The following is a 113,584-nucleotide window of genomic DNA, read 5'->3' on the forward strand; positions in this document are numbered from 1 at the left end:
GCTTGATCGCCTTCATGCCCTTGTTGATCGCGTCCTGATGCGAGCCGGAGAAGGCCGTATAGACCAATTCGCCCACATAGGGGTGCCGTTCCGGAATCACCAGCTGGTTGGAATATTCGTAGACTTCCTTCATCCGGTTGATATCGGAGCAGTCGATTTCCGGATCGACGCCCTGCGTGAACATGTTCAGCGCCAGGGTGACGATGTCGACATTGCCCGTCCGCTCGCCATTGCCGAACAGGGTGCCTTCCACGCGGTCGGCACCGGCCATCAGGCCGAGTTCCGTCGTGGCGATGCCCGTTCCGCGATCATTGTGCGGATGCAATGAAATAATCAGGTTTTCACGGTTGTCGAGCTGGCGGCACATCCACTCGATGCGGTCCGCATAGACATTCGGCGTCGACATCTCGACCGTCGACGGCAGATTGATGATCAGCTTGTTGTCAGGGGTCGGCTTGACGATTTCCGTGACCGCATTGCAGATCTCCAGCGCCACGTCGAGCTCCGTTCCGGTAAAGCTTTCCGGCGAATATTCGAAGCGGAAACCGCCGCCGGCCTTTGCCGCCATGTCGGTGATCATCTTGGCCGCATCGGTGGCAATGGTTTTGATGCCGCCGACATCCTTGTTGAAAACAACCCGGCGCTGCAATTCACTGGTCGAGTTGTAGAAATGGATGATCGGCTTGGTCGCGCCCTGCAGCGATTCAAAGGTACGGGTGATCAATTCGGGACGGCACTGCACCAGGACCTGCAAGGATACATCGTCGGAAATATTGCCTTCCTCGACACACCAGCGGGCAAAGTCGAAATCCGTCTGCGATGCCGAGGGAAAGCCGATCTCGATTTCCTTGAAACCCATGTCGAGCAACAGGGCGAACATCCGCACCTTGCGGTCGTGGCCCATCGGGTCGATCAGTGCCTGGTTGCCATCGCGCAAATCGACGGAACACCAGATCGGTGCCTTTTCGATGCGCTTGGACGGCCATTGCCGGTCCTTCAGATCAACCGTGGGATAGGGCTCGTATTTCTTGCGGGCATCGGGCATGCCCATGGTGCGGGGAGCGGTCATATCGGTCATTTGCTTCTCGTTTCCGGCCGTCTGCGCATCTCTGGCGCTGGTGCGGCACTTTTTCAAGCGTTGGAATGGTCTTGTAAAGGGGTAAGGAGCAAAAAGCCTGGCGGCACTTTCGACCGCCGGACGCTCCTCTCAACGAGCCCGGCGATCGCCGATAAGGTCGAGAAGAAGCGGAAGGAGATAGGCGCGGCTGGTCAAACCCGCAAAAGCGGATTTGGCAAAAGACGACAAATGTGTCTGGCGCGTTTCCATGGGCCAGACAATTAAACGACTGTCCGGCCGGATGCAAGAGGTGTTCGCAGGGAACTCAGTTCTTCTTCAACTCGGCGCTCGTTCCCGAAAGCCACTCGCTGACAACCCGCACGTCGTCATTGCCGAGGCCATGATCGGATTTGATCGACTTCGCCTCGACCGTTGCCCCGTGCGAACGCAGCAGGGTCGCAAGCGCCGGCGCGAACGGCGCATAGGTCTGGTCGGCAACGCCGGAAACCGTCAGGACCCGTGCACCCGCGAGATTGGCATCGGTATTTTCCGTCAGCACCGGCATGGAGCGCAGCAGCACCGCCTGCTTGACCATGTCCGGATAGAGCATCATCACCGCGCCAACCAGGTTGGCGCCGTTCGAATAGCCGAGGAATGTCGTGCGGTTGAGATCGATCTTGTACTTCTCCGTCGCCTGTTTCAGGAAACCGGCGAAGGCCTTGGCTTCGACATGAATGTCCTTCTGGTCGAAGCTGACCGCCGTCAGACGGCGGTACCACCGGCTGGTGCCATCCTGCATGACCCGGCCGCGAACGGCGAGCAGAAGCGCATGCGGCGCGATCTTGGTGGCGAGGGAAACAAGGCTGGTTTCGTCCTGGCCCGAACCGTGCAGGAGAACCATTGCATCGCCATTGGGCTCATCCGGCCGGTAGAGCCGGTATTTGAACGCAAGGTCGTCCCGCAGCGCGTTCTCGCCCTGTGGAAGAATCTCGCCCTTCACTGCCTTTTTCAACATGCCTGCACCGCCTGTTGCAACGATATTGATGGGCTGCGCCTTCTCTGGCGCGGGCACCACGGCCTGCAGCTTCTGCCCGCAGGCGGCCGTGCTAGTTTTACCGGTAACCGCAAGCGGATCAACCGGGTTCGCGGGGGCCGGTACCTTCGCTGCCGCCGGCTTCTCACAGTCAATGATGATCCGTGCGCTGGCGGGATAGGCCGCAGCGATCAATGAAAGTCCGGTGAGAAGTGCGTAGAGGGTCGGTTTACCCATAAGTTAATCCTGACAGTTGAAGGTTAACTAATTTCGTAAACAGCCGCGGTTGTCCGCCCGGCGCTGCCTGCGTTTTCGGCGCTCGATTCCCTGGAGAATGGATGCTTGCCGCCAAATCCTGTGTCCCCTGACTGACGCCCCCGGCGCTGCATCATTGATGGAGAAATTGCTTTGCTTGATGATGGTGTCATTCAGCGGCTCTGCTATGTCAATATAATTGTAACAAAATCATGACAGCTCGAAACATTGCGTGACAAATGTTGCCGCCGTGCACCGGTTTTTGTAGTTCTCCAAACCATGTCCATCAGTTCCAGAGATGCGAGACCGGCACGGCAAACATGTTGGAACCGAATGGAACGACCTTATCGCCATCATAGATGAGTATGCCCGCGATGAACCGGCCTTTGGTTACCTCTGAAAGCTTACGCATTCCACGAAAATCCTCAGATAGCACGGTAGCGGATGCTTTGACTTCAATCCCCACTATCCCGCCCCGATTGTCTTCAAGAACAAAATCAACCTCTTCCTGGGTCCTGGTTGTCGTTCTGAAATGATGAATGGATATTCCTCGCGCCTGCATCCATCCGACCTGTTTAAGAAGCTCGCCAAAAACAAAGCTTTCCAGCAAGTGGCCAAACACATTCCGGTCTGACCTGATTCCATCCATTGTGACGCCGAGTACGGACGCAAGCAGCCCGCTATCAAGAAAGTGAAGTTTTGGCGACTTGGTCAGCCGCGATATCTGATTGTTATGCCATGGTTCCACTGAGTGAGTGATGTACAAGGCCGTGAAAATATCGAGATAGCGTTGGACGGTCTTGCGATCCATCGCCAGAGCAGCACCGATTTCGCTGAAATTGATGAGTTTTGCCGAATAGTTTGCAAAGAGACGGATCAGCCGCGGCATGTCACCAATACGGGTGATATCAGCGATGTCGCGCACGTCCCGCTGAATGATAGCGTTTATATAATCGAGATACCATTTCGTGCGTCGCTCTGGCGTGGAGCGTGCAATTGCTTCGGGATAACCACCCGCCAGCACAATCTCGATTAATTCCGGGCCCGAAACAGATATTCCCTTAACCGGCGCCACCTGGCCTTGAAAAGCCAGTTCAAGGAAGGTTGACTTCTGCCCGCTAATTTCGCCCCGCGCCAACGGCATCAGTGTAATCACTTCCATCCGTCCCGCGAGGGAATCGGCGACTGTTGGCAGCGTCATGATGTTGGCCGAACCGGTCAGCAAGAAGCGTCCCGGGCGCGGATCGTCATCAACACTTTCCTTGATAGCAAGCAATAAACCAGGCGCTCGTTGAATCTCGTCAATCGTCACGCGATCCAGGCCTCTTATGAAACCTTTGGGATCAGCTTTGGCAGCATTCAATATCGTTGCATCGTCGAGCGTAAAATAGCTCCTCGACGAGTCGGACACAGACTTTGCCAAAGTCGATTTTCCCGCCTGACGCGGTCCTGCAATCAGCACCACTCGACTGTCCGTCAGAGCGGACTTGACATCTTGTGCAGAAAATCTCGGATACATTTTCTAACTGCTTGAACCACTTGCAAAATTGATCCTAAGATACAAAACGGGATTTCACAATACACAAAACGGGATTTTACCACGCACAGAATGGGAATAAAAGTGGCGCAAAAAGGGATTTAAAGCACCAAATTGCCGCCCCAACCAAGAGCCTTGCCCGCATCGCCCACAAGGTTGGATCGCTCAGGCGAAGGGAACGGCAGCCGTGCCGATCGGCAGCTTGGCCTCTTCTTCCGGTTCGACGTGAATGACGACACTCGAATCGGGAATCTGCTGCATCAGCGCATTTTCCATCCGGTCACAGATGACATGCGCGTCGCCGACGCTCATGCTGGCATGAACGACCAGATGAAACTCGATGAACGTCACCCGCCCGGCAACGCGCGTCTTCAGGTCATGCACCTCCAGCGCACCGCCGGCATTGGCCGAGATGATGTCGCGGATGCGCATGGTTTCATCGGAGGGAACACCCACATCCATCAGACCTTGTACGGACGACCCGATCACACCCCAGCCTTGCCAGAGGATGTTGAGCGCAACGATCACCGCAAGCAGCAGATCGAGGAACGTCCAGCCGGTGATCACGGCACCGACGAGACCGATGAACACACCGATGGAGGTCACCACATCGGTCATGATGTGCTTGCCGTCCGCCAGCAAAGCCGGCGATTTGTACCGGCGGGCACGGCTGATCAGCAGCGTGGCCCACAGGGCGTTCACAAGCGAGGCACCGCCATTGATCGCCAGACCCAGCCATGGTTCCTCCATGACCTTGGGCATCTCCCAGGCGGACCAGACTTCCCGCAGGATCAAGAGCGCCGCCACGACGATCAGCACGCCCTCGAGCACCGCCGAAAAATACTCGGCCTTGTGGTGCCCGAAGGGGTGATTCTGGTCGGCGGGCTTGTGGCTGACACGGATCGCCCACCAGGCGGCAAGCGCTGCCACGACATTCACGATCGATTCCAGTGCGTCGGAGTAGAGCGCAACAGAACCGGTAACGTGATAGGCGGCATATTTCAGTGCCAGCACGCCCATGCCGACGAAAATCGACCAGAATGCCAGTCGCTGGACGACGTTTTCACCTTCCATCAGGCAGCTCGCTCCTTGGCCTTGCGCGGCAGGTGCGCCACGATGTTTTCAATCATGCGCATGCCCGCATTATGCCCGAGGGTCATAATCGATTCCGGATGGAATTGCACCGCCGCAATCGGTTCGCTCTTGTGTTCGAAAGCCATGATGACCCCATCTTCGGTCTCCGCCGTCACGATGAACTCATCCGGCAGCCGCACGGGATCGGCAAAGATCGAGTGATAACGGCCAACCGTGACCTCCTTCGGCAGGCCCGAAAAAATCCTGCCCTGCTTTGTAATCCGGATACGTGACGGTTTTCCATGCATCGGAACGTGCAACTGCCGCAGCGTGCCGCCATAGGCTTCCGCCAGTGCCTGCAAGCCGAGGCAGACACCGAAGATCGGCAGGTCGCGCTTGCGTGCGTTCTTGATCGTTGCCTTGCAGTCAAAATCCTCCGGCGTGCCCGGCCCCGGCGAAAGCACCACCAGATCAGGTTTCAGCCGGTCGAAGATTTCATCGGGTACCGGCGTGCGAACGGTGGTCACGGTGGCGCCCGTCTGCCGGAAATAATTGGCGAGCGTATGGACGAACGAATCCTCATGGTCGACAAGCAGGATCGACAGCCCCTCGCCGACCCGCGCAACGGCGCGTTCTTCCACGGGGATATTGCTCTTGTGCGCCTCGCGCACCGCCGCAATCATCGCGGAAGCCTTGAGTTCGGTTTCAGCCTCTTCCTCTTCCGGAACGGAATCGAACAGCAGCGTCGCTCCCGCCCGTACCTGCGCGATGCCGTCCTTGATGCGGATGGTGCGCAGGGTCAGACCGGTGTTCATGTCGCCATTGAAATTGACCATGCCAATGGCCCCGCCGTACCAGGCGCGCGGGCTGCGCTCGTTCTCTTCGATGAAGCGCATGGCCCAGAGCTTTGGCGCTCCCGTCACCGTCACAGCCCATGCATGCGACAGGAAGCCGTCAAAGGCGTCCATATCCTCGCGCAGACGGCCCTCGATGTGGTCCACGGTGTGAATAAGCCGGGAATACATTTCGATCTGGCGGCGGCCGATGACACGCACGGAACCCGGCTCGCACACCCGGCTCTTGTCATTGCGGTCCACGTCCGAGCACATGGTGAGTTCGGACTCGTCCTTCTTGGAATTGAGCAGTTTGATGATCTGCTCGGCATCGGCAATCGCGTCCTCGCCGCGCTTGATCGTTCCCGAAATCGGGCAGGTCTCGATGCGGCGGCCAACGACGCGCACGAACATCTCCGGCGAAGCGCCAACGAGATATTCATTGTCGCCCAGATTGATGTAGAAGGAATAGGGCGACGGGTTGATGGCTTTCAGACGGCGCGAAATGACCGAAGGCTTGGTCTCGCAGCGCTCGTAGAATGTCTGGCCCGGCACCACTTCGAAGAGATCGCCGCGCTTGAAGCTTTCCTTGGCTTTCTTGACGAGTTCCGCATAGTCGCCGGGATTGTGGTCGCCGCGACCCGGAATCGTGCTCGTCGGCTTGAATGCCCTGGCTTCGGTTTCGCGCGACAGGCCTTCCGTGGAAGCGCCCTCGAACGCGTATTCATACCGGTCGAGCCATGCCTTGGCGGCGTGGTGATCGACAACCAGAATTTCGTCCGGGAGATAGAGCACGATGTCGCGCTGGTCGTCCGGCCGCTTCAGCTTGTACTGGATCGGATCGAACTGGAACGCGAGATCATAGCCGAACGCGCCATACAGGCCGAGATTGGCATCCTCCTCGCTGAAGAACAGGGCGACGATGCCGCGCAATACCGTGAAAACCGAAGGGATGCGCGAGCGTTCTTCTTCGGTGAACGGACGGCTCGGCAGGGCGATTTCAAGGTCGAGCTTCGTTGCGCCTGCGGCAGAAATCGACACTTCGGCAAGGGCCGAAACCGCTTTGTGGATCGGGCGCAACAGGATTTCACCGCGCTTGTTCAGCGCCTCGATCGTCATATGCCGGCCGTTGGAGGTGATGACAACCGGAGGATCGATAATGGCCGTATCCCACCGCGTGTAACGGCCGGGATATTCATAATTGGACGAGAAAACTGCCCCGCGCCGTTCATCCAGCCCGTCGACATAGCTGTCGATGGCGCTGGCATAGGCAGTCGCAATGCGTGACCGGGAGATGGTAACACCGCCTGCCGTGTCGAATATTTCCACGTCGCCCTCAATTCTATGCATCATCATTTCCACTCCGTTGCATTTGGCTTTGCGGGCTTCTGGCGGTCAAACAAAAAGGCCGCCCGGAAAACCCGTTGCGGCCCTGATCCCTTTACGTGCGTGCAAAAGGCTGCGTGGCCGCGATCAGCGAGCCCACCACCAGCCATTTGACATCATAACGCGCGTGTTCATGGCGGTGATTGTTAGCGTTACGCGGCGGCGCTTGCAACAGCAAAAATCACCGGCCTGAAAATCGCTCAGAACAGCCCTTCGATCAAACCTTGCCCGTTGAGATGAATGCGTTCCGCCGAAGGCGATTTGGGCAGACCCGGCATGGTCATGATCTCGCCGCAGATCGCGACGACGAAACCGGCGCCAGCCGAAAGGCGCACCTCCCGCACATGCACCACATGATTGACCGGTGCGCCGCGCAGGTGCGAATCCGTCGAGAACGAATATTGCGTCTTGGCCATGCAGACGGGAAGATGGCCGTATCCGGCGGCCTCCCACTGCCGCAACTGCTCCCGCACGCTGGCATCGGCATCCGCCTCCGCACCGCGATAGATGCGCTTGACCACCGTCTCGATCTTGTCGAACAGGGAAAGCTCATCCTCATAGAGCGGCGAGAACTGGGCTGAACCGCTCTCGGCGAGAGACACCACCTTGTGCGCCAGCTCTTCGATCCCGGCCGATCCCAGCGCCCAGTGTTTGCACAGGATGGCTTGCGCGCCATGGGCCGCGACGAAGTTCTTCACGGTTTCGATCTCGGCATCCGTATCGGCACTGAAATGATTGATCGCCACGACAACAGGCACACCGAACTGCCGCACATTTTCCATGTGGCGGCCAAGATTGGCACAGCCCGCCTTCACTGCAGCAACATTCTCAAGACCGAGATCGTCCCTGGCAACGCCGCCATGCATCTTCATGGCGCGGACCGTGGCAACGATGACGGCGGCGGCCGGTTTCAATCCCGCCTTGCGGCATTTGATGTTGAAGAATTTTTCTGCACCGAGATCGGCACCGAAACCGGCTTCCGTCACCACGTAATCCGCAAGCTTGAGCGCGGTCGTCGTGGCGACGACGGAGTTGCAGCCGTGGGCAATATTGGCGAAGGGGCCGCCATGCACAAAGGCTGGATTGTTTTCCAGCGTCTGCACCAGATTGGGCTGCATGGCATCCTTCAGGAGGACGGCCATCGCCTTGTCCGCCTTCAGATCCCGGGCGTAGACGGCGGTCTTGTCGAAACGATAGCCGATAATGATATCGCCCAGCCGCCGCTCGAGATCTTCGAGATCGGTTGCAAGGCAGAGAATGGCCATGACTTCCGAGGCCACCGTGATGTCAAAACCCGATTCACGCGGAAAGCCGTTGGCCACGCCGCCCAGGGAAGACGCGATGTCGCGCAGCGCGCGGTCGTTCATGTCCATGACCCGCCGCCAGGTCACGCGGCGCGTATCGAGATTGAGTTCATTGCCCCAATAGACGTGATTGTCGATCAGGGCTGCCAGCAGATTGTGCGCCGCAGTGATGGCGTGAAAATCGCCGGTGAAATGCAGGTTGATGTCTTCCATCGGGATGACCTGCGCATAGCCGCCGCCGGCAGCGCCGCCTTTCACGCCGAAACAGGGCCCGAGCGACGCCTCGCGGATGCAGACAATCGCGCTCTTGCCGATGCGGTTGAGACCATCGCCGAGACCGACGGTCGTCGTCGTCTTGCCTTCACCGGCCGGTGTCGGGCTGACCGCCGTCACGAGGATCAGCTTGCCATCCGGAGCACCGCGCTTCGAGCGGATGAATTCCGCCGAGAGTTTTGCCTTGTCGTGCCCGTAGGGAACGAGGTGTTCCGGCGCAATGCCAATCTTTGCACCTATCTCGAAAACCGGTTTCTTGGTTGCAGCGCGGGCGATCTCAATATCGGACTTAACGACAGCCATCGGCATGTCCTCCCCTAGTGGTCCGATTCTGACATTTGCATCCCTTTGATACAAGCCATGGAGGCAAATGTCAGAATCAAAGGACCACTAGCAAGTATATGACTCCAGTGGAACTTTGAATTTGACATTCGCATGTTCCGCGTGATGTCAAATGGGGTGCGAATGTCAAATTCGTTCCACTCGCGTAGATACGCCAAATAGCATCGCAGAAGCGAAATGGGGATAGTGAGCAGCCCACTATCCCCAGTTGCACATCTCTTTTCGGCGGTTTTCCCGCTTATTCGCCCATGGCGATCAGGCTGGCATTGCCCCCGGCCGCGGCCGTGTTGACCGACACCACCTGTTCCAGCGCGAAACGCGTCAGGTACGACGGACCGCCCGCCTTGGGACCGGTGCCGGAAAGACCCGAACCGCCGAAGGGCTGTGTCCCGACAACCGCGCCGATCGTGTTGCGGTTGACATAGACATTGCCGATGTCGAGCCGGTCGATGACTTTGGCGACCGTCGCCTCAATGCGCGTGTGCAGACCGAAGGTCAGGCCGTAACCGGTCGAGGCGATCTGGTCGAGCACCTTGTCCAGATCCTTGGCTTTCCAGCGCACCACGTGCAGAACCGGCCCGAACACCTCCTTCTCCAACGCTTCCGCATGATTGAGTTCAACGATATGCGGCGCAAAGAACAGGCCCTCGTCCGGTGCAGTACCAGCATAGCGAACCTTCTGACTCTTGCGCATCGCGGCAATGTGGGCTGCGAGCATGTCGCGCTGCGTCTGATCGATGATCGGGCCGATATCGGTGGAGGCCAGCGACGGATCGCCAAGCGTCAACTCACGTGCCGCGCCTTCGATCATCTCGAGCATGTTGTCGGCGATATCTTCCTGCAGGTAGAGGATTCGCAACGCAGAACAGCGCTGGCCAGCAGAACGGAAGGCGGACATGACAACATCGTCGGCAACCTGTTCCGACAAGGCGGTGGCATCGACGATCATCCCGTTGAGGCCGCCGGTTTCGGCGATCAGCGGAACAATCGGGCCTTTCTTCGCCGCCAGCGTGCGGTTGATGGCCCAGGCCGTATCGGTCGAGCCGGTAAAGGCAACGCCGGCAATATCCGCGTGGGATGTCAACGCCGCACCGACCGAGCCGTCACCCGGGACATAAAGCACGGCATCTTTCGGCACGCCCGCTTCGTGCAGAAGCCGGATGGCTTCATAGGCAATCAGCGGCGTCTGTTCCGCTGGCTTCGCCACCACGGTGTTCCCCGCAGCAAGGGCCGCGGTGACCTGACCCAGGAAAATCGCCAGCGGGAAATTCCACGGGCTGATGCAGACGAAGGCACCGCGACCGCGATGACGCAGCTTGTTGTCTTCGCCTGTCGGGCCGGGCATGGCCTTGTCGGTTGCAAACTGACGGCGCGCCTCGGCAGCGTAGTAGCGGCAGAAATCCACCGCCTCGCGAATTTCGGCAATGCCATCATCGAGCGTCTTGCCCGCTTCACGGGAGAGAAGGTCCATCAGCGGATCACGATTGTTCTCCAGAAGGTCACCCGCCTTTTCCAGGGCCTTGGCGCGGGTTTCCACCGGAACACGCGACCACGAGACGAAAGCCCTTTTAGCAATGCCGACCGCCTTTGCCGCTTCGTCCGCCGTCGCAAACACAACCGTTCCGACGGTCGCGCCATTGACCGGCGAAATCACATTCTGGGCCTTGCCCGCAGCTTTCACGCCGTCGATCAGCGGAACAGCGTTGACCGTGCGGGATGCCTTGGCGATGCCGCCCAAAAGGGCAGCCAGTTCCTTGCGGTCACCCAGTTCCACGCCGGCCGAATTGATGCGCTTGCCATAGATTTTGGCAGGCAGCGGGATATGCGGGTGACGATAGCCTTTGCCGTCATTGAGCTTTTCCGCCGGGCGTACCAGCAGGTCCGCTATCGGTACATTGCTGTCACCGACCACCGACACGAAAGACGAGTTGGCGCCGTTTTCGAGCAGGCGGCGAACCAGGTAGGCCAGGAGGTCGCGGTAGCCGCCAACGGGTGCATAGATGCGGCAAGCGATTTTCTCGTCCTTTTCCGTGATCTGCTTGTAGAGGCTTTCTCCCATGCCATGCAGCCGCTGGAACTCAAAACCGGTCTTGTCGCCGCCAGCCATTTCCAGGATCATGGCGACCGTCAGCGCATTGTGGGTGGCAAACTGCGGGAATATGCGTGGCCGGGCGTCAAGCATGCGCTTGGCGCAGGCCATGTAGGACGCATCGGTTGCAGGCTTGCGGGTGAACACCGGGTAATCGGGCAGACCGCGCTCCTGGGTCCGCTTCACTTCCGTATCCCAATAGGCCCCCTTGACCAGCCGCACCATCATCTTGCGGTTATGCCGTGCTGCGAGCCTGTCGATGTGGTCGATCACCTCAAGCGCACGCTTCTGATAGGCCTGAATGGCGAGGCCGAATCCATCCCATCCATCCAGCGACGGATCGGCAAAGACGCGGTCGATCACATCCAGCGACAGCTCGAGCCGGTCGGCTTCTTCGGCATCGACGGTGAAATTGAGATCGTAGGATTTGGCCTTCTGCGCCAATGCCAAGAGGTCCGGCACCAGTTCGGCCATGACCTGATCATGATGCGTGGCGAGATAACGCGGATGCAGGGCGGAGAGCTTGACGGAAATGCCCATGCGATCCGGCAGCTTCTTGTTGCCCGTGGCCCGGCCGATCGCGTCGATGGCATCGGAATAGGATTTGAAATAGCCGCGCGCGTCCTTGCGCGTGCGGGCACCCTCACCCAGCATATCGAAGGAATGGCGATAACCCTTGGCTTCATTCGAGGCAGCGCGCTTCAGCGCATCCTTGATGGTTTCGCCGAGAACGAAATGGTGGCCGAGATAACGCATGGCCTGCTTGGTGGCGGTGCGGACCGTGGGAAGGCCGATACGTTTGACGAGCGAGGAAATCACCCCTTCCGGCGTCTCGCCCGGCTTGATCACCTTGGCGGAAAGGCCGAGCGCCCAGGCCGATGCCGATACAAACCACGTATCGCCGCTCGGCTCGTGCTCCGACCACTTGCCCTGCTTCAGCTTGTCCTCGATCAGCTTGTCCTGCGTTGCCGCGTCCGGCACGCGCAGCAGGGCTTCGGCGAGAACCATCAGCGCCAGCCCTTCACGGGTGGACAAGCCGTACTCGCGCAGGAAATCCTCGACACCCCCGATGCCACTCGCTTCCTTGCGAATCGTGGCGATGTATTTGCTGGCACGTGCATCGATACGGCGGTTGACGTCTTCCGGCAGGGCGATGGTTTTCAGCAAAGATGCCACCAGTTGCTGATCATCGACAGCATATGGCGCAGTAAAATCGTTTGAAGACGGCAATGGTCTGGTCATCAGGCTTCCCCTTATTGATTTTTCCCATATAATCTATTCCACTTGGTTCTTCTCACCAATGAACGCTCACAAAGCAGCGCAAAAAACTAAAAATATGGGGTATTTTAGAGATGAAAAACCTGGACAGCCTTGACCGGCGCATCTTGCGCGAGCTGCAGAAGGACGGGCGGCTCTCCAACACCGAGTTATCCGAGCGTATCAGCCTCTCGCAAACGGCGACCACGGAACGGGTCAAGCGCCTGACAAGAGACGGCTATATCCTTGGCTACACCGCCAGACTGTCGCCGAAAAAGCTCGACCGCGCAATGCTGGTCTTCGTGGAAATCAAGCTGGACCGCACCACCCCGGATGTTTTTGCCACCTTTGCGGCTGCGACACGGCGCAACCCCGACGTGATGGAATGCCACATGGTCGCCGGCGGTTTCGACTACCTGATCAAGGCGCGTGTCGCGGACATGGAGCACTACCGCCGCTTTCTCTCCGATGCCCTGCTGTCGCTGCCGGGTGTGCGCGAGACGCATACCTATGCCGTCATGGAGGAAGTCAAGGAAACCACGCACCTGCCGGTTTGATCGACCTGCAACCTGATACCTATTGCGACACAACTCCCCGTTCGTTGCCGAACCGGTCGCATTTCATCATCAATGGATGTGTTGAGGGCAAAAGCACCGGCACCGGGCCAGCGGTGTATCGGAGGAGATGGGCTGCTCCGGCTGCGGCATCAGCCATGCTCTCAAACTTGGAGGTGATACGATGTGGCTTAAGCCCTTCAGCATCACCCTGGAAATGAAAAAAACCCGGACTGGCTGGCAAGTCACTATCCGGGTTCTTTTCAAGTAGCCAGGAAAGAGGGTGGGCGAAAGCTCGCCCTCACTCCAAGGCCAAATATAGCATTTTACCCGCCCAAGTCCACTTATTGCTGCAGCACCTGCTTGATATCGATCAGGTTGGAGCGCATGCGCAGAATATAAAAACCCATGGTTGTCAGATGGTTGGGCAACAACCATCCGCCCTCGCTGCCAAAAAATTCAAGGAAACCACATACCTGCCGGTTTGATCGACCTGCAACCGGTTACCTATCGCGACGCAACTCCCCGTTCGTTGCCGAACCGGTCGCACTTCGTCATCAATGGATTTGTTGAGGGCAAAAGCAACAGCACCGGGCCAGCGGTGTATCGGAGGAGATGGGCTACTCCGGCTGCGGCATCAGCCATGCTCTCAAACTTGGAGGTGATACGATGTGGTTTAAACCCTTCAGCATCACCCTGGAAATGAAAAGGATCCGGAATCGCTGGCAAGTGACCATCCGGATCCGTTTCATGTAACCAGGAAAGAGGGTGGGCGAAAGCTCGCCCTCACTCCAAGGCCAAATATAGCATTTTACCCGCCCAAGTCCACTTATTGCTGCAGCACCTGCTTGATATCGATCAGGTTGGAACGCACGCGCAAGATATAAAAACCCATGGTTGTCAGATGGTTGGGCAACAACCATCCGCCCTCGCTGCCATTGGCGATGATCCATGGTGTTATGTTGAGCGCCGAACGGAGCTGTCCGTCCATGCCATCCCATAGGGGGGCCAGGTTCTTCTGCTGCACGACCTGCTTGAAGTCGACCTTTGCCGCATTCATCAGGCCGTAATAGGCGTAGAGCTGGCCATAGGCGAACCAGAACCGGTCATCCGCACGGGTATCGAACCAGCCATAATTGTTCTTCTCCGAGCGATCCTTCAGGATGGCGGAGGTGGAGCCGATATCATTGGCAATACGGTCGACGAACTGCATGAGGTTGTCGGCACGTGCATCGAATACGGCATTGCAGGCTTCAAGCTTCGAATTGAAAGTCCTGAGGTCTTTGACCGCCGAACGGTAATAGCTCGGGGTCGGGGTCTTGGGGCCAAAGGGGTTCAGGCCAAAATACCATGCATCCTCGGTGAACTGCAGATTGCCGCGGGCCTTCTGCAGATCATTGTCGATCTGCGATGTGCCGCGGATACGGCCAAGCGTGTCGACAAGCTCGACGGCCGTACGGCGCACGGCGGAGTTGATGCCGCGCTGGAACGCCGCCTTGTTGTCGAGGAAAGGCGTATCGTCCCATGACATGCCGAAGAAGCCGAGCTTGAACAGCAGCATCGAGGAAATCCAGGCATTCTGGTTCACGTTGAAATCGGTGAGGTCAGCCGTGACTTCCACAATGGCCGAACGGGCGCAGCTCTTGGGCGCCGTTCCGACGGCTTGCGCAGCAACCGGTTCGCCAGCGGCAACGTCACGCTTGTCGAAATTATAGACTGCGACGTAGTCCGGATTGAAATTCGTCCAGACCTGCGTGACCCAGAAAAAATAGCCGTAAAGCCCGACCCAGAGAATGAGTATCGCACCCACGATTGTCTTCAGGATCCAGCCGCGCTGGGTGTACCAGCGCCCTGCCCACAGGAACGGCCACAGGAGGATACCGACCGCATAGCCGATGCCACGTCCGATCAGATAGAAAATCCGGCTGAAGAAGTTGATGACGGGATCGAGCATTGTGCATCCTTGCTAGGAGGTGAGACCGTAGAGCCGCCTGCGCAGCCCTTCCTTGTCCTTCAAATAGGTTGTTTTGAGTATATCGACAACGTGTTCCTGATAGGCAAGGCTTCGATCTCAAATATCCAGCACTAATTCCCTCTGCATATTGGTAGGGGATGAGGCAAGAGATCCCCTACCAAAGTAATATTGACGGCCGCATCCGGTTGACCTCTTCATGGGCATCATTTGCGAAAGATCGAATGGAGTCCGCATGTCTCGTTTCCATCTTTTTATCGCAGCCTTCGCTGCCTGCAACCTGCTGATCGCAAGCGGCGCTAAAGGGGATAGCGGCTGGACTTTTTCACTGGCGAGCGCTCGCAGCCCCAACCAGGAAAAGGGATATCCCCTCACCGTGGTTTTATGGCCGATAGCTCCCATACCGACTTGCTGGAATATGCAGCCCCAAACATTTAATCAATATGCAGTGCAGCGGGAAATCGTAAGACAAGCGGTGGCTGACACATGGGAGGCTGCCTCGTCGATCCGCTTCATCGGATGGGATCGATGCGTGGGTGAGGTCCCAAACGGTGGAATTACAATCATTGTCAACGAAGAGGGTCCGGCAACTTACGGCTTGGGGACCCGATTGAAAAACTTAAATCCCGGCATTCAACTGAATTTCGAGTTCACACAATGGAGCCCTGGTTGTCAGAGGACAAAGGCCGACTGCATCAGAAAAATCGCCGTCCATGAATTCGGACATGCCCTCGGGTTCGCCCACGAACAAAACAGACCGGATACCCCACCAGGCGCGTGCGACCACGACCAGGGAGCGCAAGGTACCAATGGAGACCTGCTGGTTGGCGCGTGGGATTTGGCTTCTGTGATGAATTACTGCAATCCGAAATGGATCGGCGATGGCAGGCTCAGCGCGACGGATATCGAAATGGCGCAACGCTTTTATGAAGAGCTGAACGCCAATACCGACATTGGGCCAAGCATATATCTATTGCTGAATTAGATCTTCTCGATTGGTTCATAATATAAAAAGGAGAATATTAATGGGGGCCCTAAGGTATATCACTATTTCAATACTATCCATACTACCCATCTCTGCGCACGCGGGATCAGGTTCAGGGCTGGTTCACAACGTTTATGCTTTTATCAACGGTATCATAATATTCACTGTAGACACCCATAACGATGCCCCTCCCTGCGGGTCTGGTGCGTTCAGCAGGGATTTTGCCTTTGATAGCACTACCCAAGAAGGAAAAAACAAATACGCCCTATTGCTTATCGCCGCTAATAGTAAGAAACGCATTACAGTTACTGGAGATTCTACTTGCAGAGTGTGGGGTGATCGAGAGACTGCCTTATGGTTCGTAATAGATTTTTAATTGTTTATTCAGATTACACTTGCAACAAGGAGTAGATTAACCGTTCACCTCAAGACCATACAACCGCCTGCGCAGCCCTTCCTTGTCTCTCCCATATTTGTTTTAAACTTAAGGCCATCATTTTTTCATTACAAGTTTTGGAGAATACCAATGAGATATTTGAGGAATATAATCGTTAATTGTGCGGTTGTTTCGACGCTTGCAGCTTCAACATTTCCGGCACCCGCTGGCACGGGAGAGGGGTTGGTTCACGGAATCGCTGTCGTAAATACTGCCGTCGTCATCACTGTCGATACGCACGTGGATAAGCCAGTTTGCGATAAATACACCAACCAATTCGAGTTCGATGTAGGTACAGATTCCGGGAAAGCTTATCTTGCAACAGTGCTTGTCGCAGCAAATGCAAAAATAAGAATAAGAGTAATTGGAGCAGGCACTTGTGCTGCGCCTGCAGGACGTAGAGAGAATGTAGGCTACATAGAGACGTACTACTGATGTTTATTGATCAAGTGACAATGCATCAACCAATTCATGACCAGTAGCGTCCTGGCGCTCCCTACCCCAACCCATACAGCCGCTTCCGCAACCCTTCCTTGTCCTTCAAATAGGTGGTTTTGAGTATATCGACAACGTGTTCCTGATAGGCGGGGCTCCAGCGGCCGTAATCGGCGTAGAAGCCCTGCTTGTTGAAGATGTACCGCGACAGGAAATCCCACGGGACAAAATCACTGATCAGCTGATTGACCAGCCACGCATCGGGATGGCTTGGGAGCGCCCGCACCACCAGAAAACGGCGCGCCGGGTCGATCTCGGAGAGGTTGATCTGCCCTGTCTGAGCAATTTCACGTTTCACGGCGTTCAGGAACGGCCATGTCCCGTCATGATTGATCAGACTGGCATTGGCGTGAATCCAGGTCTGCAGCCAGATACGATCGATACCGCTCAGATTGCGTTCCGGTTCAAGCGTCCGGATGAGATGGCGGATGATCATCTCACCGCGGTTTTCCAGATAGCCCGACTGCTCGATCCACGAGCCGCGCGGCAACTCGATGCGCCCCGTCGCGGCAAGAAACTGGAACACCTGATCGGCGTCCTTGATCGAGATGTAATTGACCTGCCAGGGGCGCGAGCGCCGGAAACCGGGAGCGGCGGGATCGCCGATGACCGTTGTCGTATTGTCATCGACAAAGATATAGATGCCGCCGAAATGGCTGGTCCAGAAGGCGCTGTGGCGGAACACCACCTTGTCGGGCACCAGTGAATTCTCGCGGATATCGCCGGTGACCTTGGCAAGTTCGACCATCCGGTTGAGGAGATCGTCGTCGCGCCAGGTGTTCGGCTCGTTCTGCAGCCGGTCCACCAGCAGACGCAGTTCCGCCGCCTGCCCCATGACGTTTTCAGCGGAAAGGACGCGGAACTCGACCTGATTGATCGACAGCAGATCCTCGATGTCGTTGACGATGGAAACACTGTCCTCGATCTCGCCGAAGATCACATCCTTGATGGTCAGCGCGTTGATCGCCCGCGCATTGCTGCTGAAGAACTCGTACATCAGCTGCGACGTATTGGAGAACTGCGTGTGAACCACCGGCAGCATCGCCTGATCCGGCGTCAGAATGATGAAACGGCGGTTGACGCCATTGGGATCGAGATAGGACGGGTCCTTCAGCTCAGCGGCGATTTCCGGCGAGAATCCCGTCCGGTCAATATTGAACCGCGCAAGTTCGGTTGCCTTGAATCCAAAAGCCGTCAGTGCCCGGTTGTAGCGTTCGATCAGATGTGGCTGGTCGATCGTCAGCAGACGCCCGTAGATCAGTTCGTTTTCGTAGAGAAGGTCCATCAGGCGTCCCACTGCCCCCTGGCTTTCAGAGATTCCACTTCCCGGATCGCCCGTTCGCGCAGGCGCGCATCGCGGACGATCTTTTCCACGGCGGCATCGTCCGACTTGTCGGCATAGCGGAATTCCGAATCCGCATACCGGTTGGTTTCCTGCAGCACCATCTCCATGGTGAAGGGCTTGCGCAGTTCCTCCACCATCGCCTTTTTCTCATCATAGGGCTTGTGCATGAAGGTCTCGGGCTTTTCGAACCATGCATCCGGCAGTTCGATGTCCATGGCGCGCATCTTGATCGCATCCGTCACATTCTTGATGGCGCGGCCGGTGAAACGCGGCTCGCGCTCCTTGATCATGTGCAGATAGGTACCGATATCGGCAAGCGTTTCCGGCTCGCCGTTCTCGGAAATGAAGCGCTCATACACCGCTTTCAGCCCGTCTTCCTGCGGCTTCGACAATTGTTCATAGGCGGCATCCACGGCGCGTTCGATCTGCTGGTCTTCGAACAGCTTGTGTTCGCCGAGCGGAATCCTGTGGTTCTTGCCGGCGAGCAGCGCAAAGATATCGATGTAATCGTTGCGGGTCTGCGGCCCATCCACCAGCCAGCGCGCTCCGGCGCGCTGGCGCAGCGCATCGTCGACGTTCTCCGGATAGTTGGAGAACATGCCGAACGCGCAGTTGCCGCGCACCACGGTGGATGCACCCGCAAACGCTTCCATCAGCACGCCGGTGATTTCCTGCTGGCCGGCAGACGCCCGGTCATCGGAACGCCGCGCGGCAACCTGATCGATATCATCGATGGTGCCGAAGCCGATCACGCGCGGATTGAGCACGTTGTTGACGAATTGCCGGCAGTTCTGTCCGGATTTTCCCTGATAGGAGGAAATCTGGTCGACGCCGAAATTCTCGTAATGGAAGGCATAGCCCGCCACCTGGCAGTAATCGTTGACGAGACCGGCAATCATCTGGATCAGCGTCGTCTTCCCCGTCCCCGGCGCGCCGTCGCCGATGAATGTGAACAGAAAGCCGCCAAGTTCAACGAACGGGTTGAGCTGCTGGTCGAAATCATAGGCCATCAGCATTTTTGACAGCTTCAGCGCCTGATATTTGGCAATGTGATTGCCGATGACTTCACCAGGCTTTTTGAAGGTCATCACCAAAGGCGTGCGTTTCTTGCCCGGCGCCACATCGAAGCCGTCAAGCGTGAAATCGTCGCTATCAAGACGCATATGCGTGTCTTCAAAGCTGCCGAGCCCGTCAAAACGGCCCTTGCGCTGCAACAGGCCTTCAATGGCCGCAGCAGCATAGGCTTTCGCCCGCGCCAGCATGGTCTGTTCACCGGCGGCACCGGCAATGGCCCGGTCCAGACCGCCGACGATCGATTTCAGTGCATCCTGCGCCGTATCGAAATTGAATTCCGGAACCGTCACGTCATTGGCGGCCTGGCTATCCGCTTCGATCAGCTGCGAGAGGTAGGCAGCAAGCGCAAAAGCCGAGACATAGGCGGCGGCGGACAAAAGCTTCTTGAAATGGCTGGCATCCTCCCCCTGCAGGGGCGCCGAGGCATTGCGCGCCAGAAGGTTCTCCAGATCGCTCTGGCGGCCAAAAACATCGGCAACGGCCAATGCGACTGCCACGCCACGGCGCACCCGGAACAACAGCGTGTGCTGCGCGATGGACAGCATCTGGTCATCGGGACGCACGGCCTGGATCGTCCTGATCAGGTCCACTTCACGCGTTGAGCGCAGACCGCCGGTCGAAACTGTCGAGACGAACCGCCGCCCGGTACCGGCAAGCTCGGTCCCGGATTTCGCATCGCCCGATTCCAGCACGACAAAACGCGTGACCATGGCCTGGGCCACCGGCAGATGCTTGGTGATGTCCTTCTCGTCGATGGTGGTCAAACCGACATCCATGATCGTGCTCCCCTAAATGTCGCTGATGACCTGGCCGTTGGACAGGATATGGGTTTTGAACCCGCTGAAAATGCGACTTGCCTCGCCCGAGGCATAGAGCGCCTGATAGGCCTCATGCGGCACCAGCGCATGCTGTTCGTAGCTGCTGACGCCTTGCCGGGCCGCCTCCAGATCATCCGTATTGATGTAGAACTCCTCGCGCGACGGCTCCGAAGACCAGAGCCCGCGCTTGCCCGGCCGTTCCGCCTTGGAGAAAACCTCCTGCATGGTCCATGTCAGAAGCCAGGCATCTTCCGGCTTGCGCACGCGTTCCAGGACATCGGCAACCTTCTGGTTATGTTCGGTAATGCCCGTCGTGTAGAACGGCCCGAGAACCACACGCCGCAACTGCTTGGGGTGGAGTTCCGGAAAATCCGTGTCGAGGCTTGTCGCAATCGTGATCGGCGACAGCGAATAGGCCGAATTCTTGGCGGCGAAATCGTCAAAGCGCCGTGCCAGCTCCGGATTGAGCAGGCCGCCGACGGGTAGCGGGATCCGCACGCCGGGATTGAGCTTGCCATCCTTGCCCACAAGGGTTTCCACGAGGCCCTGCGACGAATCCTCGATGATCGCCATATAGATCAGCGGCAAGTTGGAAGCGCCGTCAAAGGCGCCCCAGTGCACCACGTAGAGCGGACGCATGGTCTTCGGATTGACCGAAACGCGGATGGTCACCGGCAGGATGAACGGCGAGAAAACCTCTCCCTGCTCGACCGTTTCCAGATAAATCCGCTCCGCCATCGATTTTTGCAGATCGCGCGGAAATGCGCGATGCCGCAGGATGAAATCGGCCATTTCATTGCGCAGCGCTGCCGCTGGCGGAATGGCTGCCAGCCGGGCCCTGGTGTCCCGCTTGTCGTTTTCCAGTTCCAGCACGTTCTGGAAAACCGGAAAGCCGCTTTCGGCGCGCGAAATCTGGAACCGGTCGGTAAAACCGATCCGGTTGCGCCAGCATTCGAAGGAGGCTTCCAGCCGCCGCAGATATTCCGATACGGTCTGCGCAACCAGATCGTGCTTGTAGAGCGGCGACTGCTGGTTGTTGAGAAAGATATCCAGCCCGTCCAGCGCAGCACGGATCGCACCGAAATAGCGTTCGGCGGCGGTCAGATCAGCATTCCCGGCCATTAATTCTGCACGTAGTCGGCGGAATTGTGTTTCTTCAGGACTTCCGAGAAACGGCGCGAGAAAGCGTCATCCGCGAGCTTCTTGCGGCGCTGGATATCCTGGGTGCTGACCATGTTCTTCTCGTGCATCTCGAGCAGGTCGCCAATGTGTTTCTGCGCCGCGGCCCCGACACCGGCCATGGTCTCTTCCGCCGCCGTATCGACCCGGCTGCCAAGGGTGTTGATCTTGTGGGCCACGTCCTGCTGGGCCGCCGTCTTCAAGGAATCTTCCAGCGCCTTGTAGAGAACGATGCGCTGTTCCGTATCGATGGAGAGCTTGTTGATCAGCGTGCTCTGCGCGGCGATCTGGTTGTTGAGCGAATCGACGAATGTCTGGAACATCGAGGTATAGCGTTCCAGCGTCTGGCTTTCCGCCAGGAGTTCCTGCTCCTTCGCCTGGCGCTCATTGTATTCCGTCGCCAGTTTCGAGCGGTCGCCTTCCAGCGTGGCACGGGTGCCCTGATCGGTGGAGGCGGCAATCCGGTTTTCAATGTCGAGCAGCAGCGGGTTCAGCTCTTCGATGCGCTTCTGCGTGGCTTCAAGTGTCGCCACCGCCGTCTTGCGGCGCTCGATCACATTGGAAAGGCTGGCTTCCGACGTCTTGTAGCGCGCATCGAGAATGGTCTTCTGCTCTTTGAGAATGCCAACGATCCGGTCGGACTTCGACAGCAGTTCCTGCAGGTTGCCGGCCAGCGACATGTTGCGCACGCGATCCGTCCGCAGGCGCTGCATCTTGTCCTTGGAGAAAATGCCGACCAGCTTTTCCCAGCCGGAATAGCTTTTCATGCTTTCAAATTCGGAACCGAACACATTGGTCGCGTCTTCCAGACCGATGATCAGGTCGGCAATATTGCCTTCCATGACTTTCTGCTGGCGCAGGACATCGTCGATGCGGGCATTTTCAATATCGAAGTCAGGATTTCCGATCGCAGCATCCGCCTTGGCGAACTTGTCGAGAACGACGCTGGACTGGTCAATTTTCGTCCGCATCTCATTGACCATATTCCGGGTCTTTTCGATCTCGGTATCAAAGCTCTGCAAGCTCGCCATTGGTGTCTCCCCTAGATGCCCAAGATAAAATCATAAATATATCTGCCGTTCGAATATAGACACGGCATTTAACGAAAAAAAGCCTATAGAAAAATGACAGGCTGTATTAGGCCGGAACAAGCTCTATTGGTCCGAAACAATCCGCCCGGTTTCTTCTTCCCAATGCTTGCGGCAAAGCGAGACATACACGGATTTTTCGATGGATACCTGGTCTCCTTCAGTGATCGCCTTGCCCGTCGAATCGTGCCGGACCACCATGGTCGCCTTCGAGCCGCAATGACAGATGGTCCTGATCTCCCGCAGCGTATCGGCGATAGCCAGCAATTCGGCCGAACCGGGAAAGAGCTTGCCCTGAAAGTCCGTGCGAAGCCCGAAACACATCACGGGCAGATGCAGCCGGTCGGCAACGCGTGCCAGTTGCCAGACCTGGTCCCGGGTGAGGAACTGCGCCTCATCCACGAAAACACAGCTGAGTGCATTCGCGCCATGCGCCGATGCGATGCGGTCGAAAAGATTGTCCTCGTCACGGTAAAGCTCGGCGGCCGCCGTCACACCGAGGCGTGAAGATATGACGCCGACGCCGTTTTCCGCATAATGCGCAGCCGTGAACATCATCGTCCGCATGCCGCGTTCCTGATAATTGTAGGACGCCTGCAGCAGCATGGTGGACTTGCCGGCGTTCATCGTCGAGTAGCTGAAATAGAGTTTTGCCATAAGGGCGTTTAATCAGAGTTGAGGCCAGGCTTGAAGCCTCTCCCGTGCAGAGGGTGCAACTTTTGCCGGAATATCAACAACTGTCGCGAATTGACCGGATTTATGCGCGGCTATGCTTGAACCCCTGCGAAATTGGTGCTTGGTTCATGCCCTTAACAGCCGGTAGAAAACCGGAGAGGGAGAACAATCGATGAAAATGTTGACCAAACTGACCATTTCACTGGCTCTCACGCTGACCGCCGGCACCGCCTTCGCCGCGGAACCCGCGAGTTGCAAGTCCGTTCGATTCGCTGATGTCGGCTGGACCGACATTACCTCGACCACGGCAGCGGCCAGCGCCGTGCTCAAGGGACTGGGTTATTCCACCGATACGAAAGTCCTGTCGGTTCCCGTGACCTATGCGTCCCTTGGCAAGAAGGACATCGACGTATTCCTCGGCAACTGGACACCCAGCATGGCTGCCGACCTCAAGCCCTATCTCGACAACAAGACGGTTGAAGATCTCGGTGTGAACCTTACCGGCGCAAAATATACGCTGGCCGTGCCGCAGTACCTCTATGACAAGGGCCTGAAAGACTTCAAGGATATCATCACGTTCAAGGACGATCTCGGCGGCAAGATCTATGGTATCGAGCCGGGCAATGACGGCAACCGCCTAATCCTCGACATGATCGCCAAGAACGCCTTCGGCCTGAAGGGCTTCGAGGTCGCCGAATCATCCGAGCAGGGAATGCTGGCGCAGGTTGCCAAGCAGACGAAGACCAAGGGGCCCATCGTCTTCCTCGGCTGGGCGCCGCATCCGATGAACACCAACTTCAAGATTCAGTACCTTTCCGGCGGCGATGACTTCTTCGGCCCCGACTTCGGCGGTGCAACCGTTCATACCAATGTTCGCGCCGGCTACACGACCGAATGCCCGAATGTTGGCAAACTTCTGGCCAATCTCAAGTTCGACCTGAAAATGGAGAATGAGATCATGGGCAAGATTCTCGATGATGGCGAAGACGGCCCGAAGGCAGCCTCCGAATGGCTGAAGGCCAATCCTGCCATTCTCGACACCTGGCTTGCCGGCGTGACGACGGTTGACGGCAAGGACGGTCTGCCAGCCGTCAAGAAGTCGCTCGGTCTTTAAGGCCTGCCGATATTGTCGCCCGGTGCACGCACCGGGCGATTCTTTCGCCTGATACTGCAACCGACAGAGGAATTTTCGCTTGGACTGGCTGACACAAGACAAGATTCCGGTAGGCAAGACGGCAAAGGCCGTCGTCGACTGGCTCACGAACAATTTCGCCGGGTTTTTCGATGGGCTCGCCTTCGTCATGCAGTCGTTCATCGACGGCCTCATGTTCGTCCTGAAATACCCGCACCCGCTGATCATGGTCGCCATCTTTTCCGCGGTTGCCTATGCACTCCGCCGCTCGATTGCCGTGACCCTGCTCACCCTGTTCGGCTTCCTGTTCATCCTCAATCAGGGCTACTGGAAGGAAACCATGGAGACCCTGACGCTGGTGCTCTCCTCCTGCATCCTGTGCATGGGCATCGGTGTCCCCGTCGGCATCATCGCAGCCCATCGCCCCCGGTTCTACGCGGCGATCCGGCCTGTCCTCGATCTGATGCAGACATTGCCGACCTTCGTCTATCTCATCCCGGCCATCGTGTTCTTCGGTATCGGTATGGTTCCCGGCCTGATCGCAACGGCGATCTTCGTTCTCCCTGCCCCGATCCGCCTGACGCATCTCGGCGTGTCCTCCACCCCGCAGCATCTGGTCGAGGCGGGCGAAGCCTTCGGCGCGTCGTCGCGCCAGCTTCTGTGGAAAATCGAGCTGCCCTACGCCATGCCGCAGATTCTCGCGGGCCTGACCCAGACCATCATGCTGTCCCTGTCCATGGTGGTCATTGCCGCCCTGGTCGGTGCGGACGGACTCGGCGTTCCGGTTGTCCGCGCGCTCAACTCGGTCAACACGGCGCTGGGTTTCGAAGCCGGGCTTGTCATCGTGGTCGTCGCCATCGTGCTTGACCGTATCTTCCGTCCCGGCAAGGAGCCTGGTGAATGACCGCGATCACCCTCGAAAACGTCTGCATCATTTTCGGCAAGAAGACGGACGGCGCATTGGCGCTTGCCGACCAGGGCAAGAGCCGGTCGGACATCCAGGCGGAAACCGGCCATGTGCTCGGCGTCCACAATTGCTCGATCACCATTGCCGAAGGCGAAATCCTCGTGCTCATGGGCCTGTCCGGCTCGGGCAAATCCACGCTTCTGCGCGCCATCAACCGACTCAACCCGATTTCGCGCGGGTCCGTCATCGTGCATCATGGCGGCCGCTCCGTCGATGTCGGCAAGGCCGACAAGAATACGCTACGCGATCTGCGCAAGCATCTCGTCTCCATGGTTTTCCAGCAGTTCGGCCTGTTGCCCTGGCGCACGGTCGAGGAGAATGTCGGCTTCGGCCTCGAACTGTCGGGCGTATCCAAGGAAGAGCGCGCGGAAGCCGTGGAACAGCAATTGGCGCTGGTCAATCTCAAGGACTGGGCCAAGCGCAAGGTCAGCGAGCTTTCCGGCGGCATGCAGCAGCGTGTCGGTCTTGCCCGCGCCTTCGCCACCGGCGCGCCGATCCTGCTGATGGACGAGCCGTTTTCGGCGCTCGATCCGCTCATTCGCACCCGTCTGCAGGATGAACTGCTCAGCCTGCAGGAACGGCTGAAGAAGACCATCGTTTTCGTCAGCCACGATCTCGACGAAGCGATGAAGATCGGCAACCGCATCGCCATCATGGAAGGCGGCCGCATCATCCAGTGCGGCACGGCGCAGGACATCCTGCTCAACCCGGCCGATGACTATGTCGCCGACTTCGTCGCCAACATGAATCCGCTGGGTGTGCTGACCGCCGGCGACATCATGGTGCCGCTGGACCGCAGCCGGCCCGCCAACCGTCCCTTCGCCGCAACAGCACGTCTGGCCACCCCCGTGCGCCAGATCATGCAGGCGGTGTCGAAAAACGGCGGCGATGTCGGCATTGTCGAGAATGGCGCCATTCTCGGCATGATCTCCGCCGACGACATCGTGCGGGGCCTACTAAAGCATCAGAGAAATTAGACGGCTACCCCGCACGCCTTACTTGTCGTCACCGTCCTCATCGTCATCGCCGCTTTTGCCGGCCGGTTGCCATGCATGCGGCGTGACTTTCTTCTGCGTGTTTGAATCGGTGAAGATCCACCAACCCGCATCGGTTTCATCCCACTGGCCGCCGGTCGCCTTCAGGCGGTCCAGCGACCGGTACTGCGCCAGGGATTCGTTTTCCTGTCCGTCCTCGTCTTTCCAGAAGACCTGGACCTTGCTGCCGTCCTTCGGGGCAGTTGCAATCGGCTGACGTCCGCTCATAGCATTTCTCCCTGCCATTGCTGCTGTGCGTGGTTCGGCACGCACAGCACATGCGTCATTAACGGACGAACCGCGCGCTAAAATCAAGCGGCGGCTTTTTTCTTCTCCAGACGGGCGCGGATGCTGGCGACATCGGATTTCGGCGTCGCCGCAAACAGCGTCTTGGTATAGCTGTGCTGCGGGTTCGAAAACACCTCGTCGCGCGTGCCGTACTCAACCACTTCGCCGTAATACATCACCATCACCTCGTCGGCGATGTAGCGCACGACCGAGAGGTCATGGCTGATGAACACATAGGTCAGGTTGAATTCGTCCTGAAGATCAGCCAGCAGGTTGAGCACCTGCGCCTGCACCGAAAGGTCAAGCGCGGAGACCGGCTCGTCGAGGACAAGCAGGCTCGGGCTCAGCATCAATGCACGGGCAATGGCGATACGCTGACGCTGGCCGCCGGAGAACATGTGCGGATAGCGGTTGTAATGCTCCGGACCCAGGCCGACTTTCACCAGCATCTGCATGGCGAGTTCCCGCCGCTCCACCGCCGTCTTGTTGGTGTTGAGCAGTAGGGGTTCACCCAGAACTTCGCCGATCTTCTGGCGCGGGTTGAGCGAGCCATAGGGATTCTGGAAAATGATCTGCACCTTGCGGCGCATTTCCGGCGTTACCCTGTCCTTGGCAATGTTGATGGGCTTGCCATCGATCAGTAGTTCACCTTCCGACTGCGGATCAATCAGCGTCAGGATGCGGCCGAGCGTCGACTTTCCGCAGCCGCTTTCCCCGACGATGGCAAGGGTCTTGCCCTTTTCCAGCGTGAAGCTGACACCCTTGACCGCGCGCACCGTCTTCGGCTTGCCGAACAGGCCACCGCTGACGTGATAATCGCGGACAATGTTGCGCCCTTCAAGAACGATCTCGCTCATGTTGCTGCTCCTGCATTGGCGGCTTCGTTCTTCATGAAGTCTGCGACCGTGGACAGACGGTCACCCGTCGCGTTTTCCGGCAAGGCGGAAAGGAGGGCGCGCGTATAGGGGCTCTTCGGTGTTTCAAACAGAGACAGCACGTCGGCTTCCTCCATCTTGCGGCCCTTGTACTGGACGATCACCCGGTCGGCCGTTTCCGCGACAACGCCCATGTCATGGGTGATCATGATCAGCCCCATGCCATGCTTGGCCTGCAAGCTGACCAGCAGATCGAGAATCTGCTTCTGGATGGTCACGTCGAGCGCCGTCGTCGGTTCGTCGGCAATCAGCAGCTTCGGATTGCAGGCGATGGCGATGGCAATCATGACGCGCTGGCACTGACCGCCGGACATCTGGTGCGGGAACGAGTTCAGCCGTTCCTCTGGCGTCGGAATACCGACCTGCTTCAGCAATTCGATCGCCCGCGTGCGCCGGGTCCTGGCATCCATTTTCATATGGAAACGCAGAACTTCTTCCAGCTGGAAGCCAACCGTGAAGCACGGATTGAGGCTTGCCATGGGTTCCTGAAAGATCATCGCCACATCGCGGCCGACGATCTGCCGCCGCTGTTTGGTCGTCATCGTCAGCATGTCGTGGCCGTTGAAGACCATCTTGTCCGCCGTGACAGTAGCCGTGTTCGGCAGCAGCCCCATGACAGCAAGCATGGCAACCGACTTGCCGGAGCCGGACTCGCCGACAATGGCCAGCACTTCGCGGGCATCGACATGCAGGTCGATCCCCTGCACGGCCATGAACTGACCCGAGCTCGTGTCGAATCCAACCGAGAGATTCTTGATTTCAAGCAGCGCCATGATCTCAGCTCCTCTTCAGTTTGGGATCGAGGGCATCGCGCAGACCGTCACCAACGAGATTGATCGCAAGCACGGTGATCAGGATGGCAAGACCGGGGAATGTGACCACCCACCAGGCGCGCAGGATGAATTCGCGTGCCTCTGCCAGCATGGTGCCCCATTCCGGTGTGGGCGGCTGCGCACCCATGCCGAGGAAGCCCAGAGCCGCCGCCTCAAGAATGGCATTCGAGAAGGACAGCGTGCCCTGCACGATCAGCGGCGCCAGACAGTTCGGCAGGATCGTCTTGAACATCAACCGTATGTGGCCCGCACCGGCAAGCTTGGCGGCAATCACATATTCGCGGTTCTTTTCGCTCATCACCGCCGCGCGCGTCAGACGCGCAAAGTGCGGCTGCAGAACCAGCGCAATGGCGATCATTGCATTGAACAGGCCCGGTCCCAGGATGGCAACGAGCACCAGCGCCAGCAACAGTGGCGGAAAGGCAAGAATGATATCCATGATGCGCATGATCAGCGCATCGACCCAGCCGCGGAAATAGCCGGCGAGAACGCCGAGGATGACGCCGGTGACCATGGAAATGGCCACGACAATCAAACCGATGAACAGCGAGAAGCGCGCGCCATAAATCAGCCGGGACAGCAGATCGCGGCCAACAGCATCGGTTCCCAGGAGGAATGACGTATTGCCGCCCTCCTGCCACGCCGGTGGCGTCAGCAGTGCTTCGCGATATTGCTCATAGGGCGCATGCGGCGCAATGAACGGTCCGAGAATGGCAACGAGGACCAGAAAAATCAGGGTGGCAAGCCCTATGACAGCGCCTTTATTGACGCTGAAATAGAACCAGAATTCTGCAAACCTGCCCATGCGGCCCTCTTTCGGGGCGGCAGCAAGCGGTGCGGGAGGGGAAACTTCGTTAGTCACAGTTCCTCACTTTACGCGGATACGCGGGTTGACGACCGCATAGAGCAGATCGACAATCAAATTGACGGTCATGACGATCAGCGCGACCAGCATCAGGCCGCCTTGAACGACGACGTAATCGCGTTTCGCGATGGCGTCGATCATCCACTTGCCGATGCCTGGCCAGGAGAAGATCGTCTCCGTGAGGATGGCGCCGGCCATCAGCAGGCCCATCTGCAGGCCGATCGTCGTGATGACGGGGATCATGGCATTGCGCAGGGCATGGATGCCGATGACCCGCTTCGGCGCGAGACCCTTGGCCCGTGCCGTGCGCACATAATCCTCACCCAGCACTTCCAGCATGGCGGAACGTGTCTGGCGGGCGATGACCGCGAGCGGGATGGTTCCAAGCACGATGGTCGGCAGGATCAGATGCGAGAATGCGGATTTGAACGCACCCTTCGGCCCGGAAATGAGACTGTCGATCAGCATGAAGCCGGTTGTGGGCTTGAAGAAATAGATCAGATCCATGCGGCCCGACACCGGCGTCCAGTGCAGAATACCGGCGAAGAGGATGATCAGCAGGATGCCCCACCAGAAAATCGGCATGGAATAACCAACCAATGCGATTCCCATGCTCAGCTGGTCGAAGATCGAACCGCGCTTGACGGCGGCGAAAATGCCAGCGGGAATGCCAATGATGACAGCAAACAGCATGGCGCAGATGCTGAGCTCAAGTGTCGCCGGGAACAGGGTCAGGAAATCCGCAAGGACCGCGCGTTTGCTGGCGATCGACGTACCAAAATCCCCGTGAAAAATATTCCACAGGAACGAGAAGTACTGCTCCCAGATCGGCCTGTTGAAGCCAAACTGCTCAAGCAGCATCTGGTGACGCTCCGGCGTCATGCCGCGCTCGCCTGCGAGCGCAATGACAGGATCGCCAGGCAGCAGGCGGATGAACATAAAAGCCACAAAGCTGATGCCGATAAAGGTCGGAATCAGCAGCAGCACTCGTGAAGCGATGTATCGGAACATGGTAACCCAATAAAAGGCGGTACCGGCCGAAGCCGGTACCGCGAGGAGTAAATTACTCGGTGATGTCGACGTAAGCGAAGTTATGAACGCCGAACGGGCTGGCTACATAGCCGGTCACGTTCTTGGTCATGGCTGTCGTTACGAGCGAGTGAGCAAGCGTGCCCCATGGAGCTTCGCGCTTGAAGATAACCTGGGCTTCTTCATAGAGCTTGGTGCGTTCGGCCTGATCGGCAGTCACAGCAGCCTTGTCGATCAGTGCAGTGAACTCCTTGTTGCACCATGCGGTACGGTTGGCCTGACCAACGGCCTGGCACGACAGCAGCACGGCAAGGAAGTTGTCCGGATCGCCATTGTCACCGGTCCAGCCGAGAATGACCGCACCATCGTGCTTCGGATCGGAAGCGCGCTTCAGGTATTCCTGCCAGTCATAGCTGACGATCTCGACCTTCACGCCGACCTTGGCAAAATCGGACTGCAGCAGTTCAGCCGTACGGCGGCCGTTCGGCATGTAGGGACGCACAACCGGCATCGCCCAGATCTTCATGGAAAGATCCTTCACGCCAGCCTTTTCCAGGGCCTTCTTTGCCGCTTCAGGATTGTACTCGTCATCCTTGATCGACTTGTTGTAGGACCACATTGTCGGCGGGATCGGGTTGATCGCCGGCTTGGCCTGGCCGAGGTAGACGGCATCAACGATTGCCTTCTTGTCGATGGCCATGTTGAGCGCCTTGCGCACTTCCGGCTTGTCGAAAGGTGCCTGGGTGGTGTTGTAACCCAGATAGGCAACGTTCAGGCCGCTTTCCTGGATAACGGTCAGGTTCTTGTCGGCCTTCAGGCCATCAACATCGGCCGGATCCGGATAGATCGTCAGGTTGCATTCGCCGGCCTTCAGCTTCTGTACGCGAACGGCCGCGTCCGGTGTAACCGCGAAGATCAGGTTGTCGACGTTGACCTTGCCCTTCCAATAGGTCGGGTTGGCTTCGTAGCGGATCGCCGTGTTGAGCTGATAGTCAACGAACTGGAAAGGACCGGTACCGACCGGCTGTTCGTTGAATTTCTGCGGTGTGCCGTCAGCCATGAGCTTGTCGGCATATTCCTTCGAAACGATCGACGAGAAGTCCATCGCAAGGCCGGCGAGCATCGGGGCGCTTGGCTTGTTCAGCACGATCTTGACTGTCAGATCGTCCACTTTCTTGACTTCCTTGATCAGCTTGGGGAAGTCCATGCTTTCAAAATATTCGTAGGTCGCGCCTTCGACATACTTGGCCCACTTGCTGCCTTCCTTCTGACGTTCGAAGGAGAAAACCACGTCGTCGGCATTCAGCTCGCGGCTTGGTGTGAAATAGCTCGTGGTCTGGAACTTGACGCCCTTGCGGATCTTGAACGTGTATTCAAGGCCGTCATCCGAGATCTTCCAGCTTTCTGCAAGCGCCGGGCGAACCGTCGATGTGCCGGGCGTGAATTCAACCAATGGATTGAAAACAGCCTGGCCAGTCGCATCAAGCGTTTCACCGCCGGTATAAAGTGCAGGGTCGAAACCGCCGGGAGCAGCTTCAGAGCAGTACACGAGAGATTTAGCCGAGGCTCCACCTGCCATCAGCCCACCCGTCAACATTGCAAGCGCTGTCGCCGCAAGGAGTTTCTTGTAGGTCTTCATTTTTCCACCTTCAGAGGTTTTTTGTGTTGCCGGCCCCCATGCCCGCAACCGAGATTGCATGGAAGCCTTTGCAATGTCGCAATGCAAGCAGATTTATTCGCAGTCAACCTGCCATCTCATGAAGAAACGAAGATTCTGGGGAAATTTTTTAACAAAGTCACAAAAATAGCGAAATTCACTAAATGTGACGCTGGCGACTTTTGCGAAGCAGCGTTTTTATATCTGCACAATCCCGGCCAGAACATGTTTCCCCCCAGCTCCGATCATAAATAACGACTGGATCGGGACCCAAACTCGTGTCAGAACGCATGAAAATCAGTGAGGAGATGCATTGTGAACGTTCAGGGCCAAACAGCGATTGTTACGGGTGGCGGATCGGGTCTGGGTGCCGCGACAGCGCGCGCGCTGGCAGAGAAAGGTGCTAAAGTTGCCCTGTTCGACATCAATATTGATGCAGCGCAAAAAGTCGCCGATGACATTGGCGGCCTGGCCGTGGCCTGCAACGTGTCCAGTGCGGACGATGCCCAGCGTGCCGTTGCCCATGTCGCAAACAAGCTTGGCACCGCACGGATTCTGGTAAACTGCGCGGGCATTGCCAATGCCGGGCGGATTGTCGGCCGCGACGGCCCGCATGATCTGGACCTGTACCGCCGGGTCATCGAGGTCAATCTCATCGGTTCGTTCAATATGCTGCGGCTGGTCAGCGACGCGGCCGCCAAGCTCGAGCCGCTGGATACGGGTGAGCGCGGCGTGATCATTTCAACCGCCTCGGTTGCCGCCTTCGATGGCCAGATCGGCCAGGCGGCCTATGCTTCCTCGAAGGCAGGCATCGCCGGCCTGACATTGCCCGCTGCGCGCGAACTGGCGCGTTTCGGCATCAGGGTCATGGCGATTGCACCCGGCATATTCGGTACGCCCATGCTTTTGGCCATGCCGCAGGAGGTCCAGGATTCGCTGGCAGCCTCCATTCCCTTCCCTTCCCGCCTCGGCAAACCCGAGGAATATGCGGCCCTGGCCCTGCATATCATCGACAACCCCATGCTGAACGGTGAAACGATTCGCCTTGACGGCGCGATACGCATGGCCCCTAAATAACAGCGATTGGACAGGTTCAGGTTGAAGGCGAATACGCCAAAAAGCTGCCATGGTACCAACCATTGCAACTCTTTGCCTTTGACGACGTTCTGTTAACGTCGGTCATCTAAATTCCTTCTTGGCTCGATTGAGTTGAGAGCGCTGACACCGTCGCAATCGGAACCTGGAAAGGTGGCAGATGTCCGTTATCAATCGCCTGGTCGTTCTCTTGCCAGGCTTTGAACATATGCCGGTCGAGGCCCATCATCGGCGCTTCCTGCGGGAGGCAACCAAGACAGCGCCTGTTTATGACATGTCGTTGCAGGAAGATGGCGCGTTGAAGGTATCGTCCGCGGAAGGCGGCGTCAGCGTGGGAGAGTTCACGCTTGCAACCGCTGGTGCGAACTGGTCCGCCAGAACTGATTTTGTCCTCTACGGCCTCGGTGACATCAACCATTTCTACGCTGCGCGCAACCCTGCCGTTCGCGTTCTCAGCGGCATCGCCGCATTGATCGATTTCATTGTCAGCGGCACGTTCTTTCGCTTCCTGTCGACGAGCTGGCGCTATGCGCTTTTCTTCCTTTATCCGCTCGTCATCATGGGTGCCATTGCGGCGCTGTCCTACGGCACCGGTCGCATTGCCCTGGGGTTGACGCAGCAGGCGGCGGTTGCCGTTGCGGTCGGCCTGGCGACGGCCCTGGTTCTGCTGGTCGTGGCGGCACAAAAGATGCACTTCCTGCTGATCATGGACGACTGGACATTCGCGCGTGACATGGCACGCAACCGCCGCCCCGACATCACGGCAAAACTGCACCAGGTCATCAGCGATGCCGCAGCCCGGATCAGTCAGGCGGCGCCAGCGACCGAGGTTGTCGTTGCCGCCCACAGCATGGGGGCGATCTGCGCCCTGCATATTCTCGATGCCGCCCTGCAGCAGAATGATTCCCGGCGCTATGGCCTGCTTACCGTGGGTTCAAGCCTGCTCAAACTGGCATTGCATCCGGCCGCCAAAGCCCTGCGGGCAAGCGTTGAAACCGTCGCGCGCAGCCGCGCCATCTGGGTCGACGCGCAATCGCTGACGGACCCGATGAATTTCTACAAATCCAATCCCGTCCGTGATCTGAACATCGCGGACGCGGAATCGCCCGTTCTGGTCAAGGTCCGCTTCCGCAGCCAGTTATGCGATGAAACCTACAGGTCCATTCGGCGGAATTTCTTCCGCGTGCACCGGCAATTTGTCTATGGCGTCGAAAAGCGCTCGGCCTATTCCTGGCATGCGATACTCTGCGGGCCGGAAAGCTTTGCCGATGTCGCCGCACGCGGCGGGCTGCCATGTGAATGCGCCGCCCAGTCCTCCTCCCCCATGAAAATAGCCGAAACTGCCACCATATGATGTCACTTGCCGTTGCCGGAAAGGCCCTTTGGGTCGTTCTTATCGTCGCCTGGTATCTCTTGCGCCGCCCGTTCGACAGGCGCGCGCGCCGCGCGAAACTGACCGTCGACCGCCGCAAGGGCGCCGACACGCTGCGGCTCGCCATATCGCTGACCGGTCTTGGCATCATTCCGGCTGTCTATGTCGCCACCGGCCGGCCGGGATTCGCATCCTATACGCCAAGCCCCGTTCTCTTCGCCCTGGGTATTCTGACCGGCATTGCCGCGCTGCTGCTGTTCCGGCTCACGCACAAGGCCCTGGGGCAGATGTGGTCGGTCTCCCTGCAACTGAAGCAGGATCACAAACTTATTACCACGGGCATCTACAAACGCCTGCGGCATCCCATGTACACGGCCTTCTGGCTCATGGCATTGACCCAGGCCTTGCTTTTGCCCAATTATATCGCCGGTCTATCGGGTCTGGCGGGGTTCGGTTTCCTGTTCTTCTCCAGAATTGGGGCGGAGGAACAGATGATGGAAGAGGCCTTCGGGGAAGAGTATCGCCAATATCGCGCCAGAACATGGCGCGTATTGCCATTGGTCTATTGAAAGCTGTGCCGTTTTCCGCGGCAAAGCCATCACAGGATTGAAAAGAGAATTATCTTGCTGAACACCGCTTCAAACGCATCAACCTCGTTCAAGATGTTCCTCGCACCGGCCTTTGCCCTCTCCCTCTCGGCCTGCCAGTCGACCCCGCCAGCCAGCGTGTCCGTTACCCCATCGGCCTATGCGGCGGAGATGCCGGAACTGACCTGCGCCGCCCATGGCAGCGTCAGCGGATCAGCGGTGAAGCTGACCGCCAACCGGACCAGGCCCGGTGATCCGGCCTATATCGAATTCCGCCAGCGCTTGTCGCCCGGCATTCCAAGCGGCCACATGTATGTGGTTTTCGGCAGGCTCGATGCCAATGGCAATCCCGTCACGCGCCAGTATAACGGCCTCTTTCCCAAAGGCAGCCTGCTGGGTCTTTATGGCGGCGCCCTTATTCCCATGCCCGCGGAACTGAAGCCCAGTTATGCCGACTGCCATTTCGCCACGGGCGCGGCCTATCGCGTTTCACTGACGGAAGCGCAGTATCAGAGCCTTCTCGGCAAGGTACGCACCAATCTGGCCAACCCGCCGAAGTGGACGATGTTCGGTTACAACTGCAACAATTATGCCGCCTCGCTGGGCAGCGTGGCCGGTCTTGTCGAGCCGTCCAACAGCGCCCTGCCGTCATTTGCCTATATCTATGCCTATATCGAAGCCAATGGCGACAAGAAGCCCGCCGCCCGGAAGCGGACGTAGAGTCTTTCATAATTTGGTCCCAATCCGGGAGACATTAGGGTCGGAACCGGCCATGCATCCGGACACGGACCATTGTCCTTCTGCCCATTTTCGGAGAGCCCGGCATCGATGAAATCAGTTCTGGCCATGCTTTTGGCGACGGCAGCCATGATGGGCTCAGCCAGAGCCATGGATTCAACCGAGGCCGAAGAGCTGGAAGGATTGAGTCCCGAGACCCGGCTGGAACAGCGCTGCGATCTCGAAGCCATGGAGCGTATCCACCACGATCCGGTCAAGCTGGTGCCCGACGAACTCGTCGCCTATGCCTTCAAGGAACCCCTGGTGACCGGCGACAAGATCCAGTCCACCGGTGCAGCCTTCCGCAGCAAGGGTGAATGGTACCACCTCTCCTACACGTGCACGACCTCGCCCGATCACATGACCGTGCTGACGTTTCAATATGCGATTGGACAGATGGTTCCCCACAGCGAGTGGGCACAGCACTATCTCGTGCCGTAGACGAATCGTAACCGGCGCCGCCTGGGCGACGCCGGAGCCAAATTCCATGCCTGTCTAGTTTGTGAAGCCCGGACGGTCCTGCGCGAGCAGCATCTGCCCGATGGCATCGACCGACTTGCTCTTCGGCGCTTCAAAGGCAAGCACTGCCTGCTCCGCATTCTGCGGAATGGCTGCCGTCTTTGCCGGTGCCTGTGCGGGCGCCGTGAAAACCATGGCCGGTGCTGGCGGATCAACCGGCACGGCGACATTGGCAAAAGCAAGCTGCTGCGGAGCCGCCGCATGCGCCGGCTGTACCTGTGCCACGGCAAAAGGCTGGTTGGTCACACGCCCGGATGTCGCGGTTGTCATCGTCGGCTGCGCGCTGGCAACCATGATGTTGTTGACCGACGCCGGGTTGGTATTTTTCATGCTGGCGATATAGGCATTCGCAATGGCAACACTGGCAACCTTGTTGCCCAGATCCGGCGAATTGTACCTGTCGCGCTTCTCGTAAAAAGCGTTACCACCGGCAACAACCGTATAGTGCATGTTGCGATAGGGGAAACGCAGACCGGCCGTGTGGAAGAACATCGCTTCCTTGACCTTGGGATGGCGCTGGCCCTTGAGCACGGCATCCGCCGCCTGCTGTACATCCGGAAGTGCCGCCGACTGCATAGGCCGCGAAAGAACGCCGGGAGCAAACTGTCCCTTCTCGCCCACCACGCCGCAAATCGTATTGGCATATTTACCGGAATCGAGACGGTTCATCACCACGGTACCCACCGCGAGCAGGCCATCCTTGCTCGAGCGGTTGGACTCGAAGAACATTGCCCGTTCCAGGCATTCCTTGTCCTTCGGCGTATAGGCATAGGTCGACGTCTTGGAGACGGTGGTATTGCTGCTTGTCAGATTTGCCTTCACCTTACCGGCATGCTGGGCATTCTGTGTGGTACACCCACTGACGAGGCCAATGGCGGCAATGACACCCACAATCGAGGGGGTTTTCCACTTCCTTGCGCCGATCACGAAGCAATTCTCATCGCTGTTTTTCCTGCTGGTGAAGTTGCCCACAGATTGAGGTCATTTGGGGCCAAACAATGGCAGATATAGCTAATGGGTGATCACAATCTACCATCTGTTTGAAATCATGACGTTATTTTATTCACAAAAGAAGCAAAAAATTTCTAAAAATGGCAAAATTAAGAATTTGTTTACCGTATTTGAAGTAAGGTTTACGCAACTGATCCGGCTCGAAAGACAGAATCATGCCCCACTATTCCGCAAGGTATGACACGCGTGAAGCACTGATGGAAGCGCTCGTCGAGTTGATGGCGCTTGAGGTACCGGCCGAGGAGTTTGCGCCCGTGCTGTGCACGATCGGACCGGTCGATCTCGACCTGCTTGCCGATTGCATGAACGATGTGGGCCTCAACGATAACCGGTCCATCGCCGCTTAATTCCTCCCCCGTGAAAATGGCTTGCCGGGCACCCGCCAAGTCCTTATCTCTCGCCCAGCACCACGAGACCAGCAATGCGAGGGATGAGCTGTGACCCAGAAAAAAGAGGTACTGCGCGAGACCGATGCCGAAGCCGTCAGGCTCGCGCAGACATTGATTCGCAAGGCGCGCCATGCCGTCATCGCGACGCTCGATCCCGCGACAGGCGGTCCGATCGCCACCCGCGTCGGCCTCTCCACCGACCATGACGGAACGCCGGTCATTCTGGTCTCTGCCCTCTCCGCCCACACCCCCGCTTTGCTCGCCGATCCGCGCTGCTCCCTGCTTGCCGGCGAGACCGGCAAGGGCGATCCTCTTGTCCATCCGCGTGTGACGGTGTTTGCCCGGGCTAGGGAAATTGCCCGCGACGCGGCGGAACACGCCCGTATTGAATGGCGCTACCTCTCGCACCAGCCCAAGGCAAAGCTCTATGCCGGATTGGGTGATTTCCGTTTCTTCCGGCTGGAGCCCACGGGTGCCAGCCTCAATGGCGGCTTCGGCAAGGCCTATCACTTGACCGCTGAGGATTTGCTCACCAGCAATCCCGCCAATGACGAGCTGGCGGCGGCGGAAAAATCCGCGGTCGAGCACATGAACGCCGATCATGCCAACGCCATATCGCTCTACGCCCGCTTCTTTGCCAAAGCCCCGGCAGGCAACTGGCGCATGACCGGAATTGACGCCGATGGTTTCGATATCGCCGATGGCGACGATGTCCAGCGCATCTGGTTTCCGGCACCCCTGACCTCGGCCAGGGACATGCATATGAGCCTGGTGCGCATGGCCGGTGAAGCGCGGGCAGGCCTGGCCTCTGCAGGCGAAACGGTCTGACACGATGCTGCGACAGGATGAAGGCTGGCTGGAACACCGCATCACGCGCATCGATGACGCCGACGACGGGCGGCTCGGCCCTTATCGCAACGTCCGCGAGCGCGATCTGGTTGGGCGGGAAGGCCGTTTCATTGCCGAGGGCAAGGTTGTGCTCAACGTGCTGCTTGCCAATGCCGCGTTCGCGGTCGAGTCGCTTCTGGTCCTGGAAAACCGGCTTGCCGGCCTCGCGCAGCAGATAGCCCTCTGCCCGGACGACGTGCCGGTCTATTGCGTATCGCGCGCCGTCATGGATGCGATTGCCGGTTTTCCCATGCATCGCGGCATACTTGCCGTCGGCCGGCGCAGCGCCCCCCGTTCAGCCGACCAGCTGATCGATGCCCTGCCGGCAGCCTCGCTTGCCGTGGTGCTCTGCGGCATATCCAACCATGACAATATGGGATCGATCTTTCGCAATGCCGCGGCATTCGAAGCCGATTGCATCCTGATGGATGAAACCAGCTGCGATCCGCTCTACCGCAAGGCGATCCGTGTCTCGGTGGGTGCCGCGCTTAAGGTTCCATTCGCGCGGGAGGGCTCGATCGACGATCTCGTCGCCAAATTGCAGCAAGCCAGATTCGACATTTACGCGCTCAGCCCATCCGGCACGGAAAGTCTCTATGCCGCACAACCGGGATCGCGCACGGCGCTGCTGTTGGGAACCGAGGGCGAAGGCCTGCCGAAAGCCCTGATGCAGACGCTGAAGACGATCAGAATCCCGATGTCCGAAACATTCGACAGCCTGAACGTGGCCACGGCCTCAGGCATAGCGCTGTCACGGTTTAGCCGGTTCTCCGGCATTTGATTCCACCGGAGAAGCTGCCTTTTGCAGCGCGCGGATGCGATCAGCCAGGCTGATGATTGCCTCGCCGTTCTCGTCATAGGCCGCCGAGACATCACCGCCCGCGGTTGCCAGGAGCTTGTTCACCTGGGAGGACGGACCCTCGAGCCGGGCAACCATGGCGACCACCTGGGACGCCAGCGCATTCATCTCCTCGCGCAACCGTTTGCTTTCCTCCGCCTGCACAAGCGCCTGCTTGCCGCGCGGCGCATGGTCCGCAGCAACGCCCTGCTTACGGCCTTCGGCGATGATGCTGCGCAGCCGCTCGTTAAGGCGCTCGACTTCCTTTTCCCGCCTCAAAAGCTTGGCCTCGTTGTCCGATAATTTCGTCACCAGTTCGCTTGCCCGTGTTTCCGCGCTATTGCCGCGCTTTGTTTCCTGTTCGAGCGAATGCTGCAATGCCTTGAGCTCGGTTTCCAGCTTGTGTTTCTGTTCTTCGCTGTCCCGCTTGGCCCGGCGCGCGTCCTTCAGCTCGTCCGAAAGGTTCTCGATACGGGTGGTCTGTGCCGCCACATCGATCTGCAGGCTGTCGGCTTTCGTCTCCGTGCTGTTCAGACGGCGATGCAGGAGTTCAAGCTCTGCCGAACGCTGCTCGAGGGTTTGCACGGTACCGCCAAGTTCCCCGGCCGATTTTTCCAGTGCCTGGTCGCGTTGCGCAAGGGATGCCTGCAATTCAGCGATGGTTGCATCCCGTGCGGCGAGATCGGCCGAGAGCAGGCGGACCTGCCGCTCCTTCTCGCTGAACGTCAGCAGTTGCTGCGCCGATTTCTCCTTGATGCCCGCAAGGGTCATTTCCAGCTTGCGCTCACTCACGGCGTGCTCTGCCCGCAGACCGTCGCGCTGCGCCTGGATTTCGTTGAGCGTCAGCGGTGTCTCCGCTTCGACGCGCCTGCGTGTCAGCAGCATGGCGCGGCGCCAGACCGGAGGTGCGAAGATCAGCACCAGCAGGACGGCACTCAAAAATCCGAGGGCGAGATAAAGTGCGGTCTGGATCACGATAAGGGTCCTGTTGGAAGATCGCGCAGAGGATAGAGCGGAAAGTCCTCTGCTTCAAATCTGGCACAATGCCGGTCCGGCATCAAACGGCAAAGACGCGGAACGGCTTCCGCGTCTTGCCCAAACGTCAGCAAAGAAGAAAGATCAAAACGGGTTCCAGGTCGGAGACTGGGTGATCTTGAGATAACCGACATTCACGCCGAGCCGCGCGCCAACGCCGGTGCGTATCGGGACCAGCAAGACCTGATTGCGTTTGAGCACATTGAAGCCGACACCTGCGAAGAGATAGGCTGAACCTGCGACGCCGACAAAGCGGCCATAGAGATTTTGTATATCGTCGAGATTATAGACGAGCATCATGACACGGGAACCCTGGCCGCCGAAGTCCCATCCGATCGATGGACCCTGCCAGAAACTTTTGTGATCTCCGGCATTTTTTGTATAAAGCGTGCCCTCGCCATAGGTGAGGCCCCCGATGATGGCGCCCGATCCCTCTTCACCCAGGATATAGCCGTTCGGCAGACCGTAGCTCTGGAAAATCTTCTCGACCGCCGATGCCAAACCACCGGACGTCGATCCGAAGAATCTCTGCCCCGAATTGACGATCTCGTCCATGGAGAACTGGTCCTGCGCTGCATTGGCCGCATGCGGCTGTGCGACAACCAGTGACACCATCGTCAGGATCAGGAGGAAAAAACGGTTCATAGACAAGAATAGAGACGCCATCATAATTCCTTTTGGCTGTTCGCTTCTTTGTCCGACGCCAGATGCGAATCTTGTGTTCGCCTTGTAATTGAAGCACCATTTAAAGGTCTAAACCTTGTATAAAAGTTTATGAATCGATCTTGGCATTTCAATGGCTTGCCGGGGACGGGAAAAAGATAAGGAATTCAGCATCTACCGGTATCGTTGACGTCGTTCTTGCCGATCCGGACCGAGCTATGTATCCAAATGCAGCAGCCATCAGAGTGATTCGGCATGAACATCTGATTCGGCATAACCCCAATACGCAGATTCCAACCGTCAGCCAAATCCTTAGGAGTTTCTCTCATGACATTGCCCGTAATTCTCTCGGCAACGGACCTCGGAGCCCTCCTGAGCAGCCGCATCTGCCATGACATCATTTCGCCGGTGGGCGCGATCAACAACGGGCTGGAACTTCTGGAAGAAGGCGGCGCCGACGAAGATGCGATGAACCTCATCAAGTCGAGCGCGCGCAGCGCCTCGGCCCGCCTGCAGTTTGCGCGCATTGCCTTCGGCGCCGCCGGATCGGCCGGTGTCCAGATCGATACGGGCGATGCCCAGAACGTGGCCAATGAATATATGAAGGGCGAGAAAGCCGAATTCACCTGGACCGGCAACCGCGTCCTGCTGCCCAAGAACAAGGTCAAGCTGCTGCTCAATCTCGTGCTGATCGCCAATGCGGCCCTGCCGCGCGGCGGCACGCTGAATGTTGCGCTGGAGACGCCGGAAACCGAACCGCGCTTCGTCCTGACATCGCGCGGCCCGATGCTGCGGGTTCCGCCGAAATTCCTTGAACTGCACAGCGGCAAGACGCCGGAAGAGCCGATCGACGCCCATGCGGTGCAGCCTTACTACACGCTGCTGCTGGCGCAGGAGGCCGGAATGACGATCTCCATCCACGCCACACCGGAAGAGATCGTGTTCTCGGCGGTCTGAGGCGGTAAAAATTTACCATCCGCCTTGGCCATTTCTTCACAATCGGCCTGATAGTCTCCGTTGAAGCAGCTGCAATGTCGCAGTGATTCCGGGGGGAGTTGGCACGTGTTACGTTGTATGGTCGTTGATGGAGCGCCGGTGGTCAGGAAAGTTGCGACGCGTCTGCTCGCAAGCGACAGCGTTGTCGTGACCACAGCCGACACGGGCTTTCAAACGGTTTCGGCCTGCAGCGTAGAAATGCCTGACATCATCATTCTGGACTGCGCACTGCCGGATATGCCGTCCGTCGACATCATCAGCCAGATTCGCGCCCTGCCCGGCGGCAAGGAAAGCCGGATTTACCTCTGCCTTGCCGAAATCGATGTGACCAAGATCATGCGGGCCAAACGGGCCGGGGCATATGGTTATCTCCTGAAACCCTTCAACCGGGAGTCCATCTCGGAAATCCTGCCGTCGACGTCCGTCGGGTAAAATCCGGTCGTCACGGTATTCTGACCGGACACTCCCTGCCGATGATATCGGCGAGGAAGGTCATCACCGTCCGCATGACGGGCGAGCGGCCGATATCCGGATAGGCCGTCAGCCAGAGATCGCGGACTGGCGGCAGCTCCTTGACCGGCAGTTTGACCAGCATCGCATCATTGTCCCCCATGAAGCAGGGAAGGACAGCCGCCCCCAGACCGGCACGCGCCGCTTCCTGCTGGCCGAAGAGATCGCTGGCCTGAAAGATGATCGGGCGTCCGGCGAGGATCGAGCGCAGCCAGACCTGCTGGGCCACGTGATCCAGCGTTGCATCATAGGCGATGAACGCCAGCGCTTCCGGCGGCTGGGCAGCCTGCTCGCGCGTGGCATAGAGCCCGAAGCGCATGGCCCCGATCCGCCGGATGAGCAGATCCTTCTCCACAGGCCGCGCCATGCGGACGGCAAGATCGGCCTCGCTGCGATCAAGCGCGGCGTTCTGCGTCGCCCCCGCAAGCGCCAGGGTTATGTCCGGGTGTTCGCGGTGAAACTCCACCACGCGCGGTGCAATCAGCCTTGCCGCAACCGCCGGCGGTGCGCTGATGCGCACCGTTGTGACCGGCGAGAGTGACAAGCCTCGGGCACGCCGTTCAATGGATTGTGTCAGCCGCGCCATGTCTTCGACAAGTTCGGCAATCGCCTTTCCCTCCGCCGTCAAAGGCGAACGGCGCGGCAAGCGGTCGACGAGACGCAGCGCAAGCGCCTGTTCGAGCGATGCGACGCGCCGCCCGATCGTCGCATGGTCGACGCCAAGCGCGCGGGCGGCGGCGGACAGCGACCCTGTCCGGGTCAGAACGGAAAAGTAGTGCAAATCCTGCCAATCGATCATTGGTGAATTATTGCACATGTATGGAGACAAAACACAGAATTTTCTCACATTCCGTGATGTGTTCGAATGCCCTTGTTCAAAAGGAGAACATCATGGCACTGACGATCGAAATGACCGGCCCCGGCGGCCCTGAAGTATTGCGGGCAAGGGAGGTCGGTGTTGGCGATCCGGGGCCGGATGAGGTGCGCATCCGGCAAACGGTTATCGGCGTCAATTTTGTCGATATCTATTTCCGCAGCGGTCTCTATTCGCCGCCAAGCCTGCCCGCCGTGCTTGGCCTCGAGGGGGCGGGCATTGTCGACGCCATCGGGGAAAACGTCACCCATCTCCAGCCCGGAGATCGGGTTGCCTATGCCGGCATGCCGCTCGGCGGCTACGCTGAAGTGCGGCTGATTCCGCAGTCACGCCTGATCAAGCTGCCGGATGCGGTTTCGGATCGCGTCGCCGCAAGCACATTGTTGCGCGGCCTGACGGCTTACATGCTTCTGCACGAGGTTCGCTCTGTCAGGCCGGGCGAATGGGTGCTGGTTCACGCGGCGGCAGGCGGCGTGGGCCAGCTGGTCTCGCGCTGGGCGAAGCGTTTGGGAGCCAATGTCATCGGTACAGTCGGGTCGGAAGGCAAAATCGCAGCCGCAAAGGCGGCGGGCGCCGATGAGGTGCTGCTGTACAAATCAGGCGACTGGGCCAGTGACGTCCGCCGCATCTCCGACAACAAGGGTGTCCACCTCGCCGTCGACGGTATCGGCGGATCGATCTTCATGGAAACGTTGAAGACAATCCGGCCCTTCGGCATTCTAGGCTCCATCGGCCAGCCGGCAGGCCCGGTGCCGCCGGTCCGCGTCGAAGACCTGGGCAATACTGCGGTCATGCGCCCAAGCGTCATTGCTGCCGTCAACGACCCGGCGTTCTACCAGCGCGGGTCAAAAGCCCTCATCGCCGCCCTGCAGGACGGCTTGAGCAGCCCGATAGGCGCGGAATATCACCTGCGCGATGCAGCCAAGGCACAGGCGGATCTGGAAGCGGGCAAAACAACGGGCAGTGTCATTCTGACCACCTGATTTTCAGGCACATCAGTGGCGGCGGACAAGGGTCATGGCCACGATCATGTTCATGACCACGATACCCATCATCAGAAGCAGGGTCGCATCGATGCCATGCCCGCGCAGGATGCCGCCAGCGACATAGGGAAATCCGAACGCCCCAATGAAATAACTGATCGTGAATACTTGCGATGCGGCGGGCACCGACAGCCCCCGCTCATCCGCGAGATTCACGATCATCGCGTTCAACGTTGAGTAGGTCAGGCCATAACCGGTGGCAAAAAACACCGTCGCGACGATATAGAGCACCGAGCTTTTCTCGTTCACCGCAAGCAGAACCAGCCCCGCCAGCGTGAGCGCGAACAGCGTCAACACCAGCTTTCCCAACGGCAGCTTGCCGATCCGTGACGCAACCGAAAAGCGCAGGGCCACGGTCGTCACGGTGAACGCCAGGAAAAATGTCCCGGAATTCAGGCCACGCGATTCCGCATAAAGCGTCTGAAACATCGAAAGCCCGGAGAACACGCAGGCAGACAGTCCGATCATGAGCACGGGGAGAACCGTTCTTGCGCGTGCAATGCCTGCTGCCAGCGGCAGTGTCAGGGCAACGGCGGTCATCGGCAATTGCGCGATCGTCTTCAATTTCCGCTGTGCCCAGATCATCAGGCCGGCCGCGACAAGACAGAACAGCCCGTAACACACATAGACCAGCGCGGATTGACCACGATCCTGAACCAGGAAATGGCCGAGCGGCGCAGACAGGCCGATGCCCAGCATTTGCGACCCCGATAGCAGCGTCAGCGCTTCCAGCCGCGCGGCCGGCTTCAGGCAATGGATAAGCTGAATAGGCGCCAGAATGTAGAATACGGACCATCCGAGACCGAGCAGTAGACCGCCCGCATAGGCGACGCCGATCCCGAGCAATCCAAAACCCGCAAAACAGGCCATGGCGAAAGCCATCATCACCGCGGAACAGATGATCAGGGGCAGAATACCGGTGCGCTCGGCCAGCCGCCCTGCGCCTACGCAGCCTGCCAAGGTGGCGATTGTCCCGATGCTGACAATGTTTCCGGCCTCGGCAGCCTCGCGGCCAGCGGCACGCAAAACATCGGCCAGCAAAAAACTCGAGCCGTAGGCAATGGCCAGTATCACAGCCCCGATCAGGAATGGAACGAAGGCGCCAGCCGGCACCTTGTCCGCAAGGGAAGGAACGCCGGCCCGCTGGTGCACCTCTGCCTCGGGCACAAAAAGCGTTTCCGAATTTTGGCGGATATCGTTATCATATATTTTCATGAAAAGTGATAACAGCCTTCACATCGTCACTCAAGCCCTGCGCGATCTGATTGCAGCCTCGGTACCGGGCGCGCAATTGCCCTCGGTGCGCGAGCTGATAGAAAAATTCCGGGTCAGTCCTGCCACTGTGCAGAATGCTTTTGCCCGACTGGCTGGCGAGGGTCTGATCGATCCGCGCCCCGGCCAGGGGACATTCGTGCGTCAGCGGCCAATGACGGGCGCCGCGTCCGATCTTTCCTGGCAGGCCGTGGCGCTCGGTGCCGGGCGCCGCACCGGCGAAGCGATGCAGGATTTGCTGGCATTGCCGCCCCCCGGCAGCATACCCCTGAGCATGGGCTACCTGCCTCCCGACCTGCAGGCGAGGGAGCTGCTGTCCGCGGCCTTGAAACAGGCCGCCAAAAATCCGGCGCTCTGGGATCGCCTGCCCTTTGAAGGCATGGAAGTGCTGAGGGCCTGGTTCGCCCGGGAGATCGGTCACGGCGATGTATTTACCCCGCATGAAGCCATTATCTGCTCCGGCGGACAGGCGGCTATCGCCAGCACCCTGCGGGCACTGCTGGCTCCCGGCAGCACGCTGCTTGTCGAGGCGCCAACCTATATCGGCGTTATCGCGGCCGCGCGGGCAGCAGGCATCACGCTGGTGCCGGTGCCGGGGGATGCGGATGGCGTGCGGCCAGATTTGCTGGAAGCAGCATTGCGCGAAACCGGCACACGCGTGTTTTATTGCCAGCCGACATTTGCCAACCCGTCCGGGGCGCTGCTTTCGCCATTGCGCCGCAAGCAGGTGCTGCAGGTTATTGCCGGCGCCAGGGCGTTTCTGATCGAGGATGACTGGGCGCGCGACCTGTATCTTGGTGCGCCGCCGCCCCCGCCGCTGGCGGCACAGGACCCCAACGGCCATGTCATCTACATCCGCTCGCTGGCAAAATCCGCCGCACCCGGCCTGCGCATAGCGGCAGTCATGGCACGCGGCGCGGCCTTGGCCCGGTTGCGCGCCACGCGCGGCAGCGAAGATTTCTTTGTCTCCGGCCCTCTGCAGGCCGCAGCATTGAATATTGTCACATCCCCCGGCTGGAAACGCCATTTGACCGCGGCTAGGAATGCATTGATCGAAAGGCGCGACACACTTGTCGCCGCGCTTCGTGCCGAAACCGGCACCGGCATGGACATCGCGATACCCCTGGGCGGCATGCATCTCTGGGTGCAATTGCCGGATCACATATCCGATGCCGCGCTTGCTGCCGACCTTGCCCGCCGGAACGTCGCGGTCAGCCCCGGAGGGGCATGGTTTCCCGCCGATCCGCCCGGGCCCTATCTCAGGCTGACATTCGCAGCGGCGCCATCCATACTGCGCGAAGGCGCCAGGATCGTCGGATCGGCCATCAGACAAAGGATGGGGCAGACCGGATGAACAGCAGGAGGAACAAATGGCGATAACCGGAATTGAACACATCCAGCTGGCCATGCCCGCGGGCGAAGAACAGGCGGCACGCGAATTTTATGATGGCCTTCTCGGCATCCCCGAAGTGCCCAAGCCCGCGTCGCTCGCCGGGCGCGGCGGATGCTGGTTTGAAACCGGCAGCGTCCGCCTTCATCTTGGCGTCGAGCAGAATTTTTCTCCCGCGAAAAAAGCGCATCCCGCTCTGTTGACGGACAATCTTGCTGTGCTGGTCCACGCATTGGAAGCGGCGGGCTATGCCATTGCCGAAGACCAGCCGCTGGAAAAATACGACCGGCGCTTCGTCCACGATCCCTTCGGCAACCGCATCGAACTGATGCAGCCCAGATGAATTGACCCTGCCAGTCCGCGTCGTAAATATGCCGGAAAACCTCGGATAATCTTTGCCATCACCGCGGAACGCTTCCACAATGCGGTTGGCTCCACACAAGCATCAGGATTACCGATTCCCCATGAAACCTTTGTCCATCTCCACGCTGACCATCTGCGGCATTGACGAACTGCCCGCCCAGAGCGGACGCACCGTCACCCATGTCCTGTCCATTCTCGACCCGAACTGGCCGGAGCTCGAGGCATTCCAGGCCTATGGCACCCATCACCGCACGACACTGAACTTTCACGACATCATCGACGCCGATGAAGGCAAGATCCTGCCGCTGCCGCAACACGTTGCGGAAATCCTGAACTTCGGCAAGGCGCTGGCTGAATCAAAGGCGGACGGCGCCGAAGGCCACCTGCTGATCCATTGCCACATGGGCATATCCCGCTCGACGGCAGCCATGCTCTCCCTCCTCGCCCAGACCTATCCCGATGAATCCGAGGCCCGGCTGTTCGAGCGCCTGCGCCAGATACGTCCGCAGGCCTGGCCGAATTCCCTGATGATCCAGTATGCGGATGATCTCCTGGGCCGGAACGGCAAGCTGGTCGATGAACTGCGACGCCACTATGGCTGGCAGATCAAGCGCGAGCCGAATTATCTCGAATGGATGGCCCGCATTGGCCGCAGCCGCGAGCTGGACATGGCCGTTTGACCCGCATCAAACATGCAAAACGCAAAAAAGGCTCCGTCAGTGACGGAGCCTTTTGCTTGAATGACCCGAGACGAAGGCTCAGGCGATTTCGCGCATGTCCGACGCATCCGGCTCGCGCAGCACGTAGCCGCGGCCCCAGACGGTCTCGATGTAGTTGATACCGCCGGAAGCACTGTCGAGCTTCTTGCGCAGCTTGCAGATGAAAACGTCGATGATCTTCAATTCAGGCTCATCCATACCGCCATAGAGGTGGTTGAGGAACATTTCCTTGGTGAGCGTCGTCCCCTTGCGGAGCGAAAGCAGCTCCAGCATCTGGTATTCCTTGCCGGTGAGGTGAACGCGCTGGCCGGTGACTTCAACCGTCTTGGCATCGAGGTTCACGATCAGGTCGCCCGTGGTGATGACCGACTGGGCATGGCCCTTCGAGCGGCGAACGATCGCGTGGATACGGGCAACCAGTTCGTCCTTGTGGAAAGGCTTGGTCATGTAGTCGTCGGCGCCGAAACCGAGGCCGCGCACCTTGTCCTCGATGCCGGCCATGCCGGAGAGGATGAGGATGGGCGTTTTGACCTTGGACAGACGCAGGGTCCTCAGGACTTCATAACCGGACATATCCGGCAGGTTGAGGTCGAGGAGGATGATATCGTAGTCGTAGAGTTTGCCGAGATCGACACCCTCTTCGCCCAGATCCGTCGTATAAACATTGAAGCTTTCCGACTTGAGCATCAACTCGATGCTCTGGGCCGTCGCACTATCGTCTTCGATTAAAAGAACCCGCATATCATTCCCCTTTTCCCGCCGCTGAAATGGGTTGCCGTGCAATCCCGAAGTCAGGTCGCGAAACAAGCCGTTTCCATAACGTTAAGATTGCCACCGAATGGTTAACAAAATCTAATTCCGCTTTGCAAGTGTCTTTGACTCATAAGTTAAAAATCACAGGCACCGCATTGATTCATAAGGTGAGTCACCCGGCTAAAAACCATCAGCCAAAGCTTCAGGTTCTGCGCCTAAGCGATTCATTCGACTCAATAAATTTTTAGCCGGACACGGCCGACTTCGATTTACCGAGCTTTAAGTCTTAAGGCGTATGATTAATGCTGAACGTAAAGGAAAGGTTACCAGACGCGGCAACCTTTAAGTTTTTGTTTCATTTTCCCGAAGTGATTCGGGTGAAACGCCAGCCGGATGACTCCTGTTGAAGGGTCTGCGTACCGGCTTTGTGGGGGTAGTGAGTATGAAGTCGCATGAAGGTTTGGTTCGATTGAAACTGTTTCAGGTCAAGGAAAAGCGCCGCCAGCTCGGCCAGCTTGATCTCATGATGGGTGAATTCGAACGCATGGCTGCTGAGTTGGACGCGCAGATTATGTCCGAGGAAAAGAAGGCGGGCATTACCGACACGTCGCATTTTGCCTACCCGACATTCGCCAAGGCTGCGCGCCAGCGTCGCGACAATCTGTTTGATTCGATCCGTGATCTGAAGGCTCAGAAGGACGATGCCGAGGCGGCACTGGCCGAATCAGAAGCCGAACTGGCGAAAGCCGAAGCGCTGGAACAGCGCGACGGCAAGGTCCGCGATATCGACGACATGCCGGTCGCCGACAAACGCGCCATGATCGGCTGACCGGTAACGGCAGCCGCGTCTGTTTCAGCTCTGCCGCACCACATCGGCCCAATCCTTGTGCCGCAGGGATTGGGCGCGCATGAACGGGCATAGGGGAATGATCTTCCATCCCCCCGCCCTCGCATCTTCCACCGCATGCAGCGCCAGCGCCTGCCCCACGCCCTGGCCGCGCAGCGCATCCGGCACACCCGTATGATCAACGATGATCAGTTCGGGATTCACCCGGGAAAACGTCATCTCCGCCTCGTGCCCCGAGACGACGGTCACATAGCGTCCGCCCTTGGCGGTTTCTTCCTTGGTAATTTTGATATCGTCTGCCATTCAACGTCTCCTTGACGCAAGAAGTGCCTTGCCGTCATCCGTGATCAGTTAAATCAGGTTTTGTGGCTCAGCGGAACATCTTGGCAGCATCGCGTTCATGCTTCCCATGAAAAGGAAAAGGCTGGTCTCAACGACCAGCCTCAGCCAAACTCAAAGGCGACATCATCTAATGACGATATTGCTGTATCCGGGTTGTTCTTAGTCCAGCCAGGCCATGATCGGAGATCGAGGACTGCCAGGACAGGAACTCTTCCACCGTCAATGTATAGCGATGGCAAGCCTCCTCAAGACTAAGAAGACCACCGCGCACAGCGGCAACCACCTCAGCCTTGCGGCGAATAACCCAACGCCGCGTATTGGCGGGCGGAAGATCGGCGATGGTCAGCGGGCTGCCATCCGGGCCGATTACATATTTTACTCTCGGTCGAACAAGATCGGTCATTGTACTCTCTACACTAAACTTCAAGACCTATCGCAGCCGACATTACAGGCAGGGCTTTAATAATTGCCTAAACAGCGAGTCATTCTCTGGTAACTTCTGCAAATTCCAGGAGATTGTTGAAAATGACCATTTTGCCGGCTTTGACCGGTATCACCAGCCGTGGCCACGGCGACGCATCGCTCACCTTTGCGTGAGAAAAATACGCCGCCTGACACTTCCTGTTGGCAAGATCGAGTCAATTGACCTATATAGGGGCCTTGAATATCCCTGCGCCGTTATGTCGCTGCAAGAACCGGATCCGCTTATGACACTGAATAATCTCGATCTGCCGGGCAAGCCGGAAGACACACGTATCGTCGTCGCCATGTCTGGCGGCGTGGATTCTTCTGTTGTGGCGGGCATTCTCAAACGTCAGGGTTATGATGTCGTCGGCGTTACCTTGCAGCTCTATGATCACGGTGCATCGACCCACCGCGCGGGCTCCTGCTGCGCCGGCCAGGATATCGAAGATGCGCGCCGCGTCTCCGAGCGCCTTGGCATTCCGCACTATGTGCTGGACTACGAAGCGCGCTTCCGCGAGGCCGTGATCGATCCCTTTGCCAACAGCTATGTCAGCGGCGAAACGCCTATCCCCTGCGTATCCTGCAACCAGACGGTGAAGTTTGCCGATCTCCTGCAGACGGCCAGGGATCTCGGCGCCGATGCGCTCGCAACCGGACATTATATCCGCAGCCATGCCAATGGCGCGCACCGCGCGCTCTACCGCCCGGTCGATACGGACAAGGACCAGAGCTATTTCCTGTTTGCAACCACGCAGGAACAGATCGACTACCTGCGCTTCCCGCTGGGGTCACTGACCAAGCCGGAAACCCGCGCCATTGCCGAAGAGCTCGGCCTGTCCGTGGCCAACAAGCAGGACAGCCAGGACATCTGCTTTGTTCCGCAGGGCAAGTATTCCGACATTATTTCCAAGCTTAAGCCCGAGGCTGCCAATCCCGGCGACATCGTCCACATCGACGGACGCGTGCTTGGTCGCCATGAGGGCATCGTGCACTACACCATCGGCCAGCGCCGCGGCATCGGCGTGGCGACGGGCGACCCGCTCTACGTTGTCCATCTCGACGCGGCCAATGCACGTGTGGTCGTCGGTCCGCGCGAAGCGCTGGAAACCCGCAAGGTGTTCCTGCGCAACGTCAACTGGCTCGGGGATGATGCGCTCGAGAGCATTCCGGAAGGCGGCGTTGAAGTTTATGCCAAGGTCCGTTCGACCCGTCCGCCGCGCCCGGCTGTCCTGCACCACCGCGACGGCGAGACCTGGGTCGAGCTGGTCGATGGCGAAAGCGGCATCGCCCCCGGTCAGGCCTGTGTCCTCTATTCCGATGACAGCAACACCGCCCGTGTCTATGGCGGCGGCTTCATCGGCCGCTCCGAACGGGCTCCGCAGGCGGAAGCCATGCTCAAGCGCCTGGCACAACAGGGCCAGGCCGTCGCCTGATCGCACAAACCTCTGTCAGCGATGTAGCCCCAAAAGCGCTTAGGCAGCGCTTTTGGTCTTGAACTCGCGAATGGTTCCGATGATGCGGTCCTGATCAGCCTCACTCAGATAGGCATGCATCGGCAGACACAGGATGTTCTTCGGCAGCGTTTCCGACACGGCAAGGCCGCCCGGCGCGCGCATATAGTGCGCATAGGCTTCCTGCAGATGCAGCGGCTTGACATAATAGATCACCGAAGGAATGCCGTTGGCCTGCAGATGCGCCTTGAGCGCGTCGCGGTTCTCGGTCTCGATGGCATATTGCGCCCAGGCCGAGCGTGAGCCTTCCGGCATAAGGGCGACCTTGACCACGTCCTTGAGGCCGTTGGCATAGCGCTTGGCCACGATCTGCCGCGCTTCCATCTCGTCTTCGAGAATGGCGAGCTTCTCAATGAGGACCGCCGCCTGGATCGTATCGAGGCGCGAATTCATGCCGACGCGCACATTGTCATACTGCGTCTCGCCCTTGCCGTGGAACAGGATGGAGCGCAACAGATCGGCCAGCGCCGCGTCATTGGTGAACATGGCACCGCCGTCGCCATAGCAGCCCAGAGGTTTTGCCGGGTAGAAACTGGTCGCGCCGACATGGCCGAACGCACCGCACATCGCATTGTCGCGCTTGCCGCCGATCGACTGCGCCGCATCTTCGATGACGAACAGGCCGTATTTGTCGGCAATTGCCGATACCGAGGTGTAGTTGGCGGCGAGGCCGAACAGATCGACCGGGATGATGGCTTTTGGCTGCAACCGGCCTTCCGCCAGGACGGCCTTGATCGCCGCTTCCAGCTGCTCGACATTGATGTTGTAGGTATCGGCGTCGACATCGATGAAAACCGGTTCCGCTCCGACAAGCGCCACGACTTCAGCGGTGGCGGCGAAGGTAAAGCTCGGGCAGAACACCGCATCGCCCGGACCGATGCCGCGTGCCATCAGCGGGATCTGCAGGGCATCCGTGCCGTTGGCACAGGCAACCACATGCTCGACACCGAGATATGCGCCAAGACGCTTTTCGAACTCGGCAACTTCCGGTCCGAGAATATATTTGCCTTCACGCACCACTTTGGCGATTGCCGCATCAAGCTTGCTGCTAATCCGTTCACGCTGTGCGCCGAGATCGATGAACTGCATCATTGCTCCAATATCAATTGTTCCGCGAATCCGTCGCGGAAAACGGTCAAGACAACTCTTTAGAAGGGCCGTGGGAGGTCTGCCAGACGTTGTCGTTCAAAGTTTGTCCGGTCTTGTAACAACGCTTTACACCGAGCGCAATCTTGCAGCACTTTTGGGGCCGCCGAACGGATCAGCTCGCCTTGTCGTGCGCAACCGTGCCGGCGGTCAGAATCCGCAGGACACGAATCGCTTCCTCACCATCGGTGACCGGCTCGCTGCGCGTGTTGATGCTGTCGATGAAATTCTGGCATTCCCGGGTCAGCGGCATGCCCTGCGCAATCTTGACATAGGTCGGCTCTTCCGTCGTCGACGCCCACTGGCCGTTGTCCTGCCAGATCGAATGCTTGTAGACGGCAAGCTTCTTGTCCCACTGCTCCATGTCATCGAAGACGGCCATGGCCTTGGTTCCCACCACCGTAAGCCTGCGCTCACGATAGGGATTGAGCCGCGAGGCAAAAAGATGCCCGCGAATATTGTTGGGAAAGCGCATGTGCAGGTGGGCGAAATCGCTGAGGTGATCGAGCACCGCCGCGCCCTCGCCGCGCACTTCCAAAGGTTCGGTGCCGGTGATGGCCAGTATCATCGACAGGTCATGCGGTGCCAGATCCCAGAGGGCATCGTTTTCCGTGTGGAATTTTCCAAGACCGAGCCGATGGGAATGGATATAACGCACATCGCCGAGATCGCCCGCCTTGATCAGCTCCAGAAGCCGTTCGAATGCCGGATGAAAACGCAGGACGTGTCCGACCATGAAGATGCGGCCGTTGTCGCGCGCGGCCTTCACGGCGGCTTCCGCATCGGGAACGGTCAGGGCAATCGGCTTTTCGACGAGGACGTCCTTGCCATTGGTGACGGCGCGAATCGCCGCAGCCGCATGAAATTGCGGCGGCAGGGCCATGACGATGGCATCGACCTCCGGATGGGTGAAAAGATCGTCGACTTCAATGTGCAGAACATTCTGCTCCGCGGCGAAGCCGGCGGCGCGATCGGTGTTCTGGTCGGAGACTGCAAACAGCGCCCCGAGACTCTTCAATGTCCGGATATGATTGCTGCCCCAATAGCCGCAACCCAGCACTGCAATCCGTGGAGCCATCTTTTCAGCCTTTTTCATATCGGCATCCATTATCCGCAGGAAGAAACGAACACAAGTCTTCGATACGGAGAAGATTGCTTGACAGGCCGTTGCTCCCCACATATATCCGCCCCGTCCCTGTCAATTGACAGCGCGTCCCCCGGTCCTCACTTGCAGGCTAGCCGTTCACGGGTCGCATGACATATGGGGCGAAGTAGCTCAGTAGGTTAGAGCAGAGGAATCATAATCCTTGTGTCGGGGGTTCGAATCCCTCCTTCGCTACCATTGTCTTTCCAAAGAAGGCGGTTTTCAGATCGGTGCGGCGCGAATTGCGGTTTGCCGCATGTTTTCCGCTTTTTACCGGTCAATCGAGCGGCAGAGCATAGGTCTGCTTCACAATCTGGCTCGGCACATCGGTTTTGACATTCTGGATGCCGTTGATCCGCGTCAGATGAGAGGCCTGAAAGTGCCGGTAGTCGTCAAGATCAGCGACCACAACCCGCAGCAGCGCGTCACTCTCCCCCAACATGATGTAGCATTCCACCACCTGCGGCAGTCTCTTCATCGCATCCATGAAATGATCGATCGTTTCGGCATCCTGCGCCGTCAGCCACACCCGCGCGAACAGCGAAAGCGATAAATTGACCTTGGCCGGATTGAGCACGGCGACATAGCGGTCAATGACACCGGCCTCCTCCAGCAGCCGCACGCGGCGCAGGCAGGGCGACGGCGACAGGCCGGCCTCCCTGGCAAGTTCCACATTCTGCATGCGCCCGTCCTTCTGCAGCGCGCGAAGGATACGCCTGTCGATCTCATCCAGCATCATTGAAATTTCCTGCCAATATTTCCGATAGAATACAGCAATTATGCCAGTAAAACACCATATCCTGATATCTTTGCAATCCGATTGCGCGCCGTGTGCAGTACTGTTCCAATCATGGAAATACACACGCTATTGCTGTTTACGGCGACCGTACTGCCGCTGATCTGTACACCGGGACCGGACATGCTGTTCGTTGCATCGCAGGCGATTGCGGACGGACGCGCCGCGGGCCTGCGCGCGACAGCCGGCGTATGCCTTGGCTATCTCGTCCACTCCACCCTCGTCGCCCTCGGCCTCACTGCCATCGTGGCGGCGTCGCCGCTGCTGTTTGAAGCGCTGCGCTGGATCGGCATCGCCTATCTCCTGTATCTCGCCTGCAAGCTCATCGCGTCGGCATTGCAGGCCGGACGGGTGACCGTCGCCGCCAGACCGGCGAGGCGGCAGCTCCAGCGCGGTTTCCTCACCGCCTTTCTCAATCCCAAAGGCATGATGATCTATTTTGCGATCCTGCCGCAGTTCATCCGGCCGGGCAACGGCATTGCGCTGCAGGCAGCTGCCCTGTCGGCTGTCTTCGTCCTCTGGTGCGCCATCGTCTATGTGATTCTCAGCCTGGTCATCGGGCGATTGGCCGGACGCGGCGGATTCAACGACCGGCGCCGGAGAATCGTCGAAGGCGGCGCTGGCGGGCTGCTCATCGTTGCCGCCGGTCTGATGGCGGCAAAATAAACGCAGGCGTGTACGGCCTTAGCCGATCCTGACCAGTTTTGCCGCGGCCGCCTGTTCCGGCATGTCGACGACGAGCTGACCGAATTCGCGGGTGGCGGGCGTCTGCCCCTCTTCGCTCCAGATCAGGCTGAAAACCGCCGTCGGCAGCGGCGGCAAGCCGTACTGGCCGTCAAGGATCTTCATTCCCGGTTCAAGGTCATCCCGGGTCATCACGGTCATTGCCAGCCCCGACAGCACGGCCGCGCGAATGCCCTGCATGCTCGCCGACGTGAAGACGACGTGCCAATCGATCGACGTCCGGTCCAGCGCTTCGACGCCGACCTTGCGGTTGAGGCATGGAGCCGGGATGAAGGCGAAAGGCAATGACGTGCCCGGCGGCACTTTGAACGTTTCGGCCGCCACCCAGACGAACTCCGTCTGCTTGAGAATTTTGCCGTTGGCCGCCTCCGGCAATGTCAGCACGACCGCCAGATCGAGTTCGCTGGCCCTGACCATCGCATGAAGATCGAGACTCATGCTGACATTCACGTCGAGCTGAACCTCCGGATTGGTGCGGGCAAACTGGCACAACAATGTCGGCAGCCGGTCCCCGATGAAATTCTCAGGAACGCCGAAGCGGACGATGCCGGACACCGGCGATGCCTGAAAGCGGCGGGTCAAGGCATCGAGCGAATGCAAGATCTGGCAGGCATAGCGCAGGAAATCGTCGCCATCTTCCGTCAGCCTGACACTGCGCGTCGTGCGGTAGAGCAGCGACCGGCCAACCTGCTCCTCCAGCCGCCGGATCTGATGGCTGACAGCCGATTGTGTCAGGTTCAGCCGTCGGGCCGCCCGGGTAAAGCTTCCCGCCTCTTTGACAGCCACGAAGGCGCGTAACAGTGTGGGGTCGAAATCCATGCCGGCAGATTAATGACAACTTCTAATTTATTCCAGTAAATTAAATCATTTTTGTCATGATACGAACTGACCTAAGGTGATGCATGACTCGCTTCGGCGAACATCGGACCGGTCATTCCGCCGGTCCGATGCTTTTTCGTCCCGACTTGGCCCGGAACTCACCGACACCGCATGCGTGCCGGCGAAGGTGCGTTCCATTGCCAGATGCAACCTTGGAAAGAACCATCCATGTCGCTCTCCTCGTCCCGCAAGAATATGGTGGCGCTGGCTGCCATATGTTTGTCGTCCCTCATGTTCGGCCTCGAAATTTCGAGCGTGCCGGTGATTCTGCCAACCCTGGAAAAGGTTCTGCATGGCACCCTGAAGGACATGCAGTGGATCATGAACGCCTATACCATTGCCTGCACCACCGTGCTGATGGCGGTCGGCACGCTGGCTGACCGCTATGGCCGCAAGCGCATCTTCGTCATCAGCCTCGTGCTGTTTGCCATCACATCCTTCGTGTGCGGGCTGGCGCAGGATGCCGCGATTCTGATCGTCAGCCGCTTTCTCCAGGGCATTGCGGCCGGCGCGATGCTGATCTGCCAGATTGCCATTCTGTCGCATCAGTTTCAGGCAGGGCGCGAGCGCAGCAAGGCCTTCGGCATATGGGGGATTGTCTTCGGCATCGGCCTTGGTTTCGGGCCGATCATCGGCGGCATCATTGTTGCGCTGACCAGCTGGGAATGGGTGTTCCTGGTCCACGTCCCCCTCACCATCCTCACATTGATTCTCGTCTTCGGCAGCATCGAGGAATCCAGTGATCCCGAAGCGAAAAAACTGGATGTCCTCGGCATCACCACCCTGTCGCTGGCGGTTTTCGGCCTGACCTATTTCATCACGCAGGGCCCCGATCTCGGCTTTACCAGCATCACCGCTTTGGCCATCATCGGCGCATCGGCGGCGAGCTTCATCGCCTTCATCGTCGCGGAAAAACGCAGCCCCCATCCCATGTTCGACTTTTCCGTCTTCCGCATCCGCAACTTTTCCGGGGCTATCCTCGGCTCCATCGGCATGAATTTCAGCTTCTGGCCGCTGATGATCTACCTGCCGATCTATTTTCAGAGCGGCCTCGGCTACGATATTGTCGCGGCGGGACTGTCGTTGCTGGCCTATACGCTGCCTACTTTGGTCACCCCGCCATTGGCGGAGCGCCTTTCGCTGCGCTACCGGCCCGGCATCGTCATTCCGCTTGGGCTGTTCACCATCGGCCTCGGCTTCATGCTGATGCGCTTTGGCAGCAGCGTTGACCACGCAAGCTGGCTGACCATGCTGCCCGGCTGCCTGCTGGCGGGAATCGGGCTGGGTTTGACCAATACGCCCGTTACCAACACGACCACCGGTTCGGTCTCGAGCACCCGCGCCGGCATGGCCTCAGGCATCGACATGAGTGCCCGGCTGATCACGCTTGCCATCAATATCGCGCTGATGGGCTTTATCCTGCTGGAGGGCACGCTGTCTTATCTGAAAAGCGTCTTTGCCGGGTCGTTCGACCCGTCCCGGTTGCGCCTGCTGGCGGAAAAAATCGCCGCCGGAAACTTTGCGAGCCTCCCGCAGACCTTTCCGGAACTCACGGCTCTGGACCCGGCCGGAACGCTCGTCCATGATGCCCTGATCCACGGTTTTGGCCTGATCATGCTCTATGGCGGTGCCGGCGTCTGGGTTCTGGCAGTGATCAGCTTCCTGATCTTCGGGCCGAGGAAACGCCTGAGCGAAGCGACCGCCGCAAACCTTTGAAGCCAGCATCGGTACTGAAGGTCATCGACACGGCTGTTCCCGTGAGTTTCAGCGTGCGAAAAGCCTGACCACCATGTTTGCCAATCCCCTGTAGGGCGGCTTGATCCGGTCGGTCAGCGGCATCCTGGCCTGATGCAGGACCGGCATGATCTTGCTGAAGGTCAGAAAGCCTTCGCGGCCGTGATAATGGCCCATGCCGCTGGCCCCGACGCCGCCGAACGGCAGATCGTTGCAGACATTGTGGAACAGCGTTTCGTTTACGCAGACGCCGCCGGCCACGATGTTCGCCAGCATTTTTTCCGTTTCCGCCTTGTCATTGCTGAAACAGTAGAATGCCAGCGGCCGGTCATGCCCATTGATATAACCAATGGCCTCATCGGCGCTGCGATAGGTCCTGACCGGCAGGATCGGCCCGAAGATTTCCTCCTGCATGATCTTGCTGTCATCGCCCGGATCGAGCACCAGCGTCGGCGGCAGCAGGCGCTCGGTTTCCGCCCGTGCCGCATCTTTCGGCTCCACCAGCGTCATCACGTCAAGCCCGCGTGCCCGCGCATCGTCAAGCAGGCCGCGCAGGCGGCGATACTGCCCGTCATTGACGATATAGGTGTAGTCTGGATTGGCATCGAGCTGTGCATAGCGGGACTTGACCTCCGCCCGCACGGCCTCGACAAATTCATCGCGCCGCGCCAGCGGAACCAGCGCATAGTCCGGCGCGATGCAGGTCTGGCCGGCATTGTAGAGCTTGCCGGTGACAATGCGCGTCACCGCCTTGGCCAAGGGCGCGTCCTCGCCAATGAATACGGGTGATTTTCCGCCGAGTTCCAGGGTGACGGGCGTCAGGTTCGGGGCGGCCGATGCCATGACCTTGCGGCCGACGGCGGTGGAGCCGGTGAACAGCAGGTGATCGAAGGGCAGACCGGCAAACGCCCCGCCCACATCGGCGCCGCCCAGCGCCACGGCAACGCGGTCCGGCGGAAAGACATCGGCGAGCAGTTCCCGCAAGAACTCGCTGGTGCGCGGCGTGTGTTCGGACGGTTTGAGGTAAACATGGTTGCCGGCAGCGATGGCGGTGGCAAGCGGCGTCAGCGCCAGATTGACCGGATAGTTCCACGGGGCGATGACACCCACAACCCCAAGCGGCACATAACGCACTTCCGCCCTGGCCGGCCACATGTGCCAGCCGGCCGAACGGCGCTGCGGCTTCATCCAGGATTTCAGATGCGCGAGCATGTGGTCGATCTCGCCAAAGACGGTCATGCCTTCGCCCAGCATGCTTTCATGACGTGAGCGATGGCCGAAATCCGCACTGATCGCCTTGACCATCGGTTCGAGCCGGTCCTTCAGCCCCGCACGCAAGCGTTTCAGATCGTCCTGGCGCTGGGCGTAATCGGGCCGGTGCGCCAGCCATGCGGTTCGCAGACGATGGAGGGTCGGCACCAAGGCATCGGCAGATGTGGCGTTCATGTCCATGGTGTTTTCCTCCGGTCTTCTCCGCCTTGTGTTCTACCACGGATGTGAGGGTACCCGTCAGCACTTTCAATGGAACAGGCCATTTCCGATGAGGTGCGGCCATGATAGTTTTTCCCCGGTCCGTCGAAGAGCGAGAAACCCGCCTTGCCTTCCGGCGTGCTGCGCATCCCCAGCGACAGCGACCGGCAATCCGGGGCTCATCGGCCCAAGACATCCCGCAACGTGCCACGAAAGGAACTGAGATCATGAAACTGATCCCGCGCAATCCCCGGAACGGCGTTTATCCGGCAACACCGGACTATCTCCATGCACTGGAAGTACAGCAGCCGGAACGCTTCCTCTACATCAGCGGCACCATGGGCCTCGACCAGAACGGCGTAGCCGGCACGACCCTGGCCGAACAGCTCGATCTCGTCTGGAACAACATCCGGGCCATCCTTGCGAGCGCCGGGATGACGGTCGACAATATCGTCAGGACGACGAGTTACCTGCGCGATCCCGCCTTTGCCGAAGCCAACCAGAATGCGCGGGTGGCGGCGCTGGGTGGCCGCACGATCCCCACGACAACCATTGCCGCCCAGACATTGTCCGAAGCCTGGCTCGTCGAAATCGAGGTCATCGCCGCTGCCTGAACTCGGTCAAACCACTCAGATACCCGCATACCATTCATAGCCGCGATCTTCCCAGAAACCGCCCTTCCCGCCCCACAGGCCCCTGAAATTATCGACCAGTTCAATCCGCATGAGATATTTGGCATGCTTGTAACCCAGTTGCCGTTCAACCCGCAGCCGCAGGGGCGCACCGTGCGCCACCTCAAGGTCTTTGCCATTCATGCTGTACGACAGGATGGTCTGCGGATGGAAGGCATCGATGAGATCGACGCTCTCGTAATACTGGCCGCTGCCATCCAGTGATTTCTCGTACTCGTCGGCACAATAGAACACCGCATAGCGCGCGCCGGGGGCAAGGCCCGCCTTCTGCAGGACAAGGCCGAGGGGAACGCCGGTCCACTTGCCGATGGCGCTCCAGCCTTCAACGCAATCATGCCGGGTGATCTGCGTGCGTGACGGCATCGCCTTCAGATCGGCCAGCGACAGGCTGAGGGGTGTGCGCACCATGCCGTTGACCACCAGCCGCCAGTCGGCGAAATTGCCCTCCATCAGCCTCGCATAGTCTTCGCTGTCCGGCATCTGCGTGCCGTTGGCCTTGAATATGGGTGACAGGTCGGCCTCGGTGAATTCGCGCGCCAATGGTTCGTGCGCCTGCAGGAGACGCTGGGAGCCCATGGTCAAGGCTTCGGCCTTCTGCAGGATATTGTTGACGCTGGCATTTTCCACCAGAGCGTCGCACCCGGTCAAAAGCCCGGTCGCGGCAACGCTGGAGCCGATGAGAAAACGGCGGCGTGAGAGTTCGAACTTCATTTCACTGTTTCCTTGTCGGTCTCGACCGTCAGGCCGTAATAGCCGGTGATCATCGAGCGCAGATTGTTCCAGACGCCGGATACCAGCACCATCACCAGATGCACGATGACGAAGGCGACGAGCAGCGATGCGGTGATGAAGTGAATGGTGCGCGCCGACTGGCGTCCGCCGAAAACATCGAGCAGCCACGGGAAGATGGAATCGAAGCCCGGCGACATGGTGAGGCCGGTCAGCACCATCAGCGGCAGAAGGATGAAAATGACCGCCATATAGGTCAGTTTCTGCAGGCTGTTGTAACGCCGCGCCTCTTCGCCCTTGGGAAAGCGCAGGCGGGCATGTTCGCCAATCTCATGCGCCAGATGCTGCGGCGTCAACTGGTCCTTCGTCGGCACGATATCCCTGCGGAAATGTCCGGCGATCAGGCCGTACAGCAGGTAGACGAAGCCGTTGATGACAAAGAACCAGGCAAAAAAGAAATGCCAGCGCCGCCCGGATGCAAGATCCTGATAACCCGGAATGGTGATCCAGCTTGGAAAGGCACGCGGCGTCAGCTCGCCCTCGACCGTCGATGCGCCGAGAACCCCTGTCGTCGGGATGGAAATCGAACCGACGCGGGTGATGCCCTTGATCGTGTCGCCATCGCTGACGGCACCGATCGAGATGAAGGAATGATCGGCATCGGCGCCGTACTGTCCCCAATAGAGATCGGGATGGGCATTGAAGATTTGCAAACCGCTCATCAGGAGGAAGCTGAGGCACAGGACGTTGAGCCAGTGGGTCAGCCGCACGGCAATCGAATGCCGGTAGAACAGGATTTTCCTGGGCCGTGCCGTTTCATGATCAGTTACGCTCGTCATGATGCTATCCTTGGCTGTCGGGCAATGGATCCGGTGCCGTCCCGTTCCCGAGACAGCACCGGAAGGTTTTTTAGTTCTTCTTGGGCGCCATGGCGTCCGGCTTCATCGCGTCTTTCTTCATGGCATCGGGCTTCATCGCATCCTTGGCCATGGCCTGCTTGTCGCATTCCTTGGTCATGGCATCCTTCTTCATGGAGTCTTTCTCCATGCCGGCCTTTTTCATGCAGTCAGCCTTCATGCTGCTCATCTTCATAGGGTCTGCCTTCATGGCATCTTCCGCAAGGGCGCTGTTGATGCCGGCCAGTCCGGAAGCGAGAACGAAAGCCGACAGAGCGATGCGGCGTGCAAGAATGTTCATGGTGGTCTCCTCGATTTGAATAAGACACGTATCTGCGTGCCGTTGAGTTTCGGATGCCATGCGGTCATCCACACTTCCTGGGCATCGCGCTGCGTGTCTCACAGCTGTTCATGCCAGGAATTCTTCCATCCGCAGCCGCGGAACTCAGTTGGTGGCGGCGGCCAGGATCGGCCCGCCATGCGGCGCCTGGATCAGAACGGCCGTGCGCAGGCCGGGCTTGGCCGGAGAAATGCGTAGGCTCACCGCCTTGCCGTCCCAGCTTCCAAGATTGGAAAGGCTGTGGACCACGTTCTTGTGCGGCAGCGTGTGGCCGGTATTTTCGCCCCGGCTGACGGGAACGTTGACGGTCTTGTCGTCATAGGTCACCAGCCAGATATCGGCACCGCTCGCCGGTGCCTTCCCCGCAGCGATGGCGAGGGAATTGCCGGTGATCGTCACGGACAAGGGATCGGGCTTTGGCGCCGTGGCGATCAGGTGGTCGATCTCGCCGATGCGGTTGCCGACGACATCCGCGCGGCCATTGACGACCATCTGCGGGGTGAATGGCCCGTCGCGGCCGAGCGGGGTTTCATAGGTGACCTGCCGGTCCGTATATTCAGGCGCGGCGAAGATGTCCTTCCAGCCGAGCCGGTCCCAATAGGTTACGCCGAAGCTGAGGGCCAGAACATCCGGCCGCTTGCTGATCTCGATCAGATTGGCATTGGCAGGCGGACAGGACGAGCAGCCCTGACTGGTGAAGAGTTCAACGACAGTCAACGGCTTGCCATTGCCGGCAAAGGCGGCGCTGGCGCCAAGGCTCAGCAATCCTGCAATCACAGACACTGCAGACACATATCCGATATTTTTGCGCGACCCCATAACGGCCTCCTGATTTCCGTGGTGTGATCCGGACCTGTCGGCCGGTCACATCAGGCAATTCGCCGGAAGCTGGAATTTGGTTACACCGATCACGGATTGGTGATCGAAAAGTTCTGCCAGCGGCCACTGGCATGCGGTAACCGCTGTCGATATGATCGGCGCATCTGTAACCTTTTCGCCGTTGCTGCGAATAAAGGAATGAACCAGGGTGCATTCGGTCGAAGCGCGTTTGAAGGAACTGATGCTCGCAAGCCTTGCGGGCGACGCGCAGAGCTATCGTGTGCTGCTCGATGAGGTGGCCAAGCTTTTGCGCCGGTATTTTCTGCGCCGTCTGGCCGATGCCCACCGGGGCGACGCGGACGATCTGGTGCAGGAAACACTGCTCGCCCTGCACACGCGGCGGCAGACCTATGAGCCGGATCGGCCCTTCACCGCGTGGCTGCATGCGATTGCGCGCTACAAGCTGATCGATCATTTCCGGCGCAACCGCATCCGGGCAACCGTGCCGCTGGACGATGTGGAAGACCTGTTTCTGCAGGACAATTCAGACGCCGCCGCAGACCGCATGGATGTGGACAGGCTGTTGCAGACCATACCGGAAAAATCACGGGATCTGATTTACCGGACCAAGATAGAAGGGCAGTCGATCGCGGAAGCGGCCCGAAGCACCGGCCTTTCCGAATCGCTCGTGAAGGTCAGCATTCACAGGGGATTGAAGGCCATAGCCGCGAAGTTGAGAGGACAGGCAGCCGATGACGACAAATGATCTGATCGAGCGTCTCGCCAGCGAATTGAAGCCGGTATCGCGCAAAGCCGTGCTGCGGCGGATCGGCATCGGCCTTGGCATCAGCTCGGTCGCCTCCGCCATTCTCATGTGGTCGTGGCTGGGCATGCGCCCGGACCTGATGACCGCGGCGGGGACCATGGCCTTCTGGGTCAAATTCACCTATACGCTCGCGCTTGCCGTCGGCGGCGCCTGGGCGGTCAAGCGCATTGCCTACCCGCTCGGCAGCATCCGCATCAGCCTTGCCGTGATGGCGGTCGCCATTGCCCTCATCTGCATGCTTGCCTTCGCCCAGCTCGCCATGTCGCCGCGCGATCACTACGCCAACATGATGAAGGGGCACACGATTACGGTCTGTACCTTCAACATCGTGGTGCTGTCGCTGCCGCTGCTGTTCGGCGCCTTCTGGGTGCTGCGCGGCCTGGCGCCGACGCGGCCCACGGTTGCCGGGATCGCGGCGGGCCTTGCGGCGGGGTCGATTGCAGCGCTTATCTATTCGTTCCACTGCGATGAAAGCGCCATGCCGTTCATTGCCATCTGGTACACGCTCGGGGTGATTTCCTCCGGCCTGATCGGCGCGATTGCCGGCCGCTTCATTCTGCGGTGGTAGATTGCAGCCTGGAGCCTACTTCATCAGCCATTCATGCTCGGGCGCGTTGTGGAATTTCCACGTGCGCTTGGGACCAGCCATGACATTGAGATAATAAAGGTCATAGCCATGGCAGGCAGCGCAGGGATGATAGCCCTTGGGCACCATGACCACATCACCATCCTCGATCGCCATCGCCTCATCCAGTGACCGGTCATCCGTATAGACCCGCTGGAAGGCAAAACCCTGCGGCGGATTGAGCCTGTGGTAATAGGTTTCCTCCAGATAGGATTCCGCCGGCAGGTTGTCCTGATCGTGCTTGTGCGGCGGATAGCTCGATGTGTGTCCGCCCGGCGTGATCACCTCGACCACGAGCAGTGAATCCGCCGGTTCGCTTTCCGGCAGGATGTTGGTGACATAGCGCGTATTGGTGCCCTTGCCGCGTGTTTCCTGACCAAGGTCGTCAGGCGCGATCACGCGCACCGGAAGATCGCCGCCAAGGCTTGGCGCCGAGCAGACGGCAAGCTCGACAGCCGTATCAGCCACCACCGACCAGTCGCAATTGGCGGGCATGTAGACCGACCACGGCTTGCCCTCGAAGGGCGACATGCGCGCGCCCAGCAAACCGAGATCGTGGCCATTCACCTGGGCAAATCCCTTGCCCGTCACGAAGACAAGACAGACTTCCGTGTCGCCGCTGCGGCCGGCAATGGTCTGGCCCGGCGTGGCGCGATTGAGGTCGAACCCGACATAGGTCCAGCCGGCGGTTTCCGGCGTGACATGCGCCACACGGCCGGTGCCGGTTTTCGCCTTCAGCAACAATTTCGACATGGTTCTATTCCTCTTTCCCGTCCGCATCCGCCGGCTTGGCCGGTTCGGATGGGTCAAAAGCGATGAAAAACTGCCAGACGCCATAACCGGCGAAACCAAGCGCTATCGTCCCCCAGAACGGCGTGCCCGTGACGAACTCGAAAATGGCCCATGCCACGCAGAAGGCCACGACGGCGATACGCCGCCACAGGGGACGAAAGAACGGATGCTTGGAGTCGCTGGTCAAACCAATCCTGCCTCTTTGATGAAGCGGCTGAGATTGGCATGGCCTAGCTTGGAATAGACGGCTGGATCAGCCTTCACAGGGTCCTGCTCTGCCTCGACAACCACCCAGCCGCTATAGCCCTGGAGTTCCTTGAGAACACGAACATAGTCGATCATGCCGTCGCCGGGAACCGTGTAAACGCCGGCAAGGACGGAATCGAGGAAGGACCAGTCTTCGCGGTTGGACTGCCACATCACGGCTTCGCGGATATCCTTGCAATGCACATGGCTGATGCGCGCCTTATGGTGGCGGGCGAGACGTGCGGGATCACCGCCACCCCAGGTGGCATGGCCGGTGTCGAGCAGCAGATGCACCGCGTCGCCCGTTACCTGCATGAACCGGTCGATCTCGGATTCGGTCTGCACCACGGTGCCCATGTGGTGGTGATAGACCACCTGCAGGCCATAGGTCTGCTTCACCGCTTCGGCAAAGGCCGTATAACGCTTGCCGAATTCAGCCCACGCCGACTTTTCCAGAACCGGACGGGCCGACAGCGGCAGATCCTTGTTGGAGTGAATGGCGTTCGACGTCTCGGCAGCAATCAGGACCGTGCAGCCCATATCCTTCAGCAGCGTGGCATGGCCGACAACTGCCTTGAGTTCGGCGTCCACGTCACGCACCAGCAGCTCGGTCGAGTACCAGCCGCTGACAAGACTATGTCCGAACGCATCGAGGATCGGGCGCAGCTTGTCCGCCGTGCGCGGAAACTTGTTGCCGAGCTCCATGCCGGTGAACCCGGCCGCCTTCGCCTGTTCCAGACAGGTTTCCAGAGGGATATTGCCGCCGATTTCGAGCATGTCGTCATTGGACCAGCCGATTGGGTTCGCCCCGATACGGATCATTCTTGTCTTCCTTCAGTTGTTGTGTGCGGGGTGCGTGGTTCGACAAGCTCACCATGAGGGAGGTGAGTTGACTGCAGCACCAATCGCAAAGATTGCAGAATATGACTTCCTGTCATCATCTACGTCCCTCATGGTGAGCTTGTCGAACCACGCACTATTTATCTACAAACCGGGTTAATCGCCGACGCGCTGCAGTTTCAGCTTCTCTTCATAGGATTTGCGCGCGGCATTGACCTGCGGGCGCTGGCTGACCTCAGGCACAGCCACATCCCACCAGGTGCCGCCGGCATCGGTGGAAACAAGCGGGTCCGTATCGATGACGACAACCGTGGTCCGGTCGTTGTGTTTAGCGCGTGCAAGTGCAGATTCCAGTTCCGCAATCGAGGCCACTTTTTCAGAAATGGCACCAAGGCTTTTTGCATGGCCGACGAAATCGACGTCAGGCAGAACCTCGTGACGGGAGTCTTTCAAGAGGTTGTTGAAGTTCGCCCCGCCCGTGCCCATCTGCAACCGGTTGATGCAGCCGAATCCGCGATTGTCGAGAAGCACGATCGTGATCCTCTGGGCCAGCATCACCGAGGTGGCGATCTCCGAATTCAGCATCAGATAGGAACCGTCGCCGATCATCACGACAACCTCGTTATCAGGCTTGGCCATCTTTGCCCCGAGGCCGCCCGCGATCTCGTAGCCCATGCAGGAGAAGCCGTATTCGGCATGATAGGAGCCCGGTGCGCCCGCCTGCCACAGCTTGTGCATTTCACCCGGCAACCCGCCCGCCGCATGCAGGACGGTCGCCGCGCTGCCCATGGTCCGCTGCACGGCGCCGATCACCTGCGCGTCCGACGGCAGGACCGCATTGGTCGGTCCGGTGACCTCGGCAGCGGCCTTCTGCCACTCGGCCTTGCCCTGTTTGGCATTTTCGGTCCAGCTCACGGGCGCCTTGTAACCGGTGGTCGCGGCAGCCAGTTCCAGCAGTCCTTCGCGTGCATCGGCAACGAGTGGTGCCGCGCGGTGCTTGCCTGCATCGAAGGCCTGCACGTTGAGACCGATGAATTTCTTGCCGCCATTGCGGAACAGCGCCCAGGAACCGGTGGTGAAATCCTGCAGGCGCGTGCCGACGGCCAGAATGACATCCGCCTCTTCCGCCAGACGGTTGGCCGCTGAAGTGCCGGTCACGCCGATGGCCGCCATGTTCAGGGGATGGTTGTCAGGCAGGGAGGACTTACCGCCCTGCGTTTCGCAGACGGGAATACCTGTCGCTTCCACGAAGGCTGTCAGCTCGTTCGATGCCTGCGAATAGATAACGCCACCGCCGGCAATGACCAGCGGCTTTTTCGCGGATTTGAGTAGTTCGACGGCGGCAGCCAGTTCCCCGCGGTCCGGGCGCGGGCGGCGCGTCGTCCAAACACGCTCGTCGAAAAAACTTTCCGGATAGTCATAAGCTTCCGCCTGCACATCCTGGCACAGCGCCAGCGTCACCGGACCGCACTCGGCCGGATCGGTCAGCACCGCCATGGTGCGGGCGAGTGCCGGGATGATCTGTTCGGGCCGGGTGATCCGGTCGAAATAGCGCGAGACGGGACGGAAGCAGTCATTGGCCGAAACCGTGCCGTCGCCAAAACTTTCCACCTGCTGCAGAACCGGATCGGGAATACGGTTGGCAAAGATATCGCCCGGCAAAAGCAGCAGCGGCAGGCGGTTGACATGGGCAAGCGCCGCCGCGGTGACCATATTGGTCGCGCCCGGTCCGACGGAACTCGTCACAGCCATCATGCGCTGGCGGAAACTGGCCTTGGCGAAGGCGATGGCCGCATGCGCCATGGCCTGCTCGTTATGAGCACGGTAGGTCGGCAGTTCGTCGCGCACCTGATACAGCGCCTCGCCGAGACCCGCCACGTTGCCGTGGCCGAAAATCGCCCAGACACCGGCAAACACCGGCACCTTCCGGCCATCGATCACAGTCATCTGGCTGGCAAGGAAACGCGTCAATGCCTGCGCCATCGTCAGGCGTATCGTCTTGGTCATGTCAATCTCCTCCCGGCCTGATGCTATGCCGCTTGTTGCTTGCGGCTGGCAAGCCATGCCCTGGTCAATTTTTCGAAACGATCCGCCATATCGGCAATGGCAGCCTCATCGGATATCTTTCCCGCCAGCCATTGTTCGGCGGCGTCCATGAAAATCGTCCGCCCGACAGCAAAGCCTTTGACGACAGGCGCATTGGCGGTGGCAGCGAAGGCTGCTTCCAGCTCATCCTGCGGCGCTTCCAGCCCGAGCAGGACGACACCACGGCACCACGGATCGTTCTTTTCGATCACCGCCTCGATCTTCTTCCATGCGGCGGCCGAAGCCTGCGGTTCCAGCTTCCACCAGTCCGGCTTGATGCCAAGAGCATAAAGTTCCTCCAGCGCCCGCGGAATGGTCATGTCGTCGAGCACCCCGTGCTTTCCGGCAATGATCTCGATCAGCAGTTCGCGTCCGACCTTGCGCGCCGCCTCGAACAGGGCGCGCAGCTTGGCCTGCTGCTCCGCCTTCAACGCGGACGGATCATCCGGATGATAGAAGCACAGGCACTTGATGCAATGATCCACCGGCCATTCCGCCAGCTGCGACCCGATATCCTGCGAGAATTCAAAGCGCAGCGGGCGCGAGCCCGGCAGTTCGACCGGGCGGCCGAGCCAGTCGAAATTGTGCCGGGCAAATTCGAACATCGCCTCGCGCCCGAACTTTTCATCGAGCAGCATGCCATAACCGCTGCGGCCATCCGCAACCCGTGCGGCGGCCTTGACGGCCAGTTCCTTGAATGTCTGCACCTGGCCGATATCCGCGCCAAGCCTCTGGGAAAGGTCCTCAAGCTGCACGCGATGGTCAATGGCAAAGGCCATCATCGAAGGGATGTCATGGCGGCGCGTGGTTGCCCAGTGCACATGATTGATCGCCTCGTCCTTGCGCAGCGCATGCTGCGGGCTGCCGTGTTCAAGGAAGAACTGCAGCTCTTCGAATGTCGGAATTTCCGGCGAGCACAGGAGACGCGACACCGCAAAGGCGCCGCAGGCATTGGCCCAGGTCGCCGCCGTGGCGAGGCTTTCGCCGCCGAGCCAGCCGCGCAGGAAACCGGACATGAAGGCGTCGCCCGCGCCCAGCACGTTGAACACCTCGATGGGAAATCCCTTGCCGACAATGCCGTCCTCAAGATTGTCGGATATGGCGCCCTCATAGACGATGCAGCCCATCGGGCCGCGCTTGAGCACGATGGTGGCATGGGCGGAAAGCGCCCGGATGGTCTTCAATGCGGCGAGCAGATCAGCCTCGCCGGAGGCGATCAGCACTTCCTCTTCCGTGCCGACAATCAGGTCGCAGTCGGCCAGCACCGTCTTCAAATGGCTCGATACGGCATCGGAGGCGATATAGCGGCTGTCGCCTGCCCCGTGACCGGCAAGCCCCCAGAGGTTCGGCCGGTAATCGATGTCGAACACCACCTTGCCGCCGGCTTCCTTGATCAGGCGGATCGCCTTGCGCTGGGCGGCATCGGTGTTGGGCTTGGAAAAATGCGTGCCCGTCACCACCACGGCGCGGGCCGAGCGGATGAACTCCGGATCGACGTCGTCCTCGTTCAGCGCCATGTCGGCGCAGTTCTCGCGGTAGAAGATCAGCGGAAAGCTCTTGTCGTTCTCGACCGACAGGATGACCAGCGCCGACAGCCGTTCCGCATCGGTGATGACACCATCGACGGCCACGCCTTCGCGCAGCATCTGCTCGCGGATGAAACGGCCCATCTGCTCGTCGCCAACACGGCTCAGAAGTGCCGAGCGCAATCCGAGACGGGCGGTGCCGATGGCGATATTGGCCGGGCAGCCGCCGACGGATTTGGCGAAGGACGCGATATCCTCGAGGCGGGAGCCGATCTGCTGACCGTAGAGATCCACCGACGAGCGGCCAATTGTGATGACATCAAGCTTTTTGCCTGTTGCAGCGCTGCCCATGACGATCCTCCCGATATGCTGATCCATCCCGCTGAAAACAGGCCGGGAATTTTTGCATATGAAATAATAATTCTATCAAATCGTCAATATGGAATGTATATTCTTTTTAGATTTCCCGCATTTCATTTGGCGCTGTTACAGGCTGCGGCGCCGTTCCGCCACGCTCACAGTCAGCGCCATGGCGAGCGCCATTGTCCCGGAGAGAGACCGGAATCCGGAAAAGTCGCCTTCCGCTGCCTCGAACCACACGCTGGCGGATTGCGCCAGTGGGGAAAACGCGCTGTCGGTGATGGCAACGACAGGCACGCCGCGCGCTGCCAGCGCTGCCGCATGCTCGACCGTTGCCGAGGCATAGGGCGAAAAGCTGATGGCAATCGCCGCGTCCTGCGGCCGGGCAAAGGAAAGGATTTCCGGGTCGATACCGGCCGTCGATTCAATCAGCTGATTGCGGATTTTCAGTTTGCCGAAGGCATAGGCCATATAGGCGGAGATCGGATAGGACCGGCGGCGGGCGATGAGATAGATCGTGTCCGCATGTGCCAGAATTTCCACCGCGCGCTCCAGCACATCCTCCTCGGCACTGCGGGAAATGGTCTGGATGGATTGGCTGGCCGCCGACAGGAACCCATTGAGAATGACGCGGTTCTTCGAAAGGCCCGGCGTATCGCCTCGCAGGCCTGACAGCCGTTCTTCATACGAGCCCTGCCGTTCCCGCAGGCGTTCGCGGAACACCGATTGCAGGCTGGTAAACCCGTCAAAACCCAGATGCTGGGCAAAGCGGATAAGCGTGGAGGGCTGCACGCCGGCCGACTGGGCAATGCTTGCCGCCGTGCCGAAGGCGATTTCATCGGGATTGCCGAGGGCATAGGCTGCGATCTGGGCCAGCCGCTTGGGCAGGAGCTGGCGGCGATCCAGGATCAGCGTGCGCAAGGCATCGAAGTCCTGCGGCAGAGTTGGTTCTGTGGCCGTGCTGCCCATTGCGAATCGTTCCCCTTGGTTTTGCGATACGGATGGCGAGACTACCAAAATAATCCATTCCGCAAAACGGATCAGTTATTCCATTTTCATCCGTTATAGATTACTTCAATCAACATCTGCAAGAGATGCAGACATCCTCAAATGTCGTGGGAGTAAAGACATGTCGGGTCATGGGAATGCGCGCGCACTGGGTGTAGGGCTGATCGGAACCGGATTCATGGGCAAATGCCATGCCCTGGCCTGGAATTCCGTCCGTGCGGTTTTCGGTGATGTCCCTCCGGTCCGTCTCGTGCATCTCGGCGAAGCCAATGCCGAGCTTGCCAGCCAGCGGGCCGCCGAGTTCGGCTTTGCCAAGGCGTCGGGCGACTGGCGCGCCGTGATCAACGACCCCGATGTCGACATCGTCTCCATCACCACGCCCAACCAGTTTCATCCGGAAATGGCGTTGGCCGCGCTTCAGGCCGGCAAACACGTCTGGTGCGAAAAGCCCATGGCCCCGGCATTCGACGACGCGAAAGCCATGACCGCGGCAGCAAAACAGTCCGGCAAGGTTGCGGCGCTCGGCTATAATTACATCCAGGGTCCGGCCATCCGCCATATCCGCCAGCTGCTGGCGGAAAAGATCATCGGCGACGTCAATCATCTGCGCATCGAGATGGACGAGGATTTCATGGCCGATCCCGACGCGCTGTTCTACTGGAAGCATGCTGCAACGTCAGGTTATGGCGCGCTCGACGATTTTGCCGTGCATCCCCTGTCGCTGCTCTGGGCGCTGTTTGGCCGGGTCAGCCGGGTCATGTGCGACATGTCAAAACCCTATGCCGAGCGCCGGACGCAGGATGGCGGCACCAAAGCGGTTGAAACCTATGACAGCGCCAGCGTGCTCCTGCATATGGAAAACGGCGTGGCCGGCACGCTGCAGGTCAACCGTTCCGCCTGGGGCCGCAAGGGACGTATTGCCCTGCAGATTTTCGGCTCGAAAGGCTCGATCCTGTTCGATCAGGAACGCGCCAATGAATTCCAGCTCTACGTCACCGCAGACCGGCCGACGGAACAGGGCTACCGGACGATCCTGACCGCGCCGCATCACGATCCCTATGGCCGCTTCATCCCGGCTCCCGGCCACGGTCTCGGCTTCAACGACCTCAAGATCATCGAGTGCCATGAACTGATCAAGCGCATCGATGGTGAGGCAGCGCATCTGATCGGATTTGAGGACGGATTGGAGATCGAGCGCACCGTGCACGCCATGGCCCGGTCATTCAGTGAACAGCGCTGGGTGGATGTGCGGTAAGGGGGATTTCCCTCTTCGCCCTGTGGATTGCGGGTTTGCGGTGCGTGGTTCGACAAGCTCACCATGAGGGAGGTGGTTTGGCTGCAATGCCAACCTGATAGGTTGCAGAATAGTGCGCCCTGCAATCCTCGCTCTCCCTCATGGTGAGCTTGTCGAACCACGCACGACCACCCTTGCATATAACCGCCCTGCCGGTGACCGCACCGGCAGGGCGTTTTCATTGAAACTCAGAGACTGATCGTCTTGCCTTCCTTGACCGACCGCAAGGCGGCATCGGCCAGCGCCAGCGCGATCAGACCATCCTTGCCGCTGGGAGCGGCCTTGGCGCCCGTCGCAATCGCGTCAATGAAAGCGGCTATCTCGTTGGCATAGGCTTCCGTGTAGCGGGTCATGAAGAAATCATGCAGCGGCGGACGGGTATAACCGTTGCCATTGGCGACTTCGATCGACACCGGACGCTGGTTCTCCGCGGCAACCATGCCCTTGGAGCCATGCACTTCGATGCGCTGGTCATAGCCATAAGTCGCGCGGCGCGAATTGGAGATGACGCACTGCTTGCCGGAGGCAGTGGAGAGAATGACGCTGACGCTGTCATAATCGCCGAGTTCACCGATCTTCTTGTCCACCAGAACCGAAGCATGGGCGGTCACGGCCACCGGGTCCTCGCCCAGCAGGAAGCGCGCCATGTCGAAATCATGGATCGTCATGTCGCGGAAAATGCCGCCGGAACGGGTAATGTATTCGGCTGGCGGTGCACCCGGATCACGCGAGGTGATCGTCACCATTTCGACCGTACCAATGGCACCGTCATCGATGGCCTTGCGCACGGCGGCAAAATGCGGATCGAAGCGGCGGTTGAAACCGACCATCAGGGTGGCCTTGGTTTCATCGACGACGGCAAGGCATTCCTCGACGCGCTTCACATTGAGATCAATCGGCTTTTCGCAGAAAATCGCCTTGCCGGCACGGGCAAAGCGCTCGATCAGGTCCGCATGCGTATCGGTCGGCGTGCAGATGATGACCGCATCGATATCCCCGGCCTTTTCGATCTCATCGATGGTGCGGATTTCACAGCCATAGGCGCTGGAGAGATCCTTCGCCGCCTGTTCGAACGCATCCGCCACCGCAACAAGTTTCGCCTGCGGGTTGGATATCACGGCCTTTGCGTGAACCTTGCCGATACGGCCCGCACCGAGCAGGCCAAAGCGTACAGTCATTTCATTACCTCTTGGAAAGATGCCCGGATGGGTTCCGGGCATTACAGATTGGTTTCAGACTTTTCTCTTCTTCTGGCGATAGACGTCCACGACGACAGCCGCAACGATAATCACGCCCTTGATGATTTCCTGGTAATAGGCATCGACCCGCAGGAAGGTGAACCCGGAAATCATCACGCCGAGAATGATGGCGCCGATAACCGTGCCGGTGATGCGCCCGACACCGCCGGTCAGCGACGTGCCGCCGATGACGGCAGCCGCAATCGCATCCAGCTCATAGGTTACGCCCATGCCCGACTGCGCCGTCTGGGCGCGGGCGGCGGTGACGATGCCGGCAAGACCGGCCAGCACGCCGGCGATGGCATAGACCTTGATCAGGTGCCGCTCGACATTGATGCCGGAGACGCGCGCCGCCTGGACATTGGCGCCGATGGCATAGGTGAATTTACCGTAGCGCGTATAACGCAGCGCGATATGGAAAATGAAAGCCACGACCAGGAACACCACCACCGGCCAGATGCCCGTGCCGATGAAATTGAACTGGTCGGTCAGCCCTGAAACCGGCGAGCCCTTGGTGTACCACTTGGCGACGCCGCGCGCCGACACCATCATGCCAAGCGTCGCGATGAACGGCGGAATCTTGGTCTGTGCGATCAGCGCGCCATTGATGATACCGGCGATCAGGCCGATACCGAGACCGATGGCCAGCGGAATGATGAAAGGCAGGTCCGTCAGGCTGGGATAGACAGGCCTTGCCCAGGTCGAGGCCTGCGCGAAACTCGCGGCAATCATCGCCGTCATGCCGACGACGGAGCCCGATGACAGATCGATGCCGCCGGTGATGATGACCTGCGTCACGCCAACAGCGATAATGCCGATGACGGACACCTGCAGGATGATGATGGTCAGGCGCTGCTGGTTCATCAGAAAGCTCTGCCCGACGAAAATCCAGCCGAGCACTTCATAGATCAGGGCAATGCCGATCAGGACCAGGAGGATGCTGACCTCCGGCGGCAGCCGGCGCCCCTGCTTCGAGACCGCCGGTGCGGCTGCCTTTGCGGTTGCTTGTTCGCTTGTCATTGTTGTTCCTCCCCGTCCGGCAGCGGCTTCACTTGGAAGCCAGCTCCATGACTTTTACCTGGGTTGCCTCTTCCCGATCCAGGAAACCGGTGACGCGGCCCTCATGCATCACCATGATGCGGTCGCTCATGCCGAGAACCTCAGGCATTTCCGACGAGATCATGATGACGGCGACACCCTGCTTGGCGAGTTCGGAGACAAGGCGGTGGATTTCCGCCTTGGCGCCGACATCGATGCCGCGCGTCGGTTCATCGAGAATGAGAATTTTCGGATTGGTCAGCAGCCAGCGGCCGATCAGCACCTTCTGCTGATTGCCGCCGGAAAGATTTTCGACCCGCTCCTGCAGATTGGGCGTCTTGACCCGCAGCTTGTCGCTCATCACCTTGCAGGCTGCGGCAATGCCCTTTTCCGAAACGAAGCCGAATTTGACGAACCGGTCCTGCAGCACGGCGATCTGCATGTTCTCCAAAACGTCGAGAATGAGCAGGCAGCCGGTTTCCTTGCGGTCTTCGGTGATGAAGGCCATGCCATGCTGGATCGCCTGGTTCGGCGAGGCGATGGCGATAGGGTTGCCGTTGATGGTCATTGAGCCCGTGGTAGCGGGCGTCACGCCAAATATGGTTTCGGCAACATTGGAGCGGCCCGACCCGACCAGCCCGGCAATGCCGAGAATTTCGCCGGCCCGCACATCGAAGGAAACGCCGCTGAACACATTCTTCAGCGCGAGGTCTTTCACCGAGAGGACGACATCGCCGATCGGCACGGTCTCTTTCGGAAACATCTGGGTGATCTCGCGCCCGACCATCATCTTGATGATGTCGTCGCGCGTCACGTCGGTGGATGCATGCGTGCCGATATAACGGCCATCGCGGAACACCGAGAATTCGTCGGCGATCTCGAACAGCTCGTTCATCTTGTGGGTGATGTAGACAATGCCGATGCCCTGGCTGCGCAGGCTGCGGATGATCTCGAACAGATGCGCCACCTCGCGCTCGGTCAGCGCCGAGGTCGGCTCATCCATGATCAGCACATCGGATTCATAGGAGACCGCCTTGGCGATCTCGACCATCTGCCGGTTGGCGACGCTCAGGTCCCGCACCTGCGCTTCCGGATCAAGCGCGATGTTCAGCCGCTTGAACAGCTCGGCGGTCATCGCGAACATCTTGCCGTGATCGACAAAGCCGAACATGTTCTTCGGCTCGCGCCGGATCCAGATATTTTCGGCCACCGTCATGAAAGGCATCAGGTTCAGTTCCTGATGGATCATGGCAATGCCGTTCTCCAGCGCATCGAGCGGCGATTTCAGCCGGATCGGCAGCCCTTTCAGGAAAACTTCGCCCTGATCTGGAACATATATTCCAGCCAGGATCTTCATCAGCGTGGATTTGCCGGCGCCGTTTTCGCCCATCAGCGCGTGCACTGTCCCGCGCTTCAGGCGGAACGACACATCGTCCAGCGCCAGCACACCGGGAAATTCCTTGCGGATATTCTCAACATTCAACAGATATTCGGCGTTCGGCACCGCACCACTGGCGCGAACCGCAGCCATCGTTGTTGGGCTGACTGCCATATTCGTCTCCTCCCGAGACATTGAGCAAAGGCTGGAACGCGCCCGGAGGCGCGTTCCGATGCAAGGCGCGGTGCCTTAGTTCTTGGACTGGTACTTCGACAGATTGTCCGGCGTCACCAGCTCGAAAGGAATATAGACCTTGGTCTCAACCTTTTCGCCCTTCGACAGCTTCAATGCGGCGTCGACCGCACCCTTGCCCTGACCGGCGGCATTCTGGAACACGGTCACGCGGAGATCACCGGCAGCCATGGCAGCGAGCGCATCCTGCGTCGCGTCGACACCGGCCACGACAACCGTGTCCATCTTGCGTCCGGCGGCCTTGAGGGCCTGGATCGCGCCGATGGCCATTTCGTCATTGTTGGAAATGACGGCATCGAATTCCAGACCGGCGGAGAGCCAGTTGGTCATGAGGTCGGCACCCTGGGTGCGCGACCAGTTGGCGGTCTGCTCCTCGACGATGGTAAGGCCCTTGCATTCATCCGTGGCAATGACGTCGTGAATGTCCTTCGTGCGCTGGCGCGCCGCCTGGTTGGACAGCTCGCCCATCATGACAACGACTTTGCCCTTGCCCTTCAGGAGCTTGCAGACTTCCTTGGTTTCCAGCGTGCCGGACTCGACTTCGTTGGATGCAACAAAGGCCTGCTTTGCCGGCAGTTCGTTGACGTTGACCGGCTCGCGGTTGACGTAGACCAGCGGAATGCCCGCTGCGGTCGCCAGCTTCGACATGGCGGCCGTCGCATCCGTATCCACCGCGTTGACGATGATGGCATCGACCTTCGAGGCGATAAAGTTCTGGATCTGGCTCTGCTGCTTGGCAACGTCGTTCTGCGCGTCTTCCACCTGCAGCTTCACGCCATCCAGCGTCTTGGCATAGTCCTGCATGCCATTGCGCAGGACCGTCAGGAAGTTGTCGTCGAACTGCGCCATCGACACGCCAATATTGGCGGCCAATGCCGACGTGCTCATCAAGGCTGCAACAGCCACGCTCAATATCAGTTTTTTCATTTCGTCTCCTCCACATGGTGCCCGGCCACACCGTCCTGATCCGGAAGCTCCGCGAACGTCGGCATCGTAGCCACGCAACCCCTGCTGCCAGCGATGCCTCTGCCCCTAGAGTGCGCGAAACGTCGCGCAAACTTTTCTGGACTTGTCATACGGAATATAAAAACCGTCGCATCCAGTTTCTGAAATATTTATTCCATTTTCTCAAGAAGGCGTCAAGCGGGGTTCGTGAAAACCGGGTAATAATTGAGGGGTAAATTTTGCACAGCTGCGCAACCGTATTGCCTGTCTTCAACGCCGGTTTTTACCCTCACATCAGGTATTCTTCAGACTTATTGATAATTGACCCGTATCCTGAATTGATAAAATTATCGCTTTCAATCGTTTTAAATCGACTTTGGAGGGGCCGATTTGGGCGAGGCTTGCCAGCGGCGACGACATTTGCAGCTGCATTCCATTTTTAACGACAAAAAATTTTTGGGAGGACATTATGAGACTAAAGGCACCGCTTATTGCGGGCTTGTTCAGCTGCGTCGCATTGGTGGGTTGTACCGGCTCGGATGACAAGGACGCTGCGGTATCCCAGGGAACATTCGATGGAGCAGCCAAGGACCTGAACACGCAGGTATCTCAACCATCGGACACAATCAGCCAAGCAGTACAGGTCAAACAAGCTCAGGGCGATGCCGACATTGCGGCTTTGCGAATAACGCTTGGCGAGGTCCAGCAAACCCTGAAGGCTCTGGAAACCGGCGTAACCGCAGCGAAGACAGAAAACGACCTTACCAAATTGCGGCGATTCAATCTCCCGCAAACAGAAGACGATGCAGCCGCACTTGCACTGAAACTGGGTGACATCAGCTCGTCCAGATTCAGCCCGCTGATAGTATTTGCAGACAATCTGCGGCAGCGCATCGATCTGCTGCAGGCCAATTTCCCGCTGGTGGCGGCCGACCGGGCCCGCCTGCAGAACTTGGCCGGCGACCTGGAAAAAGCCAAGACTGATCTGATTGCGGCCAGTACCAAATTCGACACAGACCGCGCCGCTCTCGCATCAGCGAATGATGCTATCCGGCAACTGCTGGAAACGGTGAAAACCAAAGCCGATGCCGCATCAATTACAGCGCTGACAGACCAAATCGTCAGTCTGTCGATCGCGATTGAAGCGCTGACGAGAAACAGCAACGGTGAAATCAGAGCTTTCAATTCACGCCTGATCGCGTTTGAAGACTCGCTTGATTTTTTGCAGCCACGAACGGATATGCCCCTGACCCAGTTTGTCAATCCGTTCATCGGCACAACCAAGAGTGACAGCGAAAGCGGCCATTCCGGCAATGTCAATCCCGGCGCGCAGACACCCTTCGGCATGGTCAGCTTCGGTCCCGATACGAGGGGCAGCGGAAATGACTATGGCGAGGGATCAGGCGGGTATTATTACGACGATGCGGCGATCCAATATTTCAGCATGACCCATCTGAACGGCCCCGGTTGTCGCAGTCAGGGCGCGGTGGCCATTCTGCCACAGGAAACGGCCAGCCCGATATCAATCAGCGGTGCAAAATACAGCCACGCCGATGAACTGGCGCAACCTGGCTACTACCGGGTCAAATTCAACAATATCCTCAGCGAACTGACCGCGACGACGAGAACCGGGATGGCGCGTTTCTCCTACACCAACAAGGACAAGGCTTTCCTCGTCATTGATGCCACGCTCAACAGCAGAGCAAAAGAGAGAGCCAAGAACACGTTTGCCAAGCTTGCCATGGTCACCCTGGGTGAGGATAAAAAATCCATCTTCGGCAAGGCTTTCGCCGGGAGTTTCTGTGACGGAACATGGGACCAGCCCGTCTATTTCTACGCCGCTTTCGACAAACCCTTGAAGAACACGTCTTCGGTCAAAGACGGTGCGGCCACTCTGCAATTCGACCTGACAGACACGGATAAAACCGTTCAGATCAAAATCGGCATTTCGTCTGTCAGTACTGACAATGCCAGGAAGAATCTTGAGGCCGAAAACAATGGCTGGTTATTCGAGACCGTCAGGCAGCAATCAGACGCTATCTGGAACAGGCGTCTGAATACCATCCAGATCAGTCTGGCCAAAGCCGAGGAACAAGCAAGGCTCTCATCGGACCAACAGAAGCGTGCAACAGTCAATCTGACGAAATTCTACACGGCGTTCTATCGCGTTTACAGCGGCCCCACCGTTTTCAGCGATGTCAACGGCGACTACCGCAGCATGAAACAGACGATACCGTTTCCGGAGAAGGACATTCTGCCTGACCGCACAACGGAGAACGTGGCCAATTACAAATTCACGACGGACGGCAAGGAAAGCGGCTATAAGACGCATTATTCCGGCTTCTCCATGTGGGACACCTACCGTTCCGCCGCGCAATTGGTGGCTCTTGTCGCTCCAGACGAAGCCAGCGAGATGATGCAGTCACTGGTTGCCGACGCGCAGCAATGCGGCGCATTTCCGCATTGGGTGAATGGCAGCGAGGATACCATCCCCATGCAGGGCGATCATGCTCTCAATGTTATCGCCGGCTCCTACATGTTCGGCGCCCGGAAATTTGATCTGGCCAATGCACGCAAGTACATGGAACGGTCCGCGTCCGATGCGAAGAGTGCCTGCAATAACAAGCTCAGCGTCGGACGCGATGACGACAAGCCCGCTTTGCCCGACTATGTGAACCTTGGCTACATCGCTACCGATGCAGCCGCGGCGTGGAATGCATCGTCGGCCACTATTGAAATGATAACGAGCGATCGATCCGCCGCTGCTTTCCTTGCCAGTCTGCCCGCATCGGCAGGGGTTGATCCCGCCACCATTCAGGCTCTGTTCAAACGCGCCTCAAACTGGCTGAACATTTTTGATACGAGCCAAAAGAAACTGCGCGCCAAGGATAAGACCGGCCAATGGCAGGACGGCAGTTTCCATGAATCGACGGAGGAAAATTACATCTGGGCATTTGCCCATGACTGGACCGCACTCATCGGCAAGCTCGGCGGCAAGGCTGCGGCCATTGCAAGGCTGAATGCGCTGTTTTCAATCCCCGCGCTCTCAGCATTCGGCAACATAAACCAAGAGCCTTCCCCAAAGAGCCTGAACGACGGCGAAAAATCCTCAAAATATTACATCGGCAATGAACCGGCATTTCAGACACCATGGGCCTACAATTGGGCGGCTGCACCGAAATATGCCCAGTACATCATCCCGGTGATCATGAACAAAAACTTCTCCACCAAACCCGGCGGATTGCCCGGCAATGACGACATGGGCGCGACATCGGCGTGGTACGTCTGGGCGGCACTTGGGCTCTACCCGGTCATTCCCTCTGCGCCCGGGCTGGCTGTATCTACACCGCAATTCCCGGACATAACTGTCTGGCTCGGCAACGGCAACGGCAACGGCAAGAAGCTGTTTATCAAAACGGATAGGGACGCAATGCTCGACAATGCCCGGTACATCGATGAAATGACGCTCAATCACACACCCTATCAGGGCCTGTGGCTGCCTCTCGACAAGATCAGAGACGGCGGCAAATTGAACTTCAAGCTGTCAGCGATACCAACAGCGTGGGGTGAAGATGGCAGTCTTGTCCCACCCTCAGGACCAAACGCCGATTACAGCAAGTCCACAGCCAAACCGCCAGCGGGTGCGCAAATCATCCCGTAAAGTGATGAAATTTCTGATCTTGAAAACCGGCGCCGGCTCACCCCGGCGCCAACGTTTTGGCAATCGTACTCTATCAGGATTGAGCAAGGTCATTCTTGATCGCGGTCATGCTCGCCGTGATCGCGCCAGCCGGATCGTCCAACCGCTGCACCTCCTCGGCGAACGGCTCGAACGAGAACAGCCCCGCATAGCCCCCGGCCAGAAGCGCCCGGATCTGGGCGATGTTGCCGAGACGGTCCTGTGCATCGACGAGAACGCGGTGCGAGTCGCGCATGTTGCTGATGGAGACGGCGGCATCGGTGACGCCTGAAATATGAACGAGCCCGGTCCATTGCGGGAAAAGCGCCGGTTCCCCGGCGAGATGGTGGTGGAAGGTGTCGTGAACGATCCGAAACGTGTCCTGCCCGCCAACCGCTTCGATGGCCTCGACCGCCTCGCGCTTTGAGCGCAGCGAACAGATTTCAAAGCCGAGCGGTTCGACGAACCCGAGAAGCCCCCGCGCCTTCAGGATCGGCTTGAGCACTGCCAGCGCCGCACGCAGACTCTTCTGCCGCGCGCCATCCTCCTGACCGGTCCCGTCATTGACCGGGACCAGAACGAGAGCCGCCGCGCCTGCATCCCTGGCATAATCGGCGAGTTCAATGGCTTCCTTTTCGCGCCCGGGCGTCCATTCATTGAAGCGCTGCAGCGCATTGATCGTCGCGATCTTCACGCCGGCCTCCGCCGCCTGCGCCCGAATATCGCCCGCCGGCGTTCCGTCGATGATGGCGTTGCCGGTGAGATCGTTGCGGATTTCCACGCCCTGCACGCCGATGGCCCGCGCCAGCTGGAAGAAAGCCTGCGGCCGCAACGCCGGCGTGACCATGTGATTGATTGCAAAAACCGGTGCGGAACGCGTCGCGCTCATCGGAAAACCTCCCAGGAATGAAATGCCAGCACAATGCCGGCGCCGCGCGAAACATCTGTTCCATTCAGCGGTCAGTCAATCGCCCTGACGGCGCAGAAACTATCATCTCTGATAGATTCGGCTGTTTCAGATGTTTTCAGGCAGATAAATATCGAAGGGCAGAAAGGTTTGTCCCGGCGTATTGGCCGCACCGGTTTCGATGACATGGCCCATCAGCTCCACCAGTTCACGGCAGAGACGCGGCAGCGGGGTGGCAATGGCCATCGTGACGACGTTATCGGCCAGCGCCGCGCGCGATTCCGGCGTGATTTCATTGCAGATCATCACCGGCGGCTCCGGCAGAATGCTCTCGCGCAGGGCTGCGATCGCCCCTTCCATGCCACCGCCGGCGACATAACACCCCGCCAGATCCGGATGGTGTTCCAAAAGATTGAGCATGGCTTCGTGCGTGATCTGCCGCGTCTCCAGATTGATCAGCGTATCGAGCACGGTAAACTCAGGCGCTTCCTCGCGAAAGAACGAGCGGAAGCCGATTTCCCGCAGCTCATGCCCCTGAAACCGGTGACTGCCGACAAAGATCGCCACCTTGCCCGGACGGCGCGCCGTTTTGGCGATCATCCAGGCCGCCGTGCGTCCCGCCTTGCGGTTGTTCAGGCCGACATAGCCCTCGCGCACACCAGCGGCAAAATCGGACAGCAGGGAGAAAACGGCAATGCCTTTCGCCTTCAGTTCTTCGATCACGGCCGTGATCGATGGATGGTCCGGCGCGACGAGCGCGACCGACTGGGTGCGCCCGGCGAGAGACCGCAGCTTGGCGATGATATCCTCAGGCGCCAGCGACGGGCAGAAGTCGACGACCGGCACGCCGCGGAAATGCGGCGCCGCATGCACCGCCTGATCGATTTCGCGGGCAAAATCCTGATAAAAATGCTGGCCGGATTTCTGCAGGAGAAAACCCAGCCTGTATTCCGGCAGTTCCTGCCGCATGCGCTGGCGGATCAGCCCCGCCGCGTGATAGCCGATGCTGTTGGCAGCGTCATAGACGCGCCGCGCCGTTTCCTCGCGCACGGGCAGGCGGTTGTTGAGCACGCGGTCCACCGTCGCCACGCTGACCCCGGAAACCCGGGCAAGATCGGCAATTGTCGGTCTGTTGGCCATATCGCCTCGAATGATAGATTCTATCATAAACCGTATCATCAAATGATGGAGATTGATAGGATTTTATCATCGCGAATTGAGCATGCCCCCTGCCATCGTTACACTTCTCCCATCGGGCCGCAGTGTTTGAAGTGCGTGCCGAAGGATTGGGAGGTCCTGCCATGGACGCAGCATTACCGGCATCACGCGATTACAGCCTCGTTGGCCGCGATTCACAGCGCGCCATCGAGACCGGGCTGGCTGCCGCCGAGTGGTATCACACCGATGTGCCGCGCAAGGCCATGAAGGAGCTGATGAAGCGCGAGGACGGGCCAGCCATGCGCGACACGGCGATCTGGCTCGGCAGCATGGTTGTCCTTGCCGGGCTGGGCATTGTTCTCTGGGGCACGATCTGGTGCATCCCCGTCTTTCTCGCCTATGGCGTGCTCTACGGTTCCGCTTCGGATTCGCGCTGGCACGAATGCGGCCACGGCACCGCCTTCAAGACCCGCTGGATGAACGATGCGGTCTATCAGATCGCCTGCTTCATGATCATGCGCAATCCGGTGACCTGGCGCTGGAGCCATGCGCGTCACCACACCGACACGGTCATCGTCGGCCGCGACCCGGAGATTGCCGTCATGCGCCCGCCCGATCTCGTCCGCCTCCTCCTGAATTTCTTCGGCCTTCTCGATGCATGGCATGCGGTTGCAGATATGCTGCGCAACGCCGCCGGGTTTGTCAGCGCCGGGGAAAAGAGCTTCATCCCCGCGCAGGAGCAGCACAAGGTCGTGCGCTTCGCCCGCATCTGGCTGGCGATCTATGCCGCCACCATTGCGCTGGCGGTGTACACAGGCTCGATCCTGCCGCTGATGCTGGTCGGCCTGCCTCGCCTGTATGGCGCGTGGCACCATGTCCTGACCGGCCTGCTCCAGCATGGCGGGCTTGCCGACAATGTCATCGATCACCGCCTCAACAGCCGCACGGTGCTGATGAACCCCGTCAGCCGCTTCATCTACTGGAACATGAATTATCACGTCGAGCATCACATGTTTCCCATGGTGCCCTATCATGCGCTGCCACGCCTGCATGCCATGATCAGGCACGACCTGCCCGCCCCCAATCCGTCCATCCTCGACGGCTACCGCGAGATGATCCCCGCCTTCCTGCGTCAGCTGCGCAATGAAGACCATTACCTCAGGCGTGAATTGCCGCTGACGGCAAAACCCTACCGCGAGGAATTCCACGGCGAGGATGCCAGCGCTGCAGCGGAATAGAATTGGTAGGAAACTGCTTACAAACAAGACCAATGAACAGGGCCTGTGCGGCTCCTGCCAAAGGGAGGAAAGAGCATGAGCGACTGGATTGAGGCCTGCACGGCGGATGATATCGACGAGGAAGACGTCATGCGTTTCGACCACGCGGGCCGGACCTTTGCGATCTATCGCAGCCCCGATGACGAATTCTTCGCCACCGACGGGCTTTGCACCCATGAGCATATCCATCTGGCCGACGGGCTCGTCATGGACGATATCATCGAGTGTCCCAAGCACAATGGCCGCTTCAACTACAAGACCGGCCAGGCCAAGGGCGCGCCGGTCTGCGTCAATCTGAAGACCTATCCGGTGAAAGTCGAGGCCGGCAAGGTCCTCATCAAGCTGGCTTCCTGACGATGACCGCCGGTATGGTCATCATCGGCGGCGGCGAATGCGGCGCCCGCGCCGCCTTCGCGCTGCGGGAGAACGGATATGCCGGGCCGGTCACGCTGATCGGCGCGGAAAAGCACCTTCCCTATGAACGGCCGCCTTTGTCCAAGGACGCCATGATTTCACCGGAGCATCCCCTCGCCAGAACCATCGCGGGAGAGGACCGGTTCGCCGAACAGGATATCCGCTTCGTTGCGGGCACGACCGCGATTGGAATAGACCAGGAAGCGAAGGACGTCATCTTCGCCGGTGGCAAACGTCTTGCCTATGACCGGCTGCTGCTCGTGACGGGTGCCGTCCCCCGCCCGCTGCCGCTGGCGGCGGCAAGCAGGCATTGCACCTGTCTGCGCAGCTATGACGACGCACTGGTCATCCGGGCGCACCTTCAGCCGGGCGCGCGCATTGTCATTGTCGGCGGCGGCTTCATCGGCCTTGAACTTGCGGCCAGTGCGCGCCAGCGCGGCGCCGTGGTGACCGTGCTCGAAACCCAGGCGCGCATTCTGATGCGCGGCGTACCGGAGGAAATCGCCGGAGTCATCGCGGCACGTCACCGGCAGGAAGGCGTTCTCATCCGCTGCGGCGTTGCCATCGCAGCCATCACCGACCGGGAAACCAGCGTCACCATGACGCTTGCCGATGGTGAAAAGCTTGAGGCGGACCTCGCCGTCATCGGCATCGGCGCTGTGCCGGTAACGGCCCTCGCCGAGGCAGCCGGTCTTGAAACCGCCAATGGCATCCTCGTCAACGCGCATCTGCAGACGAGCGACCCGGATATTTTTGCTGCCGGCGATTGCTGTGCGTTTCCGCTTGCCCTCTATGGCGGTCGCCAGGTGCGGCTGGAAGCATGGCGCAATGCGCAGGAACAGGGCACGCTGGCCGCCCGCAACATGCTTGGGCTTTGCGAGCCGCATCTCGCCGTTCCGTGGTTCTGGTCCGATCAGTACGAGCTGGGGCTGCAGGTGGCCGGGCTTGCCGACGAAGGTGCCCGGACAATCCGCCGGGATCTCGGCGACGGCGCGTTCATCCTGTTCCATCTCGCGGCGGATGGACGCCTCGTTGCCGCGAGCGGCATCGGTCCCGGCAGCAGCGTCGCCCGGGATATAAGGCTGGCGGAAATGCTGATTGCCCGCAGCGCCTGTCCCGATCAGGCTCATCTTGCCGCTCCGGACATCAAACTCAAATCGCTGCTCGCAGCCTGAAACGGACGGAGACACCATGACCAGCAAACGCCCCACGGTGGCGGACATTCTCGCAATGAAGGGCCGTCGCCAGCTGACCATGCTGCGGGTCGAAACGCTTGAGGAGGCGGAAGCCGCCGAACGCGCGCGGGTCGATATCCTGTCCGTGCCGCCGGCGCTGCTCTCTCGCGCTTTCCGCGATGCGGCGCCATCCTGTTTCACCATTCCCGGCCTTGAATACGGCGATTTCGCCACGGCGGAGGATTATGTGCGCGCCGCCTTTTCCGCCTTGCGCGCGGGCGGCGATGCGGTTTATTGCGCGGCCAGCCTGTCCACCATCCGGCGCATGCGCGATGAAGGCATTCCTGTCTGCGGCCATGTCGGCCTGATCCCGTCAAAGGCGACCTGGACCGGCGGCTTCAAAGCTGTCGGCAAGACGGCGCAAAGCGCGCTCGACATCTGGCGCCAGACCAAGGCACTGGAAGAAGCCGGGGCGTTTGCCGCCGAAATCGAGGTGGTGCCTGTGGCGGTTGCAACCGCCATTTCCGAACGCACCTCGCTGTTCGTGATTTCCATGGGCGCAGGCGCCGGCTGCGATGCGCAATATCTCTTCGCCGAGGATATTCTTGGATCGAACCGCGGCCATTATCCGCGCCATGCCAAGACTTACCGCAACTTTTCCGCCGAATATGACCGTCTGCAGCAGGAAAGGGTCGCAGCCTTTTCCGAGTTTGTCGCAGACGTGCACGCAAAAAACTATCCGGCAGCCGAACATGTGGTTGGAATTCCGCATGACGAACTGGACCGTTTTCTCAAAGAGCTTCCTGGAGTTTGAACCGATGGATCATCAGTCCCACACCTCGCCCGTCACCCGTCAGCCGTCTGATTATACGCACGGTTTCGTCCTCACCCTGTCGTGCGAAGACAAGCCTGGGATCGTGGCATCGGTGACGACGGAGCTGGCGGCGCTGGATGCCAATATCGCCGAGAGCAACCAGTTCTGGGACCGCCAGACCAACCGCTTCTTCATGCGCATCGCCTTTGCCGCCTCGGAAGAAACCTCCAAGGACGATGTCGAGCGGGCGCTGAAGCCGGCCATCGAGCGCTTCGGCATGAAGACCACGCTGATCGACCAGGCCAAGAAGCCGAAGATCGTCATCATGGTGTCGAAGTTCGACCATGCGCTCCTGCACCTGTTCTACCAGATCAAGGTCGGCTGGCTCGATGCGGAAGTCGCCGCCATCGTCTCCAACCACGAGGACAGCCGCCGCTTTGCCGAGCATGAGGGCATCCCCTACCATGTGCTGCCCGTGTCCAAGGACAACAAGACGGCACAGGAGGAGGCGCTGCTGAAGATCGTCAAGGACACCGGCGCCGATCTCGTCATCCTCGCCCGCTACATGCAGGTGCTGTCGGACACTCTGTCGAAGCGGCTGTTCGGCAAGGTGATCAACATCCACCATTCGTTCCTGCCGAGCTTCAAGGGGGCAAAGCCCTATCACCAGGCGTTCGAGCGCGGCGTGAAGCTGATCGGCGCGACGGCGCATTATGTCACGCCCGACCTCGACGAGGGTCCGATCATCGAGCAGGAGACCGAGCGGGTCAGCCATGCCATGAGCGCCGAGGACTTTGTCGCCACCGGCCGCGATATCGAGAGCCGGGTGCTCGCCCGCGCCGTCAAGAAGCACCTCGAATCCCGCGTCATGCTCAATGGCCACAAGACCGTGGTGTTCTAAGCACAGGCATTTTTAAGGGTGCGTGGTGCGTGGTTCGACAAGCTCACCATGAGGGAGAGGGTTGGGCTGCAATGCTAATCACAAGGATTGCAGGAATGGCTCCCTGCAATCCTCACTCTCCCTCATGGTGAGCTTGTCGAACCACGCACGATCGCAATGCGAGCCTTCACCGCCAGTTATTGCCTGCACTTGAGAACGAAGAATACCTCAAAAAGGCGGCGCTCAGGCTTCGATCTCCACATTGCCGAGCGGCTTGGTGCAGCAGGCGAGGACAAATCCCTCGTCGATTTCCTCGTCGAGAATACCGCCATTGTGATCCATCTCGGACTTGCCCGAGAGTTTCATCACCTTGCACGTGCCGCACAGGCCGGATTCGCAGGCCGCCGCAATGCGGATACCGGCGCCGCGCGCCGCCTTGAGGATCGTATCCCCCGGCATGCACGGCACGTCCATGCCCGACATGGAAAAGGTGATCGTCGCCGACGCTTCCACGGCGTCGGTGGACATCACATCGAAGGCGGGCAGGACGGGTTCGGCGGCCGGACCGAAGCTTTCCTGATGATAATGCGCCATGTCGAAACCGCTGGCTTCGAGCATACCGCGCACATCGCGCATGAAACCTTCCGGACCGCAGCAGAAGATCGTCCTGTCCTTGAAATCCGGCGACAGCAGCGGCAGCTTGGGCGCTTCCAGCCGCCCGCGGATACCGGTCCACACCTGCCCCATCTCGTGTTCCTTGATCAGGAACGACAGTTTCAGGTTGGGCATGCAGTTTGTCAGATATTCCAGTTCCCGGCGGAAAATGATGTCGCTGGGCCGGCGGGCGCAGGTGACGAAGCTGATATCGCTCTGCGGGGCGCAATCATGCATCCAGCGGGTCATCGACATCATCGGCGTGATGCCGGACCCGGCCGAGATGAACAGGTACTTTTCCCCCGGATGCCTGCGCATGGAGAAATCGCCGAGCGGACCGAAGGCCTTCAGCCGCATGCCGGGGGTCAAATGATCCAGCATCCAGCGGGTGCCGATGCTGTTCTCCTGCGCCTTGACCGTCACGGCGATGGTGAAGGGCCGTGACGGGCTGGAGGAGAGCGTATAGGTGCGCAGGACGGCTTCGGGCTGCACCGGCAGCTCGAAGGTCATGAACTGGCCCGGCTCATAGCGGAACCAGTTCTGGTTGTCGGAACGGAATGTGAAGGTCTTCACATTCGGCGCTTCCTCGATGATCGACAGACACTCCAGCAGATGCAGCCGGTCATTCCATGGCTGCATCTGGTCGAGGTGCGGGTAAGACTGAGGAACGCCCATGTTCATTGTGTACCTATGCTACCTTGCTGAGCCGCGTATCGCCGCCGGAGAGACGCTCTTCCATGAACCTGCAGTACCATTCGAGGAATTGCAGCACGCCGCCTTCATGCTCGGGCGAATAGGGTCCGGGCTCGTAGGCGGGCGAGCGAATGCCGAAGGCGTTTTCCTCGACGATCCGGCGGTCCTGGTCATTGGTCTCGAGCCAGACATGCGTCAGTTCCTCGATGGTGTAATCCACGCCCTCGACCGCATCCTTGTGCACCAGCCATTTGGTGGTGACCTGCGTTTCATCCGGGCCGAGCGGCAGCACGCGGAAGGAAATGGCATGGTCGCCGAGGATATGGTTCCAGGTGGTCGGGTAATGGAACAGCAGCAGCGAGCCGATCTGCTTCTCGTTGACACTGTCGCTGAGCTGCCGGCCGACGGCGCGGCGCCCGCTCATCGTATAGCTTTCCGCATCGCGCAGCAGCGGCACACGGGTGGCGCGGTACTGGCCATCATCGGACATGCGGAAAATGCTGGGCAGGCCTGCCGCTTCGCAGCGCTGCCAATGCGCGGCAATTTCCGGATCGTCTGCGGCGCCCTGGACACCGCTCACACTCGGCGCTTCCGGGAAGGTCTTGCACAGCTCGGGATGATTGGCCACGCAGTGATAGCACTCGCGGTTGTTTTCCCAGACCAGCTTCCAGTTGCCCTTTTCGACGATGGTGCTCTGATAGGCGACCTTGGTTTCGGTGAGGTGGTGCGGCGCGAGATAGGGTTCGATCAATGCGCGCGTCGCGCTGAAATCGACAGGATTCTGCGCCAGGCAGATGAAGATGTAACCGCCGACGCTTTCGCACTGCACCGGCTTCAGACTGTGCTGGCTGGCGTCGAAATCATCGCCCATCTGGCGGGCGAACAGCAGGCGCCCGTCAAGCTCGTAGGTCCACTGGTGATAGGGGCAGACGAGCTTGGCCGACGTGCCGCGCTCGGCTGAGCAGACGCGCGAGCCGCGATGGCGGCAGGAATTGTGAAAAGCCCGGATCTGGCCCTGGCGGTCGCGCACGATGACCACGGGATAGTCGCCGACCTGCACCGTGAAGAAGTTGCCGGGCTTGGCGACTTCGCAATCATGGCCGATGAACAGCCAGTCGCGATAAAAGATGTTCTCCATATCCAGCCGGAAATAATCCGGATCGGAATAGAAAGACTGTTCAAGGCCGTAGCCGGGTTTCCGGTTTCTCAGGTTCCGGAGCAGTTCGTTGCGTATATCCATGTCGTGTCCTCGCCTCGATGTTGCGAAAGAACTGACTGGTGGTGACGGAGGAAGAACGCCTGCACGGCCAGCCACCGGCTGGTGCCCGCACAGAATCATGCTCCTTGATCGCCCACCGCGATCAGTCGGTTTTTGGTACCGAGGCTGGTTTCCGGGCTCTGGAGTTGCCGTATCGGCTGTCACGACGCCTTCCCGGGGTTGTGACCCAGTGGCTGTTATGCCGTGTTTCACTCCACTACCGTTGCGGGGGCAGCGCCGGGTTTCCGACCGGCTTCCCAATTCTCCGCTTCCCTAGAAAAGCGGCACCTCAAGTGCCCCGATAAAAGCATCCGGCACCCAAAAAGAATAGGTGCGGAAACGACATCGCATTTACGTAAGACGACACGCCGGGCGCGTGTACACTATGTCGCAGATTGGCGATCAAACGGCCTCCGGTTCAATCCAGAACCACCAGTTCCTCGAAATGATTCATATCGGCAAAACTGCAGAATGCGGGCGGATTCAACGCAATGACCGGCGATTCACGCCGGATGAATGCTAGGCAATCATCCAGAAGTTCCTGCCAGGCCCCGAGCCTTTCGTCCGGGAACCGCGCGATCGGATAGGCCAGCGTGATGTGGAAGACATAGGTGTCGTGATCAGGATGCCGGTAACCGAACGGCACGGCCAGTTCGTCGCGCCAGGCGCGCATGATGCGCTCGTCATATTCACTCGCACCGGCCACGGTCAGGCCTGCGGGCGTGACATCGATCACCTCGACGTTGAACGGCCCGCATCCCTCGAAATCCTGAAGGCGATCCACGTAAAGCCGCGTCATGTCGTCGATGCTTGTCTCCAGTGGAACATCATCCGGCCAATAGGACGGGCGGCGGCGATATTCGATAATGCCCTGAAACAGCGTCATGTGCAGGCTGGAGACGGGGGTAAAGGCCAGTTGGCCGGCATCGGGCATCGCCAGAATCCGGTCGCGCACGGCAATGACCGAGGCTTCCGACTCGGAGCCCTTCACCAGATGGCAGACCACCGTATTGCCGGGTTCCGGCTGAAAGACGCCCGCGCCGTTGTAGCGCCGGCCGAGATGCACCGGCGGTTCCGGGTGCAGGCTGGCGGCAAAGCGGGCGAGCGAAGGCTTGATCAGGTCGAGCATGGAAACCCCGTGACGAGAGAAGACGATGCAATCGCCATAGGACAGCTCTTTGTCAGACTGATGAAGCCCCGCCCCTTTTCCTATGGCCGGTGGAGATATTCCTCGATCGACGCCTGTTTCATTTCAATCGAGAAACCCGGCAGCGACGGCGGCATATAGGCGGCATCCCGGATGTTGCAGGGATCGACAAAATGTTCGTGCAGATGGTCGACATATTCGATCACCCGCCCCTCCTTCGTCCCCGACACGGCGATGTAGTCGATCATCGACAGATGCTGCACATATTCGCACAGGCCGACACCGCCCGCATGCGGCCAGACAGGCAGTTCATATTTGGCGGCGATCAGCAGCACGGCCAGCACTTCATTGAGGCCGCCCATCCGGCACGAATCGATCTGCACCACATCGATGGCGCCTTCGGCGATGAACTGCTTGAACATGATGCGGTTCTGGCACATCTCGCCGGTCGCGACCTTCACAGGCTTGATTGCCTGCCGGATCTTACGGTGGCCCGCCACGTCATCCGGGCTGGTCGGCTCCTCGATGAAGAACGGCTTGACGAAGGCAAGCTTGTTGACCCAGTCGATGGCCTCGCCCACTTCCCAGACCTGGTTCGCATCGATCATCAGGATACGGTCCGGCCCGATCACCTCGCGGGCAATGGTCAGGCGGCGGATATCGTCTTCAAGATCGCGGCCGACCTTCATCTTGATGTGGTTGAAACCGGCGTCGACCGCTTCCTGACAGAGGCGACGCAGCTTTTCATCGGAATAGCCAAGCCAGCCTGCCGAGGTGGTGTAGCAGGGATAGCCTTCCGCCTGCAGCGTGGCGATCCGCTCCTTCTTGCCGCTCTCCGCCTTGCGCAGGATGGCGAGTGCTTCCTCGCGCGTCAGCACGTCGGTCAGGTAGCGGAAGTCGACGATATCGACGATTTCTTCCGGCGTCATCTCGCCGACCAGCTGCCAGACCGGCTTGCCCGCCTCCTTGGCAAGCAAGTCCCAGACCGCATTGACCACCGCGCCCGTCGCCAGATGCATCGCACCCTTGTCGGGCCCGATCCAGCGCAACTGGCTGTCGCCGGTGATGAAGTGCCAGAAGCGGCCGGGATTTTCCTTCACCCAGTCCAGTTCCAGCCCAACGACGAGATGCTTCATCGCTTCAATCGCCAGGCAGCAGATTTCATTGCCGCGACCGATGGTGAAGGTCAGCCCATGGCCGGACAAAGCCGTGTTGTCCGTATCGAGGATGACATAGGCGGCGGAATAATCCGGGTCCGGGTTCATGGCGTCCGATCCATCCAGGCTCTGCGAGGTGGGAAAGCGGACGTCGAAGACGCGAAGATCGGTAATGCGGGTCACAATATGCCTCTTGAATAATGTTGCGGGTCAGCACGCGTTAGACGTCGGCGCGTGCCACCTGTTTCTGGGTGCCAAGGCCGTCAATGCCCAGCTCGATCACGTCACCTGCCTTAAGGTAGCGCGGTGGCTTCATGCCCATGCCGACGCCGGGCGGCGTCCCGGTCGAGATGATGTCGCCGGGATGCAGCGACATGAACTGGCTGAGATAGGAGACGAGGAAGGCAACGCCGTAGACCATGGTCCGGGTCGAGCCGTTCTGCATGGTCTCACCATTGACCTTCAGCCACATGCCGAGGTTCTGCGGGTCGGCCACTTCATCTTTCGTCACCAGCCAGGGGCCGGTCGGACCGAACGTGTCGCAGGATTTGCCCTTGGTCCATTGCCCTGCCCGCTCCGTCTGGAAGGCGCGCTCGCTGACATCGTGCACGGTGCAGTACCCCGCGACATAATCCAGCGCCTCGGCCTCACTGACATATTTTGCCGCGCGGCCGATGACGATGCCAAGCTCGACTTCCCAGTCGGTCTTTTCCGAACCGCGCGGGATGACCAGATCGTCATTCGGGCCCGATATCGCCGATGTGGCTTTCATGAAAATCACCGGCTCCGGCGGAACGGCCATGCCGGATTCCGCCGCGTGGTCGGCATAGTTGAGGCCGATGCAGATGAATTTTCCGGTTCCGGCAACGCAGGGGCCGAGGCGCGGATTGCCGCCGACCCGCGGCAGGCTCTCTAAATCCAGCGCCGACAATTTTGCCAGCGCTTCCGGGTCGAGCACGGTCCCGGCAAGATCGTTCACCTTGCCGGAGAGATCGCGGATGTGCCCCTTGGCATCCAGCACGCCGGGCTTTTCCTGTCCCGGTTCGCCATAGCGTAGAAATTTCATCGTCTGTTCCTTCCGATTGCATGGGAGGAGGCTTCTGACAATTCATCCTGATGAGGGAGCTGGTGCGGTTTTCGAGAACCGGAGCGCAGTGGACATTTTCGTCCATGAGCACCGGAAGCGCAGAAAATCGCATCAGATGCCCATCAGGGTGGATTGGCAAAGTCTCCTAGACGGTCCAGCCGCCATCGATATTGTAAGCCTGCCCCGTCGTGTAGGTCGCACCGGCGAGATAGACGGCAAGGTCGGCAATTTCCTCCGGCAGGCCGAGACGGCCCATCGGCTGGCGCGCAATGAAAGCCGCGCGCGCGGCTTCGTAGTCACCGCCAGCGCGCATGCGCTGTTCCAGCGACGGGCTTTCCACCGTGCCGGGGCAGATCGCGTTGCAGCGGATGCCCTGCGTGATGTATTCGGCCGCCACCGATTTGGTCAGGCCGAGCACCGCCGCCTTGGTAACGCCATAGGCAAAACGGTTCGGTACGCCCTTCACACTGCTGGCCACCGACGACATGTTGATGATCGCCCCATCCCCGCGCTCGATCATCCCAGGCAGAACGGCGCGGATCGTGCGGATCATGGCCCGGACATTCAGATCGAGGGCGAAATCCAGATCCGCATCGGGCATTTCGAGGATTGAGCCGCCATGGACGAACCCGGCGCAGTTGAAGAGCACGTCAATCGGACCGATCTCGCCCGCAACCTGATTGACCTCTTCGGTTTTCAATACATCCAGCTTGCGCGGTTTGATCCCCGCCTCTTTCGGCAGCGCGTCGAGCAATTGCTGGTTGATGTCAGTGGCATTGACGATCGCGCCTTCCCGCGCAAAAGCCAGCACTGAAGCCCGGCCGATGCCCTGCCCTGCCGCTGTGATCAAAACCCGCTTGCCTGCAAGCTTACCCGTCATTTCAAACCTCCATTTGGCACATTGAGGTGCCCGTCATATCAAGTTGTTCTGCGCTCGGCGATCAGGATATGGTCCGCCGCAAGCACGACTTCATCACGTTGATTGAGAACTTCGCAGCGCTCGACCACGCGCCCGCTCCCGGGGCGTTTCGGATCGTCTTCCTTGGCGCTGATGGTCACGCGCGTGCGGATCGTGTCGCCGATGAAGACCGGCCGCACGAATCGCAGACGATCATAACCGTAGGAGAAGGCCACAGGGTTGATCAGGCTGGCGGTGAGGCCGACACCGATGGAAAAGATCATCGTTCCGTGGGCAACCCGCTGGCCGAACGGCGTGGTCTTGGCAAATTCGGCATCCATATGGTGCGGGAAGAAATCCCCGGTATGGCCCGCATGCACGACGAAATCGGTTTCGGTGATCGTGCGGCCCGTCGTGGTGCGCACATGGCCGATGGCATAATCCTCAAAATAGATGGCCTGTTCAGACATTCACGCCTCCGGCTTTCGCGCCAGCGGTGTCGCCGGCGATGCACTTGATTGATAGGCGGCTTCGACCAGCGCCATGGTATGCCAGGCGTCTTCGACCGAACTCACCAGCGCCTTGTCCTCGCCGCTAGCAAAGCGCTGCAGATTGGCCATGCGCCCGACAAAGGCATCGGGAAACCATGCGCCTTGCAGCGGAACATTGATCCAATCGGAGCCGCCCTTCGGGTAGATCATCAACGCGTCCGGTTCACCGCGCGGATAGTCGAGATTGACCCCGAGCTTCACATAGGCGGCGCCTTCGGTGCCGCTGATGCGGAACTCGCAGGCCTGGAATGTGCGGCCGAATTTGTGGTCGTGATTGATCGACAGCGAGCAGCGCACCCGATCGCCATAGTCCAGGATCGCGCTCGTCCGCGTCTGCGCCACCGCGTGGCCGGGATGTCCCAGCGTCTTCGCGTGCACGCCCAGCGGATTGCCGAGAATCTCGCGGATCACATCGATGTAGTGGATCGAATGCATGGCGATCTCGACACGCGGCAGACCGTTGAGAAACGGCCACAGCGACCATGGCGTGTCGAGCGCCAGCCAGGCATCGAAATCGATGACCTCGCCCAGCCAGCCCTGCGCGATCGCGTCCTTCAGCGCCAGCATCATCGGGGCAAACCGCAGCTGGAAATTGACGGCGGCGGTGATGTTGCGCTCCCGGCAGATCGCAAGAATTTCCGAGGCCTGCACAAGATCGCTGCCCATCGGTTTCTGGATCAGGGCAAAGGAACCCTCCGGCAGGGCTTTCAGCACGTCCGCATGGCGCGCGGGCGGCGTGGCCAGATCGAAAATGGCGTTTTCGACGGCCGCGGCTTCCGCCACCGATGCATAGGCAGTCACATTCCATTCAGCGGCAATTTCCGCGGCCTTCGCCTGATCGGGATCGAACAGACCGGCGATGGGAAAGCCGCCTTTCCGGTAGGCCGGATAATGCGCATCGCCGACAATGCTGCCCGCCCCGAAGGTCACGATGGGGCGCGGCGTCGCCGGAAGCGGCCAGCTTTGCTGCAGGGTGGATGGATTGAAGGGTTTTGCAGGTGTTTGCACGCTTCAGATACCCCCCTCTGCCCTGCCGGGCATCTCCCCCACAAGGGGGGAGATCACATTGGCATCAACACCTTTGCACACTAGGAAATGTTTCAATTTTCGCGAAGACGGCAATGCAGGCTGATCTCCCCCCTTGTGGGGGAGATGGGCGGCAGCCCAGAGGGGGGTGAAAGGACGGTTGTTCATTTGTATTCCTCAATCCAAATGGAAGACTTCATCCATCATCGCCCACCATTCGCCCGGCGCCCGCGTTGCCAGCGGCACCTGACAGGGCATGCAGACAGCCCACCATTCCTTATTTTTCGGATCGGCGGCCATGCGGGCCATATCCGCGTCAAAATCCGTGCCGTGATATTCCCACGTGCCGAACAGGATATTCTCCGGCTCGCGCAGGAAGATCGTGTAGTTGCGGATGTTGCAGCTTGAAATGAGCGTCAGGATTTCCGGCCAGACAGCCGCGTGCAGGCGCTTGTATTCCGCCACCTTGTCGCCGTTCAGTCCGATCATCATGCCCATGCGCTGCATCAGCCTAACTCCGGATTTCCGTGGTGAATTCATCGATGCTGCGTGCCTTCACCGCATCCCAGTCCCAATCGATGCCGATACCGGGTTCCGATGGCGCGATGGCGTAGCCATCTTCGATGCGCATCTGCGTGCGTGTCAGGTCGTCCAGCTGCGGGATATATTCGACATACCTGCCGTTCTGCACCGCGCAGGTGAGGCTGACATGCAGCTCCATCAGGAAGTGCGGGCAGACCGGCATGTCGAAGCTTTCAGCGGTATGCGCCACCTTCAGCCAGGGCGTGATCCCGCCGATACGGCCCACATCCACCTGCACGATGGAACAGGCGCGCTTCTGCATGTATTCGCGGAAATGCCGGATCGAATAGAGCGACTCGCCGACGGCCACCGGCGTCTGCGTCGCCGCGGACAGGCGCACATGGCCGTCAATGTCGTCGGCCGGCAGCGGCTCTTCCAGCCAGGCGAGGTCAATATCGCGCAGCACCTGCGAGCGCCTGATGGCCTCATCCAGCGTAAAGCCCTGGTTGGCATCGGTCATGATCTCGAAACCGGCACCCACCGCAGCGCGCACCGCCGACAGACGGTCGAGATCTTCCGACCCGTGCGGGCGGCCGATCTTCACCTTGGCGCCCTTGAAACCCTTGGCTTTCGCCTGCAGCGCATCATCCACCAGCGCCTGTTTTTCGATATGCAGCCAGCCGCCTTCGGTGGTGTAGAGCGGACAGCGGTCTTTTGCCCCGCCCGCCAGCTTCCACAAAGGCAGGTTCTGTTTCTTCGCCCGCAGGTCCCACAGGGCGATATCGATGGCGGCGAGCGCAATCGCGGTGATCGCACCGATGGTTGTCGCGTGGGTGGCGAACTCGAGCTCACGCCAGATCGCCTCGATCTGGTCGGCATCCCTGCCGAGCAGGCGCGGCACCAGATGGTCCGAGAGCAGGCGCATCACCGAGGAACCGCCGGTGCCTATCGTGTAGCTGTACCCCGTACCCACAGCGCCATCGCTGTCGGTTATCGTGACTATCGGCGTTTCCTGCGAAACAAAGCTCTGGATGGCATCGGTCCGCAGCACTTTCGGCGGCAGGTCGACCATCCGCAATTCGACGCGTTCGATTCTGGCCATGGTCAGCTCCGCAGGGTTTTGCCGGTTTCAGCCGAGAAGAGATGCGCCTGCGACAGGTCGAAACTCAGCTTGATCGTTTCGCCCGCCGCAAGCGGGCGCGGGTTGAGCATGCGCGATACCCATTCCTTTTCACCCAGCGTGATGAACACCAGCGTCTCGTTGCCGAGCGGTTCGGTGATCGAGACCGGCAGCGACAGTTCATGAACGTCGGTCGCTTCGCCGGAACTCAGGCCATGGCCGGTCGGATAGATATCGTCGGGACGCAGGCCGAAGATGACCTTTTCGCCCGCAACCACCTTGTTGCGGAATTCGAGCGGCAAAGGCAGGCTCTGCCCGCCCTTCAATACCAGCCTGCCGCCATCGACCGTGGCTTCGTTGAGGTTCATCGGCGGCGAGCCGATGAATCCGGCGACAAAGCGCGTGGCGGGACGCTTGAACACTTCCTCCGGCGTGCCGACCTGCTCGATATAGCCGTCCCGCATGATGACGATGCGGTCGGACAGCGTCATGGCCTCCACCTGATCGTGAGTCACGTAGATCATCGTCGCCTGCACCTTGGCGTGCAGACGCTTGATCTCGGTGCGCACCTGCGTGCGCAGCTTGGCATCGAGGTTGGACAGCGGCTCGTCGAACAGGAACACTTCCGGCTTGCGCACGATGGCGCGGCCCATGGCCACGCGCTGGCGCTGGCCGCCGGAGAGCTGCGACGGACGGCGATCCATGTATTTTTCCAGATCGAGAATGGCAGCCGCTTCATTGACGCGCTGGTCGATCTCCGCCTGCCGCACCTTGCCGATCTTCAGCGAAAAACCCATGTTTTCGCGCACGGTCATATGCGGATAGAGCGCATAGGACTGGAAGACCATCGAGATGTTGCGGGCGCGCGGCGGCAGGTCGTTGACCGGCTTGCCGCCGATCTCGATAACGCCGTCGCTGATGTCTTCCAGACCGGCAATCATGCGCAGCGTCGTCGACTTGCCGCAGCCGGACGGTCCGACCAGCGCGATGAATTCGCGGTCCTTCACCTCAAGGTCAATGCCGTGGACGACATCCACATTGCCGTAGCGCTTGACCAGCTTTTTCAGGGTTACGGGTGCCATGGGTAGAGCCTTTAACCTTTCACCGCGCCGAACGTCAGTCCGGACACCAGATGCTTTTGAATGATGAATGTGAGGGTCAGCGCCGGAACGATCATGACCACGGCGAGCGCGCACATGCCGCGCCAGTCAATGGTGAATTCCGACGTGTAATCGAGCAGCCCCACGGGAAGCGTCTTCGAATTGACCGAGCGGGTGATCTGCGATGCCAGCGCATATTCGTTCCACGAGGTCAGGAAGGCGAAAATGCCTGCCGAGGCGATACCCGGACCCGCCAGCGGAAACTCCACCTGCCAGAACGCCTGCCAGCGCGTGCAGCCGTCGATCTGCGCGGCCTCGGCCAGATCCTTCGGCACCTGGCGGAAGAACCCGTCGATCAGCCAGATGGTGAAGGGCACGTTGAGGGCCACATAGATCAGGATCATGGAAAAATGGGTATCGATGATGCCGAGCCGGGCAAAAATCATGAACAGCGGCAGCGACAGCGCGATGCCGGGAACCGCACGCGTCAGCATGAAGCCGAGGAACACCGCCGACTTGCCCTTGAACTTGTAGCGGGCAAAGGCGTAGCCGCCGGCCATGCCGATGATGAGCGCGATCACGGTGGAGGTAATGGAGATGATCAGCGAATTGCGGAAATACTCCCAGACCGGAATGCCGCCCTGCCCGGCGCCGCCGAACATGGAGCGGTAGGCATCGAGCGAAATGTCCTGCGGAATCCACACGGGCGGCTTGGCCATGATCTCCACCGTGGGGCGGAGCGAATTGAGAACGATCCACAGCCCCGGCAGGCAGATGACCAGCATGGCCAGGAACAGGCCGACCAGATGCAGGACTTTCAGGCCGCGGCGCTTGAGACGATGTGCGTTGTTCTGATCCATCTTACCACTCCGCTCCGATCTGCTGGCGCGCCGCGGCGAGCTTTCTGAAGAAATACACGGTGAACAGGATGGAAAGCAGGATCGAGATATAGGCCATGGCGTTGGCCATGCCCATGCGCGCATCGCTGTAGGCCGTGCGGCCGACCAGCGTCCACAACAGTTCCGTGCGCTTGGCCGGGCCGCCATCGGTCATGATCTTGACGATGTCATAGGCGCGCGCCACGTCGAGCGAGCGGATGGTCATGGCGATCATGGCGAAGGGCATGAGGTAAGGCCAGGTGACATAGCGGAAGGTCTGCCACGGCGTACAGCCGTCGACCCGCGCGGCTTCCACGGGCTCCTGCGGCATGGCGAGCAGGCCGGCCAGAATCAGGATCGCGAAGACCGAGGTCGAGGACCAGATTTCCGCAACAATGATCGAGAACAGCGCCAGATTGCCGTCGATCAGCCATGGGATGGCCGATGTGGTTATCCCCAGCGACTGCAGCACATTGTTGACGAAGCCGATATTGTCATTGAACAGGAATTTGAACTGGAAGCCGACGAGCACCGGCGAGAACATCATCGGGAACATCATCAGCGTGCGCAACAGGCGCTGGCCGTGCGTGGCCTTGTTGACCAGCATGGCAAGGCCAAGGCCAAGGAACATTTCGGCGTTGAGCGCGATGGTCAGGAGGAGAACCGTCCGTCCGAACGCGGTCCAGAACTCCAGGCTCGTCAGCGCACTCATATAATTGCGGAACCCGATGAGAACCCAGATCGTCTCGGGTTTGGTCAGCCGGAACGGCGTGAAGCTGGAGTAGAGCGAAAACAGCAGGGGCAGGACGATGACCGCAGCCAGAACGATAATGGCAGGCAGCAGCAGGAGCGTCGGCGCTGATAGTTTGGGAAATTTCATCGGAGATATTGGCCTTTTAATCTCTGCTCTCGGGTAGGTCGCATGCGTTACCCCCCTGTCCGGCAGGATAGAGGGGGGTGACATTCATCACCCCGCCTCCCAACCGCATCAAAGCTTGCCGGCATCCTTGAGGATATCGGTTGCCTTCTGGGCAGCAGTGTCGAGCGCTTCCTTGGAGGTCTTGTCTCCGAGGATGGCAGCCTGCAGCTCCGGATAGACCGCGTTGGAAATCTCGATCCATTCGGCGAGCGGCGGAACCGGGAAGGCATTCTTCGCCGCTTCCTGGAAAGCCGCCAGAACCTCCGTCTTGTACGGATCGCTCTTGGCCTGCTCGATATCCCAGGCCCAGACCGCCGTACGCGTCGGCAACGGGCCGGCCTTCGCTTCCAGCTTCTGGCTGTCTTCGTTGGTCAGCCACCAGACGAGCGAAGCGGCGGCTTCCTTGTTGGCGCAGGCTTCCGTGACCGAGAAGCCATGGCTGCCGGACCAGCCGGTCCGCTTGCCCGACGATCCTGCCGGCTGAACCTTGACACCGACGTTGCCCGCAACCTTCGAGGACTTCGGATCGTTGAAGAAGCTTGCCCAGCCCGGCCAGTCCAGATTGATGGCGATGGAACCGGAGGCAAAACCCTGGCCGAGATCGTCCCACAGATAGTTGGTCGTTCCCGCTGGAACCGCCTTGGCCTTGTAGAGATTGACGAACCAGTCGAGCGCCTTGATGCCCGCGGCCGAGTTGAAGGCGGGCTTGCCATCCTTGTCGATGTACTCGCCGCCTTCGGCGACCAGCATTTCATAGAAGCGGCCATTGATCGCCTCTTCCTTGCCGGCAAACTGCGTGCCGTAGAAATCCGGCGCCTTGGTGAAGAACAGCGCCTGGTCCGTCACCTGCTGCCAGGTATCAGGCGGCGTCAGGTCATAGCCATACTTGGCCTTGAACGCCTTCTTGTTGGCTTCGTCGGCATAGATGCTCTTCTGGTAGTACAGCGCGGAAACGTCGAACTGCGCGCGCGGCAGCATCACCAGCTTGCCATCGAGCGTCGAGGCCTTGATGTTGGCCGGCACGAACGCCGCGACTTCCGCCGCCGGTATCAGCGCCGTCAGATCCGTATAGATCTTCGGGTATTGCGGCGCGAAGGATGAATGGTTCGAACCGACGCACCATTTCAGACTGCCCGAGGCGATATCCGACTTGATCTCCTTGTCGAGCTCGAAGTGATTCTTCTTGGACAGGATGTTGACCTTGGCGCCGGTCAGCTTCTCCCACTCACCGATGCGCTCGTACAGCGGCTCATATTGCTGGCCGCCGATCAGTTTGGCGTCGATGGTGACGCCCGCGAATTTGCCCGGCAGTTCGGCGCCAAAGGCAAAACTTGTGCTCAACAGCGCGATAGCGCCGGCCGAAACACTGGCTAGCAGGTTTTTCATGCAGTTCCTCCCAACATCCAGAGTGCCGCCTCCCGGCACTTTTCTTCACCCATATATGGGCGTGTCATTCATATACAAACATTTACAGGCTTGACCGTCAAGCGCGGAAACGCTTTCCTATGAAGATAATCTTCGTATATGCATTGAGTGAAATGAGGGGGACAACCATGTTGGAAGAAGACGACAGCGACCGGTATCGCGCCCCGGCACTCGACAAGGGACTGGACATTCTCGAACTGCTTTCGGGCATCGACGGCGGCCTGACCCAGGCGGAAATTGCCAAGCATCTCGGCCGCAGCCCCAATGAGTTCTACCGCATGCTCGACCGGCTGGTCCGGCGCGGCTATGTCACCCGGCTCGAAGGCGACCGCTACTCCCTGACGCTGAAACTGTTCGGCCTCGCCCAGCTGCATGCGCCGGTTCGCCGGCTCGCTTCCTATGCCACGCCGCTGATGCGCGATCTTGCCGTCCTGACCAAGCAGGCCAACCAGCTCAGCGTCTTTGACCGCGGCGCCGCAGTCGTCATCGCCCAGCAGGAGGCGCCGGACTATTGGGGCATTTCCATCCGCGTCGGCTCGCATATCAGCCTCTTCAATACCGGCTCCGGTCACGTGCTGCTGGCGTTCCGCTCGGATGAGGAACGCGCCATGATGATTGCCGAATATGAAAAACACGCCGATGATATTGCCCAGCCGGCGGATTTTCGCGAGCGGCTCGATCATATCCGCGCGCGCGGCTATGAAATCATGCCCAGCGCCCAGACCGCGGGCGTCTACAATATATCCGCGCCGATTCTCGGCCCCGATGGCCGGTCGATCGCGGCCCTGACCTGTCCCTATATCAAGCTCCTGAACATTCCCGATGCCCCGGACGTCGATCAGGCGCGCGAAATGCTGGTGACGACGGCACACAAACTCTCCGAGCTTGCTGGCGCGGATGTCATCCATTCCAGCGTTGTGCGCCACGCGTGAACGGGAGCAGATCAGGCATGTTCATCGACACACACCTTCATCTCATCGACCAGTCGGCCCTGCACTATCCATGGCTCGCCGGCGTCGAAGCGCTCAACCGGGATTTTCTCTACGGCGAGTATGCGCTGCAGGCGCAGCGGGCCGGAATAGTCCGGGCACTGCACATGGAAGTGGATGTGACTCCATCCGAAATCCAGACCGAAATCGATTACGTCGCCAGCCTCGCGAAGCAGGAGGGCAGCCTGATTGCCGGGGCGATTGCCGCATGCCGCCCGGAAGAGGCCGGTTTTGCTGCCCATCTTGAACGCCAGCAGGCCAACCCGTTCGTCAAGGGTTTTCGCCGCATCCTGCACACCATGCCGGACGATCTGTCGGAGAGTTCCCTGTTCCGCGAGAACATCCGGCGTATGGGCGGCTCGGGCCTGACCTTTGATCTGTGCGTGCTGCCGCGCCAGATGGACAGGGCCATCGCCCTGGTCGATCTTGCCCCTGACGTGACCTTCATTCTCGATCATTGCGGCGTGCCTGACATCAAGGGCGATGATTTCGCCACCTGGCGCGGCAAGATCACCGAAATCGCCGGACGTGCCAACGTCATCGCCAAGATTTCCGGCATCGTCGCCTATGCCGACGGTGAATGGCGCGCGGAGACGCTCAAACCCTATGTGCAGCATGTCATCGGCAGTTTCGGCTGGGACCGGATTGTCTGGGGCAGCGACTGGCCCGTCTGCACGCTGGGCGGCGGCCTTGCCACGTGGATCGCCGCAACGCACGCGCTGGTTTCAGGATGCAGTGAAAGCGAAAAGACCAAACTGTTTTCCGGCAATGCCAAGCGGCTGTGGAGGTTGTAGGCGTTGGTTCACCTTTAACCCCCCTCTGGCTTGCCAGCCATCTCCCCCACAAGGGGGGAGATCAGCTTTCACAGCAGTTTCGATCCGTTCTGAGACATTGCAAAGTAAGCACAAGTGCAGATGCCGATGTGATCTCCCCCCTTGTGGGGGAGATGTCCGGAAGGACAGAGGGGGGTGATAAACCATCCACAACCTCAAATCCCTTGCCTGCCAGCCCCCGGCGCTTTACCTCTGGTAACCAGCAGTACAACCAATGGCGGGAGATACAATGGCAGCGGAGCTTCATGGACCGGACCTTCTCAGTGCCGTCGTGCTTTTGGGCGCAGGCGTCGTCGCCGTGCCCGTCTTCAAGCGGCTCGGTCTTGGCTCCGTCCTCGGCTATCTCGCCGCCGGTCTGGTGATCGGGCCATTCGGCCTCAAATTCTTCTCCGATCCGCAGACGATCCTGCACGTCGCCGAACTTGGCGTCGTCATGTTCCTGTTCATCATCGGCCTTGAAATGCAGCCGTCCCGCCTCTGGGGCCTGCGCAAGGAGATCTTCGGCCTTGGCGCTCTGCAGGTGGGTGTCTGTGCGCTGCTGCTGACCGGTGTCGGCATCGCCACCGGTTTTCCCGTCGCCATATCCTTCGTCGCCGGGGCCGGTTTCGTCCTGACATCGACGGCCATCGTCATGCAGCTGCTGGAGGAGCGCGGCGAGATATCAAGCACCAAGGGCCAGCGCATGGTCTCGATCCTGCTGCTGGAAGACCTGGCCATCGTGCCGCTTCTCGCGCTCGTCGCCTTCCTTGCGCCGATCGCCGCCACCGATGCGCCGCCGACGGGCCTGCGCTGGATGGATATCGGCATCGGCGTCGGCGCCGTGGTCGGTCTCATCGTGGCCGGCCGTTATCTGCTCAACCCCCTCTTCCGCTTCCTCGCCCAGTCCCGGGCGCGCGAGGTCATGACTGCCGCCGCCCTCCTCGTCGTGCTCGGTGCCGCGCTCGTCATGCAGGTCAGCGGCCTCTCCATGGCGATGGGCGCCTTCCTTGCCGGCGTGCTCCTGTCCGAATCCACCTTCCGGCATCAGCTCGAAGCCGATGTCGAACCGTTCCGCGGCATCCTGCTCGGCCTGTTCTTTCTCGCCGTCGGCATGTCGCTGGACCTGAGCGTCGTCACCGCCAACTGGCGCAGCGTGCTGTTCTACGTCGCCGCCTTCATGGTGGTGAAGGGCATCGCGATCTATATCGTCGCCCGCCTGATGCGCTCGTCCCACACGGAAGCGCTGGAGCGTGCCGTCGTGATGGCGCAGGGCGGCGAATTTGCCTTCGTGCTCTATTCCACCGCCACGTCGGTCGGCATTCTCGACGGCCGCGCCAATGCCATGCTTACGGCCATCATCATCATCTCCATGGTGCTCACCCCGATCGCCATCATCGGCCTGCGCTATATCCTGCCGCGCGAAAAGCAGTCGCTGGATGGCGTCGACGTCGCGGAAGGCCTGTCCGGCAGCGTCCTTGTCATCGGTTTCGGCCGGTTCGGGCAGATCGCCAGCCAGCCGCTGCTGATGCGCGGCGTCGATGTCTCGATCATCGACAATGATATCGAGATGATCCAGGCCGCAGCCGAATTCGGCTTCAAGGTCTATTACGGCGACGGCACGCGTCTCGACATCCTGCATGCGGCAGGCGCTGGCCGTGCGCAGGCCGTCCTCATCTGCGTCGACAAGCCCGACACCATTCTCGCCATCGCCGAGCATATCAAGGCGGAATATCCGCTGGTGCAGGTCTATGCCCGCTCCTTCGACCGCGGCAACACGCTGGCGCTGATCAAGGCCGGCGTCGAGTACCAGATCCGCGAAACCTTCGAATCGGCCCTGTCGTTTGGCGAGAACACGCTGATCGGCCTGGGCGTCGCGCCCGAGGAAGCGGCGGAGATCATCGGCGACGTGCGCCAGCGCGATGCGGAACGCCTCGACCTGCAACTCGCCGGCGGCATCCGCGCCGGCAACGATCTGATGAGGGGCAACGCACCGGTGCCAGGCCCCCTGGTCAAACCACGGCAAACCGGCCGGGCTCTGAGCGAAGAAACCGCCCGCGTGCTGCCGGCGGCGCAAACCGCCGACAGTGCAAACTGATTGCAACCACCATGGAAGGACAAGCAATGGTTGAAATCGATCAGGCCATCATCGACGGTATTGTCGGCTTCTGGCGCAAGGCCGGACCCGACGCCTGGTTCAAGAAGGATGCGGCGTTCGACGAAACGTTCCACCAGACCTTTCTCAACAGGCATTTCGCCGCCGCCCGGCGCGACTATGACCACTGGATCGAAACCGCCGACGGTGCGCTGGCGCTGATGATCCTGCTCGACCAGTTCCCGCGCAACTGCTTTCGCGGCACCGGCCACATGTATGCAACGGACTCGCTGGCGCGTCATTACGCCGGAGAGGCGCTGGAAAGAGGCCATGATCTTGCCCTCGAGCCGTCCGTGCGCGGCTTTCTCTATCTGCCCTTCATGCATTCGGAAGACATCGACGAGCAATTGCGCTGCGTGAAGCTTTACACCGCATCGGCCCCGAGCCAGCTCGAATGGGCTGAAGATCATTACAACATCATCCATCGGTTTGGCCGCTTTCCCCATCGCAACGCCATTCTCGGGCGGAAATCCACGGCGGACGAACAGGCATTCCTCGATGCGGGCGGCTTTGCCGGATAGGCGGATTTGCGGCTCCGCCGCCGAATTTTCGCCACACCCTCTTGAACGCGGCCGTGCAGACTGCCATTATAAGCGCATCTGGCACCCGTAAGTTTCACCCATGACGCCAGTCAAACAGGGACTGACCGCGCCTCGATGCCGGACGAACAATCTGAAGAGCCTCCAAGTCCGGACTTGCGAAGCAAGCTGACTCTGCCCGCGCAGCGTCAGCAACAATTCCCGTTTTTCTCCCCAACATCCGATTTGGCCTGCGTCGCGGGCGGATTTGCGCTGGCTTTTCCAGCCGCATCCGCACGCCATGTCGCGCCCTGACCCGCATCTCTTAGAAGGAACCGACTTCCCAATGGAATGGATTGCCGACCCCAATGCCTGGATTGGTCTCGCCACGCTGATCGTGCTCGAGATCGTACTCGGGATCGACAACCTCGTGTTTATCGCCATCCTTGCCGACAAGCTGCCGCCGAGCCAGCGCAACCGCGCGCGCATCGTCGGCCTGTCCCTCGCCCTGATCATGCGCCTGGCGCTGCTTGCCTCCATCTCCTGGGTGGTGACACTGACGACACCGCTGTTCAGCGTGGCGGGTTTCGGCTTCTCGGGGCGCGACCTCATCCTGATCATCGGCGGTCTGTTCCTGCTGTTCAAGGGCACGATGGAACTGCACGAGCGTCTTGAAGGCCATATGTCCGCCAAGGAATCCAACGTCGCCCATGCGGTTTTCTGGCAGGTCATCGCCCAGATCGTCGTGCTCGATGCCGTCTTCTCGCTCGACAGCGTGATCACCGCCGTCGGCATGGTCAAATCTCTGGAAGTCATGATGATCGCCGTTGTCGTGGCGGTAGGCGTCATGATGCTTGCGTCCAGACCGCTCATGGCCTTCGTCAGCCGTCATCCGACCGTCGTCATCCTCTGCCTTGGCTTCCTCATGATGATCGGTTTCAGCCTGATCGTCGAAGGCTTCGGCTTCCATATTCCGAAGGGCTACCTCTACGCCGCCATCGGCTTCTCCGTCCTCATCGAAGCGGCCAATCAGGTCGGACGGCATAACCGCGACAAGCGCATCACCTCGATGGACCTGCGTGACCGCACGGCGGGCGCGGTGCTGCGCCTTCTCGGCGGCGGCCGTTCCGGCGACGCCAGCCATCACTCGGATGCGCTGGATGTGATTGCCGAGCAGACGGCAGCGGGCGAAGTCTTCCACCCTGAAGAAAAGGAAATGATCCGCGGCGTTCTCGACCTGGTCGAGCGGCCGGTGCGTTCCATCATGTCGCCGCGCAACGAGGTCGAATGGCTCGACCTCAACGAGACCAACGAGGAACTGCTGGCGGAAATCCGCACGCTCTCGCACAGCCGCGTAGTTCTCGCCCGCGGACGGGTCGATGAGTTTGTCGGCGTTGCCCTGACCAAGGACCTGCTGTTCGCCATTCTCGACGGCGGCAAGATCGATTGGGACAAGGTGACCCGCCAGCCCTTGATCCTGCACGAGAATGCCAACGTATTGCGCGTGATGGAGCAATTGCGCGGCACGACGGTACAGATGGCGATTGTTCTCGACGAACACGGCTCATTCGAGGGCGTGGTCACGCCGACGGATATCCTCGAGGCCATCGCCGGCGACTTCCCGGATGAAGGCGAGGAAAGCCCGATCCTCGAGCGGTCGGAAGACGGCAGCATGGTGGTGGACGCCTATATCGACATCCGCCGTCTCGGCGGCCTGATCGAACGCGACCTCGTCGATGACGGCGACCGCTACACGACGCTGGCCGGTTACATCCTGTGGAATCTCGGCCACATCCCCGCCCAGGGCGAAAAGCTGAAGGTCGATGATTACGCGTATGAAATCGTCGAAATGGACGGCCGCAACATCGGCAAGGTGCGGATTTCGCCCACCGAAACCGCCGCCTATATCTGATCCCATCAAAAATATTCCCGCCCCGGCTGACCCCGGGACGGGAATGGAGCATCGTCCGGCAACACGACCCGCTGGATTTGGCCTATGGTCCCAGCGGTATGATTGTCGTGTCTGTCGTGCGGTGCTCAGCGTCAAACCCTATCAATCCGGCCGAAATCAGGCGGCCTGCCGGACCCAGCTTGGGAATGGGTCGAACAGGTCTTCCCACTTGCCTGGCGTGAACTCGTCCGCGTCCACCAGACAGGCGTCGAGCTGTGCCCGCAGGTGCACTTCATTCATCGGATCGACGCCGATGAAGACAATCTCCTGCCGCCGGTCGCCCCAGACCTTGTGCAGGTAGGGCTTCATGGATTTCAGCCATTCCGGATGCTCCGGCCAGCGGTTGCGCGGGATCGACGACCACCACAGCCCACGTTTTTCCGCCCGCACCAGCGCACCGGCCTGGCTGAGTTCGCCGACATAATCCGGCCGTGTCGCCAGCCAGAAAAACCCCTTGGAGCGGATGACACCGGGCCAGTTCCTGTCGAGAAAGGCATGGAGCTTCTGCGGATCGAACGGACGCCTCTCGCGGTAGACGAAGGAGCGGACGCCATATTCCTCGGTCTCCGGCACATGGTCGGCAAAGCCGTTCAGTTCCTTGAACCAGAGCGGATGCTCCTGCGCCTTGTCGAAGTCGAACAGGCCGGTATTGAGCACCTCATCCAGCGGCACGTCGGCAAAATCCGTCTCGATGAGTTTTGCATCCGGGTTGAGCGCGCGGATGATCTTGCGCGCCAGATCGCGGTCGTACAGGGACGAATCGGAAATCTTGTTGAGGATGATGACATCGGCAAACTCGATCTGGTCGACCAGCAGATCAACCAACGTACGGTTGTCGGCATCGCCGAGCGATTCCCCCCGGTCCTTCAGAAAATCCGCCGAGGCGTAATCTTTCAGCAGATTCGCCGCGTCGACCACGGTCACCATGGTGTCGAGTTTTGCCACATCGGACAGGCTGCGGCCGTTTTCGTCGCGGAAATCGAAGGTCGAGGCCACCGGCAACGGTTCGGAAATGCCGGTCGACTCGATGAGGAGATAATCAAAACGTCCCTGCTTGGCCAGGGCTTCCACCTCCTGCAGCAGGTCATCGCGCAAGGTGCAGCAGATGCAGCCATTGGTCATTTCGACCAATTGTTCATCGGTGCGCGAAAGATTGGCGCCGCCGTCGCGTACAAGCGCGGCATCGATGTTCACCTCGCTCATATCGTTGACGATGACGGCAACGCGCCGCCCCTCGCGATTGTTGAGAATATGATTGAGCAAAGTGGTCTTGCCGGCTCCGAGAAAGCCCGAGAGCACCGTGACCGGAAGGCGGTTGGGTATGGCTGTGTTGTGCATGGCTATTGCCCTCTTGGAATGGCCTGCCGCGAGGGCCGCAGCGGGCCGGATAACGTCAGTCGTGAACTTCGCCGGAGCCGCCGACGGCCACGACATTGAAAGGCTTGCCTTCGAGCGCGATCTCGCGGTCCTTCGCGAAGGCGGCCGCCTTGATCACGTGCAGACGGCTCTTCAGCGGATCGCTGACGATGATCTCGTCACCGGCGACGGCGATGCGCGGCCGCGGCAGGCTCCAGTGGCCGTCCATGCTGTAGGGTTCCGTCAGCTTGATCGACTTTTCGATTTTGGCGGTTATGACATTCAGCTGATGCAGCTGCCCGTCCTCGGTGAAGATGTAGGCGAACCGCGGACGCGCTGAATCGACGGCGAAATGCACGCGGCGGGCGGGCAGTTCGATCCGGCGGAACGGTTCGGCATTGCCCGGCTCGACCAGCACCACCGCCTGCGGACCGTAATTGCCGAGGAAATACTGCAGGCCCTTGCCGCCGAGAAGCGTGGTGATCTTGCCGTCAGGCAGCGATGACGCGTAGGCGAGATGGTTGATCTCGGGCGCATCCGCGCCGGATTTGACCAGAAGCAGCCCGGTCTTGCAGGCGATGGCCAGTATATTGCCGGACGACGCTTCCCCATGCAGGTCAGGACATGCATATAGCGCGCCGACGGGATAGCCGTCGCCGCCGAGAACCTTGATGCCGATGGGGAGCTCATCCACCGGCTTTTCCGGGTGCGGCTCCGTCACCAGCACCATACCGCCATAGGAGACGGCAACGCCGTGATGCGGTGACGCGAGCTTGATGCTGCGCACATCGGCTTTTCCGGCAAGCACATCCTTTTCCCTGACGACCTTCACCACACCATCACCGTCAAAGAACTGGGCGATGTTGCCGTTGTGATCGACGAAGTGCGAAGGCCGCTGGCCTTCCAGTTTCAGATCGAGCAGTTTCGGCGCCTCGACCTTGAGATCGCCATGGGCGCCGTGGTCTTCAACGGCAATTCCGGTCGACAGGACCGCCACCTCGCCGCCATCCCGCTGCACGGCAAAAATTGTTTTCCCGCTGTCGGACAGCGACAGGCCGGCCGGCGCCTTCACCTTGAACGTATCGACAATCCCGCCGGTTCGCGGGTCGAGCACGCGGATGGTCGGCTCGGCGTGATCCGAGACGAAAACGCGCCAGGCGGTCTGCTCATTGGCCAGGGCGGGCAAGGCGGCAAAGCCGAAGACCATGGCGAGGGGCAAAACTTTTTTCAGATGTCGTGACATGCTTGTTCCTTCATGCATCGTGGGAGTCCACAGGTATAATGTAATAACATTACATTGATGCCAATGAAAAAAGCGGAGTCATCCCCCGCTTTTTCCGCTTCGGCCGATCAGCTGCCGATAATGGCCTTTTTAAACGCGCTGATATTGTGGTGCATCATGTCGATATAGGTGCTGGCGCCTTCGCCCGGTTCCGACAGGGCATCGGAAAACAGTGTGCCGCCGACATTCAGCTTGGTCTCGCTGGCGATCTGCTCGATCAGGCGCGGATTGGTGATGTTCTCGACGAAGATCGCCGAGGCCTTGTCTTCCTTGACCTGCTTGATCAGCGCGACGACATCGGCAGCGGACGGCTCCGCATCCGTTGAAAGACCTTCGGGCGCCAGGAACTTCAGCCCGTAGGCATGCTCGAAATAGCCGAATGCGTCATGCGATGTGATGATCAGGCGTTTGGCCTCCGGAATGGCGGCGATACCGGCCTTCACATCGATCTCGGTCTGATCCAGCTTCTTGGTATAGTCCGCGCCATTCTTCTTGTAGGTATCGCAATTCGCCTTGTCGGCATTGCAGAAGGCATCGACGATGTTCTTCACATAGATCTTGGCGTTGGCAATCGACTGGAACGCATGCGGGTCGAAGGCACCGTGATCGTGGTGATGCTCAGCGCCTGCCTCCGCATGGCCTTCTTCCTCTTCCTGCGCCTTCAGCGGCTCGATACCCTTGGTCAGCTCGACAATGGGCGCCTTGGTGCCGCTGGCCTCGACCAGCCGCGGCAGGAAACCCTCAAATCCCAGACCATTGACCAGAACCACATCCGCCTTTGCCAGCGCCGCCGCATCCGATGGCTTGGGCTCATAGACATGGCTGTCGCCGTTCGGGCCAACCAGATTGGTCAGCGAAATCTTGTCGCCGCCGACGTTCTTGGCGAAATCCTCGATGATGGAAAAGCTGGAAACAACCTTCAGGTCAGCCGCGAAAGCGGTGGATGAAGCCGCAGATAGTAACAATATAACATTCAGAGCCGTAGCAAGTTTAAGAGCTTTGCGCATTGGTAGTCTCCTTTATCGAGGTTTAGGCGGTTCTGTGGCGGTGGGAACGCATGCGGCTGCTGAGAACGCCGCGTGAGCCGATGAGAATGGACGCGATATACATCGCACCGGCGGAAAGGATGATCGCCGGGCCGGACGGCAGGGCGAAATGATAGGAAATCAGCAGGCCCGCAACGCAGGATATCATCCCGATCAGGATTGCAACCGCACACATCGGGCCGACGCGGGTCGTCCAGAAGCGCGCGCCGGCGGCAGGCAGCATCATCAGGCCGACCGACAGCAGCGTCCCGAGCGCCTGGAAGCCGCCGACGAGATTGAGCACCACCAGCGCCAGGAAGATGAAATGCACGGGCGTGCCGATGCGGCTGACCGAACGCAGGAACAGGGGATCAAGGCACTCGGCCACCAGGCCGCGCCAGAAAATGGCGAGGGTCACGATGCTGACGCCGCAGATCAGGCCGATCAGGCTCAGCGCCTCGTTGTTGAGCGCAAGGACCGTGCCGAACAGCACATGCATCAGGTCGACATTCGAACCGCGCAGCGAAACGATCATCACCCCCAGCGCAAGGGATATCAGGTAGAAGGCCGCCATCGAGGCATCTTCCTTCTGGATGGTGAAGCGCGACACCGCCCCGGCGCCAAGCGCCACGATCACCCCGGCGATCAGCCCGCCGATGGTCATCGGCACGATCTGCAGGCCGTAGAGCAGGAAACCGGCGGCCGCACCCGGCAGGATGGCATGCGACATGGCATCGCCGGTCAGGCTCATCCGCCGCAGCATCAGGAACACGCCGACAGGGCAGGAACTGAGCGACAGCGCCAGCGAGCCGAGCAAGGCGCGCTGCATGAAGCTGTAATCGATGAACGGTGCAATGA

Annotated in this window: 105 protein-coding genes, 1 tRNA gene, 1 pseudogene and 1 riboswitch (2 of these 108 only partly in view); of the genes and pseudogenes, 40 read left to right on the forward strand and 67 right to left on the reverse strand. The window is 59.6% G+C overall.

What is annotated here, in order from left to right; all coding sequences use genetic code 11:
- The 7 genes from leuA to putA all read right to left on the reverse strand — a co-directional run.
- Positions 1–1,078, reverse strand: the 5' portion of a protein-coding gene (gene leuA / locus AC1Q5O_RS10565; RefSeq protein WP_492562808.1) for a 2-isopropylmalate synthase. Its footprint begins 623 nt before the window's first position; only the first 1,078 of its 1,701 coding nucleotides appear in the window; the start codon lies at positions 1,076–1,078; its stop codon lies beyond the left edge, outside the window.
- A gap of 304 nt (positions 1,079–1,382) precedes the next feature.
- Positions 1,383–2,327 carry an alpha/beta hydrolase gene (locus AC1Q5O_RS10570; RefSeq protein WP_492562810.1) on the reverse strand — a complete coding sequence of 315 codons (945 nt, stop codon included), beginning with the start codon at positions 2,325–2,327 and terminating at the stop codon, positions 1,383–1,385.
- 304 nt (positions 2,328–2,631) lie between these two features.
- On the reverse strand, positions 2,632–3,864 hold the full coding sequence (locus tag AC1Q5O_RS10575; RefSeq protein ID WP_492562812.1) for an ATP-binding protein: 1,233 nt from the start codon (positions 3,862–3,864) through the stop codon (positions 2,632–2,634).
- Between the two features lie 183 nt (positions 3,865–4,047).
- Positions 4,048–4,956, reverse strand: coding sequence for a cation diffusion facilitator family transporter (locus AC1Q5O_RS10580; RefSeq protein ID WP_492562813.1), 909 nt, complete (start codon positions 4,954–4,956; stop codon positions 4,048–4,050).
- Positions 4,956–7,139 carry an anthranilate synthase gene (locus AC1Q5O_RS10585; RefSeq protein ID WP_492562815.1) on the reverse strand — a complete coding sequence of 728 codons (2,184 nt, stop codon included), beginning with the start codon at positions 7,137–7,139 and terminating at the stop codon, positions 4,956–4,958. The genes AC1Q5O_RS10580 and AC1Q5O_RS10585 overlap by 1 nt, the downstream gene beginning before the upstream one ends.
- Positions 7,140–7,375: 236 nt before the next feature.
- The gene (locus tag AC1Q5O_RS10590; RefSeq protein WP_346307475.1) at positions 7,376–9,055 is read right to left on the reverse strand and encodes a formate--tetrahydrofolate ligase; all 1,680 of its coding nucleotides are present in this window, start codon (positions 9,053–9,055) and stop codon (positions 7,376–7,378) included.
- A 277-nt stretch (positions 9,056–9,332) separates the two neighbouring features.
- Positions 9,333–12,425 (reverse strand): bifunctional proline dehydrogenase/L-glutamate gamma-semialdehyde dehydrogenase PutA, encoded by a 3,093-nt coding sequence (gene putA, locus AC1Q5O_RS10595; protein ID WP_492562817.1) that lies wholly within the window; start codon positions 12,423–12,425, stop codon positions 9,333–9,335.
- Positions 12,426–12,535: 110 nt separating this feature from the next.
- On the opposite strand from putA, the gene AC1Q5O_RS10600 reads away from it, so the two are divergent.
- Positions 12,536–12,997 (forward strand): Lrp/AsnC ligand binding domain-containing protein, encoded by a 462-nt coding sequence (locus AC1Q5O_RS10600; protein ID WP_105731999.1) that lies wholly within the window; start codon positions 12,536–12,538, stop codon positions 12,995–12,997.
- 341 nt (positions 12,998–13,338) lie between these two features.
- Here AC1Q5O_RS10600 and AC1Q5O_RS10605 read toward each other — a convergent pair.
- A pseudogene (locus AC1Q5O_RS10605) lies at positions 13,339–13,425 on the reverse strand (DUF2333 family protein); the annotation flags it as partial.
- 398 nt (positions 13,426–13,823) lie between these two features.
- Positions 13,824–14,948: a DUF2333 family protein gene (locus AC1Q5O_RS10610; RefSeq protein WP_492562820.1), complete on the reverse strand. Its 1,125-nt coding sequence runs from the start codon at positions 14,946–14,948 to the stop codon at positions 13,824–13,826.
- A 253-nt stretch (positions 14,949–15,201) separates the two neighbouring features.
- Between AC1Q5O_RS10610 and AC1Q5O_RS10615 the strand changes: the two genes are divergently transcribed.
- A complete protein-coding gene (locus AC1Q5O_RS10615) occupies positions 15,202–15,951 on the forward strand; it encodes a M12 family metallopeptidase (protein WP_492562822.1) in 750 nt (249 codons plus the stop codon).
- Between the two features lie 376 nt (positions 15,952–16,327).
- On the forward strand, positions 16,328–16,822 hold the full coding sequence (locus AC1Q5O_RS10620) for a hypothetical protein (protein WP_492562823.1): 495 nt from the start codon (positions 16,328–16,330) through the stop codon (positions 16,820–16,822).
- 61 nt (positions 16,823–16,883) lie between these two features.
- Here the strand turns inward: AC1Q5O_RS10620 and AC1Q5O_RS10625 are convergent, their stop codons facing one another.
- The 5 genes from AC1Q5O_RS10625 to AC1Q5O_RS10645 form a co-directional block, all read right to left on the reverse strand.
- Positions 16,884–18,167 carry a DUF6638 family protein gene (locus AC1Q5O_RS10625; RefSeq protein WP_492562824.1) on the reverse strand — a complete coding sequence of 428 codons (1,284 nt, stop codon included), beginning with the start codon at positions 18,165–18,167 and terminating at the stop codon, positions 16,884–16,886.
- Complete coding sequence (locus tag AC1Q5O_RS10630; protein ID WP_492562826.1) at positions 18,167–20,077, reverse strand: AAA family ATPase; 1,911 nt, start codon at positions 20,075–20,077, stop codon at positions 18,167–18,169. The genes AC1Q5O_RS10625 and AC1Q5O_RS10630 overlap by 1 nt, the downstream gene beginning before the upstream one ends.
- A 12-nt stretch (positions 20,078–20,089) precedes the next feature.
- Positions 20,090–21,241: a hypothetical protein gene (locus AC1Q5O_RS10635; protein ID WP_288192669.1), complete on the reverse strand. Its 1,152-nt coding sequence runs from the start codon at positions 21,239–21,241 to the stop codon at positions 20,090–20,092.
- Positions 21,241–22,329: a hypothetical protein gene (locus AC1Q5O_RS10640; protein WP_492562829.1), complete on the reverse strand. Its 1,089-nt coding sequence runs from the start codon at positions 22,327–22,329 to the stop codon at positions 21,241–21,243. The genes AC1Q5O_RS10635 and AC1Q5O_RS10640 overlap by 1 nt, the downstream gene beginning before the upstream one ends.
- A gap of 123 nt (positions 22,330–22,452) precedes the next feature.
- Positions 22,453–23,043, reverse strand: coding sequence for a thymidine kinase (locus AC1Q5O_RS10645; RefSeq protein WP_223612543.1), 591 nt, complete (start codon positions 23,041–23,043; stop codon positions 22,453–22,455).
- A gap of 190 nt (positions 23,044–23,233) precedes the next feature.
- Here AC1Q5O_RS10645 and AC1Q5O_RS10650 point away from each other — a divergent pair, with 190 nt between their 5' ends.
- The 3 genes from AC1Q5O_RS10650 (at position 23,234) to choV (ending at position 26,137) form a co-directional block, all read left to right on the forward strand.
- Positions 23,234–24,175 (forward strand): choline ABC transporter substrate-binding protein, encoded by a 942-nt coding sequence (locus AC1Q5O_RS10650; RefSeq protein ID WP_346307481.1) that lies wholly within the window; start codon positions 23,234–23,236, stop codon positions 24,173–24,175.
- 79 nt (positions 24,176–24,254) lie between these two features.
- Positions 24,255–25,097, forward strand: a complete 843-nt coding sequence (gene choW, locus AC1Q5O_RS10655; RefSeq protein WP_105731991.1) for a choline ABC transporter permease subunit — start codon at positions 24,255–24,257, stop codon at positions 25,095–25,097.
- Positions 25,094–26,137 (forward strand): choline ABC transporter ATP-binding protein, encoded by a 1,044-nt coding sequence (gene choV, locus AC1Q5O_RS10660; protein ID WP_492562831.1) that lies wholly within the window; start codon positions 25,094–25,096, stop codon positions 26,135–26,137. The genes choW and choV overlap by 4 nt, the downstream gene beginning before the upstream one ends.
- Positions 26,138–26,155: 18 nt before the next feature.
- Here choV and AC1Q5O_RS10665 read toward each other — a convergent pair whose 3' ends face one another.
- From AC1Q5O_RS10665 to AC1Q5O_RS10690, 6 genes are all read right to left on the reverse strand, one after another.
- A complete protein-coding gene (locus AC1Q5O_RS10665; protein ID WP_288192665.1) occupies positions 26,156–26,422 on the reverse strand; it encodes a hypothetical protein in 267 nt (88 codons plus the stop codon).
- A gap of 83 nt (positions 26,423–26,505) precedes the next feature.
- Positions 26,506–27,339: an ABC transporter ATP-binding protein gene (locus tag AC1Q5O_RS10670; RefSeq protein WP_492562834.1), complete on the reverse strand. Its 834-nt coding sequence runs from the start codon at positions 27,337–27,339 to the stop codon at positions 26,506–26,508.
- On the reverse strand, positions 27,336–28,190 hold the full coding sequence (locus tag AC1Q5O_RS10675) for an ABC transporter ATP-binding protein (protein WP_288192664.1): 855 nt from the start codon (positions 28,188–28,190) through the stop codon (positions 27,336–27,338). The genes AC1Q5O_RS10670 and AC1Q5O_RS10675 overlap by 4 nt, the downstream gene beginning before the upstream one ends.
- A gap of 4 nt (positions 28,191–28,194) precedes the next feature.
- Complete coding sequence (locus AC1Q5O_RS10680; protein WP_492562835.1) at positions 28,195–29,055, reverse strand: ABC transporter permease subunit; 861 nt, start codon at positions 29,053–29,055, stop codon at positions 28,195–28,197.
- 63 nt (positions 29,056–29,118) lie between these two features.
- Positions 29,119–30,126, reverse strand: a complete 1,008-nt coding sequence (locus tag AC1Q5O_RS10685) for an ABC transporter permease subunit (RefSeq protein WP_492562837.1) — start codon at positions 30,124–30,126, stop codon at positions 29,119–29,121.
- A 52-nt stretch (positions 30,127–30,178) separates the two neighbouring features.
- Positions 30,179–31,783 carry an ABC transporter substrate-binding protein gene (locus tag AC1Q5O_RS10690; RefSeq protein ID WP_492562839.1) on the reverse strand — a complete coding sequence of 535 codons (1,605 nt, stop codon included), beginning with the start codon at positions 31,781–31,783 and terminating at the stop codon, positions 30,179–30,181.
- Positions 31,784–32,116: 333 nt separating this feature from the next.
- Here AC1Q5O_RS10690 and AC1Q5O_RS10695 point away from each other — a divergent pair, with 333 nt between their 5' ends.
- The 5 genes from AC1Q5O_RS10695 to AC1Q5O_RS10715 all read left to right on the forward strand — a co-directional run bounded on the left by AC1Q5O_RS10695 (position 32,117) and on the right by AC1Q5O_RS10715 (position 36,073).
- The gene (locus tag AC1Q5O_RS10695; protein ID WP_492562841.1) at positions 32,117–32,878 is read left to right on the forward strand and encodes a 3-hydroxyacyl-CoA dehydrogenase; all 762 of its coding nucleotides are present in this window, start codon (positions 32,117–32,119) and stop codon (positions 32,876–32,878) included.
- Between the two features lie 178 nt (positions 32,879–33,056).
- Complete coding sequence (locus AC1Q5O_RS10700; protein ID WP_492562843.1) at positions 33,057–34,250, forward strand: hypothetical protein; 1,194 nt, start codon at positions 33,057–33,059, stop codon at positions 34,248–34,250.
- On the forward strand, positions 34,247–34,837 hold the full coding sequence (locus AC1Q5O_RS10705) for a protein-S-isoprenylcysteine O-methyltransferase (RefSeq protein ID WP_492562845.1): 591 nt from the start codon (positions 34,247–34,249) through the stop codon (positions 34,835–34,837). Before AC1Q5O_RS10700 ends, AC1Q5O_RS10705 begins: the two co-directional genes overlap by 4 nt.
- 54 nt (positions 34,838–34,891) lie before the next feature.
- A complete protein-coding gene (locus AC1Q5O_RS10710) occupies positions 34,892–35,575 on the forward strand; it encodes a hypothetical protein (protein ID WP_492562847.1) in 684 nt (227 codons plus the stop codon).
- A gap of 108 nt (positions 35,576–35,683) precedes the next feature.
- A complete protein-coding gene (locus AC1Q5O_RS10715) occupies positions 35,684–36,073 on the forward strand; it encodes a DUF930 domain-containing protein (protein ID WP_223612531.1) in 390 nt (129 codons plus the stop codon).
- Positions 36,074–36,127: 54 nt separating this feature from the next.
- On the opposite strand, the gene AC1Q5O_RS10720 is transcribed toward AC1Q5O_RS10715, so the two are convergent.
- Positions 36,128–37,078 carry a cell wall hydrolase gene (locus AC1Q5O_RS10720; RefSeq protein WP_492562850.1) on the reverse strand — a complete coding sequence of 317 codons (951 nt, stop codon included), beginning with the start codon at positions 37,076–37,078 and terminating at the stop codon, positions 36,128–36,130.
- A gap of 239 nt (positions 37,079–37,317) precedes the next feature.
- Here AC1Q5O_RS10720 and AC1Q5O_RS10725 point away from each other — a divergent pair, with 239 nt between their 5' ends.
- The 3 genes from AC1Q5O_RS10725 (at position 37,318) to AC1Q5O_RS10735 (ending at position 39,220) form a co-directional block, all read left to right on the forward strand.
- Positions 37,318–37,509: a hypothetical protein gene (locus tag AC1Q5O_RS10725; protein ID WP_223612529.1), complete on the forward strand. Its 192-nt coding sequence runs from the start codon at positions 37,318–37,320 to the stop codon at positions 37,507–37,509.
- Positions 37,510–37,599: 90 nt separating this feature from the next.
- Positions 37,600–38,379, forward strand: coding sequence for a HugZ family pyridoxamine 5'-phosphate oxidase (locus AC1Q5O_RS10730; protein ID WP_492562852.1), 780 nt, complete (start codon positions 37,600–37,602; stop codon positions 38,377–38,379).
- A 4-nt stretch (positions 38,380–38,383) separates the two neighbouring features.
- Positions 38,384–39,220 carry a TrmH family RNA methyltransferase gene (locus AC1Q5O_RS10735; protein ID WP_492562855.1) on the forward strand — a complete coding sequence of 279 codons (837 nt, stop codon included), beginning with the start codon at positions 38,384–38,386 and terminating at the stop codon, positions 39,218–39,220.
- Here the strand turns inward: AC1Q5O_RS10735 and AC1Q5O_RS10740 are convergent.
- Together AC1Q5O_RS10740 and AC1Q5O_RS10745 are read right to left on the reverse strand one after the other, a co-directional pair.
- Positions 39,191–40,252, reverse strand: coding sequence for a hypothetical protein (locus AC1Q5O_RS10740; RefSeq protein ID WP_492562857.1), 1,062 nt, complete (start codon positions 40,250–40,252; stop codon positions 39,191–39,193). The genes AC1Q5O_RS10735 and AC1Q5O_RS10740 overlap by 30 nt on opposite strands.
- Positions 40,253–40,396: 144 nt before the next feature.
- Positions 40,397–40,981, reverse strand: a complete 585-nt coding sequence (locus AC1Q5O_RS10745; RefSeq protein WP_374042697.1) for a DUF1134 domain-containing protein — start codon at positions 40,979–40,981, stop codon at positions 40,397–40,399.
- A 321-nt stretch (positions 40,982–41,302) separates the two neighbouring features.
- Here AC1Q5O_RS10745 and chpT point away from each other — a divergent pair, with 321 nt between their 5' ends.
- Positions 41,303–41,932 carry a histidine phosphotransferase ChpT gene (chpT, locus tag AC1Q5O_RS10750; protein WP_223612525.1) on the forward strand — a complete coding sequence of 210 codons (630 nt, stop codon included), beginning with the start codon at positions 41,303–41,305 and terminating at the stop codon, positions 41,930–41,932.
- Between the two features lie 117 nt (positions 41,933–42,049).
- Positions 42,050–42,403, forward strand: coding sequence for a response regulator (locus tag AC1Q5O_RS10755; protein WP_226904627.1), 354 nt, complete (start codon positions 42,050–42,052; stop codon positions 42,401–42,403).
- A 10-nt stretch (positions 42,404–42,413) separates the two neighbouring features.
- On the opposite strand, the gene AC1Q5O_RS10760 is transcribed toward AC1Q5O_RS10755, so the two are convergent.
- Positions 42,414–43,280 (reverse strand): LysR family transcriptional regulator, encoded by an 867-nt coding sequence (locus AC1Q5O_RS10760; protein ID WP_492562861.1) that lies wholly within the window; start codon positions 43,278–43,280, stop codon positions 42,414–42,416.
- A gap of 92 nt (positions 43,281–43,372) precedes the next feature.
- Between AC1Q5O_RS10760 and AC1Q5O_RS10765 the strand changes: the two genes are divergently transcribed.
- Positions 43,373–44,338, forward strand: a complete 966-nt coding sequence (locus tag AC1Q5O_RS10765) for a quinone oxidoreductase family protein (protein WP_492562863.1) — start codon at positions 43,373–43,375, stop codon at positions 44,336–44,338.
- Positions 44,339–44,350: 12 nt separating this feature from the next.
- Here the strand turns inward: AC1Q5O_RS10765 and AC1Q5O_RS10770 are convergent, their stop codons facing one another.
- On the reverse strand, positions 44,351–45,565 hold the full coding sequence (locus AC1Q5O_RS10770; RefSeq protein ID WP_492562865.1) for an MFS transporter: 1,215 nt from the start codon (positions 45,563–45,565) through the stop codon (positions 44,351–44,353).
- A gap of 46 nt (positions 45,566–45,611) precedes the next feature.
- On the opposite strand from AC1Q5O_RS10770, the gene AC1Q5O_RS10775 reads away from it, so the two are divergent.
- The 3 genes from AC1Q5O_RS10775 (at position 45,612) to AC1Q5O_RS10785 (ending at position 48,103) form a co-directional block, all read left to right on the forward strand.
- Entirely contained in the window at positions 45,612–47,024 is a 1,413-nt protein-coding gene (locus AC1Q5O_RS10775) for an aminotransferase-like domain-containing protein (protein ID WP_492562867.1), read from the forward strand.
- A gap of 16 nt (positions 47,025–47,040) precedes the next feature.
- Positions 47,041–47,403, forward strand: a complete 363-nt coding sequence (locus AC1Q5O_RS10780; RefSeq protein ID WP_492562869.1) for a VOC family protein — start codon at positions 47,041–47,043, stop codon at positions 47,401–47,403.
- Between the two features lie 121 nt (positions 47,404–47,524).
- Positions 47,525–48,103 (forward strand): tyrosine phosphatase family protein, encoded by a 579-nt coding sequence (locus AC1Q5O_RS10785; RefSeq protein WP_492562870.1) that lies wholly within the window; start codon positions 47,525–47,527, stop codon positions 48,101–48,103.
- Positions 48,104–48,181: 78 nt separating this feature from the next.
- On the opposite strand, the gene ctrA is transcribed toward AC1Q5O_RS10785, so the two are convergent.
- Positions 48,182–48,883 carry a response regulator transcription factor CtrA gene (gene ctrA / locus AC1Q5O_RS10790; RefSeq protein ID WP_223612517.1) on the reverse strand — a complete coding sequence of 234 codons (702 nt, stop codon included), beginning with the start codon at positions 48,881–48,883 and terminating at the stop codon, positions 48,182–48,184.
- Between the two features lie 454 nt (positions 48,884–49,337).
- Here ctrA and AC1Q5O_RS10795 point away from each other — a divergent pair, with 454 nt between their 5' ends.
- Positions 49,338–49,724, forward strand: coding sequence for a flagellar export protein FliJ (locus AC1Q5O_RS10795; RefSeq protein ID WP_105731965.1), 387 nt, complete (start codon positions 49,338–49,340; stop codon positions 49,722–49,724).
- Positions 49,725–49,748: 24 nt separating this feature from the next.
- Here AC1Q5O_RS10795 and AC1Q5O_RS10800 read toward each other — a convergent pair whose 3' ends face one another.
- Both AC1Q5O_RS10800 and sciP read right to left on the reverse strand, forming a co-directional pair.
- Complete coding sequence (locus tag AC1Q5O_RS10800; RefSeq protein ID WP_229489984.1) at positions 49,749–50,045, reverse strand: N-acetyltransferase; 297 nt, start codon at positions 50,043–50,045, stop codon at positions 49,749–49,751.
- 166 nt (positions 50,046–50,211) lie between these two features.
- Positions 50,212–50,487: a CtrA inhibitor SciP gene (gene sciP / locus AC1Q5O_RS10805; RefSeq protein ID WP_091878079.1), complete on the reverse strand. Its 276-nt coding sequence runs from the start codon at positions 50,485–50,487 to the stop codon at positions 50,212–50,214.
- A 304-nt stretch (positions 50,488–50,791) separates the two neighbouring features.
- Between sciP and mnmA the strand changes: the two genes are divergently transcribed.
- Positions 50,792–51,982, forward strand: a complete 1,191-nt coding sequence (mnmA, locus tag AC1Q5O_RS10810; protein ID WP_463013307.1) for a tRNA 2-thiouridine(34) synthase MnmA — start codon at positions 50,792–50,794, stop codon at positions 51,980–51,982.
- Between the two features lie 39 nt (positions 51,983–52,021).
- Here the strand turns inward: mnmA and AC1Q5O_RS10815 are convergent, their stop codons facing one another.
- Together AC1Q5O_RS10815 and AC1Q5O_RS10820 are read right to left on the reverse strand one after the other, a co-directional pair.
- The gene (locus tag AC1Q5O_RS10815) at positions 52,022–53,149 is read right to left on the reverse strand and encodes a DegT/DnrJ/EryC1/StrS family aminotransferase (protein ID WP_403183988.1); all 1,128 of its coding nucleotides are present in this window, start codon (positions 53,147–53,149) and stop codon (positions 52,022–52,024) included.
- Between the two features lie 172 nt (positions 53,150–53,321).
- Complete coding sequence (locus AC1Q5O_RS10820) at positions 53,322–54,284, reverse strand: Gfo/Idh/MocA family protein (protein ID WP_223613445.1); 963 nt, start codon at positions 54,282–54,284, stop codon at positions 53,322–53,324.
- Positions 54,285–54,471: 187 nt separating this feature from the next.
- Between AC1Q5O_RS10820 and AC1Q5O_RS10825 the strand changes: the two genes are divergently transcribed.
- Positions 54,472–54,548, forward strand: a tRNA-Met gene (locus AC1Q5O_RS10825).
- A 79-nt stretch (positions 54,549–54,627) separates the two neighbouring features.
- Here AC1Q5O_RS10825 and AC1Q5O_RS10830 read toward each other — a convergent pair.
- The gene (locus AC1Q5O_RS10830) at positions 54,628–55,089 is read right to left on the reverse strand and encodes an Lrp/AsnC family transcriptional regulator (protein ID WP_492562877.1); all 462 of its coding nucleotides are present in this window, start codon (positions 55,087–55,089) and stop codon (positions 54,628–54,630) included.
- A gap of 111 nt (positions 55,090–55,200) precedes the next feature.
- Between AC1Q5O_RS10830 and AC1Q5O_RS10835 the strand changes: the two genes are divergently transcribed.
- On the forward strand, positions 55,201–55,812 hold the full coding sequence (locus AC1Q5O_RS10835) for a LysE family translocator (RefSeq protein WP_492562879.1): 612 nt from the start codon (positions 55,201–55,203) through the stop codon (positions 55,810–55,812).
- Positions 55,813–55,830: 18 nt separating this feature from the next.
- Here the strand turns inward: AC1Q5O_RS10835 and AC1Q5O_RS10840 are convergent, their stop codons facing one another.
- Positions 55,831–56,709, reverse strand: a complete 879-nt coding sequence (locus tag AC1Q5O_RS10840) for a LysR family transcriptional regulator (protein ID WP_492562881.1) — start codon at positions 56,707–56,709, stop codon at positions 55,831–55,833.
- A gap of 228 nt (positions 56,710–56,937) precedes the next feature.
- Here AC1Q5O_RS10840 and AC1Q5O_RS10845 point away from each other — a divergent pair, with 228 nt between their 5' ends.
- Complete coding sequence (locus AC1Q5O_RS10845) at positions 56,938–58,485, forward strand: MFS transporter (protein WP_492562883.1); 1,548 nt, start codon at positions 56,938–56,940, stop codon at positions 58,483–58,485.
- A gap of 48 nt (positions 58,486–58,533) precedes the next feature.
- Here the strand turns inward: AC1Q5O_RS10845 and AC1Q5O_RS10850 are convergent, their stop codons facing one another.
- Entirely contained in the window at positions 58,534–59,955 is a 1,422-nt protein-coding gene (locus AC1Q5O_RS10850; protein WP_492562885.1) for a coniferyl aldehyde dehydrogenase, read from the reverse strand.
- Between the two features lie 245 nt (positions 59,956–60,200).
- Between AC1Q5O_RS10850 and AC1Q5O_RS10855 the strand changes: the two genes are divergently transcribed.
- Positions 60,201–60,587, forward strand: coding sequence for a RidA family protein (locus AC1Q5O_RS10855; protein WP_223612508.1), 387 nt, complete (start codon positions 60,201–60,203; stop codon positions 60,585–60,587).
- A gap of 15 nt (positions 60,588–60,602) precedes the next feature.
- Here the strand turns inward: AC1Q5O_RS10855 and AC1Q5O_RS10860 are convergent, their stop codons facing one another.
- From AC1Q5O_RS10860 to AC1Q5O_RS10875, 4 genes are all read right to left on the reverse strand, one after another.
- Positions 60,603–61,376 (reverse strand): molybdopterin-binding protein, encoded by a 774-nt coding sequence (locus AC1Q5O_RS10860; RefSeq protein WP_492562888.1) that lies wholly within the window; start codon positions 61,374–61,376, stop codon positions 60,603–60,605.
- Positions 61,373–62,233, reverse strand: a complete 861-nt coding sequence (locus AC1Q5O_RS10865) for a cytochrome b/b6 domain-containing protein (protein ID WP_346307678.1) — start codon at positions 62,231–62,233, stop codon at positions 61,373–61,375. Before AC1Q5O_RS10865 ends, AC1Q5O_RS10860 begins: the two co-directional genes overlap by 4 nt.
- Before the next feature lie 70 nt (positions 62,234–62,303).
- Positions 62,304–62,591, reverse strand: coding sequence for a pentapeptide MXKDX repeat protein (locus AC1Q5O_RS10870; RefSeq protein WP_472460608.1), 288 nt, complete (start codon positions 62,589–62,591; stop codon positions 62,304–62,306).
- Between the two features lie 144 nt (positions 62,592–62,735).
- The gene (locus AC1Q5O_RS10875; RefSeq protein ID WP_492562891.1) at positions 62,736–63,449 is read right to left on the reverse strand and encodes a DUF1223 domain-containing protein; all 714 of its coding nucleotides are present in this window, start codon (positions 63,447–63,449) and stop codon (positions 62,736–62,738) included.
- Between the two features lie 208 nt (positions 63,450–63,657).
- Here AC1Q5O_RS10875 and AC1Q5O_RS10880 point away from each other — a divergent pair, with 208 nt between their 5' ends.
- Positions 63,658–64,215: a sigma-70 family RNA polymerase sigma factor gene (locus AC1Q5O_RS10880; protein WP_223612503.1), complete on the forward strand. Its 558-nt coding sequence runs from the start codon at positions 63,658–63,660 to the stop codon at positions 64,213–64,215.
- Entirely contained in the window at positions 64,202–64,843 is a 642-nt protein-coding gene (locus AC1Q5O_RS10885) for an NrsF family protein (protein WP_223612502.1), read from the forward strand. Before AC1Q5O_RS10880 ends, AC1Q5O_RS10885 begins: the two co-directional genes overlap by 14 nt.
- 15 nt (positions 64,844–64,858) lie before the next feature.
- On the opposite strand, the gene iolB is transcribed toward AC1Q5O_RS10885, so the two are convergent.
- The 6 genes from iolB to AC1Q5O_RS10915 all read right to left on the reverse strand — a co-directional run bounded on the left by iolB (position 64,859) and on the right by AC1Q5O_RS10915 (position 71,718).
- Entirely contained in the window at positions 64,859–65,653 is a 795-nt protein-coding gene (iolB, locus tag AC1Q5O_RS10890; protein ID WP_492562893.1) for a 5-deoxy-glucuronate isomerase, read from the reverse strand.
- A 4-nt stretch (positions 65,654–65,657) separates the two neighbouring features.
- The gene (locus tag AC1Q5O_RS10895; RefSeq protein WP_403184014.1) at positions 65,658–65,879 is read right to left on the reverse strand and encodes a DUF3329 domain-containing protein; all 222 of its coding nucleotides are present in this window, start codon (positions 65,877–65,879) and stop codon (positions 65,658–65,660) included.
- The gene (gene iolE, locus AC1Q5O_RS10900; RefSeq protein WP_492562896.1) at positions 65,876–66,760 is read right to left on the reverse strand and encodes a myo-inosose-2 dehydratase; all 885 of its coding nucleotides are present in this window, start codon (positions 66,758–66,760) and stop codon (positions 65,876–65,878) included. Before iolE ends, AC1Q5O_RS10895 begins: the two co-directional genes overlap by 4 nt.
- A 174-nt stretch (positions 66,761–66,934) precedes the next feature.
- Entirely contained in the window at positions 66,935–68,785 is a 1,851-nt protein-coding gene (iolD, locus tag AC1Q5O_RS10905) for a 3D-(3,5/4)-trihydroxycyclohexane-1,2-dione acylhydrolase (decyclizing) (protein ID WP_492562898.1), read from the reverse strand.
- A 23-nt stretch (positions 68,786–68,808) separates the two neighbouring features.
- On the reverse strand, positions 68,809–70,740 hold the full coding sequence (locus AC1Q5O_RS10910) for a bifunctional 5-dehydro-2-deoxygluconokinase/5-dehydro-2-deoxyphosphogluconate aldolase (protein ID WP_492562900.1): 1,932 nt from the start codon (positions 70,738–70,740) through the stop codon (positions 68,809–68,811).
- Positions 70,741–70,875: 135 nt separating this feature from the next.
- Positions 70,876–71,718 carry a MurR/RpiR family transcriptional regulator gene (locus tag AC1Q5O_RS10915; protein WP_492562902.1) on the reverse strand — a complete coding sequence of 281 codons (843 nt, stop codon included), beginning with the start codon at positions 71,716–71,718 and terminating at the stop codon, positions 70,876–70,878.
- Between the two features lie 160 nt (positions 71,719–71,878).
- On the opposite strand from AC1Q5O_RS10915, the gene AC1Q5O_RS10920 reads away from it, so the two are divergent.
- Positions 71,879–73,012 carry a Gfo/Idh/MocA family protein gene (locus AC1Q5O_RS10920; RefSeq protein WP_492562904.1) on the forward strand — a complete coding sequence of 378 codons (1,134 nt, stop codon included), beginning with the start codon at positions 71,879–71,881 and terminating at the stop codon, positions 73,010–73,012.
- 227 nt (positions 73,013–73,239) lie between these two features.
- On the opposite strand, the gene iolG is transcribed toward AC1Q5O_RS10920, so the two are convergent.
- From iolG to AC1Q5O_RS10940, 4 genes are all read right to left on the reverse strand, one after another.
- Positions 73,240–74,229, reverse strand: a complete 990-nt coding sequence (gene iolG / locus AC1Q5O_RS10925) for an inositol 2-dehydrogenase (RefSeq protein WP_492562905.1) — start codon at positions 74,227–74,229, stop codon at positions 73,240–73,242.
- Positions 74,230–74,283: 54 nt separating this feature from the next.
- Positions 74,284–75,309, reverse strand: a complete 1,026-nt coding sequence (locus AC1Q5O_RS10930) for an ABC transporter permease (RefSeq protein WP_346307380.1) — start codon at positions 75,307–75,309, stop codon at positions 74,284–74,286.
- Between the two features lie 28 nt (positions 75,310–75,337).
- Positions 75,338–76,879, reverse strand: coding sequence for a sugar ABC transporter ATP-binding protein (locus AC1Q5O_RS10935; protein WP_492562908.1), 1,542 nt, complete (start codon positions 76,877–76,879; stop codon positions 75,338–75,340).
- 75 nt (positions 76,880–76,954) lie between these two features.
- Complete coding sequence (locus tag AC1Q5O_RS10940; RefSeq protein ID WP_223612491.1) at positions 76,955–77,884, reverse strand: sugar ABC transporter substrate-binding protein; 930 nt, start codon at positions 77,882–77,884, stop codon at positions 76,955–76,957.
- A 487-nt stretch (positions 77,885–78,371) separates the two neighbouring features.
- Here AC1Q5O_RS10940 and AC1Q5O_RS10945 point away from each other — a divergent pair, with 487 nt between their 5' ends.
- Positions 78,372–81,563: a GH92 family glycosyl hydrolase gene (locus AC1Q5O_RS10945; RefSeq protein WP_492562910.1), complete on the forward strand. Its 3,192-nt coding sequence runs from the start codon at positions 78,372–78,374 to the stop codon at positions 81,561–81,563.
- A 73-nt stretch (positions 81,564–81,636) separates the two neighbouring features.
- Here the strand turns inward: AC1Q5O_RS10945 and AC1Q5O_RS10950 are convergent, their stop codons facing one another.
- Positions 81,637–82,470: a TIM barrel protein gene (locus AC1Q5O_RS10950; RefSeq protein WP_492562911.1), complete on the reverse strand. Its 834-nt coding sequence runs from the start codon at positions 82,468–82,470 to the stop codon at positions 81,637–81,639.
- A 126-nt stretch (positions 82,471–82,596) separates the two neighbouring features.
- Positions 82,597–83,628 (reverse strand): LacI family DNA-binding transcriptional regulator, encoded by a 1,032-nt coding sequence (locus AC1Q5O_RS10955; protein WP_492562912.1) that lies wholly within the window; start codon positions 83,626–83,628, stop codon positions 82,597–82,599.
- A 161-nt stretch (positions 83,629–83,789) separates the two neighbouring features.
- Here AC1Q5O_RS10955 and AC1Q5O_RS10960 point away from each other — a divergent pair, with 161 nt between their 5' ends.
- The 5 genes from AC1Q5O_RS10960 (at position 83,790) to purU (ending at position 88,227) form a co-directional block, all read left to right on the forward strand.
- Positions 83,790–84,884 (forward strand): fatty acid desaturase family protein, encoded by a 1,095-nt coding sequence (locus tag AC1Q5O_RS10960; RefSeq protein WP_492562913.1) that lies wholly within the window; start codon positions 83,790–83,792, stop codon positions 84,882–84,884.
- Positions 84,885–84,959: 75 nt separating this feature from the next.
- Positions 84,960–85,277: a MocE family 2Fe-2S type ferredoxin gene (locus AC1Q5O_RS10965; RefSeq protein WP_492562915.1), complete on the forward strand. Its 318-nt coding sequence runs from the start codon at positions 84,960–84,962 to the stop codon at positions 85,275–85,277.
- 2 nt (positions 85,278–85,279) lie between these two features.
- The gene (locus tag AC1Q5O_RS10970) at positions 85,280–86,512 is read left to right on the forward strand and encodes an NAD(P)/FAD-dependent oxidoreductase (RefSeq protein ID WP_492562917.1); all 1,233 of its coding nucleotides are present in this window, start codon (positions 85,280–85,282) and stop codon (positions 86,510–86,512) included.
- A gap of 16 nt (positions 86,513–86,528) precedes the next feature.
- Positions 86,529–87,326 carry a 3-methyl-2-oxobutanoate hydroxymethyltransferase gene (locus AC1Q5O_RS10975; RefSeq protein WP_492562919.1) on the forward strand — a complete coding sequence of 266 codons (798 nt, stop codon included), beginning with the start codon at positions 86,529–86,531 and terminating at the stop codon, positions 87,324–87,326.
- Between the two features lie 4 nt (positions 87,327–87,330).
- The gene (gene purU, locus AC1Q5O_RS10980; protein WP_492563149.1) at positions 87,331–88,227 is read left to right on the forward strand and encodes a formyltetrahydrofolate deformylase; all 897 of its coding nucleotides are present in this window, start codon (positions 87,331–87,333) and stop codon (positions 88,225–88,227) included.
- Positions 88,228–88,449: 222 nt separating this feature from the next.
- On the opposite strand, the gene AC1Q5O_RS10985 is transcribed toward purU, so the two are convergent.
- The 14 genes from AC1Q5O_RS10985 to AC1Q5O_RS11050 all read right to left on the reverse strand — a co-directional run bounded on the left by AC1Q5O_RS10985 (position 88,450) and on the right by AC1Q5O_RS11050 (position 102,602).
- Positions 88,450–89,541, reverse strand: coding sequence for an FAD-binding oxidoreductase (locus AC1Q5O_RS10985; RefSeq protein ID WP_223612483.1), 1,092 nt, complete (start codon positions 89,539–89,541; stop codon positions 88,450–88,452).
- A 7-nt stretch (positions 89,542–89,548) separates the two neighbouring features.
- On the reverse strand, positions 89,549–90,793 hold the full coding sequence (locus AC1Q5O_RS10990) for an aromatic ring-hydroxylating oxygenase subunit alpha (protein WP_288193477.1): 1,245 nt from the start codon (positions 90,791–90,793) through the stop codon (positions 89,549–89,551).
- Positions 90,794–90,918: 125 nt separating this feature from the next.
- Positions 90,919–91,118: riboswitch (cobalamin riboswitch) on the reverse strand.
- Between the two features lie 111 nt (positions 91,119–91,229).
- Positions 91,230–91,940, reverse strand: coding sequence for a DUF1868 domain-containing protein (locus tag AC1Q5O_RS10995; RefSeq protein ID WP_492562920.1), 711 nt, complete (start codon positions 91,938–91,940; stop codon positions 91,230–91,232).
- Positions 91,941–92,020: 80 nt separating this feature from the next.
- Positions 92,021–93,298 carry an L-fuconate dehydratase gene (locus AC1Q5O_RS11000; protein ID WP_492562921.1) on the reverse strand — a complete coding sequence of 426 codons (1,278 nt, stop codon included), beginning with the start codon at positions 93,296–93,298 and terminating at the stop codon, positions 92,021–92,023.
- A gap of 37 nt (positions 93,299–93,335) precedes the next feature.
- The gene (locus tag AC1Q5O_RS11005; protein WP_492562922.1) at positions 93,336–94,181 is read right to left on the reverse strand and encodes a fumarylacetoacetate hydrolase family protein; all 846 of its coding nucleotides are present in this window, start codon (positions 94,179–94,181) and stop codon (positions 93,336–93,338) included.
- A 166-nt stretch (positions 94,182–94,347) separates the two neighbouring features.
- A complete protein-coding gene (locus tag AC1Q5O_RS11010; protein WP_492562923.1) occupies positions 94,348–95,082 on the reverse strand; it encodes an SDR family oxidoreductase in 735 nt (244 codons plus the stop codon).
- 38 nt (positions 95,083–95,120) lie between these two features.
- Positions 95,121–95,570: a MaoC family dehydratase gene (locus AC1Q5O_RS11015; protein WP_346307367.1), complete on the reverse strand. Its 450-nt coding sequence runs from the start codon at positions 95,568–95,570 to the stop codon at positions 95,121–95,123.
- Positions 95,571–96,659 carry a Gfo/Idh/MocA family protein gene (locus tag AC1Q5O_RS11020; protein WP_492562926.1) on the reverse strand — a complete coding sequence of 363 codons (1,089 nt, stop codon included), beginning with the start codon at positions 96,657–96,659 and terminating at the stop codon, positions 95,571–95,573.
- 195 nt (positions 96,660–96,854) lie between these two features.
- Positions 96,855–97,184 (reverse strand): L-rhamnose mutarotase, encoded by a 330-nt coding sequence (locus AC1Q5O_RS11025; RefSeq protein WP_492562928.1) that lies wholly within the window; start codon positions 97,182–97,184, stop codon positions 96,855–96,857.
- A gap of 4 nt (positions 97,185–97,188) precedes the next feature.
- Positions 97,189–98,301: a mandelate racemase/muconate lactonizing enzyme family protein gene (locus tag AC1Q5O_RS11030; protein WP_492562930.1), complete on the reverse strand. Its 1,113-nt coding sequence runs from the start codon at positions 98,299–98,301 to the stop codon at positions 97,189–97,191.
- 2 nt (positions 98,302–98,303) lie between these two features.
- Complete coding sequence (locus AC1Q5O_RS11035; protein WP_492562931.1) at positions 98,304–99,401, reverse strand: ABC transporter ATP-binding protein; 1,098 nt, start codon at positions 99,399–99,401, stop codon at positions 98,304–98,306.
- An 11-nt stretch (positions 99,402–99,412) separates the two neighbouring features.
- Entirely contained in the window at positions 99,413–100,279 is an 867-nt protein-coding gene (locus AC1Q5O_RS11040; protein ID WP_223612473.1) for a carbohydrate ABC transporter permease, read from the reverse strand.
- A gap of 1 nt (position 100,280) precedes the next feature.
- Positions 100,281–101,177 carry a carbohydrate ABC transporter permease gene (locus tag AC1Q5O_RS11045; protein ID WP_492562933.1) on the reverse strand — a complete coding sequence of 299 codons (897 nt, stop codon included), beginning with the start codon at positions 101,175–101,177 and terminating at the stop codon, positions 100,281–100,283.
- Positions 101,178–101,285: 108 nt separating this feature from the next.
- Positions 101,286–102,602, reverse strand: coding sequence for an ABC transporter substrate-binding protein (locus AC1Q5O_RS11050; RefSeq protein WP_492562935.1), 1,317 nt, complete (start codon positions 102,600–102,602; stop codon positions 101,286–101,288).
- 167 nt (positions 102,603–102,769) lie between these two features.
- Between AC1Q5O_RS11050 and AC1Q5O_RS11055 the strand changes: the two genes are divergently transcribed.
- From AC1Q5O_RS11055 to AC1Q5O_RS11075, 5 genes are all read left to right on the forward strand, one after another.
- Positions 102,770–103,573 (forward strand): IclR family transcriptional regulator, encoded by an 804-nt coding sequence (locus AC1Q5O_RS11055; RefSeq protein ID WP_374042760.1) that lies wholly within the window; start codon positions 102,770–102,772, stop codon positions 103,571–103,573.
- A gap of 17 nt (positions 103,574–103,590) precedes the next feature.
- Positions 103,591–104,424, forward strand: coding sequence for an amidohydrolase family protein (locus AC1Q5O_RS11060; protein ID WP_492562937.1), 834 nt, complete (start codon positions 103,591–103,593; stop codon positions 104,422–104,424).
- A gap of 268 nt (positions 104,425–104,692) precedes the next feature.
- Positions 104,693–106,537 carry a monovalent cation:proton antiporter-2 (CPA2) family protein gene (locus AC1Q5O_RS11065; protein ID WP_472460584.1) on the forward strand — a complete coding sequence of 615 codons (1,845 nt, stop codon included), beginning with the start codon at positions 104,693–104,695 and terminating at the stop codon, positions 106,535–106,537.
- Positions 106,538–106,563: 26 nt separating this feature from the next.
- Positions 106,564–107,115, forward strand: a complete 552-nt coding sequence (locus AC1Q5O_RS11070; RefSeq protein WP_492562939.1) for a DUF924 family protein — start codon at positions 106,564–106,566, stop codon at positions 107,113–107,115.
- A 298-nt stretch (positions 107,116–107,413) separates the two neighbouring features.
- Positions 107,414–109,024 carry a TerC family protein gene (locus tag AC1Q5O_RS11075; protein ID WP_472460582.1) on the forward strand — a complete coding sequence of 537 codons (1,611 nt, stop codon included), beginning with the start codon at positions 107,414–107,416 and terminating at the stop codon, positions 109,022–109,024.
- Positions 109,025–109,180: 156 nt separating this feature from the next.
- Here the strand turns inward: AC1Q5O_RS11075 and zigA are convergent, their stop codons facing one another.
- From zigA to aztB, 4 genes are all read right to left on the reverse strand, one after another.
- The gene (gene zigA / locus AC1Q5O_RS11080; RefSeq protein WP_472462453.1) at positions 109,181–110,386 is read right to left on the reverse strand and encodes a zinc metallochaperone GTPase ZigA; all 1,206 of its coding nucleotides are present in this window, start codon (positions 110,384–110,386) and stop codon (positions 109,181–109,183) included.
- 70 nt (positions 110,387–110,456) lie between these two features.
- Positions 110,457–111,662, reverse strand: coding sequence for a zinc metallochaperone AztD (gene aztD, locus AC1Q5O_RS11085; RefSeq protein WP_492562940.1), 1,206 nt, complete (start codon positions 111,660–111,662; stop codon positions 110,457–110,459).
- Positions 111,663–111,769: 107 nt separating this feature from the next.
- Positions 111,770–112,708: a zinc ABC transporter substrate-binding protein AztC gene (gene aztC / locus AC1Q5O_RS11090; protein WP_492562941.1), complete on the reverse strand. Its 939-nt coding sequence runs from the start codon at positions 112,706–112,708 to the stop codon at positions 111,770–111,772.
- A gap of 22 nt (positions 112,709–112,730) precedes the next feature.
- On the reverse strand, positions 112,731–113,584 hold the 3' portion of the coding sequence (gene aztB / locus AC1Q5O_RS11095; RefSeq protein WP_223612464.1) for a zinc ABC transporter permease AztB. It continues 13 nt past the right edge of the window; 854 of the gene's 867 nt are visible here — the last part of the coding sequence; the start codon falls outside the window, past its right edge; it ends in the stop codon at positions 112,731–112,733.

The organism is Phyllobacterium sp. MT110 (genome assembly GCF_058792715.1).

Excerpts from the sequence above, each read along its gene's own strand:
- AC1Q5O_RS11070 (WP_492562939.1), top strand. The coding sequence starts at position 106,564 with ATGGTTGAAATCGATCAGGCCATCATCGACGGTATTGTCGGCTTCTGG.
- AC1Q5O_RS11030 (WP_492562930.1), bottom strand. The coding sequence starts at position 98,301 with ATGGCCAGAATCGAACGCGTCGAATTGCGGATGGTCGACCTGCCGCCG.
- AC1Q5O_RS10640 (WP_492562829.1), bottom strand. The coding sequence starts at position 22,329 with ATGGCGAGCTTGCAGAGCTTTGATACCGAGATCGAAAAGACCCGGAAT.
- AC1Q5O_RS10795 (WP_105731965.1), top strand. The coding sequence starts at position 49,338 with ATGAAGTCGCATGAAGGTTTGGTTCGATTGAAACTGTTTCAGGTCAAG.
- iolE (WP_492562896.1), bottom strand. The coding sequence starts at position 66,760 with ATGATCCGTATCGGGGCGAACCCAATCGGCTGGTCCAATGACGACATG.
- choV (WP_492562831.1), top strand. The coding sequence starts at position 25,094 with ATGACCGCGATCACCCTCGAAAACGTCTGCATCATTTTCGGCAAGAAG.
- AC1Q5O_RS10975 (WP_492562919.1), top strand. The coding sequence starts at position 86,529 with ATGACCAGCAAACGCCCCACGGTGGCGGACATTCTCGCAATGAAGGGC.
- AC1Q5O_RS10935 (WP_492562908.1), bottom strand. The coding sequence starts at position 76,879 with ATGGCAGTCAGCCCAACAACGATGGCTGCGGTTCGCGCCAGTGGTGCG.
- AC1Q5O_RS10860 (WP_492562888.1), bottom strand. The coding sequence starts at position 61,376 with ATGAAGTTCGAACTCTCACGCCGCCGTTTTCTCATCGGCTCCAGCGTT.
- AC1Q5O_RS11040 (WP_223612473.1), bottom strand. The coding sequence starts at position 100,279 with ATGGATCAGAACAACGCACATCGTCTCAAGCGCCGCGGCCTGAAAGTC.
- AC1Q5O_RS10775 (WP_492562867.1), top strand. The coding sequence starts at position 45,612 with ATGAAAAGTGATAACAGCCTTCACATCGTCACTCAAGCCCTGCGCGAT.
- AC1Q5O_RS10705 (WP_492562845.1), top strand. The coding sequence starts at position 34,247 with ATGATGTCACTTGCCGTTGCCGGAAAGGCCCTTTGGGTCGTTCTTATC.
- AC1Q5O_RS10780 (WP_492562869.1), top strand. The coding sequence starts at position 47,041 with ATGGCGATAACCGGAATTGAACACATCCAGCTGGCCATGCCCGCGGGC.
- AC1Q5O_RS10820 (WP_223613445.1), bottom strand. The coding sequence starts at position 54,284 with ATGGCTCCACGGATTGCAGTGCTGGGTTGCGGCTATTGGGGCAGCAAT.
- AC1Q5O_RS10885 (WP_223612502.1), top strand. The coding sequence starts at position 64,202 with ATGACGACAAATGATCTGATCGAGCGTCTCGCCAGCGAATTGAAGCCG.
- AC1Q5O_RS10910 (WP_492562900.1), bottom strand. The coding sequence starts at position 70,740 with ATGGGCAGCGCTGCAACAGGCAAAAAGCTTGATGTCATCACAATTGGC.
- AC1Q5O_RS10665 (WP_288192665.1), bottom strand. The coding sequence starts at position 26,422 with ATGAGCGGACGTCAGCCGATTGCAACTGCCCCGAAGGACGGCAGCAAG.
- AC1Q5O_RS10745 (WP_374042697.1), bottom strand. The coding sequence starts at position 40,981 with ATGATGGCGTCTCTATTCTTGTCTATGAACCGTTTTTTCCTCCTGATC.
- AC1Q5O_RS10920 (WP_492562904.1), top strand. The coding sequence starts at position 71,879 with ATGTCGGGTCATGGGAATGCGCGCGCACTGGGTGTAGGGCTGATCGGA.
- putA (WP_492562817.1), bottom strand. The coding sequence starts at position 12,425 with ATGACCAGACCATTGCCGTCTTCAAACGATTTTACTGCGCCATATGCT.
- AC1Q5O_RS10960 (WP_492562913.1), top strand. The coding sequence starts at position 83,790 with ATGGACGCAGCATTACCGGCATCACGCGATTACAGCCTCGTTGGCCGC.
- AC1Q5O_RS10930 (WP_346307380.1), bottom strand. The coding sequence starts at position 75,309 with ATGACAAGCGAACAAGCAACCGCAAAGGCAGCCGCACCGGCGGTCTCG.
- AC1Q5O_RS11015 (WP_346307367.1), bottom strand. The coding sequence starts at position 95,570 with ATGTCTGAACAGGCCATCTATTTTGAGGATTATGCCATCGGCCATGTG.
- AC1Q5O_RS10755 (WP_226904627.1), top strand. The coding sequence starts at position 42,050 with ATGGTCGTTGATGGAGCGCCGGTGGTCAGGAAAGTTGCGACGCGTCTG.
- iolD (WP_492562898.1), bottom strand. The coding sequence starts at position 68,785 with ATGACCAAGACGATACGCCTGACGATGGCGCAGGCATTGACGCGTTTC.
- chpT (WP_223612525.1), top strand. The coding sequence starts at position 41,303 with ATGACATTGCCCGTAATTCTCTCGGCAACGGACCTCGGAGCCCTCCTG.
- purU (WP_492563149.1), top strand. The coding sequence starts at position 87,331 with ATGGATCATCAGTCCCACACCTCGCCCGTCACCCGTCAGCCGTCTGAT.
- sciP (WP_091878079.1), bottom strand. The coding sequence starts at position 50,487 with ATGACCGATCTTGTTCGACCGAGAGTAAAATATGTAATCGGCCCGGAT.
- AC1Q5O_RS10965 (WP_492562915.1), top strand. The coding sequence starts at position 84,960 with ATGAGCGACTGGATTGAGGCCTGCACGGCGGATGATATCGACGAGGAA.
- AC1Q5O_RS11010 (WP_492562923.1), bottom strand. The coding sequence starts at position 95,082 with ATGACGGGTAAGCTTGCAGGCAAGCGGGTTTTGATCACAGCGGCAGGG.
- AC1Q5O_RS10785 (WP_492562870.1), top strand. The coding sequence starts at position 47,525 with ATGAAACCTTTGTCCATCTCCACGCTGACCATCTGCGGCATTGACGAA.
- mnmA (WP_463013307.1), top strand. The coding sequence starts at position 50,792 with ATGACACTGAATAATCTCGATCTGCCGGGCAAGCCGGAAGACACACGT.
- AC1Q5O_RS10950 (WP_492562911.1), bottom strand. The coding sequence starts at position 82,470 with ATGAGCGCGACGCGTTCCGCACCGGTTTTTGCAATCAATCACATGGTC.
- AC1Q5O_RS10835 (WP_492562879.1), top strand. The coding sequence starts at position 55,201 with ATGGAAATACACACGCTATTGCTGTTTACGGCGACCGTACTGCCGCTG.
- AC1Q5O_RS10875 (WP_492562891.1), bottom strand. The coding sequence starts at position 63,449 with ATGGGGTCGCGCAAAAATATCGGATATGTGTCTGCAGTGTCTGTGATT.
- AC1Q5O_RS11060 (WP_492562937.1), top strand. The coding sequence starts at position 103,591 with ATGTTCATCGACACACACCTTCATCTCATCGACCAGTCGGCCCTGCAC.
- AC1Q5O_RS10800 (WP_229489984.1), bottom strand. The coding sequence starts at position 50,045 with ATGGCAGACGATATCAAAATTACCAAGGAAGAAACCGCCAAGGGCGGA.
- iolG (WP_492562905.1), bottom strand. The coding sequence starts at position 74,229 with ATGACTGTACGCTTTGGCCTGCTCGGTGCGGGCCGTATCGGCAAGGTT.
- AC1Q5O_RS10725 (WP_223612529.1), top strand. The coding sequence starts at position 37,318 with ATGCCCCACTATTCCGCAAGGTATGACACGCGTGAAGCACTGATGGAA.
- AC1Q5O_RS10850 (WP_492562885.1), bottom strand. The coding sequence starts at position 59,955 with ATGGACATGAACGCCACATCTGCCGATGCCTTGGTGCCGACCCTCCAT.
- AC1Q5O_RS10970 (WP_492562917.1), top strand. The coding sequence starts at position 85,280 with ATGACCGCCGGTATGGTCATCATCGGCGGCGGCGAATGCGGCGCCCGC.
- AC1Q5O_RS11050 (WP_492562935.1), bottom strand. The coding sequence starts at position 102,602 with ATGAAAAACCTGCTAGCCAGTGTTTCGGCCGGCGCTATCGCGCTGTTG.
- AC1Q5O_RS10815 (WP_403183988.1), bottom strand. The coding sequence starts at position 53,149 with ATGCAGTTCATCGATCTCGGCGCACAGCGTGAACGGATTAGCAGCAAG.
- AC1Q5O_RS10940 (WP_223612491.1), bottom strand. The coding sequence starts at position 77,884 with ATGAAAAAACTGATATTGAGCGTGGCTGTTGCAGCCTTGATGAGCACG.
- AC1Q5O_RS10865 (WP_346307678.1), bottom strand. The coding sequence starts at position 62,233 with ATGACGAGCGTAACTGATCATGAAACGGCACGGCCCAGGAAAATCCTG.
- AC1Q5O_RS10675 (WP_288192664.1), bottom strand. The coding sequence starts at position 28,190 with ATGGCGCTGCTTGAAATCAAGAATCTCTCGGTTGGATTCGACACGAGC.
- AC1Q5O_RS10760 (WP_492562861.1), bottom strand. The coding sequence starts at position 43,280 with ATGATCGATTGGCAGGATTTGCACTACTTTTCCGTTCTGACCCGGACA.
- AC1Q5O_RS10735 (WP_492562855.1), top strand. The coding sequence starts at position 38,384 with ATGCTGCGACAGGATGAAGGCTGGCTGGAACACCGCATCACGCGCATC.
- AC1Q5O_RS11035 (WP_492562931.1), bottom strand. The coding sequence starts at position 99,401 with ATGGCACCCGTAACCCTGAAAAAGCTGGTCAAGCGCTACGGCAATGTG.
- AC1Q5O_RS10650 (WP_346307481.1), top strand. The coding sequence starts at position 23,234 with ATGAAAATGTTGACCAAACTGACCATTTCACTGGCTCTCACGCTGACC.
- AC1Q5O_RS10765 (WP_492562863.1), top strand. The coding sequence starts at position 43,373 with ATGGCACTGACGATCGAAATGACCGGCCCCGGCGGCCCTGAAGTATTG.
- AC1Q5O_RS10580 (WP_492562813.1), bottom strand. The coding sequence starts at position 4,956 with ATGGAAGGTGAAAACGTCGTCCAGCGACTGGCATTCTGGTCGATTTTC.
- AC1Q5O_RS10600 (WP_105731999.1), top strand. The coding sequence starts at position 12,536 with ATGAAAAACCTGGACAGCCTTGACCGGCGCATCTTGCGCGAGCTGCAG.
- ctrA (WP_223612517.1), bottom strand. The coding sequence starts at position 48,883 with ATGCGGGTTCTTTTAATCGAAGACGATAGTGCGACGGCCCAGAGCATC.
- AC1Q5O_RS10575 (WP_492562812.1), bottom strand. The coding sequence starts at position 3,864 with ATGTATCCGAGATTTTCTGCACAAGATGTCAAGTCCGCTCTGACGGAC.
- AC1Q5O_RS11045 (WP_492562933.1), bottom strand. The coding sequence starts at position 101,177 with ATGAAATTTCCCAAACTATCAGCGCCGACGCTCCTGCTGCTGCCTGCC.
- AC1Q5O_RS10700 (WP_492562843.1), top strand. The coding sequence starts at position 33,057 with ATGTCCGTTATCAATCGCCTGGTCGTTCTCTTGCCAGGCTTTGAACAT.
- AC1Q5O_RS10830 (WP_492562877.1), bottom strand. The coding sequence starts at position 55,089 with ATGATGCTGGATGAGATCGACAGGCGTATCCTTCGCGCGCTGCAGAAG.
- AC1Q5O_RS11075 (WP_472460582.1), top strand. The coding sequence starts at position 107,414 with ATGTCGCGCCCTGACCCGCATCTCTTAGAAGGAACCGACTTCCCAATG.
- AC1Q5O_RS10625 (WP_492562824.1), bottom strand. The coding sequence starts at position 18,167 with ATGGACCTTCTCTACGAAAACGAACTGATCTACGGGCGTCTGCTGACG.
- AC1Q5O_RS10585 (WP_492562815.1), bottom strand. The coding sequence starts at position 7,139 with ATGCATAGAATTGAGGGCGACGTGGAAATATTCGACACGGCAGGCGGT.
- AC1Q5O_RS10570 (WP_492562810.1), bottom strand. The coding sequence starts at position 2,327 with ATGGGTAAACCGACCCTCTACGCACTTCTCACCGGACTTTCATTGATC.
- AC1Q5O_RS11025 (WP_492562928.1), bottom strand. The coding sequence starts at position 97,184 with ATGCAGCGCATGGGCATGATGATCGGACTGAACGGCGACAAGGTGGCG.
- AC1Q5O_RS10855 (WP_223612508.1), top strand. The coding sequence starts at position 60,201 with ATGAAACTGATCCCGCGCAATCCCCGGAACGGCGTTTATCCGGCAACA.
- AC1Q5O_RS10630 (WP_492562826.1), bottom strand. The coding sequence starts at position 20,077 with ATGGATGTCGGTTTGACCACCATCGACGAGAAGGACATCACCAAGCAT.
- AC1Q5O_RS10645 (WP_223612543.1), bottom strand. The coding sequence starts at position 23,043 with ATGGCAAAACTCTATTTCAGCTACTCGACGATGAACGCCGGCAAGTCC.
- AC1Q5O_RS10845 (WP_492562883.1), top strand. The coding sequence starts at position 56,938 with ATGTCGCTCTCCTCGTCCCGCAAGAATATGGTGGCGCTGGCTGCCATA.
- aztC (WP_492562941.1), bottom strand. The coding sequence starts at position 112,708 with ATGCGCAAAGCTCTTAAACTTGCTACGGCTCTGAATGTTATATTGTTA.
- aztD (WP_492562940.1), bottom strand. The coding sequence starts at position 111,662 with ATGTCACGACATCTGAAAAAAGTTTTGCCCCTCGCCATGGTCTTCGGC.
- AC1Q5O_RS10635 (WP_288192669.1), bottom strand. The coding sequence starts at position 21,241 with ATGGCCGGGAATGCTGATCTGACCGCCGCCGAACGCTATTTCGGTGCG.
- AC1Q5O_RS10670 (WP_492562834.1), bottom strand. The coding sequence starts at position 27,339 with ATGAGCGAGATCGTTCTTGAAGGGCGCAACATTGTCCGCGATTATCAC.
- AC1Q5O_RS10955 (WP_492562912.1), bottom strand. The coding sequence starts at position 83,628 with ATGGCCAACAGACCGACAATTGCCGATCTTGCCCGGGTTTCCGGGGTC.
- AC1Q5O_RS10945 (WP_492562910.1), top strand. The coding sequence starts at position 78,372 with ATGAGACTAAAGGCACCGCTTATTGCGGGCTTGTTCAGCTGCGTCGCA.
- iolB (WP_492562893.1), bottom strand. The coding sequence starts at position 65,653 with ATGTCGAAATTGTTGCTGAAGGCGAAAACCGGCACCGGCCGTGTGGCG.
- AC1Q5O_RS10840 (WP_492562881.1), bottom strand. The coding sequence starts at position 56,709 with ATGGATTTCGACCCCACACTGTTACGCGCCTTCGTGGCTGTCAAAGAG.
- AC1Q5O_RS10995 (WP_492562920.1), bottom strand. The coding sequence starts at position 91,940 with ATGCTCGACCTGATCAAGCCTTCGCTCGCCCGCTTTGCCGCCAGCCTG.
- AC1Q5O_RS10870 (WP_472460608.1), bottom strand. The coding sequence starts at position 62,591 with ATGAACATTCTTGCACGCCGCATCGCTCTGTCGGCTTTCGTTCTCGCT.
- AC1Q5O_RS10685 (WP_492562837.1), bottom strand. The coding sequence starts at position 30,126 with ATGTTCCGATACATCGCTTCACGAGTGCTGCTGCTGATTCCGACCTTT.
- AC1Q5O_RS11055 (WP_374042760.1), top strand. The coding sequence starts at position 102,770 with ATGTTGGAAGAAGACGACAGCGACCGGTATCGCGCCCCGGCACTCGAC.
- AC1Q5O_RS11005 (WP_492562922.1), bottom strand. The coding sequence starts at position 94,181 with ATGAAATTTCTACGCTATGGCGAACCGGGACAGGAAAAGCCCGGCGTG.
- AC1Q5O_RS10590 (WP_346307475.1), bottom strand. The coding sequence starts at position 9,055 with ATGGCTGTCGTTAAGTCCGATATTGAGATCGCCCGCGCTGCAACCAAG.
- AC1Q5O_RS10690 (WP_492562839.1), bottom strand. The coding sequence starts at position 31,783 with ATGAAGACCTACAAGAAACTCCTTGCGGCGACAGCGCTTGCAATGTTG.
- AC1Q5O_RS10990 (WP_288193477.1), bottom strand. The coding sequence starts at position 90,793 with ATGGATATACGCAACGAACTGCTCCGGAACCTGAGAAACCGGAAACCC.
- AC1Q5O_RS10915 (WP_492562902.1), bottom strand. The coding sequence starts at position 71,718 with ATGGGCAGCACGGCCACAGAACCAACTCTGCCGCAGGACTTCGATGCC.
- AC1Q5O_RS10615 (WP_492562822.1), top strand. The coding sequence starts at position 15,202 with ATGTCTCGTTTCCATCTTTTTATCGCAGCCTTCGCTGCCTGCAACCTG.
- AC1Q5O_RS10680 (WP_492562835.1), bottom strand. The coding sequence starts at position 29,055 with ATGGGCAGGTTTGCAGAATTCTGGTTCTATTTCAGCGTCAATAAAGGC.
- AC1Q5O_RS10985 (WP_223612483.1), bottom strand. The coding sequence starts at position 89,541 with ATGAACATGGGCGTTCCTCAGTCTTACCCGCACCTCGACCAGATGCAG.
- AC1Q5O_RS10715 (WP_223612531.1), top strand. The coding sequence starts at position 35,684 with ATGAAATCAGTTCTGGCCATGCTTTTGGCGACGGCAGCCATGATGGGC.
- AC1Q5O_RS11065 (WP_472460584.1), top strand. The coding sequence starts at position 104,693 with ATGGCAGCGGAGCTTCATGGACCGGACCTTCTCAGTGCCGTCGTGCTT.
- AC1Q5O_RS10610 (WP_492562820.1), bottom strand. The coding sequence starts at position 14,948 with ATGCTCGATCCCGTCATCAACTTCTTCAGCCGGATTTTCTATCTGATC.